We start from the raw sequence: 111,733 nt of genomic DNA, 5'->3' as shown, positions 1-111,733 counted from the left end.
GCATCACGTTGAAACCGTCGGCCGCGCCGGCCTCGACCCACTCCCGCATGACGCCGGCCACGTGATCGCCCGTCCCGACCAGAAGGAGGTGACCGCGCCCGGCGGCGAAACGGGCAAGCAACTGGCGCAAGGTCAGGGCCTTCTGCTGTGCCTCGCCAAGCAGGACGTGGGCGCGGGAGTTGCTGAAGGCATTGGGCGCCAGATCCGCCGGGCCGAAGGGCACCGGCGCGTCGAGGGAAAGGCCGGCCAGGGACAGACCCAGGAAGCGCTCCAGCTTGGTTCTGGCATGGTCGAGGTTCAGGCGCTGCGTAAGCGTTGCCAGCTCCGCCTCGGCGGCCTCCGCCGTCTCGGCCACGAAGGGAATGAGGCCGGGCAGCACCGCGATCTCGTCGGGGTTTCTGTCCGAGGCTGCGGCCAGCGCCCGTGCGCGATGCCGGAACGCCCTGGCCTCGGTCATGTCGGATTGCACGGTAAACACCTGGTCGGCGTGGCGTGCCGCGAAGGCAAGTCCGGTGGGCGAGGACCCGGCCTGCGCCAGCAGCGGCCGGTCCCAGGGGGCGGGGGAGAGGTTCAAGGCCCCGTGGATCGCGCCGAACCGCCCCATGGCGTCCACCCGGGGCGGTGTCGCGTCCAGCCAGCGCCCCGCCGCCTGGTCGGCAAGCCGGGTGATCCCGTCCCAGCCGCTCCAGAGGGCGCGGACGGCCGCCACCACCTCCTCGGCCCGGGCATAACGTTCTTCGGTGCCGGGCATCTCGGGCCAGCCGAAGTTCTCCGCCTCCTGCGGATAGGAGGATGTGACGATGTTCCAACCCGCCCGGCCTGCGCTCAGATGGTGCAGGGACAGGATGCGCCGGGCCAGGTGCCAGGGATGGTTGAAGCTGGTCGACGCGGTGCAGGTCAGCCTCAGCCGGCTGGTTGCGCCGGCGACCGCGGCCAGAACCATGAAGGGGTCGAGCGTTTCCGAGGGGTGCTCCTCGGGCCAGTCCTGCAGGCAGAGGATGTCCCCGAGGAAGAGCCCGTCGAACCCGGCTGCCTCGGCCTGCTGGGCGCATTGGATCCAATGGGCCAGCGTCAGAGGCGCTGTCGGATCCACGTCGGCATGGCGCCAGGCAGCTTCATGGCTGCCGAAACCGAAGACCACCGCGTTGAGGATCATTGTGCCACCTCGTCGGGAACGAGGGCCTGTCCTAGCGTCTGGGTGGTTTGGCGCGTCGCCGGTCGCGGGGGCAGGGGGACGGCGACCAACTCCGGGGCGTTCGGTGCGTCTGACAGCATGACAGGATGCGACAACACTGTGTCGTGGAACATGGGACCTCGCTCCGCCGGCATTATCCGGATCAGCTTTGAAAGGGTCCGCGCGGCGCCGCGCATCTCAGCCCCCGTTTCGGAGCACCCCTGGTTACGACCGTCACCGTGCAGACGACCTGTGGCGGTGTCAATGTGTCGGTTCCGACTTACGGGTCGGCGGACCGTCTGCAACCGGCCAATCCCATATCGCGTGGCGCCGATTTTCAGACCGCAAAGGGGCGGTTGAGACAGGGCGCCGTATCTCAGGGTATGATTGCATGATGAGAGAAAACGGGTTCGAGGGCGCAGAACGATGGTTCAGTTGATTTACCCCTCTATCGGGCAATCTCGGCCTGGCTGGATTGAAACCGGATTGCTCACGCAAGAGAATTGGCCCCCGACCAGAATTCCGCTCAACCGGCTGATCCCATTCACCTTTCAGAGAGCGCCTGGCCGTGCGCACGCTTGTTCCTTCGCATGTGTTTGGTAAGCATCAACTCATATTAGTCGTAATGCGCAGATCAAGGATCTCTGTCCTTTGCAACGTTTTGAAAACAAGGTCGTCATTATCACGGGTGCGGCCTCGGCGCGGGCACGGCCAAGCGTCTGCCGCACGCCGCCAAGCTCAGCCACAGCCCGACACTTCTGAGCAAGACAGCCACGGAACAGCGGATCCGCCTCGACCCCATCAAGATCAGCGCGTGAAGCGTTCCGCGCTCATCCCGGTTCGAACACCTCAACCAGCATGCCCTCGTTGTCGTGGATGAAGGCAAAGCGCGATCCGCTGCCGTCGGGCACCTCGCGGGGCGGGGCGACGATCTCCACCTGTCGGCCTCGCAGATCGGCCAGTGCCGCGTCGAGATCGGCCACGCCGAGCGCCAGATGCCCGATCCCGCCGATGCGCAGGTTCGTGTCGGGCCGGCGTCTGTCGTCGCTCATCGGCGCCGCCGCATCGTTCTGGAAAAGCTCGATCCGGATGTCGTCGCGCCCGATGAAGGCCGCGCGCACGTCGGGCCAGCCGTATGTGGAGAGCAGCTCGAAACCGAACGTCTCGCGATACCAGGCGATGCTTGCATCGAGGTCGCTGACTGTAGCACCGACATGGTGAAGGCCGCAGAGGGCGATGGTCTGTGTCATATCTTTGGTTTCCGAGTTGCTGAGTTTGTCGGTCGATGGATGATCGCTCTTCGGGCCCCGGACCGGGTCGAGCGCGATTGCCGTTCCGGCTGGTGTCATCGCGGACTCCGGCCCAATCGCGAAACGCGGCGCCGGTTTGCGCCTCAGATCGACGCCTGGGCCAGGACGTCCCGCATCGGCATCGGGTCACGGCCGAGAAGGCGGGCAAGGGTCGGGTCCGGGCGGTCGAATTCGCCCGCGCGCGCCGCGCGGAAATAGCCCGTCAGAAGGGCGATCGCGCCGTCGGGGACGCCGCTCTGCCGGGCGCGACGCGCCATCTCCTCTTCCGACACCACCTCCCGCGCGATGTCGCGACCCGTCACCTCCGAGGCGAGCCGGGCGAGATCCGCAAGGTCGAGGGCCTCGCCTCCGGTGAGCGGGGGCGTGGCGCCGTCGATCACCTCCTGACCCGCGAGCAACCGGGCATCGGCCTCGGCGAGGTCGTCATGCGTGGTCCAGGCGACGCGGCCGTCTTCGGGGCCGGCGAGTGTTCCCTGCGCGAAACCTTGAGTGTTCATGCCCAACGCGCTCGCCGCGTAGAACCCATGGCGGAGCGCGGTCCAGGGCAGACCTGACCCGGCCAGCATGGCCTCGGTCGCCGCGTGATCGCGTCCGGGCGGAAAATGCGAGTCCGGCGAGGCCGAGATCTGGCTCGTGTAGAGCAGGTGCGCGACGCCGAGCTCGCGTGCCACATCAATCGCCACGCGATGCTGTGCAAGCGGATCGCCCCCGCGGGCGGCGGCGTTCGAGGACACCAGCAAGACGCGTTCCGCACCCTCCCAGGCATGGTACAGGCTGTCGCGGTCGTCGTAGTCGCCGCGCCGTACGCGAATGCCAGCCCTGGCGAGATCGGCCGCCTGCGCGGGATCGCGGGTGCTGATCCCGATCCGGCCGGCAGGCACCAGTGTGCCGAGATGATCCACGACCCTGCGGCCGAGCTGTCCGGTCGCGCCTGTGACGATGAGCATGTCGGTCTCCCTTGATCGGCCGGCGGGGCCGGACAATCCGGCGCCGCCACGAGAGAAATCTGGCTGTTCTTTGGGCCGGTGACTACGTGTCTGTTTTCGAATACGGTGTTCTCCATGCAGAACAATGGGTCACTCGACGACCTCGCCATCTTTCACACCGTCGTCCGCGAGGGGGGCTTTCGCGCCGCCTCGCGGCGGCTCGGCCTCGCGCCCTCGAAAATCAGCACCACGGTCGCGCGGATGGAGGCGACTCTGGGCGTGCCGCTCCTGCGGCGCACGACGCGAAGTGTTTCCACCACCGACGCCGGGCGCACCCTGGCCGACCGGATCGGTCCGCTTCTCGCCGGGCTCGATGCCGCGCGCGTCGAGGCGGCGGAGGGGGCAGAGCGCGTGACGGGGCGGCTCAAGCTGAACGTGCCGGGGGCCGTCATGCCCGACATGCTTCCGCCGCTTTTCGCCGCGTTTCACGCTCGCCACCCGGAGGTGGAGGTGGAGATCGTGGTCGAGAATGGCATCGTCGACATCGTGGCCGCCGGTTGCGACGCCGGTATCCGCTACGAGGACATTCTCGCCCAGGACATGGTCTCGGTGCCCGTAGGCCCTCGGGTGCAGCAGATCGCCCTTGCCGCCGCGCCGGATTACCTTCGGGCGCAGGGCATGCCGGCAACCCCGCGCGATCTGACGGAACACCAGGCGATACGCTACCGCCTGCCGGACGGCCCGCTTCTGCCCTGGCAGTTGGTGGAGGATGGCCGGACGATCACGGTCGAGCCGATCCCGCGCCTGATCCTAGGCGTCAACGCGATCGACACGGGTCTGGGCTTCGCACGTGCCGGCATCGATATCGTCGCCACCTTCCGCAACTGGCTGGAGGAGGATTTCGCGGCCGGCACGCTGATCTCGGTCCTCCCGGAAAGCTGGCCCTCCCGCAGCGGGCCGCGTCTCTACTACCCGAGCCGGCACACCCCGCGGCCCCTGCGCGCCTTCATCGAGGTGTGCCGGGATCACGATAAAAGCTGAGCGCCACTCGAAACGAACAGCATCCGATACAGAGATCGAGCGTATCGAGAGCGGGTTCGTCTGCCATGTCCGGCGGGAGTTGCTGTGGACGGACCAGACCTTTCGCCCCATCAAATTTTCCAGTCACCGCCACGACTGCCAAGTCCGCTTTCCAGACTCGGTCCTAATCGGCTCGTTGGTGAAGCGAATGTCGGTTCCCCGCCCGTAGTGTCGGTGGTTGACTGCATGCTGTGCTTGGCGCGAGTGTCGTGGAAGGGCTGGGTCCCTACCTTCGCTGCGCCAGGCGCGACCGTCGGCTTAGGCAGCACAGTTTGCTGCCGTTCGAGCGGGGCGCTTGGGTGACCGCTTTGCGCAGGTTGCGCATCTGGTCAGGGCAGGAGGCCCAACGACGCGAACGGGCCACAGCCGCCCTCGATGCTTCAAGTGGCGAGCGGCTGCTTCGGCCCTGTGCCCGACCTTGCCCTTCGCCAGAGCCTCCCAATCCGAAGGTCTTGCTTTTCCGACCTCGGATCGCCTTAGAACCGGGTGATGACCGTGGCGCCGACGGACTGGAACTTGTCCATATTCATCAGAGCTTCGGGCGCATCTGCAAGGCTGATCCGATCCCCCACCAGGCGCGCCGGATCAAGCTTCCCGCTGGCCACCATGTCAAGCATTGCGCCATAGCGGTGCGCCTGCATGCCGTGTGAGCCGAGCAGTTCGATCTCCTGACCAACGATCTTGGGCATCGGCACGGCGGGATCCGCGTGCTCGCCGAGCATCAGGCCCACCTGGATGTGCTTGCCCCGTGGCCGCAGACAGAGAATCGAGTTGGTCATGGTCACGGTGTGCCCGAGCGCATCGAGGGAGACATGCGCACCGCCCCGCGTGGTGTCCCTGATCGCCGCGGGCACATCGGCCTCCCGGCCGTTGATCACCGCCACCGCGCCGAGGGCCCGGGCCAAGTCCAGCTTCGCGGGGTCGAGATCCACGCCGATGACATTCGCGCCCGCAGCCGCCGCGATCATCACAGCGGACAGTCCGACACCGCCACAGCCATGAACCGCCACCCATTGACCCGCACTGACCTTGCCCTGGTCGATGACAGCCCGGAAGGAGGTCGCGAACCGGCATCCGAGACTGGCTGCGGTCGCGAAGTCCATGCTCTCGGGCAAGCCCACGAGGTTCAGATCGGCCTGATGGATGGCGACGTATTCGGCGAAGGACCCCCAATGAGTGAAGCCTGGCTGCTCCTGATGCAGGCAGACCTGCTGCTGTCCGGCGTGGCACTCGGAACAGCTGCCGCAGCCGCAGATGAACGGCACGGTGACCTTGTCGCCCACCTTCCAGTTGGTCACGTCCTTGCCCACGGCCTCGACCACCCCGGCCAGCTCGTGGCCCGGGACATGCGGCAGCTCGATGTCGCTGTCGTGACCCATCCAGCCGTGCCAGTCGCTGCGGCATACGCCGGTCGCTTCTACCTTGAGGACGACGCCATGCGGCTCGGGCGTCGCGTCGGGAACGGTGACGAGCTTGGGGGGCTCCTGGAACTTCTCGAATAGCACGGCCTTCATGGCTTCATCTCCTCGCGGGGGCAGGTACGGTTGGCGCATCCTACCGATGTCTGGGAAAAGAACTTTGCCAATTTCGCCGCTTTTCGAGATATTTCGGGAAGACCCTGCTCATTCTGCTCGATTATGAAGGACAGTCTGCCCCATGACAAAGATCGATGCTGTCAACGCCGAGATACTGGATCTGCTTCAGGACGACGGGCGCATGACCAACGCCAAGCTGGCTGAGCATTTGTCGATGAGCGAGACACCCTGCTGGCGGCGCCTGAAGCGGCTGGAAGAGAGTGGCATCATCGAGGGCTACCAGGCGCGGCTGAACCGCCGGAAGATCGGGCTTGGGGTCATGGCCTTTGTGCAGCTGCGCTGCTCCGAGCACGACGCCGCCGCCACGGCCGAGTTCCAGCGCATCATCGAGACCTCGCCAAATATCCTGGCCTGCCACAATACGACCGGAGCCGACGACTTCCTGCTCATCGCCGTCGCGCGGGACCTCGACGACTACAGTGCCTTCGTGGAGACCACCTTGCGCAGGCTGCCCGGGGTGACCAGCATTCGTTCGAACCTGTCGCTGCGGGAGATGAAATCCTCGGGTAGGCTGCCGGTTTTACGTGGAGCAATCTGAGGGCTACCTCTCCCGGCGGTCCAATGCCGACGGGGTGGATGGCTCGCGCTCCTGGCGTCGCGATGCGCCACAGTGCAGGTGTCAGACTTTTGCAATTGAGAGGAGCCACCGCATGCAAGCTGCCACTGGCGGCCTCGACCTGGCCAAGAGCCTCTTCCATGTCCAAGGAGTTACATAGGCCGGAGACGTTGCCCTCAATCGGCCTTTGCGCCGGGCGCAGGTGCTGACGTTCTTCGAGTGACTTTCGCCCTGCCTCATCGGCATCAAAGCCTGCGCATCAACGTACTGGAAGGTGCTGACATCGCCCGGGCCGGTGAACTGCTTCAAACCAACATGCGGGGCACCGTGGCCATGACCCGCGCCGTGATGCCCGCCATGCGCGCGCTGCGTGGTGGCGCCAAGCTAAATTTCGGCCGCGCTTCTGTGCGCCTTCCGGGGCCAAGATTCGTTTGATAAGCGGTCCCGAACCCTCTCCGTTTGTGGCGTGGCTCGTCCGCCACCAAGGCGGCGCGACTGGAAAAAGGCGCTTGGGACGTTAGGTGTCAGTCAACATCTGCATGTAGACTGCTCTGCTGCCGATCAGGGCGTCAGTTTAGTGCGCAACCGTTATGGAGGCCTACTAATGTCTAAGAAAACTGAAACACCGACAGCTGAGGTTCTTTCGGGCTGGACCGATCCGACGCTGGATTCCGTGCGCGGAACTGAAACACCCAAGGATCCGAACAAAGGCTATGTCGCTCTGCTCGGTTGGAGTGTGAACGCGATCAAGGCCGCCCAGAAATTCGACCGTCGCTACGTCGTGGTCGCGCCGGAATGGGCTGCGGATTTCTGCGAGGCCAACAACATTCCTTTCATTCCGTGGGACTTCGCACGGCTCAACGACCGGTCCGTGGAAATCGCACAGCGGCTCAAGGACGATGGTGTCGATGTAGCGATCCCGCTGTTCGAGGAGACCGTCGAGTGGTCGGGTGCGATCAACGCCGTGCTCATGGACCGGCCGCGCATGTACGGGCAATCCATCCTGTTCCGCGACAAAGCCCTGATGAAAAGACGCGCCCAACTGGGCGGCATCCGTGTCGGGATCTTCGAGGAGGCCTACGAGAAGGACGACATCATCCGCTTCATGAAGCGGGTCAACCAGACGCTTCTCAAGCTCGACGGCGACCCGGACGATCCGATTCACGTCAAGGCCTTCGACAAGGCTGGTTGTCTGGGTCACCGCATGATCCGCGACATCGAGGACATCGACAAGATTCCCGAAGAAGAGTACCCGCTGCTGATGGAAAGCCATCTGGATGGCTGGGAATTCGCGGTCGAGGCCTGGATTCATGACGGCGAGATCAAGTTTCTCAACATCTCCGAATACGTGACGCTGGGCTACTCCGTCTTCGTGCCAGCCACCCACGAACTTGAAAGCTGGCGGGACGCGATCACCAAACAGATCGAAAAGCTGATCAAGACATTCGATATCCAGTTCGGCCAGATCCACCCTGAGTATTTCGTCACCTCTGACGGGGAGATGTATTTCGGTGAGGTTGCCTATCGCCCGCCGGGCTTCAAGGCGTTCGAGCTGATCGAGCGCGCCTATGGCTTTAATGCCTATCAAGCGTCCATACTGGTTTTCGACCCCAAAAGCACCAAGGAGGAGGTCGACGCCTTCTTCCCGCGTGCTGTCGAGGATGCCAAGTGCTACGCGGGCTGTTTCGGGGTCTATCCGCGCCGCCGTGTCGTCAGTAAACTCGAGATGCCCAAGGAAACCACAGAGCATCCTTATTTCGAGTCGCATGAACTGGTCGCACCGACAGAGGAAACGGTCCCGGACCGGTCCGCCTTCGGCACGCATTGGGGGCTGGTCTTCTTTGCAGGGGACGATCCGATAAAACTGCGTGACCTGCTTAAGGCGCAGGAAGAATTGGATTTTTACGTGTGATGAACACCTCCGACGAAGAGCAGCATCATGCTGTCGACAACCGGGCCCAGGACGCCGGGTTGTCTCATGATTTGGACCTCGCGATCGACCAGCTCAAGACGGCAGAGCCGGAGGCCAAGCTGGCCCATCAACAGGCCGTTCTGGCGGTGGTCGGGCAGCTGTTGCAGGCAGACGGCGGGGTCGATGTGATCTTTGCCCGTGCCGCGGCAATGGACCTTGCCGGGCTGTTCGTCGGGTCGGACTGGGATGCGCCGGAGGCGCTGCGCCCGCAAATCTCAGGCAATACGCTGCTTGCCGAAGACCCCGACCTTGTGGCCCTCGAAGTCGTAAGCCTGTTTCGCTTTCTCGCGGTCGCTACGGGCGGCATGCGGCACCGCAACCTGCACCAAGACCACGCGAGACATTTCCTGACGCAGGTGCTGGCCCTCAATGTCCGCGATATATTCGGACAGTCGGACGAGGCGACGCGGGCTCTGGGCGCGCGCCAGGAGCAAAAGCAAGCCATTCTGCGGTTCATCTCAGAGCACATCGGTCTCACGGATGTCCTGGGCGTGCTGGTGACGGAAATCTGGCGACTTCTGGAGCAGCGCTCCATTCAGGTCGGCGTGGTCAAGGACATGATCGTGCAGATCGCCATCGCCCTGAACGAGAACGGGACCGAACCGGGTAGCGAGCGTTTGGGGGCGGAGCGGCTCGTCAGTGCCCTGTTTGGCCCCACGGTCGCGTCGCTGGACGATCCGGGTGTGGACGCCTACCTTGAACGGATCGCGCATTTCGACGAGGCCGCCCTGTCGCGCGAGGCGATGGGATTCGCACGGGCCATGCACGATACCGGTCTCGTCTCGGACTACCACGTGACATTTCTGCTCTACGTGCTGGACTACAGTGATCGCGCCCTTGTGCCTGAAACGCTGGGCCTCGGGACGACCGGTCTGGACTGCTGGCGCCACTATCGTCGCCTGATCGAGGACTTGATCCGTGCCGGTGTCACGCTGTCGACCCCGCAGGCGATCTATGGCCTGACATTGATGCTGGAACGCGGTGTGCTGCACCATGCGCCGATGGTCCCGGCCTTGGAACGGCAGCTGCAGCAAAAGGTGCGTGGCGCCGCCCGCGACCGTATCTGCATGGGCTTTGGCGACCTCGTGTCCCCCGAAACGCATGTTCTGGCGGGTGTGCTGCAGATCATCGGCCAGCCGCTGGGTGTGGGCCAGGGGGCGAACCCGACCTGCCAGTCGGCGCGCGCGATCTCCATGTGGTCCCAAGTCGCGCCCGATTACCTGCTTCATATCATCTACCAAGCATCGGAATACGATGCGATCTTGATGCGTTTCGAAGGCACCGACATCAATTCGGCGCATCTGCCCGTCGGTCTGGCGGGTTTTGGTCCGATCGACGCAGATCCGGTGTCGGTCCTGCTGGTGGCGCATTTGGACAAGATCTACGCCAAGATGGGGCAGCTCTGCATCGGACGCGAAGGTGATCCTCATCGCTGGATCAACCCGGAGTTTCACGGCTGGTGGGTGTCGCGAGACTGTGCCGTGGCAGTGGATGTCGCTACCGGCAAGCTTTCGGATTACGACAATTTCCTGCGTCGCTTTTTTGCCGCCTATCACCCGCACTACAACGGCGATCGCCCAGTTAGCCACCCGCAGCCTGCAGGCATCGCGGTCACCGATCCGAACCAACAGTTCATCGGCTGGCATGCCATCGCCATCTTACGCGTCGCCGAAGATCAGTCTGGCACAATGCGGGTCTATTTCTACAATCCGAACAACGACAGCGGGCAGGATTGGGGCGGCGGCGTTGTCGTTTCGACAAGCGGAAACGGTGAGCGCAGCGGTGAGGGCTCGCTCGAGTTTGGGCACTTCCTGTCCCGAGTCTATCTGTTTCATGACGAACCTCTGCGCGACAGCAAGACGGCGCAGATCCTTTCGACTGCCGAGATAGGTGCCGTTAAAGAGCAAGCGACACAGAGCTGGGCTGCTGATCGACTATAAGCCAGGATCAAATATGGACCTACGGGTCACAACTCGCCGCTAGTTTGTCGCGCATTGGCTACCTCAGATCCGCGGCCAGCAACTCGACGAAACGTTGTGCCGGGGGCGACAGGCTGCGTCCTCGGCGGCTGATGACGGCCATGGTGCGGGTGATCACCGGATCGACCAGCGGCACCACCACCACCTCTGGATTGCGGATGGCCTGGGCCAGCCGGGCAGGGAAGGCGGCCATGCCCATGCCGCTGGCCACCATCCATTCCGCTGAATAGAGAAAACCGATTTCGCTGACGACATTCGGGGTGCCGCCCGCGGCGCGGATCGTCGCCTCGACCTGTTCGCGGACCCCGTAGTTGCGCCGTGCCAGGATCAGCGGTTCACCGTCCAGCGCGCGCCAGGCCACGTGGGGACGACGGGCCAGCGGATGGGTTCGGTGGCAGACCAGATGCACGGGGTCATGGTGCAGAACCCGATAGTCGAAATCGGCGCGGTCGGCGGGTGGTATGCCGATGCCGAAATCCACCTTCTCTTCGCGGATCAGGCTGAAGAACTGGTCGGGCGCGCAGTCGTTCATCTCAAGGTGAACGCGTGGATGCGCAGAGAGAAAGCGTTCGACGGTGCGTGGCAGCAGGGCGATGCCGGTGGCGGGTGTCGCGGCGACGCGCACCACCCCGCGCTCCAGTTCCTTCAGGTCAGTCATCACCGCGTCGATCGAGGCCACGTCCGACAGGATGCGGTTCACGATGCCGATGATCTGCTCCACCGCCTCGGTCGGGGTGACCCGGCGGGTCGTCCGGTCGAAAAGGCGTGTGCCCAGGGTCGCCTCGGCCTGGCTTAGCAGGACGCTGGCTGCCGACTGGCTGACTGCCAGCGCCTCCGCTGCGGCCGAGATCTGGCCTGCGTCATAGATCGCGCGGATCGCCTGCAATTGCCGAAGGGTCAGGTGGGAGACGATCATTCATAAAGTTCCTGCATGAATATCTCTGTAACATTCATCAAAAGGGACAATCGAACAATGTTAATCTGACCTCCCGGCGGAAGAGGAGCTGCCGGCAAGGGAGGATATAATGATCGGACGTTTTCTGGCCGCTGCTTGCGCGGTGGCCGCTACCATCGGTGTGGCCGCACCGGCCCAGGCCCAGGGGCGCATCACGCTGGGCACCAACCCGCAGGGCACGCTCTACTACACCATCGGCGGCGGTATTGCCGCCTCGTTGCAAGAGAACCTGCAAAGGCAGGTGACGGTCCAGCCGTTCACCGGATCCTCGGTCTACATCCCGCTGATTGACGCGGGCGAGGTGACGCTTGGGCTGAATTCCTCGATCGATGTGGGCGCGTGGTACCGGGGCGAATACGGCAATGACCCCTACACCGACATCCGCGTTCTGGCCCGTCTCTGGCCGCTGCGCCAGGCGCTGGTCGTGCGTGCGGAAAGCGGCATGACCGAGGTCTCGGATCTGGCGGGCAAGAAGGTCATCACCGAACTGTCGGCCCAGGCGGCTACGGGGCGTGTGAACACGGCCATCCTGCAGGCTGGCGGCCTGTCGCTGGATCAGGTCGAGGGCGTGACCGTCGCCGGCCTGAGCCAGGGGATGGAGGCTTTGACCGAGGGGGCGGTGGATGCGACTGGCGTGGCGGTCGGCATTCCGCTGACTCAGCAGGCCCACGCGACGATCCCGGGCGGCATCCGCTATCTGTCCATCACCGGCGAGGGCGCCACAAGCGAGGCGATCAACGACCTGTTCAACGGGGTCTACCTGATGGAGGTCGCGCCCAATCCCCGGATGCCCGAGATCACGGATCCGGTCACCGTTTCGGCCTATGACGTCTACCTGACCGCCTCTGCCGATCTATCGGATGAGGATGCGACGGCGATCCTGAGCGCGCTTTACGACGGGTTGCCGGGGCTCAAGGCCGACTACCCGCCGCTGGCCGCCGCCGCGCAGGAGCTGATGGCCGCGCCGACCAACACGGTACCCTACCACCCGGCCGCCGTCGCCTTCTTCACCGAGAAGGGGATCTGGTCCGAGGAAAACGCCGCCCGCGACGCTGCCCTGCAGTAAGCGCGGCGAAGGAGTCCTGTCATGAGCAGACGGATCGCCACCGCGCTTCTGCCGGTGCTGGGGATCGCCTGGATCCTCGATCTGCCCGGGCGCCTGGGCGCCGTGGTCATCACCGAGCAATACCTGGCCGTCGTGCTGGGGCTGGCGGTGCTGGCGGGCCTGGTGGCCAAGCCTCTTGCCGGGGGCTGGCGCTGGCCCGACCTGGCCTTTGCCCTTGCCGCCATGGGCGGCTGGCTCTGGCTGGCCTGGAACTATGAGGACTGGCTGCTGACGGCCCATCTGCGGGGGCCGGAGAAATGGGTCCCCGCAGTCTTTGCCATTGCCGGGATGCTGGAGGCCACGCGGCGCCATTGCGGCATGGTCCTCGCGGTGCTGGGCGTGGTGTTCATGGCCTATGGCTTCTGGGGCTGGCTGGCACCGGGGCTCTTTGAAGGGGCCTACCTGAAGCCGGCGCGTTACCTGCTCTATGTCTACAACGACAGCAACGGCGTGCCCGGGCTGGTGCTGAACGTGGCGGCCAATCAGATCATGGGGTTCATCCTGTTCGGCGTGGTGCTGACTGCCGTGGGTGGATCGGACGCCATGACCCGGCTGGCGCTGTCGCTGATGGGGCACCGCCGGGGCGGGCCGGCCAAGGTGGCGATCCTGGCTTCGTCTCTCTTCGGCACGTTGTCGGGCTCGACCGTGGCCAATGTCATGTCGACCGGTGTGGTCACCATCCCGATGATGAAAAAGGCGGGGTTCCCGTCGCGCTATGCCGCCGCGATCGAGGCGGTGGCCTCCAACGGCGGGCAGATCGCGCCCCCGGTGATGGGCGCCACGGCCTTCGTCATCGCCGAGTTTCTTCAGGTGGGATACGGTGACGTGGTGATCGCGGCCTTTTTGCCCGCGTTCTTCTACTACTACCTGCTGTACCGCCAGGTGGATCGCTTTGCCGTCGCCCACGGCATCGAGGGCGAGGCGCGCGACAGCCTGCCGAAACCCGGCGCCGCCCTTCTGGGGGCCTGGCCGCTGCTGGCCCCGCTTGGCGTGCTGATCTGGTTCCTGTTCGTGCTGGGATATGGGCCGGGCAAGGCCGCGCTCTATTCGGCCCTGGCCGCGCTGGCGCTGAATCTGGTCCGCGCCCCGCGCGAGACGCTGTCGCCGCGGTTCCTCGGCCGGATCCTGGCGATCTCGGGCCAGACCTTGGTGCCTGTGATCCTGGTCAGCGCCGTGGCGGGTATCGTGATCGGCACGATCAATGTCACCGGCCTGGGCTTCGCGCTGACCCTGGCACTTGGCAAGATCGCCGCCGCGGGCGGGCTGCTGTCGCTCTTGGCTGCCACCGCCGCCCTGGCCGTGATCCTGGGGGTCGGGATGCCGACGACCGGCGTCTACGTGGTGATCTCGGTCCTGCTGGCGCCTGCTCTGGTCAAGGCGGGCGTCGAACAGATGAGCGCGCATCTCTTCATCTTCTACTTCGGCCTGCTGTCGATGCTGACGCCCCCCGTCGCCATCGCCAGCTATTCGGCCGCCTCCATCGCCGGCGCGGACATGTGGCAGACCGGTGTCACGGGGGTGAAGCTGGCGGTGACCGCCTACCTGCTGCCCTTCGTCTTCGCGCTGAACCCGGCACTGGTCTGGCACGGCACATGGGAAGAGATCGCGGTCTCGGTCATCACCATCGCCGTCGCTGGCTTCCTGCTGGCCGAGGTGCTGGCCAACCGTCGCGCCTATGGCGGCGGACCGTGGCGCCTGGCGGTCGGAATATTGGCCCTTGGCATCGGCGCGCTGACCGCCGTGCTGCCCCCTGCAAGCCTGCTCGCGCTGATCGGCGCGCTGGCCTCTCTACCGATCGCCTGGCTGCTGACCCGTTTCGCAGGCGGCGGGCGGGGCGATTTTCCCCGCAAAACTGATCCCAAGACACTTGAAGAAGGACGAACGACATGAGTGTGCGCTATCCCGAAATGCCTCCGCGCAACCCCAATCCGCCCTACAAGCGGATCGCGACCGAGGAGGCCTGGCTGCCGCAGGAGATCAAGGATCTCTACATCAAGGGCCTCGACGACGGTTCCATCAGCGATCCGGGGTTCCAGAGCCTATGGGGTTTCTTCGGCAAATCGAAGACCGAGAAGGCCCAGGCGCACAACCGTCGCATCACCTCTCTGGGGGAGGAGCGGCTGGCGGACATGGACGCAGCGGGCATCGACATGGCGGTGCTGGCGCTCTCCAGCCCCGGTGTGCAGGTCTTCGAGCCCGCGCAGGGCACTGCGCTGGCGCGGATGGCCAACGATATGCTGGCCGAGGGCGTTGCCGCCCATCCCGACCGCTTCCTGGGGCTGGCGGCTTTCTCTCCGCTGGACATCGGCGAGGCCGAAAAGGAGCTGGAGCGCGGCGTGACCAAGCTGGGACTGCGCGGCGGGATCCTGAACTCGCACACCCTGGGCGTCTATCTGGATGACGAGAAATACTGGGGCCTCTTCGAGGCGGCCGAGGCGCTGGACGTGCCGATCTACCTGCACCCCAACACGCCGCCGGCCGACATGATCGACCCCTTCCTGCCGCGTTGCCTGGATGCCGCCGTCTACGGCTTTGCCTGCGAGACCGGGCTGCATGCCCTGCGCCTCGTTGTGTCGGGCCTTTTCGACCGCTTCCCGAAGCTGAACATCATCCTCGGTCACTGTGGCGAGGCGCTGCCCTACTGGCTTTACCGGATCGACTACATGCACGGGCATATCTCGAAGACAGGGCGCCATCCCAACGTGCAGCCGCTGAAGCGGCGCGCCTGGGACTACCTGATCGACAACTTCTACTACACCTCCTCGGGTGTCGGCTGGGCGCCGCCGGTGAAGTTCGTGCAGGAGGTGATCGGGGTCGACCGGATGATGTACGCCATGGATTACCCTTGGCAGTACGTGCCGGAAGAGGTCGGCGTCTTCGACCACATGGATGTGCCCGAGGCCGCGAAAAAGGCCTTCTACGAGGACGTGGCGCGAAAGGTCTTCAAGATCTGAGTGAAGCTATCCCGGCGCAATGAACTGCGCCGGGATCAACCTTCGGCCAGCACCTCCTTCAGAAAGCAATCGGCGCGGGCAAGACGGACTGTCATGGCCGGCGCGATCGGCGTCTGCACCACCGGCAGGTGCGCACAGTCGCGCGCCATCAACACGTTGACGATGGTCTGCGCAGCGCCGCGACCGCGCCGGCGATGGAGGCCTGCAGCGCCGACCAGCCGGGAACCGAACTCACCCTCCTCGCCAGCGCGCCGTCGCCGCCGGTGCCTCAGACGCCGTTCAGGCTGGCGTAGCGCCCGGCGCGGGCGCGCAGTTCGGCATCGGTGCCCATCTCGACGATCCGGCCGTGATCCATGACGACAATCCGGTCGGCCTCGCGGATCGTGTCGAGGCGGTGCGCGATGACCAGGGTCGTGCGATGCCGCGCCAGCTCGGTCAGGGCGGCCTGGATCTGGCGCTCCGTCTCGGTATCCAGCGCCGAGGTCGCCTCGTCCAGCACCAGGATCGGCGGGTTCTTCAGGAAGGCCCGCGCAATCGCCACCCGTTGCTTCTGCCCGCCCGACAGCATCACGCCGCGTTCCCCGACGACCGTGTGCAGTCCTTCGGGCATGGCGTCGATCATCGCTCCCAGCTGGGCGCGCTCGGCGGCTTCCCGGATCTCCCCCTCGCTTGCGTCCAGGCGGCCATAGGCGATGTTTTCCATCAGGGTGCCGCCGAAAAGGAAGACATCCTGGCTGACCAGCCCGATCTGGCGGCGCAGCGAGGACAGGGTGACGTCGCGGATGTCGGTGCCGTCGATCAGGATCCGCCCCTCGGTCGCGTCGTAGAACCGCGGCAGCAGGGACAGAAGGGTGGTCTTGCCCGCGCCGGAAGGGCCGACGAAGGCCACCGTCTGGCCGGCCGGCACCGTCAGGGAAATGTCGCGGATCACGGGCCGGTCGTCGCCGTAGTCGAAGTGGACCTGCTCGAAGCACACCTCGCCCCGGAAAGGCGCGGCGGGCCGCGCGTCGGGGGCATTGGCCACCTCGGGCTGCGTGCCCATCAGGTCGAGGTAACGGCGGAACCCGGCGATGCCGCGCGGATAGACCTCGATCACCGCCGCGATCTTGTCCAGCGGGCGGAAGAAGACCCCGACCAGCAGCAGGAAGGCGACGAAACCGCCGGTGGAGAGCGAGCCGTTCAGCACGAAGATCGCCCCGGCCACCATGACGATCACCTGGATCAGGCGCATGCCCATGTAGTTGAGAGAGCTGGAGGCGGCCATCACCTTGTAGGCCGACAGCTTGGTGTCGCGGTAGGCGGCGTTGTCGCGGGCGAAGAGCGCGCTTTCATGCTCTTCGTTGGCGAAGGCCTGGACGACGCGCATACCCCCGACGTTTTCTTCCAGCCGCACGTTGAAGGCCGCGACGCGGGAATAGATGTCGCGCCAGGTGCGGGTCATGCGTCCGCCGTAGACCGCGACGATGGCCACGCAGGCGGGCACGACGGCGGCGGTGATCAGCGCCAGCTCCAGGTTGATCGTCAGCATCAGCAGGAAGGCCCCGACGAAGGTCATCACGGCGATGAACAGATCCTCCGGCCCGTGGTGGGCGACCTCGCCGATCTCCTCCAGGTCACGGGTCACCCGCGCCACCAGCTTGCCCGTGCGAACCCGGTCGAAATAGGAAAACGACAGTTTCTGCTGGTGATCGAAGGCCCGGCGCCGCATCTCCGTCTCGATGTTGATGCCCAGCATGTGACCCCAGTAGATCACCACCGCCATCAGCCCGGCGTTCAGCAGGTAGATCGCCATCAGACCCAGGGCCGCAAGCACCGTGAGGGAGATATTGCCCGAGGGCAGCAGCCGGTCGATGAAGGCCTGCACGGCCAGCGGAAACGCCAGCTCCAAGAGGCCGGAGAGCACGGCACAGCCGAAGTCGAGGAAGAACAGACGCTTCCACGGGCGATAGTAGTCGAAGAATTGGCGGAGCATCTGGCCTCGGGCGATGGTGTCGATCTGGCTATAGCAGGGCAGGGTGAGGGGCGACAGGTCGGCGCACGACGTGGCGCCGGCCGTCCCTTCAGTCTTCGCCGGCGGCGAGGGCGCTGCGTAGCGTCTCCAGGGTCTGCAGGGTCGACTGGACGCCACCCCCGGCGATGTAGAGCGGCCCGGCGTCGAGGTAGATCACCTGATCCGCCTGCCAGGCCTTGGTTTCTCGCATCAACGCGTTGTCCAGCGTGGCGCGGGCACTCGGGCCGTCACCGCCGATCGCCGCCATCCGGTCGATGACCAGAAGCCAGTCCGGGTCGATCTCGCGCAGGTACTCGAAGGACACGGCCTCACCATGGGTTTCGGCGGTCAGATCGCCGGCGGCCTCTTCCAGCCCGCTTAGGTCATGCAGCCAGCCAAAGCGCGACCCGCGCCCGTAGACCGACACCTTGGGCCCGTTGGTCAGAACGATCAGGGCGTCGCCCTTGCCTTCGGCGGCCCGTGTCGTGGCGGCGACGGCATTATCGACCTTCTGGCGCAGGGCGGCAGCCTCATCCTCCAGGCCCCAGATCCGGCCGTAGGCCTCCAGCCGGTCCAGACCCTGGCCGATGATGTCGTCGCCCCAGATGGTCATGTCGATGGATGGCACGATGCGCTGCACGTCCTCCAGGTGCGGCTGCGACCGGCCCCCTAGGATCACCAGGTCCGGCTGGGCTGCGTTGATCGCCTCGAAGTCGGGCTCGAAGAGGGTGCCGATATCTCCGGCGTAGTCCGAAAGGTAGGCCAGGTAGGTGTCGCTGATCGCGGTCAGGCCGGGCACGCCGAGCGCGTCCAGGGTGTCCAGCGCCGCCATGTCGTAGACGAAGGTCGTCTCGGGCTGCGTCTCGACTTCTGCGGAGCCCGGAAAAGTCTGGATGGTCACGGTCTCGGCCTGTGCGGCGGTAGCCAGGGCGAGGCAGGTGGAAAGGGCAAGCAGGGCGATGCGTGTCATGTGGTGCTCCTATGGTGTTGGGGCCGTGGTCGGGGTAGGTACGGTGCGGAACGAGGAATGGGCGACCCGCCATGGCAGCTGACAGTCAGGACGCAGAGCCGGATCCCTTTGCGGGGGATGACGATCCGCGCATGGGGGCGAACCGGGTCTGGTTCAACCTGCTGCGTGTGCAGCGCAGTGTCGGGGCGCGGATCGCCAGCCGGCTGCGCGCCGAAGGGATCGGCGACCCGATCTGGTACGAGATCCTGCTGGAACTGGAACGCGCCGGGCCGGCGGGCATGGTGATGGCGGACCTGGAGCGCAGGCTGTTCACCCGGCAGTATGCCCTGTCGCGCCACGCGGCGCGGATCGAGGCCCAGGGCTGGATCCGCAGCGAGGCCTCGCCGGGGCCGGGGCGCAGCAAGCGGCTTGTGCTGACCGATGCGGGGCTGGGCATGCACGACCGCATCTGGGAGGTCTACAGCGAGGTCATCGCGGAGGAGTTGGGCGCGCGGATGAGCACGGAAGAGGCCTATGCGCTGGCGCGTCATCTGATCCGCCTTTACCCGTGACGCGCCGGTGACGCCGTCGACCCCGGGGGACCGGCGGCGTCGGGTGGGGCCATGGGCCGGCCCGGCCCGCATCAGAAGCGCGAGACCGCCACGAGGGACACGGTGCGCCCCGGTTCCTTCAGCGTGGTAATCGAGCCGTATTCGGCGCCGTAGGTCGCGCGGTCGGCGTATTCCTTATCGAAGAGGTTGTTCACCCCGAGGCGCAGCGTCAGGGTCGGCAGGCGCGCGGGGACATATTCCGCCCAGGCATTGACCACGGTGTAGCCTTCGTAGTCGTTCAGGCTGTCATCCGGGGCATCCTCGTCCAGGGCGATGTCCAGGCCGCCGCCGACGGTCAGCCCCTCGACGCCGGTCTGCTGCTCGAACTCGACGGCCATGACGGTGCCGAGGGGCGCGCCGAAGTCCTGCGCCTCGTAGCTGCCGGCGCTTTCGCCATCGACCTCGACCGTGCTGTGCGACAGGGTGGCCCGGGCAAAGCCGCTGGCCCAGCCGTAGGTGGCGCCCAGGTTGAAGCCGCGGCTTTCGAAATCGAAGGTAGAGGTGCCGGACCGGGCGTTGGACATCTCGGTGACGAAGACCTCGCCCGACAGCGTCAGGTCGCCCCTGGTCCAGTCGAAGCCCAGGGTGGCGTTGTCGGCCCGCACGGCCTTCAACTCGTCATAGGCATTGGCGCCGCGCAGCCCCTCGAAGAGGTAATTGTCCTCGATGACCAGCCCGCCGAAGACGGAGGAAACGCCGCCGCGCAGAGCCAACTCCTCGGTCAGCTGATAGGTCAGCGAGGCATTGCCCGAGGCCCCGTCGAAGGTCTCCTTCACGCCGTTGACCCCGGTGAACCGCTGGCGGTCGTAGCGCGCGCCGAAGGACACCTTCAGCCGGTCCGTGGGCTGCAGGCGGGCCTGGGCGAAGAAGCCGAGGTTGCGGGAGGTCTCGCTGTCATTGGCCGGGTAGGTGGCATCCTCGCTGTCGTAGTGGCCCGACCTGCGCTGGTAGTCGATCCCGGCGGTCACCGTCTCCTCGGCGTTGAGGTTGAAGGTGTTCTCGATGGTCGCGGAGGCTGTGTCGGAGGTGCCGTTGCTGTCCCAGGGGTCGGGCTTGTCGATCTGGCTTTCCGAATAGCCGAGGTGCACACGCGGGTCCCACAGGCCGGTGGCCTCGGGGGTTTCATAGCTGAAGGCGTAGCTTTCGCGCGTCGTGTCGTAGAGGGTCAGCGCATCGGTGACGCCGCCGCGGCCGCCGAAGTTTGCCCGTTCCTGGCGCAGCGCGCTGTCTTCCAGGCGCTGTGCCGAAAACTCGAACCGGTGGTCGCCGGCTTGGTAGGCGGCCTTGGCCAGGTAGCTTTGCAGGTCGGCACGGGTCCCGTGAATGCGCTCGCCCGCGCCGGAGTCGTAGTCCGAGCCATCCGCGACCTTGCCGTAGAGCAGCCATTCGAACCCGCCGCCCTGGCCCGCGAGGGTCAGCCCCGATTGCAGCGTCTCGCCGTTGTCCGAGAAGGACAGCCGCAGGTTGCCACCGAAGGTATCGCCGGGGTCGAGGATGTCGGAGGCATCGACCGTTTCGAAGACGACGGAGCCGGCCAGCGCGCCCGGGCCCGCATCGGCGGGCGAGACGGTGGCGTCGGCACGCACCTGTTTCAGCAGGCCGGGGTCGATGGCATTGGCCGAGACATGGTGAAAGGCGCGGTTGTTCTGCGGCGTGCCGTCCATGGTCACGCCGAGGTTCAGCATGTCGACGCCGTTCACGAAGATCTTCTGCGTCAGCGGCAGGGCGCCCCCGACCGAGACCGAGGCGATGCCGGAAAAGACGTCCTTCAGGTCTCCGGACCGCGCCTGCTCCAACTCCCGTTCGGAGACATACATCGAGGTGGCGCGATCGGCGGCAGCTCCGAGGTCGTCCTGGCTCTGGATCACGATCGGATCCAGGGCGAATGCGGTGGTCGTGTCCTGGGCCAGCAAGGGCTGGGCCGAGAGGGTCAGCAGCGCGATGACGCTACAGGAGGCGCGGTGGCGCGGGCGAAGCGCGGAAGGTGTCATGGATGTCCCCGGATGCTGTCTGTGGATGGTTGGCTGCGCCCATCCGGGGCGTGGCTTGCAGGTCGACGACTAAATTGGTCGGATTTAATATGCAAGTGCATGTAATGAGCGCGCGCAAAACTGTGGCCGTGGTGCCCGCCTGGGCTCCGGGGGCAATCCATCGCGCGTTTCGGGGGGCCATTTTCCCCCGTCGCCATCCCGGGGGCGCCAGAACGGGGCGCGCGAATGCGGCGCGGTCTTCCCGGAGACTGTGCGCCGCGCGGCCTGAAGCAGAACCTGCCGGGCCGAACGCAGGCGTCCGGTTGACGCGCGGGGGGCGGCTATGGCACGGGCGCGGGTTCAAAATGCACGCCGGCGCGCGGGCGCCGGGACCAGCCGAAGGAAGGACCCATGGCCCTAACACTCCGCCGCAACTACGACGTCGACCTGGCGCCCCTGGCAGGGATGCTGCCGGACGCCGAGATCCCCTTGCTCAACCCCAATGCCAAGGTGCCTTTCGATGAACGGGAATGGCGCCTGAAATGGCTGGGAGAGCAGGACGACGTCTCCTTCTACCTGCAGGATGCGGCGGGGCGCGACGTGGGGTTCTTCGCCTTGCGGGTCGGTGTCGGGCCGGAGGTACGGCACCTGACCTATGTCTACCTCGTCGAAGAGGCACGCGGCGGCGCCGCGGCGGAGCTGACAGCGCGGGTGGAGCAGGCGGCCCGGGGCCTGGGCGCGCTGACCCTGACCCTGAAGGTCGAGGTCGACAATGCACCGGCGCATAACGCCTATCTGTCCGCCGGCTACGAGGAGCTGTCGCGGCGCCAGGGTATGGCGACGATGCTGCTGGACTTGGAAACGCGCCAGGCCGCGTGATCCTTGCTGCTCAGGCCAGCGCCCCGGGATCGACCAGGACCTTGCACTGCGTGGTCCGACTGCGCAGCGCCTCGAAGGCCCCGGGCATGTCTTGCAGGGACACCTGCGAGGAGATGAGGTGCTGCGGCGCATAGGTCCCGCCGTCCAGCGCCCGGATGGCGGTTTCAAACTCCGGCATGGTGAAGAAGACGGACATAACGATGTCCACCTCCTTCGAGATGGCGCGGAAGCTGTCGAGGTGATCGGGCGCGGTGCACAGGCCCAGCACCACGACCTTGCCGCGCGGAGCGACGAGGTCGATGCAGTGGTCGATCAGCCCCGGCTTGCCGACGCATTCGAAGACGATCTCGGGCGGCGCACCGCCGCAGGCGTCGGCCACGCGGGCGCCCATGTCCTCGCCCGACAGGACAAAGCCGGTGGCGCCGAGGTCCATGGCGCGGTCGCGCTGGTGGTCGTGCAGGTCCGCGACCTCCACATGGGCCGCGCCCATGCGCCGGGCCCAGAAGGCGACGGCCAGCCCGATGGCGCCGGCGCCCACGATCAGCACCCGGGCGCCGGGGCGCAGCCCCGCCCGCAGGATGCCATGCAACGCCACCGCCAGCGGCTCGGCCAGGGCGCCGTCGGTGGCGGTGATCCCCCAGGGCAGTTTGCGGCACTGGATTTCGTCCAGCGCGGCGTATTCGGCGTAGCCGCCGCCGATCAGCTCGAACCGGCTGCACCAGGCGGGCTCGCCCCGCAGGCAGGCCGGGCAGCTGCCGCAGCCGCGCAGGGGCGCCGCTGAGACGTGATCGCCGGGTTTGAGGTGCTGCACGCCGCGGCCCACGTCGATCACCTCGCCCGAGAACTCATGCCCGATGACCTCTCCGCCCTGCAGGCCGAAGGTGGCATCCTCGGTCATGTGCAGGTCGGATCCGCAGATACCGCAGCGGCAGACCTTCAGCAGAACCTGGCCCGGGCCGGCCTCGGGCGTGTCCACATCGGCCACGCGCAGGGGCTGGCCCAGGCGGTCGAAAACGGCGGCTTTCATGCTCTCTCCTCCACGATCAGCTTGCGGCGCACGGGGAACCAGGGATGGTCACCCAGTTTCTGCATCAGGCCCCAGACCCCGCCGCGGGCGTAAAGGGCGATGACGAGCGTCAAGAGGCCCAGGACGATCAGGTAAGCGGAGCCGAACTCGCCGAAGAGCCGGTCGGCGAAAAAGTAGATCAGCGCGCCCAGGATCGCCCCTTCGATGGAGCCGATGCCGCCCACCATGACGATGAAGATCGCCATCGAGGCCCAGAAGGGGTCAAAGCCCGCGCCGGGGGTGATCCGCAGCTGCGCCATGTAGTAGATCGCCCCTGCCAGACCGGTCCCCACGGCCGCCGCCACGAAGATGCAGAACCGCAGCCGGCCCACGTTGACCCCCTGGCTGGCCGCCGCGACCGGGTTGTCGCGCATCGCGGTCAGCGCCAGCCCGTGGCGCGAGCGCAGGAGCCAGTAGCTGCCGCCGATGGTGGCCAGCAGCAGCACCGCGCAGAGAATGACGAAGGCCACCTCGCGTTCATGCTGGCTGTACTGGGTCATCACCCGCAGGGTCATCCCGGCGCCCGCGTTCACGTAGTCGATGTTCGAGGTCGCTAGGCGCACCGCCTCGGCCACGACCCAGGTGCCGATGGCGAAATAGGGCCCGTCGAGGCGGCGCAGCAGCAGGTAGGTCGGCACCGCCAGCACGGCAGGCGCGATCAGCGACAAGAAGACGGCGACGAAGGGGTTCACGCCGAAGTTCTGCGCCAGCACGAAGAGCATGTAGCCCGCCACCCCGATGAAGGCCTGTTGCCCGACCGAGACCAGCCCGGCATAGCCCGCCAGCAGGTTCCACATCTGGGCGATGGCGATGTAGCAGCACAGCTCGATCGCCCAGCGGATATTGCCGGAGGTGGCCCACCAGGGCATGGCGACAAGGGCGACGAGCACCACGATCCCCAAGGTCATCGCGATCCGGCTGGAGGTCGTGGCGCGGGCCACGCGCATGTGTTTGATCGTTTCCATGTCCAGCCTCTATTTCTTGCGTGCCATGATGCCTTCGGGTCGCGTCGCCAGGACCAGAAGGAAGACGAGGTGGCCGAAGAGGATCCCCAGCCCGGGATCGACCCGCAGCCCGATGGCCTGGGCCACGCCCAGCACCATGGAGCCGAGGAAGGCACCCCAGATGGATCCCATGCCGCCGATGATTACCGCCTCGAAGGCGTAGATCAGCTGGGCTGACCCGTCGGAAGGCGACACGGTCGCCCGCAGGGCGGCGAAGACGGCGGCGAGCCCGAGGATGCCAACCGCGATGGCGGTGGCCGTGGCATAGATGCGTTTCGGATCGACGCCGGTCATCGCCGCGGCCTCGGTATCGGCGGCGGCGGCGCGCAGGCCCCGCCCGAAGCGGGTGTAGCGCATCACCGCGTCCAGCCCGCCGGTCAGCACGAAGGCGCAGATCAGCACGATCACCGGCAGCAGCCCGACGTAGATCGGCCCGATCTGGAAGGACTCGCTGGCGATGCCGGAGTTCGGCAGGCTGCGCGTGTCGGCCGACCAGACCTCCAGCATCAGGTTCTGCAGGGCGATGGACAGCCCGAAGGTGGCGATCAGCGAGGGCAGGGGGTCGGCGCCCACCACGCGGTTCAGGATGAAGGTCTGAAGGGCCCAGCCGATGGCGACGGCGATCGGCACGATCACAACGATCAGTCCGATATTGCCCACGGGCAGCACGCCGGCCAGCGACACGGCGATCAGCGACAGCAGGATCATCACGTCGCCATGGGCGATGTTCACGATCCGCATCACGCCGAACATCAGCGCCATGCCAAGCGCGTATTGCGCGTACATGCCGCCCAGCAGGACGCCCTGTATAATTGCATCAAGCCACTGCATCTGACGCTCCGAAATAGGCCGCGGCGATATCGTCGCGGGAAATGTCATTTGAGGCGCCGGTCAGGGTGATCCGCCCTTCGAGCATGCAATAGAGCCGGTTCGACGCCTCGCGGGCTAGGCTCACGTCCTGCTCCACCAGCACGATGGAGGTGCCGGCGGCGGTGATCTCGGGCAGGATCGCGTAGATCTCGCGGATGACTTTCGGCGCCAGGCCGAGGCTGATCTCATCACAGAGCAGAACGCGGGGCTGGCACAGCAGCGCGCGGGAGATCGCGACCATCTGCTGTTGCCCGCCCGACAGGTCCTCGATGGGCTGTCGGCGTTTCTCGCGCAGGATCGGGAACAGCTCGAACAGCCGCTCGCGGGTCCATTGCCCCTCGTCCTCGGGAAGGCGGGCGTTGTCGATGGCCACGCGCATGTTTTCCTCGACGGTCATGCCGACGAACAGGCGCCGCCCCTCGGGCACCATGGCGATGCCGCGCCGCACCATCCGGTGCGCCGGGGTGCCGCCGACGGCCTCACCGTCATAGCGCACCATTTCGGGCGCCACGGGCAGCAGGCCGAAGACGGATTTCAGGAAGGTCGACTTGCCCGCGCCATTGGCACCGATCAGGGAGATGACTTCTCCCTCGTGAAGCTCCATGTCGATCCCGAAGAGAGCCTGGAAATCGCCATAGCCCCCGTTCAGGGCGTGGGTCGACAGAATGGGTGTTCCGGTCATGCCTCTATCCCCATGTAGACGCGCTGCACTTCGGGGTCCTGCATGACGGTGTCTGGGCTGCCCTCGGCGATTTTCACACCGAAGTTCAGCACCAGAACGCGGTCGGCCACCGCCATGAGGGCGTGCAGAACGTGTTCAATCCAGATGATGGTCACACCGCGGTCGCGGACCCGGCGGATCAGCGCAACCAGCTCGGCGCCCTCGGCGTCGGTCAGCCCGCCGGCGATCTCGTCCAGCAACAGCAGCTTGGGCCGCCCGGCTAGCGCCCGGGCCAGTTCCAGACGCTTGCGGTCCAGCAGGGTCAGCCCGCCCGCCAGGGTGTTCGCCCGCGGCAGCAGACCGCAGTCAGCCAGGATCTCGGCGCAGTAGTCAGAGGCCTCGGCCTCCTTCATCTTCGCGCTGAGCATCGCCGGGACCATCAGGTTTTCAAAGGCCGTCATCTCGCCGAAGGGCTGAGGCACCTGGTAGGTGCGCCCGATGCCCCGTTGGCACCGCCTGAACGGCGGTTCGGCCTGAAGGTGGGAGCCGTCAAGCGACAACTCCCCACCGTTGGCAGCATGATCGCCGCTGATCAGGTTGAACAGCGTGGTCTTGCCGGCACCGTTCGGCCCCAGGATCCCCAGGACCTCTCCGCGCGCCACATCGAAGGTCACGTCGTCCACCACGGTGACGGCGCCGAAACGCTTGGTCAGGCCGCGGGCCGACAGAAGCACCTGATCGGTCATGCTGTCCCTCATGACCAATCGAGCGGTTTCATCTGCGCATCCGGCTCAAGCACGTCCGGATAGAGCGAGTTGTCGACGATCTTCAGATCGAAGGGCCACTTTTCGCCCTCGACCCACTGGCCGCCGAAGATCGGCGTCTTGCAGACGTTGGGATGCGGCCCGTCGCCAAAGCTGATCGGCCCGACCAGCGTGTCCAGGTTGGTGGCCGCCAGCGCGTCGCGGTTTGCCTCGCGGTCCAGCGGATCGGAGGAGCGTTTCAGCGTATCCAGGATCACTTCCCAAAGGGCATGGGCATAGCCCAGCGGTTGGGTCCACTGCTTGCCGGTGTCCTCTTCCCAGGCATCCGCGATCTCCTGGCTGGTCTGGCCGGTCAGGGACGAGGCGTAGGGGAAGGCGGGAGTCCACCAGACTTCCGACGACATGCGCTCGCCCAGATCGCCCATGGCTTCGATCCCCGAGGGGAACAGCAGCGCCGCGGCGACGGTCACCACCTTGGGGGTGTAGTTCTGCTGCTTGCACTGGGTGATGAAGGTCTTCAGGTCGGCCACGTAGGTGATGCCGCCGACGATCTCGCAGTCGTTCTGCTTGAAGGTGGAGATCTGTGCGGAGAAATCGTTGGTGCGGGGCTCGAACATCGAGGGCGCGAAGGCCTCGAACCCGGCCTCGCGCACCGCCGGGGGCAGGCCGTACTCTTCGTTGCCCCAGGTCTCGCCATCGGCGTTGCGCGGAAACAGCATGCCGACCTTGCCGTTGGTCTCGATCGACTTCCACATGCCGGTGAAGGTGCCCAGCACGTCCTCCAGCCCCCAGAAGAAATGGTAGGTCCAGTTGAAGGGGGTCTCGGCGCCGCCGCGCGGCATGACAAAGGCCTGCCAGGGAGAGTTCGACGAGATGCAGGGCACGCCGTAAAGCTCGCACTGGTCGGCGGTCGGGTTGTTGATGTCGGTGGCCGAGGCGGGCAGCATCAGCGCCACTTCGTCGTTCAGGATCAGGTCGCCCGCCAGTTCGGCCGCCCGGTTCGGGTTCGACTGGGCGTCGCGCAGCAGGATCTCGATATTGTAGGTCTCGCCATTCACCTCGATGCCGTCGGCGACCAACTCCATGATCTTCGAGGTGGTGTATTCGTCGGTTTCCCCGAACAGCGACAGCGGGCCGGTCATCGGGCTGATGACGCCGATCTTGATGGTCTTGGCCCCCTGGGCCCGGGCCGCATGGGGCAGGGCGATGGTGGCCGCGGTGACCGCGCCCAGCCCCTTCAGCAGGCTCCGGCGGTCGAGATGGTCCTTTGGATTGATGGTCAGTGTCATGGTCTTCTCCTCCCTGATGACGTCACGGCGGGCCTCCTCCTGCCCGGGGCGTGACGGGTCGCGACTGGCGGCGGCGTGCCGCCAGGGCGGTTGTCAGTCGATTTCCTGGGCGGGGCGCAGGATCAGGCCGCCGTCGATCACCATCTGCGATCCGGTGACATAGCCCGAGGCCTGCGAGGCCAGGTAAAGCGCCAGCGGCTTGATCTCGTCGGTCTCGGCCACGCGGCCCAGGCAGGACCAGCGGATGAAGGCCTGTCGGTCCTCGACATTGGCCATGCGGCCGCCGGCGATATTGGTGATGAAGGGGCCGGGGCAGATCGCGTTGACCCGGATCTGGTAGCGGCCCAGCTCCATCGCCAGCTGCTTGACCAGGTGGCTGACCCCGGCCTTGGCGGGCATGTAGGGGGTGCCGACGATGCCATCGACGTAGAAGGCCGCGATGGACGAGGTGGCGATGATCGACCCGCCGCGCCCCTGCGCCTTCATGTGACGCGCTGCCAGCTTCATGGTGTTGTAAATCGAGGTGAGGTTCACCCCGATCACCTTGTCCCAATGCGCGTCATCCAGCGCGTCGATCTGCCCATCCGGATTCCTCCGCCCCTCGGGGGTCAGGAAGCCGGGGCCCGCATCGACGCCGGCGTTGGCAAAGACCACGTCGATGCCGCCCTGGCGCGCCGCCACCGCGTCGAAGGCCTCGGCCAGCGCGGTGCGGTCGGTCACATCGACGGCGGCGCCCGCAACCTGGCCCGCGATGCCACTATCGCGGATCTCGTCGACAGTGCGGTCCAGCTGATCGCCGTTGATGTCCAGCAGGGTGACATCGGCCCCCCGGCTGGCCATGATCTCCGCATAGGCGCGGCCCAGGCCATAGGCAGCGCCGGTGACGATGACGGATTTGCCCGTCACGTCGAACATCCTGTCTAGCGACATGCTCTCCTCCCTCATGTGCCCCGGTCCGGCTCACATGAACATGTCGTTGTTGATCGGGATGTTGTTGGCTTCGCAGTAGCTGACGTAGTGGTCGATGAACCAGAACACGTCAGCGGTGAAGTCGTAGTTGGCGTCGTCGTCGAAGAACTCGATCGCCCCGTTGATCCAGAACAGCGCCTTCATGCCGTTCGGGTCGTCGGAATACAGCGTGTGGGCCGTGCCCGGCAGCTCGTAGACAAAATCGCCGGGGCGCGCGACCCAGTCGTATTCGTAGTAGCCCCAGGACCCTTCCAGCGTCACGGCGGAGACGACGCCCCGGTGCTTATGCGTGCCGATGCGCCCGCCGCCCTTCACCCAAAGGATGTTCGCGACTGAGTTCTGGCGGATGTCGAAGGCCAGATGCTTGATCGCCGCCGCCTCGCCGAAGGGCACCCAGGGGTTGTTCTTGTCATCGCCGGGGATGAAGGCACCCTCCTTGCCGAAGCGGTTGATCATCGCTTCGTGGGGCTCATCGGGCAGCTTGGTAATCAGGTCTTGCTTGGTCATGTGATCCTCCCTTTGCCCCCGGTTTCAGGGGCGACACCAAGGAGGCCGCCAATAGCTGTATCCCGTCAAAATCTTTTTTTCATGCTGCGTGGCAGCGTGCCCGGTCGGGGCCTTCTTTTCCGCTACGTAACGGGGAAATTCTCCTTGAGAAGTCCTGTGTCTGTGCGGTCAGGGCGTCACTTTCTCTGCATCGCGGCTCAATCAATTGCTGAAATGGCTGCATCATATGATTAACTACGGCCATGAGAATCTCACGCGATGAACTCAGCCTTCTGGACCGGGGCGGACGGCCGACCCTGGCGGACATGCTGGACAGGATGACCTTCAGCCCGACGCGCGGCAGCATCGAGCTGAACGGCGCGCGGATGGTGCTGTCGCGGGCGACCTTCGGGGCGGATCTTCAGGACGAGCTGATCCGTCGCTTCGGCGAGCGGGAGGCGATGGTGCTGCTGCTGCGCCTGGGCTACCGCAGCGGGCGGGAGGATGCGGAGTTCGTCCGCCGGGCCTGGCCGAACCTGGACATCGGTGATGCCTTCACTGCCGGGACGCGACTGCACATGGTCACCGGCACCGTGCGGGTGGAGACGATGCACAACGACTTCGACTTTCGCAACGACCGGTTTTCCGGGGATTTCCTGTGGCATGACTCGGTGGAGGCGAGCGAATATTCGCGTCGCCACGGGCGGGCGACGAAGCCCGTGTGCTGGGCCCAGACGGGCTATGCAGCTGGCTATGCCAGTGTCTTCTTCCGCAAGCTGATCCTCTACAAGGAGGTCAGCTGTGCGGCCATGGGCGACAAGTCCTGCCGGGTGGTGGGCAAGACGGTCGACGACTGGGGGCGCGACGATCCCTTCGTGCGGATGTTCCTTGAGGAGGTTCTTGTCACCCGTGCCGAAAGCCAGCCGCGGATTGAGGCCGACGATGCCCCCGGGCCCGCCGCGCGCGCCGAGGACCTGATCGTCGCCCCGCTGCGCCCGACGTTGGAGCGGATTGCGGAACAAGGCCTGAATGCACTGATCACCGGGCCGGACGGGTCGGGCCGGTTCGCGGTGGCCAACTGGCTGACGGCAAAGCGGTTTCGCACGGCGGAGGTGCACCGGGTCCATGGTGCGTCGTCAACGCTGCCCCGGGTGCTGGAGGCGATCGCCCAGGCGCTGACCAAGGGCACGGCGGGGGGGCAGGTCCTGGTCATCGACGCGCTGGAGGCGCTGCCGGAGGCGGTTCAGGTCGATCTTCTGGCCCTGCTGAAATCGGCCCGGGCGCGCCCGGAGAAGGTCCTTCTGGTCGGCCTGTCCACCCTACCGCTGTCACGTTTGCAGGGGCAGGGGGCGCTGCGGGCGGAGTTGCTGTTTGCCCTGTCGGTCGCCCATGTGGCCATGCGTTCGCTGGCCGACCGGCCCGAGGATGTCGTGCCCCTTGCCGAAGCCTTCCTGGCGCGGCGGGCGCAGCGCCGGTCGGCTGCCGCCCCGGTCATCGAGGAGGAGGCCCGCGCGGCCCTGAAGGCGCGGCAATGGCCCGGCAACCTGCCGCAGCTGGAGAGCACGGTCTTGCGCGCCGCCTTGCTGGCGCAGACGCAGGGCCGGATCACGGCGGCGAACCTGCGCGCGGCCACGGATGACGTGGCGCCGAGCGGCGCGGGACAGGCGGCGACGGCAGGTGACCAGAACGCCGCCCGGGTCGCGCCGCTCTGGGATGTGCTGCGCCCGCTCTTGCAGGACGGTCTGACGCTGGATCAGGTTGTCTCGGCCTTGGAGCGGCACGCGCTGGAGGAGGCCGGAGGCAATACCTCCTCCGCCGCCCGGCTGCTTGGCCTCACGCGGGCCAAGCTGGACTATCGTCTGAACCGGAAGGGGACCGTGGACTGAGGCGCGCGGTCGCGGACCGACCGGGGTCAGGTCGACAGCCGCGTGCCCTGTGTGCCGCGTTCGCGGTAAGGGGTCGTCTGGTACTGCGTCCGGTAGCATTTCGAGAAATGCGACGGCGAGGCGAAGCCGCAGGACAGCGCCACGTTGATCACCGACATATCCGTCTGCATCAACAGGTTGCGCGCCTTGGACAGGCGCAGTTCCATGTAATAGCGCTTGGGCGAGCGGTTCAGGTAGCGCCGGAACAGGCGTTCCAGCTGGCGGGTCGACATGCCCACCTCCTTGGCCAGGATCGCGGGGCTGATCGGCTCCTCGATATTGGCCTCCATCATCTGGATCACCTGGCTAAGCTTCGGATGGCGCACACCGATCCGCGTGGGCACAGAGAGCCGCTGCGTGTCCTGGTCTGTGCGGATCGAGGAATAGATCAGCTGGTCGGCCACGGCATTGGCCAGATCCTCGCCCTGCTGGTCCGCGATCAGTTTCAGCATCAGGTCAATCGACGAGGTGCCGCCGGCGGTCGTCATCCGATTGCCGTCGATGACGAAGACCGACTTGGTCAGCGTCACCTCGTGGAACTCCTCGGCGAAGCCGTCGTGGTTTTCCCAGTGCGTCGTGGCGCGCTTGCCGTCCAGCAGCCCGGCCTTGGCCAGCACATGCGCCGCGGTGCAGAGCCCGCCAATGGCCGCGCCCTTGCGGGATTCGCGGCGCAGCCAGTTCATCAGCTTCTTGGTGGTCTTCTCCTTCACCCCGATGCCGCCACAGATCATCACGAAATCCTCGCGGCCAACCTCGCCCAGGGGGCCGTCGACGTTGAAGGAGACGCCGCCCGAACAGGTCACGGGCTCGCCTTCCTCGCTTTGCAGGGTCCAGGCATAAAGAGGCTGGCCCGACATGCGGTTGGCGATCCGCAGGCATTCCAGGGCCGAAGAGAAGGACAACAGGGTGAACTGGTCCAGCAGGACGAAGATGAAGCGACGTTGGCGCGGGGCGGCTGTGGGGGCCGAAGAGAGCGGGGGGCGGGGCTCCGGCATGGGCGAACCTGACTTGGCTGACGTGGTCTTTGGCGATCCGGGCGGTGAGGGGCCGCACGGAAGTGGGGATAATGAAGCGCAGAGCCGGGGCGCGACGTCAAGCGTCGCAAAAGAATTGTGGCTCTTTGAGGTCCAAGCCGCTATAGGCTTGACCCCTCAAGAAGCTGTAAACCCGGAGGATAAGATGGGGACCTGGCAGAAGTCCGATTGGCGCAACAAGCCGCGGGTGCAGATGCCTGACTATCAGGATCAGGAAGCGCTGCATGCCGTCGAAGGCCAGCTTTCGAAGTATCCGCCCCTCGTCTTTGCGGGCGAGGCGCGTCGCCTGCGCGAAGAGCTGGGCGCCGCCGGACGCGGCGAGGCCTTCCTGTTGCAGGGCGGCGACTGCGCCGAGAGCTTCGACCAGTTCAGCGCCGACAGCATTCGCGACACCTTCAAGGTGATGCTGCAGATGGCCATGGTGCTGACCTACGGCGCCAAGGTGCCGGTGGTGAAGGTTGGCCGGATGGCCGGTCAGTTCGCCAAGCCCCGCTCGGCCGCGACCGAGACGATCGACGGCGTCGAACTGCCCAGCTACCGCGGTGACATCATCAACGATCTGCCCTTCACGGCCGAGGCCCGCGTGCCGAACCCGCAGAAGATGCTGCAGGCCTACACCCAGGCCGCCGCGACGTTGAACCTGCTGCGCGCCTTCTCCACCGGGGGCTATGCCGACGTGAACTCGGTCCACCAGTGGACCCTGGGCTTCACCGCCTCCGACAAGGCGGAGAAATTCCGCGACATGGCGAACCGGATCGGCGACACGCTCGACTTCATCAAGGCGGCCGGGGTTACCCCCGAAAGTGCGCACACCCTGCGGCAGGTGGAATTCTACACCAGCCACGAGGCGCTGCTGCTGGAATATGAAGAGGCGCTGTGCCGGATGGACTCGACGTCCGGCAAATGGCTGGCAGGCTCCGGTCACATGATCTGGATCGGCGACCGCACCCGCCAGGTGGATGGCGCCCACGTGGAATTCTGCCGCGGCGTGCTGAACCCGATCGGCCTGAAGTGCGGCCCCTCGACCACCTCCGAGGACCTGAAGGAGCTGATGCGCAAGCTGAACCCGAACAACGAGATGGGACGCCTGACCCTGATCGCGCGCTTCGGGGCCGGCAAGGTGGCGGAACATCTGCCGCGCCTGATCGAAACGGTGAAGGCCGAAGGCGCCAACGTGGTCTGGGTCTGCGACCCGATGCACGGCAACACGATCAAGTCGAACACCGGCTACAAGACCCGCCAGGTGCACACCGTTCTGGCCGAGGTGCAGGAGTTCTTCGCGGTCCATCGCGATCACGGCACCATCCCTGCCGGCGTGCATTTCGAGATGACGGGCAACGACGTGACCGAATGCACCGGTGGCGTCTACGCCGTGTCGGAAGAGAACCTGAGCGACCGCTACCACACCGCCTGCGATCCGCGCCTGAACGCGACCCAAGCGCTGGAACTGGCCTTCATGGTGGCCGAAGAGCTGGTCAGCCTGCGCGAAACCCGCATGGCGGCCAACGGCTGAGGCGATTCTGCCGCGCTGTTGCGCAACCGAAAACACGAAAGCCGCCGGGGGATCCCTCGGCGGCTTTTCTCATGGGGCGCCGCGTTCACCGGAAGCTGGCGCAGGATCCGTCGCCTAAGGCGCGGTCAGTCGTTCTGGACGACACGCAGGTAGGGGCGTGGACCGGGTTTCATCTTCGGCGCCTGTGGCGGCCGGTCGCCCTGTCCCGACGTGCTGGCCGGGGCCGGGATGTAGCGCGCGGAAGGCTCCTGCAGGCCGGGGTACTTCGCCATGGGTTCGGATCGCGTCCCGGTCGTCTCGGGCGTCCGCTCTTTGCGCGGGTCGCCCTCGGGCGAGCGCATGAAGTCGCCCAGAAGGGGCGTCACCTGGCTGGCGGTGATGTCGAAGCGGCGCGGGGCGCGCCCGATCTCGCCGTTGGTGGCCAGGCAGCCCAGCACGCGGGAAATGTCCCCGAGGTCGCTTTTCATCGGCAACAGAACCAGCCGTGCGGCGATCTCGGGCTTGCCGATGCCGCGTTCCGCGTGCAGGTCGACCACCGCCCTCGCCGGGCTGTCGAAGACCTCTTCCAGGATCTCGCCCAGCTCGTTGCGCCCCTGGGGCGTCATGAAGGCGGAAAGCGGCATCCCGCGCACCTCCATGCCCATCAGATCGGACAGGTGCGACCCGGCGATGCGCATCCGCGCAATACCCGGCGCCACCCGTTCCAGGATAAAGGCGTATTCCAGGGCCCGTTCGATGCCGCGCGGGTCAATGTCGGACCGGCGCGGCACTAGGCGGCCGGCGCGAATAGCCTCCCAGTAGGCCTCGACCTCCTGCACGGCGTTGAAGCGGGCCGCATCTACGTAGCCCGCCATGGTGATGACGGTGCTGCCGTCCCCATCCTGTGGCATTTCAAAACTCCAGCTTGTGTCATCGCAGCCTCCGCCTTCAGAGTTGGAGCGCGAAAGCCGGTGCACCGCGCGGCGCAGGAAGCCCCGAAGGCCCCCTGCGCGGGGCGATGGTCCCGGGCGGACCCGGGGCTGAACTGGCTTCGTTAAAGCAATCTTCACAGAGGTTACGTATCCATTAATATGCCACAGTTGATTGCAATTTTCCCTTTTTTCTGAGGCAATGGTTAACCGCTGCCGAGCGCAGCGTGCGCCCAGGGTCGGTTGGCCGGGGCACGGCAGGGACAGACGACACCGAAGGGGCGGGGCGATGATATATTCGATGACAGGATTTGCGGCCCGGCGGGGCCAGAGACTTGGCCATGGCTGGAGCTGGGAGTTGCGCTCGGTCAATGCCAAGGGGCTGGACTTGCGGTTGCGCCTGCCGGACTGGGTCCCGGGGCTGGAGGCGGCGCTGCGGGCGCGCCTCGGCGCCGCGCTGGCGCGCGGATCGGTGACGCTGAACCTGCGGCTGACGCGCGAAGAGGCGGGCGGCGCCATGCAGGTGAACCCTGGCCAGCTCGACGCGATGCTGGTGGCGCTGGCCGAGGTCGAGACGGCGGCGGAGGCACGCGGGATCACCCTCGCCGTGCCGAGCGCGGCCGATGTGCTGGCGATGCGCGGTGTCCTGGAGGCGGCGCAGCCCGAGGAGGCTGGCGACGTGCTGCGCGAGGCCCTGCTGGTGGATTTCGAGCCGCTGTTGGCGGACTTCCTGGCGATGCGCGGCAGCGAAGGCGCCGCGGTATCCGAGGTCCTGAACGGGCAGTTGGACGCGATCGCGGGGCTGGTCAGCCGCGCCGAAGCCGCAGCCGCAGCGCGCAGCCCACGTCAGGCCGAGGCGCTGCGGAGCGCGATGGCCCGGGTGCTGGAGGGCGCGCCGGGGCAGGATGCGGACCGGATCGCGCAGGAACTGGCGCTGATTGCCATAAAATCCGACGTCACCGAGGAGTTGGACCGTCTGCGCGCCCATGTCGACGCGGCCCGCGCCCTGCTGGATGAGCCCGGTGCGGTCGGCCGCAAGCTGGATTTCCTGGCCCAGGAGTTCAACCGCGAGGCCAACACCCTGTGTTCCAAGGCGCAGGACAAGGATCTGACGGCCATTGGCCTGGAACTGAAGACGCTGATCGACCAGATGCGCGAGCAGGTACAGAACATCGAATAAAGGGCAGGGGGCTGGCCGCCCTTGACGGGGCCGCGCGGGTTGCCCGGCGCGGCGAAACCTGCTTAACGCTTGAACGACCCGACCTGCGACCTGGAAAGATCCCGACATGACACAGCGGCGTGGCCTTCTGATCATCATCTCCTCGCCCTCGGGGGCCGGCAAATCGACCCTGTCGCGGCGCCTGCTGGACTGGGACGGCAACATCCGCTTCTCCGTCTCCGCCACCACGCGCGCGCCGCGTCCCGGCGAGGAACACGGGCTGCATTACTTCTTCCACAGCCACGAGGATTTCCAGCGGCTGGTGGACGAGGGGCAGATGCTGGAACATGCCACTGTCTTCGGCAACAGCTACGGCAGCCCCCGCGGCCCGGTGGAAGAGGCGATCAATGCCGGGCGCGACCTGCTGTTCGACATCGACTGGCAGGGCGGCCAGCAGATCCGCGCCTCCGCCCTTGGCAAGCACGTGCTGTCGATCTTCATCCTGCCGCCCTCGATGAAGGAACTGGAACGGCGCCTGGTCAGCCGCGCCCAGGACGCCCCCGATGTGATCGCGAAGCGCATGGCGCAGAGCCGGGACGAGATCAGCCACTGGCCCGAATACGACTACGTCCTGGTCAACGACAACCTGGACGAGACCGAAGACCGGCTGCGCACGATCATCAGCGCCGAACGGCTGCGGCTGAGCCAGCAGCCCGGCGTCGTCGAGGTGGTGCGCCGGCTGAACGCGGAATACGAGGAGGAGGGCAAGACATGACGATTTATTCCCTGGATGGCGTTGCGCCGCTGATCGCCGAAAGCGCCTGGGTGGCGCCGGACGCCAATGTCATCGGAAAATGCGTGCTGGAGGTCGACAGCTCCGTCTGGTTCGGCGTCACCCTGCGCGGTGACAACGAGGAAATTCGCGTCTGCGAAGGGGCCAACGTGCAGGAAAACGTGGTCTGCCACACCGATATGGGGTTCCCGCTGGTGATCGGCGCCAATGTGACAGTGGGCCACAAGGCGATGCTGCACGGCTGCACCATTGGTGAGAACAGCCTGATCGGCATGGGCGCCACGGTGCTCAATGGCGCCAAGATCGGCAAGAACTGCCTTATCGGGGCAGGGGCCCTGGTGACCGAAGGCAAGGAGATCCCCGACAACTCCATGGTGCTGGGCGCGCCCGGCAAGGTGGTGAAGGAACTGGGCCCGGAGTGGGAACAGCGCCTTGCGGCCTCGGCCCTGCACTACCAGGAAAACGCGCGGCGCTACCGCGACGGGCTGCGCGCCCTGTAACCTGTCGGCCGCCTGCGGGGCGGCCCGGAGAACCGCGCGCCCGCGGACCGTCGCGGACGCGTTTCCTGTCCCAGCCAGAGACCGTGGGCCCGAACGGGACACGGACACCCCCATGACCGAACATTCGATCACCGCGCTGCTGAGCGCCATTCCCCTGCCGGCCCTTCTGGTGGGGCGGGGTGAGCGCATCATCGCTGCCAACCCGATGACCACCGCGCTGTTCGGGCCTGCGGTCACGGGGCGGCATTTCATCACCGTCATCCGCCAGCCCAACGTACTGGACGCGGTGGAACATTGCCTGGGCGACCGGCAGGTCCACAAGACGCAATACCTGTCGACCCGTCGTGGACAGGACAGCACCTTCGAGGTGACCTGTTCCTATGTCGACACCCCCCTTGGCCAGGGCGCGGTGGTGGTGTTCCAGGATGTCACCATGCTGACCCAGGCCGAACAGATGCGGCGCGATTTCGTCGCCAATGTCAGCCATGAATTGCGCACGCCGCTGACCGCGCTGATCGGCTTCATCGAGACGCTGCGCGGCCCGGCCAAGGACGACGCCAATGCCCGGGAACGGTTCCTGGAGATCATGGCGCGCGAGGCGGGCCGGATGGAACGGCTGGTGAAGGACCTGCTGTCGTTGAGCCAGGTCGAGGGCGAGGCCCGGATGCGGCCCACGGAACGGGTCGAACTGGCCGGGCTGATGCGGTCCGTCGCGGGCGCCCTGGCCCCACTGGCGCGGGATGCGGAGGTCGAGATAGAGATCGAGACCGCCGTGCCGGAGATCCATGTGCAGGGGGACCCGGACCAGCTGCGCCAAGTGTTGACCAACCTGGTCGAGAACGCCATCAAGTACGGCCGGTCCGGCAAACGGGTCAGCCTGGGGCTGAGCGCCCCGGAGGAGATGCCGGAACTGCAGGGGCAGGGCGTGGCGCTGGTCGTGCGCGACTACGGCCCCGGCATCGATGAGATCCACATCCCGCGACTCACCGAGCGATTCTACCGTGTGGACAGTCACCGATCGCGCGAAATGGGCGGCACCGGTCTGGGCCTGGCCATCGTGAAGCACATTGTGACACGGCACCGGGGCCGCATGCGGATTTCCTCGACCCTTGGCGAGGGGACCTCGATCCGCATCCTGCTGCCGGTCGACTGACCCTTGCTGTTACGTTTTCCTAACGATTTCCCAACAACCGCAGGGAGTTGTCTACTTTTCGTGGGTATCGCCGGGCGCCGTCGCGCTAAGGTCCCTGCGCACAAGGACAATGACTGTCATTAAACTGTTACGAGATTGTCGCAAAAGCATCGTGCCCGGTCTCTAGCAGGGGGGCCAAGGCCGCCGGGGGATGGCGGTCTCTCAGATAACAGGAGCATTCCATGTCCTTCATGAAACTGACCGCTTCGGCCCTGGCCGTCGCAGCCGTTTCCGCCACCGGCGCCGCCGCCCAGTCGCGTGACACCGTGCAGGTGGCCGGTTCCTCGACCGTCCTGCCCTACGCGTCGATCGTTGCCGAGCTGTTCGGCGAGAACACCGACTTCCCGACCCCCGTCGTCGAATCCGGCGGCTCCTCGACCGGCCTGGCCCGCTTCTGCGAAGGCGTCGGCGAAGGCACCATCGACGTCGCCAACGCCTCGCGCGCCATCCGCGACAGCGAGATCGAAACCTGCGCCGCCAACGGCGTGGACGAGATCATGCAGGTCCGCATCGGCTATGACGGTATCGTCTTCGCCAGCCAGATCGACGGCCCCGAGTTCACCGCCTTCGAGCCGGCCGACTGGTTCAAGGCCATTGCCGCCCAGGTCGTCGTCGACGGCGAAGTGGTCGACAACCCCTACACCACCTGGAACGAAGTGAACCCGGACCTGCCCGAAGCAGAGATCCTGACCTTCATCCCGGGCACCCGTCACGGCACCCGTGAAGTCTTCGAAGAGAACGTCCTGGCCGCCGGCTGCGAAGCCACCGGCGCGATGGAAGCCTTCGTCGAGCACGGCATGTCCGAAGATGACGCGGAAGACGCCTGCATGGCCGTCCGCACCGATGGCGTCTCCGTCGACATCGACGGCGACTACACCGAGACCCTGGCGCGCATCAGCTCCAACCCGAACGGTGTCGGCGTCTTCGGCCTGGCCTTCTACGAGAACAACACCGACACCCTGAAGGTCGCGACCATGGGCGGCGTTGCCCCCTCGACCGAGACCATCGCATCGGGCGAATACCCGGTGTCGCGTCCGCTGTACTTCTACGTCAAGAAGGCCCACATCGGCGTGATCCCCGGCGTCAAGGAATACGCCCAGTTCTTCATGGCTGACGAGATCGCCGGCCCCGGCGGCCCGCTGGCCAACTACGGCCTGGTGCCCGACCCCGAGCTGGCCGCCACCCAGTCGATGATCGAGAACGAAGAAACCATGTAAACCCCAGGGTTTCATGACTGCGCGGGTGGCGCCACGGCGCCACCCGTTTTCCTTCCCGAGACGTTTCTTTTCCGCCCTACAGTCGCGAAAGCTTCCATGCCAAATCTCTGGATCCTCATCATTATCGGCGTCGTCGCCGTCATGGGCTTCGTCGGAGCTCGCCAGCGTGCGCTCTCGTCCGGACAGGGCGACATCCGAAACCTTCATTCCCTGCCCAGTTTCTACGGCACGAACGCGATGCTGGCCGGTCTGATCCCGTCGCTGGTGGTCCTGGCCCTGTGGACCGCGTTCCAGCCGCTGGTGATCCAGTCCTCGGTCACCCATATCATCGAGGCCGACCAGGAGTTGAGCGACGGCCAGTTGAGCCTGGCCATGACCGATGTGCGCCGGATCGCCACGGGTCTGGAACTGGCCATCGAAACCGGCCGGTTGGACCTGAACCAGGTGATGGACATGCGCGCCGACGTCACCGACGTGCGCCCGCTTCTGGGGGAGATGGGCGTCGCCGTGGGCTCGGACGTGACGCCACGCGACCTGGATGCGGCGCAGCGTTTCGTCGCCATGGCGCAGACGGGCAACCTGTTGAAGACGGTGCTGGTCATCGCGCTGTCGGTCCTGGGCACGGCCTTTGCCTTCGTGCGCACCTCCGCCGTCTTCCGGGCACGTAACGCCGTCGAGCGGGTCACGATGGCGCTGCTGATCGCGGCGGCCTCGATCGCCATCCTGACCACCGTAGGCATCGTCCTGTCGATGATCGTCAACACGGTTGAATTCTTCCGTCTCTATCCGGCGACCGACTTCTTCTTCGGCACCCGCTGGAACGGCACCAGCCAGCTCGGCGTGCTGCCGCTGCTCTGGGGCACGCTCTACATCTCGGTGATCGCGCTGATCGTCGCGGTGCCGATCGGCCTCTTCGCGGCCATCTACCTCAGCGAATACGCCAGCCCGGCCGTGCGCAGCTTTGCCAAACCTGCGCTGGAGGTCCTGGCCGGCATCCCGACCATCGTCTACGGCCTCTTCGCCCTGCTGACCGTGGGGCCATTCCTGCTGCGGGTCTTCGGCTCGGGCGGGACCTTCGGGGTCGACTGGATGTCGGGCGCCACCGCCGTCATAACCGCGGGCGTCGTCATGGGCATCATGCTGATCCCCTTCGTCAGCTCGCTGTCGGACGACATCATCAACGCGGTGCCGCAGGCGATGCGCGACGGCTCCCTCGGCCTGGGCGCCACGCCGTCGGAAACCATCAAGCAGGTGGTCATGCCCGCCGCGCTGCCCGGCATCGTCGGGGCCATACTCCTGGCGGCCTCGCGGGCCATCGGCGAGACGATGATCGTTGTGCTGGGGGCAGGGGCCGCGGCCCGGCTGTCGATGAACCCCTTCGAGGCGATGACCACCGTCACCACCCGCATCGTCAGCCAGCTGACCGGCGACGCGGATTTCACCTCGGCCCAGGCGCTGGTCGCCTTCGCGCTCGGCATGACGCTCTTCGTCATCACCCTCGCGCTTAACGTCTTCGCGCTCTACATCGTGCGCAAATACCGGGAGCAGTACGACTAATGACCGACGCAACCGCATCCCATACGCCGCAGCCGGGGCAGGGCGGCGAGACGGCGAAATCCTCGCTCTTTACCGTCAGCCCGCGCACCCGTCGCCGCAATGCCTCCGAACGCCGGTTCAAGGCCTATGGCGTCACCGCGATCCTGCTGGGTCTGCTGTTCCTGTGCTTCCTGGTCTATTCGATCCTGTCGAAGGGCCTGCCGGCCTTCACCCGCACGGTGGCCGAGGTCGAGCTGACGCTGACCCAAGCGCAGATCGACGAGGCTGAAAGCACCCTGCTGAAGACCGGCGCCTACCGCGACCTGATGATCGCGGAACTGGGCAAAGTCCTGGGCGACGTGGAACCCGACGCCATCCAGCGGATCGTCGGCAACCCGGGCGCGATGCTGCGCAACTTCTACACCGCCAACCCCGACGCCATCGGCGACACCGTGGCGTTCGAGCTGCCGACCGCCAGCCGCGTCGACGGCTACTTCAAGGGGCGTATCACCCGTGAAGGTCAGGCCAATTCGACCTTCCTGACACCGGCTGACCTGGATCTGGCCGACCGGATGCAGGAAGAAGGCATCATCAAGCGCGAGTTCAACTGGCAGTTCCTGACCGGCGCCGAAGCCTCGGACGACAACCCCGTGGCGGCCGGGATCGGCGTGTCGGTGGTCGGCTCGCTCTACATGATGTTCGTGGTCCTGGCGCTGTCGCTGCCCATCGGTGTCGCCGCCTCGATCTACCTGGAGGAGTTCGCGCCGAAGAACCGTTTCACCGACCTGATCGAGGTGAACATCTCGAACCTGGCGGCGGTGCCCTCGATCGTCTTCGGTATCCTGGGCCTCGCGTTCTTCATCCAGTTCGCCGGCCTGCCGCGCTCCGCGCCGCTGGTCGGTGGCCTGGTGCTGACGCTGATGACCCTGCCGACGATCATCATCTCGACCCGCGCCTCGCTGCGCGCTGTGCCGCCGTCGATCCGCGATGCGGCGCTCGGGGTAGGGGCCTCGAAGATGCAGTCGGTCTTCCACCACGTGCTGCCGCTTGCCCTGCCGGGCATCCTGACCGGCACGATCATCGGCCTGGCGCAGGCCCTGGGTGAAACCGCGCCGCTGCTGCTGATCGGCATGGTCGGCTTCGTCGCCCTGCGCTACCCGGACACGATCGCCAGCGGCTTCCTCGACAGCAACTCGGCCATGCCGGCGCAGATCTACACCTGGGCCGCCCGCGCCGACCAGATCTTCTACGAAAAGGCCTGGGGGGGCATCATCGTGCTGCTGGTCTTCCTTCTGACCATGAACATCATCGCCGTCATTCTGCGCCGCCGTTTCGAGCGCCGCTGGTAAGAGATAGGATAGGGGACAGATCCATGTACGACGAGCCCGCCCTGGAGAGCAAAGTGACCAACAAAGACATCAAGATCGCGGCCCGGAACGTCCAGGTCTTCTACGGCGACACCCACGCCATCAAGGACGTGAACGTCGAGATCCAGGACAAGACCGTGACCGCCTTCATCGGCCCCTCGGGCTGTGGCAAATCCACCTTCCTGCGCTGCCTGAACCGGATGAACGACACCATCGACATCTGCCGCGTCGAGGGGGACATCCTGCTGGACAGCGAAGACATCTACGACAAGCGCGTGGATCCGGTGCAGCTGCGCGCCAAGGTCGGTATGGTCTTCCAGAAACCGAACCCCTTTCCGAAGTCGATCTACGACAACGTGGCCTACGGGCCGCGCATCCACGGCCTGGCCAAGAACAAGTCTGACCTGGACGAGATCGTCGAGAAGTCCCTGCGCCGCGGCGCCATCTGGGATGAGGTCAAGGACCGCCTGCACGCGCCCGGCACTGGCCTGTCTGGCGGCCAGCAGCAGCGTCTGTGCATCGCCCGCGCCGTGGCCACCGAACCCGAGGTCCTGCTGATGGACGAACCCTGCTCGGCGCTCGACCCGATCGCCACCGGCCAGGTCGAGGAGCTGATCGACGAGTTGCGCGACAGCTACAGTGTCGTCATCGTGACACACTCGATGCAGCAGGCCGCCCGCGTCAGCCAGAAGACGGCGTTCTTCCACCTGGGCAACCTGGTGGAATATGGCGAAACCAGCCAGATCTTCACGAACCCGGTCGACAGCCGCACCGAAAGCTACATCACGGGCCGGATCGGTTGATCCGGAGTAAGGGTGAGGAGCCCAGAAAATGATGGAAGAACAGCATATTGCCAGCGTATTCGACCGCGATCTCGAAGCGGTGCAGGCGCGGATCATGAAAATGGGTGGCCTGGTCGAACAGGCGATCCTGGAGGCCTCGGAGGCGCTGGAGGCGCGCGACGAGGAACTGGCCGAGAAGGTGCGCCGCGATGACCTGGCCATCGATGACCTGGAGGCGCTGATCCAAGAAGAATGCGCGCGGATCATCGCGCTGCGGGCGCCGACGGCGGGCGATTTGCGGATCGTCCTGTCGATCATGAAGATCGCCGGCAACCTGGAACGCATCGGCGACTACGCCAAGAACATGGCCAAGCGAACCTCGGTCCTGGTTCAGATGCAGCCAATTTCCGGCGCCCACACCGCGCTGCGCCGCATGGCGCGCGAGGTGGAGGGCATGCTGCGCGACTCGCTGGACGCCTACATCCAGCGCGATGCGACCCTGGCCAAGGATGTCATCGCCCGCGACCGCGATGTCGACCAGATGTACAACGCGCTGTTCCGCGAATTCCTGACCTTCATGATGGAAGACCCGCGCAACATCACCGCCTGCATGCACCTGCATTTCATCGCCAAGAACACCGAGCGGATGGGCGATCACGTGACCTCGATTGCCGAGCAGGTGGTCTACCTGGTGACCGGAGAGACCCCGGACGAAATGCGGGTGAAGGGCGACAAAACCTCGACCGACCCCTCGGTGGCGCCCGATGTGCCCCGCAGCGGAGATGCGTGACATGGCCGCAGATCAGCAACCGACGGTCCTGGTTGTCGAAGACGAGCCGGCCCAGCGGGAGGTTCTGGCCTACAACCTGGAGGCCGAGGGCTTCCGGGTGAGCCGGGCCGAGAACGGAGAGGAAGCCATCCTCCTGGTGGATGAGGTGGCGCCGGACATCATCGTGCTGGACTGGATGCTGCCGAACCTGTCGGGGATCGAGGTGTGCCGCCAACTGAAGATGCGTAGCGAGACGCGAGGCGTGCCGATTATCATGCTCTCGGCCCGGTCCGAGGAGGTAGACCGTGTTCGCGGCCTGGAAACCGGCGCCGACGACTACGTGGTGAAACCCTATTCGGTGATCGAGCTGATGGCCCGGGTGCGTGCACAACTGCGCCGGACGCGCCCGGCGTCGATGGGCGAACGGCTGGAATACGAAGACATCGTTCTGGATGCGGAAACCCATCGGGTGACCCGGACGGGCAAGGAGCTTAAGCTGGGGCCGACAGAGTTTCGACTGCTCTCGACCTTCATGGAAAAGCCGGGCCGCGTCTGGTCGCGTGAACAGCTTCTGGATCGGGTTTGGGGGCGTGACATCTACGTCGACACCCGGACCGTCGACGTCCATATCGGCCGGCTGCGCAAGGCGCTCTGTGCCCATGGCGGTGACGACCCGCTGCGTACCGTGCGCGGGGCCGGCTACGCGCTTGGCTAAGCTGAGCTGCGGCCTCTGGTGGACGGCGGAACCGCGTCACGGGCCCCGTGGCGCGGTTCTGCTTTCGGATCGACTGGCACCGGGGGCGGGGAGCGCGGCGCCAGCTTCAGCGGCTCTTGACAGGCGGCCGGATGGAACGTCTCGCAGCGCGCCCCTGGTCAAACAGATGCGCTGTGAATGGTGACACGGAATGCAAGCACCAGATCCGACGCAAACGCAGTTTCCCGATGGATGCGTAAGAACGGCATTGGTGGCAACAGGGGTAAGTTTTCGGCTGCCCGTCGAACGATCCTGGAAGATACCCCGATGCGTTATCCAGCGATCGGCAGGTTCAGCTCAATTGGTGGGGCATGAGGAGACGTTGAACGATCGCTCGCGCATGCCTCGTGAACTCCGGGTTTCACCGCCTCAGAAATGGCGATAATCAGTAAATTGCGTAGTCAAGACCTTTTTTAGCCGATTTTGAAGACGGCACCGAATGTTGTTTCGGAGGAAAAGGCGAGGGCTACATAGAGCGTGAACTAAATAGGAACGCTGACAAGCGAATTGAATTGCATAATTTTTGGATTTTCTCACCCTAGGGTTGTATTGCGCATCGTTGCCGCTGGCGATCCAGCCGGAGGCTGCGCATAGGTTAGGCCCCTTTGGGGGGGGAGTGGTCAACCCCCCTTGCGCAGCGCCCCCCAATCATGGGGGGCTGCGCTAAGTGGCACCAAGCAGCGCGCGCAGAGCGAACGGACAGAGGGCCGTGCTAACTGCAGAGGTGCGAGAGGGGGGACAGTGCAAAGTTGATAGTCAGCGGTCCCCGCTGAAAGGGTGAGAGGTAACGCTTATGGGAGCGTATCGCTTGGTCTTTGGAAGCGTTGCAAAAAAGGATGCCCGAAACCGTCGTTTCGGGCATCCTGCGACCACATCAAACGTGGTTGGGTGGTCGGGCTGGGGAAGGTGGAGTGTGTGGAAGCGTCAGCGCTTCCGGTCACACCACGGGACAAACGGCCGACTTCCGCCACCCTTGGATCGGGTGTTGTCGGGTCGCGGCTTGCACGTCGCCCGATCATCTGGTGGTGCCAGGACGGGTTTAGCCTCCCGTCGCCGGGAAGACTCGACGGGCTTCTTTTGTGCCTCGGCGCTCGCAATAGGTATGGATACCGAGGCCGGGGCGCGCCCATCTGAGATACGGGTGTTCGAACCCGGGCGCGGCGCGGTACTTTTCGACCTCGCCGTTTTCGTCGTAGACTCTTTCAAGGCCGAACTGACGCCTAATGGCGTCGTCTGAATAGGGGTAGAGGCAACCCGTGCAGGGTAGCTCTCTACCGCAACGCGCGATGAATTCCTCATCCCGGCGCTGCTGCGCTTTTTCTCGCGCTCGTCTTGCGACGAAGAGATCGACGTCTTCGAAGTCGTCCGGGTCTTCTTCCTGCGGGCCATTGAGTATCTCCAGATCAGCTTCGCTTCCTTCAAGGGAGGCGAGAAGGGTGGACCATTGCGGCGCGTTAGCGCCGGTGGTCCATGCTATGCGCTTGTTAAGCGCAACGAGGGCCCAGAGGGCCTTTTTTCGGAAGGAGCCGTTAGGCACCCAATACCCGGACATACCGGGCACCCGAAATTGAAGTTTGGGCATGACCGCGCCAGACACCAAAAGGCGTTCCATTTTCTGGAAGAGCCATTGCTCTCCGATAGCAGGGCGCTTGGACATGCCGAAGTAACCAGTCGCGAAGTTTTCGGCCTTGGCGGCGCGCATCGTCCCACGGGACTTTTCTTCGGTGAACTGGTCTTTGAGGCAGTAACTCAACACATAGGCCATGCCGCCTTCATCGGGTTCCTGAAACGTGCAGAAGCCGTAGTCCCAAAGAGACCAATTCAGGCGGCGCTTACGCTTGCCAACGGTGAGCATGTCGGAGAGCTTTTGCAGCCAGGTGCGCCGAAGTCGCACTTTCCCAAGCTTCCAAAGGGGAACATTGGAGTACAGGATCAGGTGCCAGTGGCAGCGCCCGTTCCGGTCGCCCTGTTCGCCTGCGCAGAGAAAACGAATGACAGGTGTCACGTTAAGCCGCTGGTCCTTCGCATAGCGGCGGGCAGCGGAGCGGAGACGCGCCAAGAAGGCGCGCACGTCCGCGTAACAGAAGATCTGCGCAGCATCCCTGCTTTCCTGCGTATCCTCGGAATAGGTCAGCGTGACGCTGAGAGTATGGGGCCAATGGGTCTTTTCAGCCATCGCTCGGGCAATCCAGTTGTGCCGGCGAGTGGCGATGCAGTCGTCACAGGTACGACATGCGAAGACTCTTCCGTCTTGCTCAATAGGTCGGGTGCACATGAGTCGAGTTCCTTTAAGTGCATACTGGAACTAGGGGGAATGCAAAGCCCCGGCCCCCACTTTCGTTAGGGGGCCGGGGCTTAGGCGCTAGCTTCCGAGAACCCGGAAGTTATCGCCGGAGAGAGGGAAGGACGGTTTGGCATCACAAGGAAGCCAGTCGTCAGAAACGACCTTGAAGCCAGGACAGAGCTTCGGGGCATAGTCGTTATGCCCGGAGACCTTTTCGAGGCCGGGGATTTCGGCCAGCTTGGCCTTGACGGCGAGGCGCTGCGATTCGGTGAAGTAATCACCGAACGTTCCCATGCGCTTGATTTTGGTACTTTCGATCAGCAGGAAGCCGAGAGAGCCGCGATTGCGCTCAATGCAGTGCGCTCCGATCATCTTGAACGGACGGCCCTCGAAGAAGGTACCGTCGGGCATGAAAAGGCCGTGATAGCCGAAGCCACGACTGAAACCCCGTTCAGTATGCCACTGGTTGACAGTGGTGAAGACCTGAAACGGGGTCATGTGTTTGAACTGGCCGGTGTTGATGGCGCAACAGTGTAGAATGGCCTCCCTAACGGGATAGCCTGCTTTTCCTTGATAAATCATGGTTTTATTTCACTTCTCGGAAGTGCCCACCGGGGGCCACGCGATATTCGCGGGTGAAATTGGCCCAGTTGGCGAATTGCTCGACCTCGACGCCGTGAGTACGAGCGGCGATGCGAACGGCAATGCCGAACGCGTCTTCAAAGTCGGGGGGCAAAGTGCTGCCCCCATCGACATGGAGAACGACAAAACCGCCTGCCTCTCGGTCGAATTCGAATTTCGCTGGCCAGCCGTGCTTGCGCAGGGCTTTCTGAACCAGCGTGGCGAAGTATTCCAACGCGCCCCGATCTTTCGGGACGCGCCAGGTACGCTTGACGTAGCGCCTGCTACTCATTGCCGCCTTCCGGCTGGGGTTCGGGCGCAGGCTCCGGATTGGGTTCCGGAGCGGGGGCAGGGCTCGGCTCCACAACGGGGGCCGGATCTTCCATCGGAGCGTTCGGGATGCGCTCGATCTGATCCAGCTTGCGCTGACGCCGCTCAGCGCCGTCATTGAGCGATTTCATCCGCGCGATCTGCAAACGCAACTCGCGTTCCATGCGACTCGCAGAAGTGGGCTGGAAGTCAGGATTTGCCCCGCTCTGATGCCGAAGGGGCGACTTGGAAATGCTGGTCAGAGAGCGAGGCTCAAGGACAGCAAGACCTGATTCGGGGCCAACCTGAAGCTGGGCACCATAGGGAACGAGATCCAGATACGGCCCGGTGGGCTGGATACCAGGAGGAACCGACACATCGGCCAGAACCTCGCCGGATTGAAGGTCGATGATGTCGACCTTGCCGCCGTTGGCGGACACGAAACGGGCGTTGCGCGTGATTTCGGTCATTCTTCATTGTCTCCGAAAACGTTTTCATCTTCGAGGACGGCGAGTTCCTCGACAGGGGTCGGGCCGAAGATGGTCGGGGTCTTGACGACGGCGGTATGGCTCAGGATGTAGGAGCAGACCTCCGCGTCGGTGACGAGGAACGGATCTTGAGGAAGGTCCTCCGGATAGAGGACGCTATCCGGACTGACCGACAGCGGAATGGTGTGCTGCCAGATCGCGTTCTTGTTCTCGACCGTTTCCGGATCGAGATTGCGCGTCAGACCGTAGTTGACATAGGTCCGCTTGAGGCCGTTGTTACCGACATAGAACGCAACGGTGTTCTCTTGACCGGGATCGACTTGATAGTCGAGGTCACGGAACGTGACCGGAACCGGGTCCAGAGCGAGTTCATCGGCGACGAAGTTTTCAGCGCCCCAGACGTCAGAGAGATAGGGATGCGGCTGGCCGCCGAGGGTTTCGTCAGGCTTGACGACAGCGAAGGTGATGATGTTTCCACCGAGTTCCGTCCGGGGGATCGGAACGGTGAAAGACATTTGAACAATGCTGTCGGACCGCAGAACCTCCGTCTGCACGCCAGCACTGTCGGTCGCCGGGACAATGTTGCGCCCGAAGGTCTTTTCCTGACGGGAAATGATGAAAGGAATCTTGCCACTGTCCATGGACAGGCCAAGCGCCCAGTTCAGCGCCATTTCCTCGCCGTACTCGGGGTTGTCGTCCACGATCTTGCGCATGGTGCGGGTGAGCCGGTCCATGGTCTCGGCGTTATAGAAGTCAGTCAGGCTGACTTCACCAGCAGCGTTGGACATGTCGGCGTAGATCTGGGGGACCTTGCCGGAATTGACGAGCATTTCGACGTTGTTACCCGAGGCTGAACGCTCGTAAACGACGTCGGACCCGTCGGCCTCTCTGGTGGTCACATTCGTATCCCACGACCCACCGGCAAGCATACCGATACCCTTGACCGGAACGTCCGACATATCGAACTTGACGGCCCCGTTGACACGGTCTTCGGGATCCAGAACGCCGTTGAGGCGGTCGAGGACAGTCTGGCCGATGAGGGCAGGGGTAATCGCCGTGTTGCTGTGCAGGACGGTGGACGCCTTCACGTACTTGCGCTGGCGAAGGAAATTCACGGCGGCGTTGTGGCAAAGCCGGACGCTTTCGCTAACCTTGAGTTGGCCGCCGATGGGACGCGGGACCACTCCGCAACGCTGGGCGATTTCGTTGTCGTCTTCGAGATCGAACAGAGGATTTCCGGAGCGGAGTTTCTCGCGGAGAACTTCCGTCATACCGGCATAGGCGGCGTCGGGATCCTTGATCGCGTCCATAGCCTGAGCCGGAACGAAGACGGAAATGAACTCGGCGGTGATGGGCGTCACGAGCCGCCCGACGATGGGGTCTAGCCACATCGAAATCTCTTGCGAGAGATAGCCGCCTTCGCTGCCGCGCACCTGGAACATCATGACGGGATTGAGCTTGCCCGCGCGGAACTTTCCGAACGGGGACTGCTGTTCGCGGCGGGAGCCGCGAGGGGTTTGATAGTTCATTTTTTTGCCTTGGATTTGAGTTTGCGGGAAATCGTCTTGAGGGATTTGGACAGCGCGGCTCTACGAGCGGCGCAGCCCTTGCAAGGCCGACGCTTCATCAGCGCGGCCCCGCAAACGGCGTGGGCCGATACATCGGGTAGTCGATGTACGGGGGGTCCCAGCGACGGGACTTTTTGGCGGTGCCAGGTGGACGCGCGTAGTCGCGCGGGTAGCCTTGATCGCCAAAGGTCAGATCATTGGTCGACCGTTTGGGGCCAAGAGTGGCCCGATTAGCGTAGATACGCGAACCGAGATACGAGGCGCCAAGAGCAGGCAAATCGGTGAACCCAAGGGGTTCATCACCGTCTAGCGTGGGAACGTAGATTGGAAAGTCAAAGACAGGATTGTCGATGACCATAAACCCGGGGCCGGTCGAAACTGGATTGTTATCGACCTCCCGCCGAGGATCGACGGGTAGGGTTTCGGACAGTTCCCTTAGAGGAACACCGCCAGAAGCATCAGAAGCACCAGAAACGCCGCTATCAACGTTAGCGGAATTAGAATTAGCGCCTTGAGCAGTTCGACCAGACCTTCCATCGGAAACCCCCATAGCCGACCGAATGGACGGCGTTGACACATTGCCGGAGTAAATCCCGCCAACTCGGGGACGGATTGTAAGGTCTTGTACCTTCTTTGCAAGCTGCGCGTTTTCCTCGCGCAGCTTTTGAGCTTCTCCTTCCTGCGCTGCTTTGTCTTGCATGCCGTCCGCCAAATGGAGGGCGGCATCAGCGATTGCCGATCCCATGAAGTTCTGGGAACCAGAGACAACAGCGCCTTGCGCATTCGCGCCAGCCGCTGGGTTGTAACCGGCATTTTCCAAGGCCGCCCGGATCTTGTCATAGGGCGGAACAACATATTTCGGCTTGGACTTCTTGCGGCCAAAGAGACCGCCAAGAAGGGAACCACCGACCTTGATGAGGGAAGCCGTCGTTGCAGGATCCATCAGGACACCCGATGCAACGGCTTCTTCGGAGCATTGGAGACATGAACCCCAAGGCCGGAAGAGCGCTTGTTCATGTCGGAAACCACTTTGGCTTCCGACACCCAGTAGATATCTGCGACAATCTGGATCGCTAGAGAAAGCTCGATCCGAGAATAGCGCTCACTGACCACGAATTGAACAAGACGCCAAAGCGCTTGGTCATATTCGTGAATGGGCGGGCGATCATCCGACATATCAGAGACCGCAGAACGCGCTGTAGCCCTCGGAATAGGCAACGGCAACAACCGTGCCCAGCGAAGCCAGGACCGAGGGAAGCACCGTCTTGAGGACGACACCCCAGACGGGACCCATGGGAAGGGTTTTAAGTTTGTTCAGCATGATGATACCTCTTGAAAACGGTCGAGGGAGCGGGATTGCCCCTCAACCAGAAGGTATCAAAATTGCTATAATCAGTATTATGTGATATTATGATAACTGCGCGTACGCTACGTATCGGAGCGAAAGCTCTGCCATGTCAGCGTTCTGGGCCGACTTGTTGACTAAACGCGTGAACCGACGTCGCCAAGCAATCCTCTGCAACCTGATCGCGCTCAGTGCATCTGCAGACTTCCTGGCCGTCCCTGCGCTCTACTCAATAGTGGTTCTTTCGGCCCCGATAGCCTTAGCGGGTGTTTCGTTAGCCCTGTCGTAGGCAGGATCCATCGGCCCGGATCGCTCACAATCCGCTGTTGCACCAGAAGAACCGTCAGATCGACGCGCAACCGTTGGGCCTGTGCATCGGGCGGTGTTCGCCAAGTCTACGATGCAAGACGGCGGAACGTCGAAGAGCCCAAGACAATAAATCAGAACAGTTCCACTCCGTTGCGCTCGACCGGCTCCGGCTTCGGCGCAGGCTGAACCACGTCAGGTGCTGCGGCGACGGTGCGTTGCATCACACGACCCTCGGCAACCATGAAGCGGATCTGTCGGGCCGATGTTCCCCCCAGGCTCTTGCCCAGAAGCGGAATGCCCTCACGTTCAAGGAACTCGACCACGAAGGCCCCGTTTGTGTGTCCAATGTCTGATAACCCGTTGATCATGTTGGCGCCGCCGAACACCTTGGCCTGCAGCCGCGACCGGACTGCGCCGAGCCGCACCAGCCCGTTGATCAACAACTCCATCGCGTTGACCCCGGCAAAGTCGTTGATGCCGAGGGCGGTATGAGATCGCGCCACAAGGATGTGGTTCATTCCGCCGCAGCCACGCACCGGATCCCAGATGCAGGTCGCGACGCAGGATCCGAGGATGGTGGTGATCATGCCGCCGACGGAGTCCGAAACTGCAAACTCGCCCTGCGTTATGTTGATATGTGGGCCCCTGCCCCTTGCTTCTCTCACCTCAGGATCCCTCAGTTTCGGCGCGCGGCGTCACAGGCCGTACAGATGGCCTGCGCGATCTGCGGCAACGGCAGCTGTGCGTCGAGGATCCCCAGTTCCGCAGCCGAGCGCGGCATGCCGTAGACTACGCTGGTGTCTTCGTCCTGGCCGATACATACGGATCCGTTTCTTTTCAGTTGCGCCATGCCGTCGGCGCCATCTTTGCCGAGTCCCGTCAGGATGACCGCCACGACGTTTTCCGCAGTCTCCACCCCGGACATGAACAGCTCGTCAACGGACGGGATGTGACCGTTGCGTTTTGGCGCGGCGATCGATGCTATCTGGATTTTGCGTCCCGCGCGTCGGATCCCTGTATGTTCCGCGCCGCCCGGCGCCAGATAGATCTGGCCCGCTTCGACCTCGGTCCCATCGCGTGCCAGCTGCACATGTTGCGGCAGCAGGTCATCGAGCCGACGTGCAAAGCTGACCAGGAAGCTCTCTGGCATGTGCTGTGAAATGACGATCGGCGGGCAGGTATTCGGCATCCTGCGCAGTACGGTCTCCACCGCAGCCACGCCTCCGGTTGAGGCGCCGATCAATACGACCTTTCCGTTCCAACGCCCAAACTGGGCCGTTTCCAGCGCAGGCTCATCCTGTGGAAATGGGGCCGGGCTTGCATCACGCCGGACGCGGCTGGCTGTGCGGACGCGTGAGACGAGCTTCTCCAGCGCGTCCTGGGTCATGCCAGCGATCGGTTTGGGCAGCACATCGACCGCACCGAGCGCCAAGGCCCGTACGGCATTATCGCTTCCCTGCTGCGTCACGGAGGAGAACATGACAACCGGCATCGGGCGCAGGCGCATCAGTCTTTCGAGAAATTCCAGCCCGGTCATTCGCGGCATTTCGACATCAAGGGTCAGCACATCCGGGTTCAGCTTCTTGATCATCTCTCGGGCCATGTAGGCGTCGCTCGCCACCCCCACGACCTCGATCATGGGATCCCTGCTCAGCGCGTGACGGATCAGCGTCTGGACCGAAGGCTGATCATCGACGATCAGAACCCGTGTCGCTTGGGAACCAGGCTGAGACCGGGATGGCGAGGGCGGCGAAGTCGGCATTTAGGCTCCGTTTACAGGCTGTATTGGCGGGCTAATTCAACGCGGCGATCAGGCAGAGCCACCGCGTGCTTCGGTCAGAAGGCGTGAGGCTTGCGCCTAGAAGTCTTCCCAATCGCTGGCGCTCGGCGCGGGGCGCGGGGCCAGAGCGAGATTGCCCTGACGGCCCGCTGCGGCGGTAGCGCCTCGTCCTGCCGGACGAGCGGATGCGCCCCGTCGTGTGTCTCGTTCGTATCCAGATGCGCCAGACACCCGGAAATGCCCGATTGTCTCCGTCAGGTTCGTTGCCCGCTGTGCCAGCTGGTGACTGGCCGAGGTCGTCTCCTCGAACATAGCGGCATTCTGCTGGGTCACGTGATCGATCTGGTTCACTGCGGAGTTGACCTGGTTCAAGCCGATGCTCTGTTCCTTTCCTGCCTGTGCGATCTCGGCGATGTAATCGGAGATCTCCGAGATTGAGCTGACGATCTTCTTCAAGGTTTCGCCGGTCACGCCGACCAGTTCGACCCCTCGGGAGACATGTTGACCGGAAACCGTTATCAGTTGGTTGATCTCTGCCGCGGCATTGGCGCAACGCTGTGCCAGGGCGCGAACCTCTGTGGCAACAACCGCGAAACCCCGGCCCGCCTCCCCCGCCCGCGCGGCCTCGACGCCGGCGTTAAGGGCCAGAAGGTTCGTCTGAAAAGAGATGTCGTCGATCACCGAGATGACCTTCATAATCTCCTTCGAGGAGCTGGAGATCTCGGCCATCGCGGTCTCCGCCTCATCCACGACGGACCCGCTCTGCTCGGCACGGGCGCGCGCCTCGGTGACCACCTGGTTGGCGCGGGCGGCGCCATCTGCGGTCTGGGCGATGTTGGTCGTCAGCTCGTCCAGGCTGGCCGCGGTGTCCTGCAGGGTCATTGCCTGTCGCTCTGTCCGCTGCGACATGTCGTCGGCGGCTTTCACGATCTCCGCGGTCTCGCTGTGCATCTCGCTGGTCTGCTGGGCGATGTTGCGCATCGCGCGGGTCAGGTTTTCCAACGCGTCGTTGAAGTCGGTGCGCAGCTGCTCATATTCGGGCGCGAAGGCATCGTTCAGCCGGCTGGTCAGATCGCCGTTGGAGATGTCCCGCATACCGATGCGCAGCGCATCCACCACCTTCTCCTGGGCGGCCTGCATGGCCTTCTGGCGCGCCTCGGACTCGCGCAGCTGCTGTTGGGCCGCAGTCACATCCGACCCGATCAACGTCATCCCGGTGGCCTCTCCGCGCCGGTCGATGATGGGATAGAGCCCGCCTTCGACCAGGGCGTCCTCGCGGCCCGGACGGGTGATGAGGAAGCGCCCCTGCACCGCTTCGGCCTGTTGGAGCCGTGCCAGCAGCGGTGTGTCTGACTCGGCCCCGTCCAGTCGGATCCGCTCTGCCATGTCGCGCCCCTGAAGATCTGCGGCCGTACAGCCGGCGAGCGTCAGGAAGTTATCGTTCAGGCGTTGGAACCGTCCCGCACCATCACATTCGGCAAAGATCTGTCCGCTGTCGATGGCGTTCAGGACGGATGTGCGCCGACGCTCCTCGGTGACATCGACCCATTCGACGACCAGCCCTGCAAAGCTTTGATCGGGCGCGAACACAGCGTTCAGCTCGATCTGTATGCGGGCATCTCCCACGCGGATGTCGGTGCGGAACGGCAGCTTGTCCGGCTGGGTGATCAGCGCGCGGATCTGCCCTGGGTGGGCATGGAAGATGTCCATGTTCACCCCGATCAGTTCGTCCGGATCGAAGGTCGCCAGGATCTTTCGGAATTCGCTCACCTGATCGTGCATCATGTCGCGCACCGCCTGGTTCATGTAGGTGATGTTGAAATCCTCGTCGGTAATCATCAGCGCCGCCGAGGTGGAGGCCAGTGCCGCGCTCTTGAACGCAGATTCCACCTGGATCGCATGGGATTTCGACAGGGTATTCCGCAGATCTTCGAGCGAGCGTGATATGGTGCCCAACTCGTCGCGTCGCGAGACATGGGGCACCGGCGTATCGTAGTCCTCCTGGCTGACAGCCGAAATGCTATGGGTCAGGTCCCGCAGGGGTCGCGTCACGCTCAACGCGAGAAGGGTCCCGACCACGGCGGCGAAGACAAGAATGATCCCGCCGTAAAGCAATGTGTTCGACAGGAAATCCGAAACCGGCAGGAGCATTTCAGCCTCGGCCTTGCTGACCAGGGACAGCCAGGAGGCGCCCATGACCTCTGCCGGGGCCGCTGCCGTGATCATGCCTGGCCGCTTGATCTGCGGCAGCGACTCCTCAATCAGCACCGTCTCTCCATCCAAGGCACGGGCGAGATCACCCATCGGATCCAGCGCCGCGTCGGTCCAGTCCGGCGCCGCCGTGCGGGCCGCCCCGTCGCTCCCGATGATGAAGGCCTGGCCGCTTTCGCCCAAGCCGCCGGCGGCGCCGAGACTGGTGGTGATCGTCGCGGCGTTGAGGCGCAAGACGATCGCCCCGAGCGCCACGTTTTTGCCGTGCGCCACAGGCGCCATGACGAATGCCGAGGCTTCGCCGGACAGGTCATGCGGCGAGAAGTCGACAAAGGCCGTCGCGCCACTCTCATGTTCGGCCAGCAGGTCGAGAGCCCGGGCGAACATCGGGTCGGCGGGAAATTCGGTTCCGTCGACCCCGAACTCCGCCCCCTTGTTGATCGAGTAGATCACTGTGCCCGCCGGATTCAGCAGGAGGATGTCTGCATAGCCGCCGCGCTGCGCAACGGACTGAAAATGTTCGTGAAACCGGCTGTGAATGCGCGAATAGACCGATCCGTCGCCGGCATCGATCAGCTCTGCACCCTGCCCCGTGGCATAGAGCGCCTGCAGGTCCTCGCGGGCGGAGGGGCCGAGGGTTTGCCAGGCGGCGTGGAAACTGCGCAGGGCATTGTAGACCAGGGGGTTATTCGCCTGTAGCGACAGGTCGGTCTGCACCTCTGCTGCCCAGATTTCCAGCTCATCGGCGCGGGTGCGCGCGATCTGCCGGATTTCCTGTTCGCCCGAGGCGATCAGTGTCCGCTTGGCCGAGGAGTAGGAGAAGACCACCAGCACCGCCAGAGACAGCGCGACGATCAGGAAGAAGGCCGCCGGCAGGCGAAAGGCGATGCGTATACTCGAAAGACCCATGTCATTCCCCTGGTTGTCCTGGTCGCGGCCCGAGCGATGGATCGCGCGGCCCCGGCAGCCGCCCTTGGGGGAACGGTCCGCCGGGCGCAGGTTTGGCGCCCAGCCGTGAAAATTGCTTTAATCTGCCTCTGCCAGCGGTCGGCCTTCCGCGGCGAATTAGTGACAATTGCAGAAAGTGCGGCGCCACATGGCGGGCGGTCCCGGGGTCAGACCAGCCCGAGATCACGCGCCAGCAGCGCGGCATGGGTGCGGTTGCGGGCGCCCAGCTTGCGGCTCAGCCGCTGCATGTGCAGCTTCACCGTGACCTCCCTCAGGTCCAGAGCCCGCGCAATCTCCTTATTCGACTGTCCACGCGCGAGGCCGGCCAGGACCTCCTGCTCTCGCGGGCTCAGGACGACGTCACCGGCCGGACGTCCGGGGGCATGGCGCAGGATCTCGTCCAGCACCGCCGCGGGCGGCAGCGCCTTGCCGAGGATCGCTGTGACCCCGGCGTCGCGCGCGCTTTCTGCCGTTTCAGCGTCATGTGCACCCGCGGTCAGCAAGACGGGCACCGGCCCGAAGACCGAGCGCAGCTTGCAGATACCCTCCGGCAAGGTCAGATCCCGCAGCCGCAGGTCGAGCAGCACCAGGTCTGGCCTGCCGGGCAGGCCAGACGCCGTCGACAGACTGTCGGCGCAGGTCACATCCAGGCCGCGTGCGGCCAGCCAGGCGGCCAGGGTGTCTCGCAGCAGGGCGTGGTCATCGATGAACAGCAGATGCAAGGGCGCACCGCCCTGCCCCGTGGCTGCTTTGCTTTCCTCCGTCACGGACCGATCCCTTGCCAGTCGCCGCCGACAACCCGGTCGGCACTACAGGGAACATTAAGGTATTGGGGTTAGCCATTCCCTTAACGGCGCTCATTGGGCGCCAGGCCATGCCGTCGTCCCGTGCCGCCCTGCGCCCGTTCGGGCCGGTCCACCATTTCCTGCGAGGAGATCGCTGATGCCCCTGTCGCCCGCCCTGTCCCCGCTGCCATTCCTGCGCCATATCCTCGCAACGCTTTTCCTGGGCCTGTCTGCCTTGCTCGCGGCCTTGCCACCGAACGGCGCGACAGCCCAGGACGCCCCCCTGCTGCGCCTGACTCTGGGTGACGAGGTCATAACCTACGATCTGGCGGCCCTGCAGGACATGCCGGCAACCGTGTTCGAGACCACGACGATCTGGACCGAAGGCGTGCAGGCGTTTCGCGGGATCCGGATGACCGATTTCCTGGCACGCCACGGAATCGAGGGAGGGGTGGTTCAGCTGATTGCGGCCAATGACTACGCCATCGAGATCCCCGTGGACAGCTTTCGCCCCGACGGTGCGATCCTGGCCTACGAGCGCAACGGCAGGCCCATGACCCTGCGCAGCAAGGGCCCGCTGTGGCTCGTCTATCCCTATGATTCTTCGTCCGACTTCCGGTCCGAGGTGATCTATTCCAACTCGATCTGGCAGCTTGACCGGATCATCGTGAAATAGGCCCGTGGCGCGCCGCAGGCCGGTGCGGGCGGCAGCTCTGGCGGAGGTGGCAATGGCGCCCAGGGGCGCATCGAAAGAGACACAGTCCGGCACCGGATCGGAGGCGCCACGCGCCAGCCTGGATGCCGGGGTGCTTCGGTTGGCGGTTCTGGCGGGAATCACCGCGCTCTGCCTCGTCGTCATCGTCTACCTGCTGACCGAGGTGCGGCAGAAACTGGATGAGCTTGCCTCCTCACCCGCCGACAACATGCAATGGAGCCTGGCGCAGCTTGAGGTCGAATACCTGAAACTTCAGGATGCGACGTCCCGGGCGCGTCTGGCTAAACTCACCCGAGAGCCACAGGATTTGACGGCGCGCGGGGCGGGTCCTGGCGGTTCAGGGGATCAGGGCGAGACCCAGCCCCTGCCGTCCGCGCTGCGCGAGTTGCGCCGCCGCTACGACATCCTCTATGCCCGGTTCGAAACTTTGGGGACGGCCTCTCTCTACAACCGTGCCCTGCGCCACCCGGCCCAGGGGGGCACCTTCGACCGCATCCGCACCGAGGTCTACGCACTTGCGCCACTGATCGACGGCTCAGACCCGGCGCTGACGGAGGCGCTGGCGGTCCTTGATGTCCGGCTGGAGGACATGCGGCCGGATCTGCGCCGCATGCTCTCCATGGCGAACCTGCGGCTGGTGGCACAATCGGACACGGCGCGACTGGACGTCCAGTCGGTCCTGAAGGGGCTTGCGGCCGCCAGCCTCGTCCTGTTGGGCGCGTTGACGGCGATGGTGGTCCTCTTCCGTTCCCTCGCGCGTGTCTCGCAGAAGCGGCTGGAGCAGAAACGCGTGGCCTCGGCGCGCCTCGAAACCATCTTCTCCACCTCGCGGGATGCCATCCTCATGCTCGATTCCCGCGGGAAGATCATCGACACCAACCGGGCCGCGGCGGAGATGTTCGCGATCTCTCCCGAACGGGTGATCGGCCAGCCCGTCGGCCGTCTGTTGCGGCGCGACGGGACGGACGGCAGCACGGCGATTTCCGGCCGTGCCCTCTTCGACGCCTGTGCCGTCGGCCCGCGCACCGGCTATCGGCTGATCGCCCGACGCTGCGACGGGCATCGCATCCCGGTTGAGCTGTCGATGGACAGTTCCGACAGCCAGGGGGCCCCGATCCTGGTCTGCGTGATCCGTGACATTTCGCACCAGGTCGCGGCAGATGCGGAGCTGAAGGCCTCGCGAGACAAGGCCCTGGCGGCCGAACGAGCGAAGGCGCGGTTCCTCGGGGTCATCAGCCATGAGATGCGCACGCCCCTGAACGGCATCCTGGGGGCGATCGACCTGATGGCCGAGAACGACGATCCGGCGGAGGGGCGACGCTTTCTGGAGGTCGTGCGCGGCTCTGCCCAGACCTTGTTGCAACTGGTGAACGACGTGCTGGACATCACCCAGATCGAGGGCGGCGACGTGGCGATCCGGCGCGCCCCTTTCGACCTGGATGCTCTCATCGACGACATCCTTGCCAGCGAGATGCCGCGGGCGCGCGCGCAGGACAACCGGCTGGCCCGCATCGGCGCGGGGGCCACCGGCTGGGTCCTGGGCGACGCGACCCGACTGCGCCAGGTGCTGCTGAACCTGGTGTCCAACGCGGTGAAGTTCACCCGCTTTGGCTCGATCAGCGTCGAGCCGCGCCAACAGGGGGACCGGATGGAAATCCTGGTGCGTGACACCGGCATCGGCATGACGATGGAGGAAGCGGGGCGCGTCTTCGACGACTTCGTCCGGCTCGACGGGGCGATCCGTCATCAGATCCAGGGCACCGGCCTGGGCCTGGGGATCGCCCGACAACTTGCCCGCGCCATGGGCGGTGACATCGAGGTGGCCTCGGCCCCCGGCAAGGGCAGCGTCTTCACCCTGTCCCTGCCCCTTCCGGCGGCCTCTCCTCCCGTGGAGCCGCCCGCCCCCAATACCGAACCCGGCCCGGTCCAGGTGTCGCCACAACGGATCCTGCTGGTGGAGGACAATGCCACCAACCGTTTCGTCGCCCGGCGGCTGCTGGAACGGGACGGGCACCGCGTGACCGAAGCTGCCGACGGACGCGAAGGGGTGGCTGCGGCGGCGGAGACGGCCTTCGATATCATCCTGATGGATGTCTCGATGCCGGTGATGGACGGGTTCGAGGCCGCCGCGGCGATCCGCGCCGGCCCCGGTCCGAACCGGTCAACCCGCATCGTCGCACTGACCGCCCATGTCGGAGAGGAGGTGACGGAGCGCCTGCGCGCCGCCGGTCTCGACGACGTGGTGGCCAAACCGATCCGCGCCCGGGTCATCCGGCGTCTGCTGGCCGACCCCGATGGCGTGCGCGGCCCGTCGCGCCGTCTGACCCCGCCGCAGGAGGCACTTGGCCCCGTCCGCCGCATGGGGCCACCGGACGACTCGAGCGAAGGCTAGGCGGAGCATCATCGGGCCGCGACGGCACGCGCGCCGGTCGGGCTGACCTTTGATCCAAGTCACGGTGGCACCGCGAGGCCTGCCCGGGTATCAGAGGACCCGGCGCGCGCGGCCTGACGCGTGACGGACTGTGTCCCCGGTGTCTCCCTCGGGTGAGACACCACTGCGCCAGGGCCTCGTTGGACGCAGCTAGTGCGCGCTGTCTCCAAGGCGTGCGCGCCGAAAAAGGGACTTGCCGGATGGGCCCGTGTGGCGCACCTAGAGATCCGCATCGTCTGGCCGAGCCAGCTCTGCAAAGAAAGGAACGACCCAGAATGCCCATCCTGCCGCTTGGCTTGAAACGTCTTTACAACAAACGTCTGCGCGAGCACGCCCGAACGGCAACACCGCGGGAAACCGTCCGGGCCAGCGTCGAAGTCAGAGGGGCCGAGCTTACCGTACGTTTCGGCAACCGGGGTTTCTTCCTGCGCGCCCCTGCCCCGATCGAGACCGCCGAGACGATTCCCGACAGCGCGGTTCTGGGGCTAGCGATTCAATCTATGTCGCATAATATCGAGATCCATCTCGATCAGCCGGTGACCCCGGCCGCCGCCGGGATCCTTGACCGACTGGGCTATGCCAACCACCTGTGGATGATGCCTGGCAACGCGCCACTGCGCCTGCGCCACGAGGTCGGCGCTCCGGCCCCCCTGCCCGCCACGCGCCAGGACAAGATCCTGTGCCTCAGCGGCGGGGTCGATAGCACCCAGGCGGGTATCGAGGCGATCACCGATCACGGCTATACCCACGGCCTGCTGGTCGCGGGGGCGGACTACGCGGGCGCCAGCGAACCGGGGTTCGTCGATCTGAAGGCCCGCGTGACCCGCATCGCCGACCGTCTGGGCCTGGACCTTCTGGTGGTGGAGACCGACCTGCGACAGCAGGGGATGAACTGGAACATGCTCCACAGCGTGAACCTGGCGATGTGCCTCAATGCCTTGCAGCCCCGCCTGGCCGAGGCCGCCATCGCCATGGACAATTCCCTGACACAGCAGCTGACGCGCCACCCCTGGGGCAATTGCTCAGAATTGGTGGCCGCGCTGTCGTCCGAGGCGCTGCCGATCCGCCCGCTGGGCGAACGGGTCACCCGGGTGCAGAAGGTGGGCGCCATCGCCGCCCATGATCCGGCGCTGCTGGACGACCTGTCGGTTTGCTATCGCGATACCTCGACCGGCGGCAATTGCGGGCGCTGCGAGAAATGCATCCGCACCCGCCTGGCGATGGTCTGCCTAGGGCTGGACCAAAGCGCTAGTTTCCCGGCCACCGAACCGCTGGAGGATCTGGTGCCGACCCTGAAGGTCTCCCGCCGCTCGGCCCAGGCCCTGCGCGGCCAGCTGGTTGTCACCAATGACCTGTTGCGCCACATGCCGCCGGGTCCCCTGCACGACCGGCTGGCCGACTTCGAGCGCCGCGTGCTCGAGCGCCTGCTGGCCAAACTACCCGCCCGCTAGGCGCCCGCTCATCGCTGAAGCAAGGCCCCGCAGGGCAACCTGCGGGGTTTGCAATGCCGAGCAAGCGTCATCGACCGCGAACTGGCGGTGACGTGGATTTGGGACTGACTGAAAGACAAAGTAATCGACCCACGCTGCGTGGGGATTATGGCGGAGAGACAGGGATTCGAACCCTGGAGACGGTTTCCCGCCTACACACTTTCCAGGCGTGCGCCTTCGACCACTCGGCCACCTCTCCGTGGCGGTGTCTTTAGCCGGGAAGCGGCGCCGGGTGCAAGGGGCGAAAGACAAAAAACCGCAGGTTTTTTCAGTCCCTTGCGTGAGGCCCTGCACACAGGGCCCCGAACAGCCGGCGCTGACCCGTTCCAGCCTGTTTCGAAGGGGAAAAGGGGGGCAATTGCGGGCCTCGTCGGGCCCGGCGCGGGGTCAGCGGTCGCCGCCGCCCCCGTCGCCATCGCCATCCGTGTCCGCGCTGCCATCGGGCAGATCGTCCTGGGTCAGGTGCGAGGGGCGCAGCGGCGTCTGGTCCGCCTGCGCCTCGCTGTCCTGTTCGGTCTGCGGCGGAACCGCCTGGGTGGCCAGCGGGTGCGACGCCTCGCGCAGCGCCTCGGGGTTGCGCAGCCAGATGTCCCGCTGGGCGAAGGGGATCTCGATCTTCTCTTCGCGGAACCGCTCGGCGATGCGGTGGTGCATCTCCGTCTGCACGTCCAGGATCTGCGTCACGTCGCGCAGGATCGCGCGAATCTCGAAGTTCAGGGAATCGCCGCCAAAGGCGGTGAAGACGACGCCGGGCGGCGGGTTCAGCAGCACCAGCGGCTGTTCCTCGGCCACATCCTGCAGGATCTTCGCCACCTTTCGGGTGTCGCTGCCATAGGCCACGCCCACGGGCACGATCAGCCGCCCGATCAGGTTGCCCCGGGTCCAGTTCGTCACCTGGTTCGAGATCAGGTCGGCATTCGGCACGATCACATCCGTCCGGTCGAAGGTCTCGATCCGGGTGGAGCGCACGGAGATCGACCGGACGAACCCCATCTGGCCGCCCACCTCGATCCAGTCCCCTTCGGAGATCGGCCGTTCGATCAGCAGGATGATCCCGGAAACGAAGTTCGACACGATGGTCTGCAGGCCAAAACCGACGCCAACGGACAGCGCACCGGCGACGATGGCAAGCGAACTGAGGTCGATGCCCGCCGTGGTGATCGCGATCAGCGCGGCCAGGAAGATGCCCACGTAGCCAAGGCCGGATATAACGGCGTTCTGGCCGCCCTTGTCCAGTTTCGTCTTTGGCAGGATGGAGGTGCGCATGGCCCCTTGCAGCAGCCGGGTCATCGCATAGCCCGCGACGAAGACCAGCACGAAGATCAGGAAGTCTCCGGGCGAGATATGGGTATCGCCGATATCGAATCCGGCGCGGAATTGCGCCCAGGCCTCGCCCAGATCGGTGCGGCGGGCACCCCAGATCAGCGCGAAGACCGGCAGAGTCGCAACCGTCAGAGCGAAGCTGAGCAGGACCGGCAGCAGCGCTTCGGAGGCGCGGTCGCGGTCGCCGGTGAAGACGATGTAGATCTCTCCCACCAGCTTTTGCATTATCAGCAGGAAGGACAGCAGTTCCAGCGAATAGAGCATGCGGAAGGTCAGCGCCTGCCCCGCCTGAAGGTAGCCCACGGAGGCCAGCGCGGGGCCCAGGACGGCCAGCAGGGCCACCGTCCGGCCCAGGGCCAGGACGATCTGCTGCCTGAAGGAGCGGGCGCCGTCCTCGTCGTCGGGGTCCGCCCGGCCATGCAGGATGAGGAACCGCGCCACGCGCAATAGAGACAGACCCGTCACCACGATCAGCGGGAAGAGCAGCACGCTGCGCGTGCCGGCATCCCAGCCTTCAAGCGTGATCGCCTCGCGCGCCAGCACATAAAGCGCCAAGACGAGGCCCAGCACGTTGGCATAGACCCGGCCTTCGCGCAGCTGTGTCTGGCTGATCTGAAGCATCAGCCCGGCACGTTCCGAAACAGGGAAGACATAAGCGGCGAGCCAGCGGGTGAAGAAGAAAAGCGTCCCTGCCCCCACGATGGACTGCGCGATGGTCTCCCCCCGCTGGCCAAGCAGACCACTGGTGGTCCCCGCTGCGGCGAGAACCGCCAGGCCGATCACCGGCAGGCCGATCTGACCCAGCGAGACGATGAAGGAAAACAGCCAGCGCGCCGCCGATTGCTTCTGGTCGAGGACCGACAGGGCCAGCCGTTCGATCCAGCCACGCCCCCGCAGCACCAGCACCATGGCCAGCAACACGAGGAAGGCGATCACCGGCAGGTTCTGTCGGAACACCTGGCGCTGGTTCGGGTCGTTCCAGTTGTCCATCACGTCGCCGGCCAGCGCGGCGGCAAAGGTGGCAACGTCTTCAAGTGCGCCGGGCCAATGACTGGGATCCAGTGGCGACGGCCCGATCTCCATCAGCGCCTGGGTCTGGCGCGCCCGCAGGTTGGCGTCGATGGAGCGGATCAGCGCGTCGGCCCGGCTATAGGCGATTTCGGCCTGACGGGCCGGGCTGGCCAGCTCCTCCAGCCGCGCGGTCAAATCGGATCGTTGCTGTGCCAGGGCGGTCGGCTCGTCCCCGTTCTCGGGCGCCGGCCCCAGGGTGTCCAGCTGCGCCTGCACCGCACTGATGGCGGCGGAATTCGCGGATTGCGCGGTTTCGAACCGGCTACGCCAGTCGACGAGCTCCGCGCGCAGCTGATCGAAGGCCTCCTGGGAAGCGCGGTCCTGCTCGATCGCATCCTCAGCGCGCTGCGCGACACCTTCCCATTCATCGTAGTCCGAAGCGACCAGCGCGGGCGGTTCTCCCGCCTCGCCAGGTGACTGCGCCGCCCCGTCCAGGGGCAGCGCGACGATGCTCAGAAAGAGGATTAAAAAAGAGGCGCAGAGGCTTGTAACGTCAGGAAAAATCCGGCTCAGGCGCATGGCCTCTCCTTAGGTCATCAGGTCTCAGGCGTCGGTGAAGACACCGGGGATAGAGCGCGGGGATTCCGTCATCCAGGAGGGAGTCGGCAGGCCCTTCTCGCGCAGGAAGTCGGGGTTGAACAGTTTCGACTGGTATCGGGTTCCGTAGTCGCAGAGTACAGTCACGATCGTGTGGCCCGGCCCAAGCTCGCGCGCCAGGCGGACGGCGCCGGCGATGTTGATCCCCGAGGAACCGCCCAGGCACAGACCTTCCTGCGCCAGCAGGTCGAAGACGTAAGGCAGCGCCTCCTGATCCGGGATCTGGTAGGAGAAATCTGGCGTGAAGCCTTCCAGGTTCTTGGTGATCCGGCCCTGCCCGATGCCTTCGGTGATCGAGCCGCCTTCGGACTTCAGCTCACCGGTGGTGTAGTAGCTGTGCAGCGCCGCGCCCATCGGGTCAGCCAGGGCCACCTTCACGCCCTTCGGCTGCAGCGCCATCGCGGTGCCGACCAGAGTCCCGCCCGAGCCCACGGCGGCAACGAAACCGTCGACCTTGCCATCGGTTTGTTCCCAGATCTCCGGCCCGGTGGTTTCCAGGTGGGCCTGGCGGTTGGCAACATTGTCGAACTGGTTCGCCCAGATCACGCCCTTGCTCTCGGTCTTGGCCAGTTCCTGCGCCAGGCGCTCGGAATAGCGGACGTAGTTGTTGGGGTTCTTGTAGGGGGCCGCGGGCACCTGCACCAGCTCGGCCCCGGCCAGACGGATCATGTCCTTCTTTTCCTGGCTCTGCGTCTCGGGGATCACGATGACGGTCTTGAACCCCATCGAGGCGCCGACCAGCGCCAGGCCGATCCCGGTGTTGCCGGCGGTGCCTTCGACGATGGTCCCGCCGGGCGCCAGCTCTCCCCGCGCAATGGCGTCGCGGATGATGTAAAGCGCCGCGCGATCCTTGACCGATTGGCCGGGATTGAGGAACTCCGCCTTGCCGAGGATGGTGCAGCCCGTTTCCTCGCTGACGCGCCGCAACTTGATCATGGGCGTATTTCCGACGGCTTGCGCCAGGTCCTGAGCGATATGCATCGGGTCATCCTTCCAAATTCGAGTTGGCACAGATGTATCCGTCGGAACCGTGCAACTCAAGCGGCGCCCCGCAACTCGGAACGCCTGGACGCCAGCCAGAGCAGCGTCAGGACCAGCGGCGCGTTTCTGGCCTCGCCGCTGGACACCAGTTCCATGGCACGTTCGAAACTCAGGACGTGCGTCCGGATGTCCTCCGCCTCCGCGTCCAACCCGCCGTGACCGCGCTGGATGTCCGGCAGGCTGCACAGGCCGACGTAGCAATGGTGAAACTCGCTCAGACAGCCGGGCGACGGGTAGCAGGAGGTGACATGGTGCAGCGCATCAAGATCCAGCCCCGCCTCTTCCCGAGCCTCGCGGCGGGCGCAGGTTTCGGGACTTTCCCCGGGATCGACGCGGCCCGCGACGGGCTCCAGCATCCAGGGCAGCGCCTCGCCCCGCCCGTAGGGTCCCATGCGGAACTGCTCGACCAGAAGGATGCGGTCGCGCGCGGGATCGTAGGGCAGCACGATGGCGGCATCTGGGGCCAGGAAGACCTCGCGCCGGATCAGCTCGGACGGGGTGCCGGCGAAGGTCTGGTGCCGCAAGTCGTAGGTGCGGGCGATGAAATAGCCCGCATGGTCGTCCTGCTGGTGCAATTCCTGCACCCAGGCGTCGGACGGGCCGCTGGCCAGGAGGTGTTTTGCGGGGAACCGCTCTGCCGCCACGCGCGAGGCGGCCCGCGCCCGGATCTGGCCCAGGCGGAACCGCAGGGCGCCGCCGTCGTAGCGGCCGCGCAGCTTCATGATCTCATGGGCGGCGTGACAGGCCTCTTCGCCCGTCGCCTCGGCCCAGCCCCCCAGCGACCATCGTCCGGGGGCTACAGCCTGGGTGCTGTGCTCGGGCCGGAAGGCCTGCGCGGGCACCGGCTGGCCATCGGCCTCCACCACCACCTCTGCGGGGACCAGCCCGTAGGCGTCGGCATAGTGGGTGATCCGCGCGGCCATCGCTTCCGAGACGTTGCGCAGAAGGATGCCTTGCGTCACCGCGCCCGGATCCTGCACCAGGACCGGCCAGTCGTCGCTTTCCCGCGGCGCCGCGCGATACCCTTCCAGTCGGGCGGGTTCTTCCGCCGGGCGGCCGTCGGCCACGATCTGCATCATCACCGGCATGCACAGCGGGCCGTAAAGGAACAGGGGTCTGCTCATGGGATCACTTCCAGATGCGGTCGACGACGCGGGCCATAACGGCCGACACCAGGCCGCCCGCGACCAGCGTGGCCAGGATATGCGGGTGCAGCAGGTTGGCACCCCAGTTGGTCGAGATCGGGATCATGTCGAGGATCGCCTCGATCGGCCCGTCGTAGCGCCGCGCCAGCGATTTGCGTAGCGCCTCGTTGCCAGCGAAGACGAAGAAGGCCACCAGCAGCATCATGACCAGCCCGGTCAGCCCGTAGCTGATCACCTGCGCCGCGCTGGACCGGCGGGTGACGCGGCGGCCGATGATGGTCCAGCCGGCCCAGGCGCCTATGGCGGCGCTGACCCAGGGAAAGAGTCCGAAGTCGAAGTCCTCTTCCCAGACCTGCATGACCTGTGTCGATGCCAGATACCCCGTCCCGGCCAGCGTGGCCGCTGCGGCGACCTTGCCCATGGTCAACATGCCCTGCCGTCCTTCTTCGTTAACCCTCTCCTAGGCTTCGCATTTTCGCCGTCGGAATGGCAAGCGCTCATGCCGTCGCGCATGTGGCATCCGACACATCAGGAGACGCAGTTAATTCCCCTGAAACAAAGGGCTAGATGGAGATATTAATTCATCGCCCAAGCTGTCATGTGAGGTTGGAATAGGCGCGCGACCCGATGGGGGCTGCTTCTCGTGCGGGCAGCTGGGAGCGCTCTCGCGGCGGCGGCTCGGGCCCGCGCGACAGGGCGAGCCGCGCGGAGGCAAACTGCGCCAAAAGGTGAGTTATTTAAATTAATTATAATCTGTTAAGAGACGAAGTTTACGTCACGCATCATCTTTCAGATCCTTGTAGGCCGCCAGCGCCCGCTCCCGGCCTGCCTTCAGATCGACCAGCGGCTTCGGCCGCGCGTCCTCAGGCGACAGCCCCCAGGACCTTGGCGCGGCGTCGAAGAAGGACAGCGCATCCTCGCCCGGATTGCCCTGTCCCTCGGCCAGCCAGCGACGGCGATAGGCCTGGTCTCGGTCGAACTTCTCCGCCTGGGTGTCGGGGTTGAAGATGCGGAAATAGGGCGCGGCGTCGGGGCCGCTGCCCGCCACCCATTGCCAGCCCATGGCGTTCGAGGCCGGGTCCCAGTCGACCAAGCAGTCCTCGAACCATTTCTGTCCGATCCGCCAGTGCACCAGCATGTGTTTCGTCAGGTAGGAGGCGACGATCATCCGCGCCCGGTTGTGCATCCGACCCGTCACGTAGAGCTCACGCATGGCGGCATCGACGAAATCCACGCCCGTGCGCCCCTGCTTCCAGGCCAGGACGCGGTCGTCCTCTTCCTCGCGCCAGGCGAAGCCATCCCACTCTTCGCGCCAGTTGCGGTCGAGGATCTGCGGCGCGTTGTACATCAGGTGATAGGCGAACTCGCGCCAGACGACCTCCTTCAGGAAGGTCTCGGCGCCCGCCTTGCCGTCTTCCATCGCGCGGCGCCCGGCGTGCCAGCACTGGCGCGGGCTGACCTCCCCCAGGGTCAGATACTGCGACAGATCCGAGGTGGCGCCGCTGGCCGGCACGTCCCGCCCGGCCTTGTAGCCCTCGATCCGGTCGCGGATGAAACCGCCCAGCTGGGTCTGGGCGGCGTCCTCGCCCGCCTCGACATGGCCCGCCACCACGTCACGTCCGCGCCGCATCGGGGCCGAGAGGTTCCAGTCCGCCAGCGCCTCGCTCTCGGGCCAGCTGTCGGGCGCGGGGATCTCGGCGGGGGCCGTGAGGGTTGTGGGCAGGTCGCGATCGCGCACGGCGCGCCAGAAGGGCGAGTAGACCTTGTAGTAGCCGCCCTGCCCTGTCTCCACCTCCCAGGGCTCGAACAGCAGATGCCCGGCGAAGCTGCGCGCCTCGATCCCGTCGTCGTTCAGCGCCGCCTTCACCTTGCGGTCGCGGTCCACGGCATGCGGATCGTAAAGCCGGTGCCAGAAGACGGCCTCGGCGCCGGTCTCCGCGATCAGGTCTTGCAGCACCTCCAGCGCCTTGCCCGTGCGCAGGATCAGGCGGGCGCCCTTTTCCTCCAGCCGCCTGGCAAAGGCCTCCAGCCCCAGCTCCAGCCGCAGGGCGGGCGCGGCGCCCAGATCGGTCACGCTCTTGTCCCGGATCACCACGGGGATCACCGGCCCGCCGCGCGCCACGGCGGCCTCCAGCGCGTCGTGGTCGGTGGTGCGCAGGTCCCGGCGGATCCAGAGCAGGGTCGGTGCAGGCATATTGGCCCCCTTCGTCGTCTGTTCAGGGGGTTACGTAGCACGAGGGGCGCCCGGATCACTCCGGACGCCCCTCATTTTCGTCTTGGCTCACGCGACCCGCGGGTCGCGGGGCGTCACAGCTCGCGGCGCTCTGCCAAGAGGCCCCGCCAGATCGTCCAACACATCAGCAGAAGCACGATGGTGAACGGCAGCCCAGTCGAGATGACCATGGATTGCAGCGATTTCAGACCCCCGGCCGAAAGCAGCAGCACGATGGCCACGGCGCCCTCGAAGAGGCACCAGAACACCCGCTGCGGCACCGGCGCGTCGACCTTGCCGCCCGCGGTGATCGTGTCGATCACCAGCGACCCGGAGTCCGAGGAGGTGACGAAGAACACGATGACCAGCACGATACCGATAAGCGAGGTGATCCCCGCCAGCGGCAGCGCGTCCAGCATCTTGAACAGCTGGATCGGCAGATCGGCCTCCTGGGCCGCGGTATAGCCTTCGCGCACCACCTGTTCGATGGCCACGCCGCCGAAGACGGACATCCAAAGCACGCAGACCAGCGAGGGGATCAGCAGCACGCAGATGATGAACTCGCGCACCGAACGGCCGCGCGACACGCGGGCGATGAACATGCCGACGAAGGGGCTCCAGGAGATCCACCAGGCCCAGTAGAAGCTGGTCCAGCCCTGAACAAAGTTCACGTCCTCACGGCCCAACGGGTTCGACAGCGCCGGCAGGTATTCGACATAGGCCACCAGGTAATCGGCGAAGCCGGTCAGGATGGCTATGGTCGGGCCTGCGATCAGCACGAAGAGCAGCAGCAGGAAGGCCAGCCCCATGTTGATTTCCGACAGGACCTTTACCCCACCGTCGAGGCCACGCAGAACCGAGACCAGCGCGGTGGCGGTGATGCCGGAGATCAGCAGCACCTCGACGGTGTCGTTGATCGGGATGCCGAACAGTTCATTCAGGCCGGCGTTCGCCTGCGTCGCCCCCAGGCCCAGAGAGGTTGCCAGGCCGAAGAGCGTAGCAAAGACCGCCAGGGTGTCGATGATGTGACCCCACCACCCCCAGACGCGATCGCCGAGGATCGGGTAGAAGGCCGAGCGGATGGTCAGCGGCAGACCCTTGTTGTAGCTGAACAGCGCCAGCGCCAGCGCGACGACAGCGTAGATCGCCCAGGGGTGCAGACCCCAGTGGAAGATCGTCGCGGCCATGCCCAGACGGGAGGCGGCATCGGAATCGCCCTCGGCCCCGCCAAGCGGCGCCCAGTCACTGCGCATCCCGTTTTCGCCCATCGAGACACCGCCCATCGAGCTGGAGAAGTGGCTCATCGGCTCCGAGACGCCGTAGAACATCAGGCCGATACCCATGCCGGCGGCAAAGAGCATCGCGAACCAGCCCAGGTAGGTGTAGTCGGGCGTGGCATCCGCGCCGCCCAGCCGGACTGAGCCGAGCGGGGTGACGATCAGCAGCAGGCAGAACAGCACGAAGATGTTGCCGGCGCTTATGAAGAACCAGTCGAAGCCCTCGGTCACGGCGCTGAACAGCCAGGAGAAGGCGGTGCCGGCCTGTTCCGGCAGGGCCAGCGTGTAGAAGACGAAGGCTACGATGCACAGGCCCGAGATCAGGAAAACCGGGTTGTGGATGTCGAAGCCGAACGGCCCGAGCTGGCCGTCGATGTTGTCTTGACCGATCTCGTATTCGGTGTCGATGATATCCGCCGCGCCTTCGGGTGCGGGAATGCCCATCTCTTCCATGTCGGTCGAGGTGTCATTCTCGTTTTTGTTGTCGCTCATCGCGTTACTCCCCTGCGCTGCGCACGATCATGACCGAGCACTTGGCGTGTCCGGCGACACGTCCGCCGTTCGATGGCCAGACGTAATCGGTGATGTTGGGAATGTGGCTGGCCATGACCACCAGGTCGGCCCCGGTTTCATCCACGGCCTTCAGCAGCTCATGGTCGATCTCTACGGCCACGTCGTGACCCACCATCATGTGGCCCGAAGCCGTCAGGCCATTGGCCTCGCCCTGCTCTTTCGCGAAGGCCTCCAGCTTCTCCCGGTATTCGTCCGGGGTATGGGCGATGGAGCCCGGCAGCGCCGAGGTGACGCCGACATAGACGATCTCCGCCTCGAAGGTCTGCGCCAGCTTGGCGGCCACCTCCAGCGATTTCGTCAGACGGTCCGCGTGGGTCAGATCCACGGGGACCATGATCTTGGAATACATTGTCGCCTCCTTGTTCGGCGGGACCGGACAGGCAGGTGTTTCTGTGCCACCCTAACGCGCCCTTCGTCAGTTCCCGCGGTTCACGGCAGGCCCCGAGGGGCCCCACCTCCCTGAAAAGTAACGACTCGTTAACACGGGCGTGATCGAAAGCCGATGCGATTGGGTGCAAAAACGACATTCGCATGTCGGTTTTCAGAGTCGTCGGGTTGTCATAGGCAAATTAGTTCGGCCCCCGAAAAGGAAAGAGGCTAACTGTAAGTTAACAGCGAAAAGCGGGAAAGTCGCGGCCCGGATGTGTCATGGGGCAAGTCTTCGAGGCCGTGAAGGACCCCGTGCGGCTCTCAGGCCTGCGGCATCAGAAAGAGGTCCGTCGCGCCCGGGTCCTCCCCCGCGGCGGTCAGCATGGCGTGGATCTGTCCGCGATGATGGATCTGGTGATTGAAGATATGCATCACGATCACGGACATGGGGCGTCGCTCCTCACGGCCGGTGCTGCCCGAGAACCAGGTCAGATCACCCGTCAGGTCTAGGGCACCGAGATCCTCCGCCCAAAGCCGCAGCCGCCCGTCCATGCGAAAGCGCTCCGCCTGCCAGGCGGCCAGCGTCGGTGTCATGCTCGGGCTGTCGGTCACCGCGACGTCAGGCTTGGGCAGGTCGGTCAGCCGCGACAGCCACATGGCATCGGCCCAGAGCAGGTGGTTGGCCGTGCCCAGGATCGAGCCGAAGAAGGCGCCGCGGTCCTGGCTCAGCGCCTCCGGCGACAGTCGCGCCATCGCCTCGGCCATCTGATCGTTCTGCCAGGTATTGTAGCGCGCCATGGTCTGGCAATAGGCGGGGGTAATCATCGCGTCACGGCCTCTCGGGTCATCCCATGAGGGAATTACAGCCCGGTCCCGCGCCGAATGCAAGACCGGGCCGCGTACAGGCCCGGCGGTCACGCCCGTCAGGTCGCAACGTGAGCGGACCGTGTGCGCAGCCGTGGGCGACCACTCTGACTAAGGCTGATATTTGACCTGCAATGCACTGACAACGAACCAACTTTCACCACATTTCAGGTGGAGCATGAGGTGCGGTCAGCGCAGTGCCAGAGCCTCGTCCAGCACCGTCTTCACCGCCTCGCCCGGGACATCGGAGGTCACGAAGGCCTCGCCGATTCCGCGCGCCAGGATGAAGCGCAGCTTGCCGTCGACCACCTTCTTGTCCTGCGCCATCAGTGCCAGCAGGCCTTCGGCGTCGGGCAGGTCGCCCTCGATGTCACGCAGATCCACCTTCATGCCCATGTCGCGCAGATGCGCACGCACCCGGCTGGGCGCCTCCTGCGAACACAGGCCCAGTTTCGACGACAGCTCAAATGCCAGGGCACAGCCGATGGCGACCCCTTCACCATGCAGCAGCCGGTCCGAATACCCCGTGGCGCTTTCCAAAGCGTGCCCGAAGGTATGCCCGAGGTTCAGCAGCGCCCGGTCGCCCTGCTCCGTCTCGTCGCGGGCCACGATGGCGGCCTTCATCTCGCAACTGCGCTTCACCGCCATGACCCGCGCGGCCATGTCGCCGGAGGCCAGCTTCGGGCCCATGGCCTCCAGCCATTCGAAAAACAGCAGGTCACCCAGAAGCCCGTATTTCACCACCTCGCCGTAGCCCGCGAGGAAATCGCGCGGCGTCAGCGTGCCCAGCACGGCGGTATCGGCCAGCACCAGCGCCGGCTGGTGGAAGGCGCCCACAAGGTTCTTGCCCTGCGCGCTGTTGATCCCGGTCTTGCCCCCGACCGAGCTGTCGACCTGCGCCAGCAGGCTGGTCGGGATCTGAACGAAGCGCACGCCGCGGCGCAACACCGCAGCCGCAAAGCCCGCCAGGTCCCCGATGACACCGCCACCGAAGGCCACGACCACGTCGGAGCGTTCCACCCTCTGTTCCAGCAGCCATTCCACCGCACGGGTGAAATGCGGCCAGGACTTCGTCGCTTCGCCGGCCGGCAGGGTGAGGGCGACCATCTCGATGCCCGATGCCGCCAGCCCGTCGCGCAGCGCTTCCAGGTGCAGCCCCGCGACCGTCTCGTCGCTGATGACGGCGACACGGGGGCGGCGCAGCAGCGGGGCAATGTGAGCGCCCGCCTCGGCGATCAGCCCGGGGCCGATCTGGATGTCGTAGGCGCGCGCGCCAAGCTCGACCGTCAGGGTCTCGCGGGGGGATTGGGTCTCGGTCATCTCGCCTCCAGAACGTCGGGCCGCGCGGTCAGCGCCTCCACCACCTTTTCCGCCATATCGTGCACGGAATAATTGGCCTGCGCCTTCACCGACAGGTCGGACAGCGCATAGATCGGCACCCGCGTCTCGTAGAGCTGACGCAGGGTGGCGCGCGGGTCGGGGGTTTTCAGCAGCGGGCGGGTATCACGGTGGCGGACCCGCGACCACAGCAGGTCCAGGTCCGCATCGAGCCAGACCGCGACCCCGCGGGAGGAGATCAGCGCGCGATTGTCCTCAGCCATGTAGGCGCCGCCGCCAGTGGACAGGATCGCCGGCGCTTCCTCCAGCAGCCGGGCGATCACCTGGCGTTCCTTCAGGCGGAAGAAATCCTCGCCGTCACGGGCAAAGATCTCGGCGATGGTCATGTTGGCGGCGGCCTCGATCTCGGCATCTGAATCGCGGAAGCCGACGCCGAGGATCTGCGCCACGGCCTTGCCGACGGCGGTCTTTCCGGCGCCCATCATGCCCACCATCACGACGCTTTTACGCAGCTTCCAGCCCATAACCTCCACCGGGGTGCTTGACGGCAGGAGAGCGCTTCTCGGCGCCGCACTGCCTTTTGAATATTTTCGCGCCTGAATGACGTGATCTTGCGGAAAAGGCCAGTTATAAGTTGCCGAAACGACAGGCGAACGGGACAAAGAATTCATGCTGCGCATCCTCAAATGGCTGCTTTATCTCGCCCTTCTGGGCGGAATCGCGCTGGTGGCCTATGCCTATCTCGGACCCTGGCTCGGGGCGGATTTCGCCCCGCCCGTGGAAGAGATCCGCGCCCCCCTGGTGCTGGATGCGGGCTGACCCAGCGGTCTTCCGCCGGTGCGGGGTGCTTGCGCTCTGCCTGGCCCCCTGGCTGGTTGCCCTGCCCGACGCCGTCGCGGCGCAGGGGACGGCAGCCGACCCGCGTCTCGGCAGCGGTCCCGCCCCGGCCTTCGGGCTGGAGCAGATGCGCAGGGCCGACCCCTTGGACATGAGACAGAGCCTGCCGGTGACGCAGCCCGACCGCCGGCCCCAGGCCGTGCGGGGCACGGGTGGCGAGGCGACCGCGCCGATGTCCGCGATCGACTGGCTGGATGCGCTGACCCAGGCGGGCATTGCCCGTCCCGGCGCGGGCGGGGCTGCGCCCTTCGACGACAGCGGCGACATTGCCGAAAGCGCCTTGGCGCCCGAGGTGCGCACGCTGACCCTGTCGGCCTCCGACGCGGGCGCCGTTGGCCTGCTGCCAGCCTCTGTCACCGGCCTGCCGACGTCCCTCTGGGAAGGCGCCGAGACCGCCGCGCTGATCCGCCGGATCGAGCGGCTGGAGGTGGACCGGCTGCCGGCGATGCAATCGCTGCTCTATACCCTGCTGCTGGCCGAGGCCGATCCGCCGGACGCCAGCGGGCCGCAGACCGAGGACGACCCGCTGCTGCTGGCGCGCATCGACAAGCTGGCGGATCTGGGCGCGCTGGACCCGGCGATGGCGCTGATCGAACGGGCGGGCCAGACCCGCAGCCCGGCGCTGTTTGCGCGCTGGTTCGACCTGTCGTTGCTGTCGGGGCTGGAAAGCCAGCCCTGCCGGCGCATCGCGACCGATCCCGACATCGCCCCCAGCCAGGCCGCCCGCATCTTCTGCATGGCGCGCAACAGCGACTGGGACACCGCCGCGCTGCTGCTGGAAACCGCCGGTGCGCTCGGCACGCTGGAGCCATCCGAAGAGCGGCTGCTGACCCGTTTCCTGCACGTCGACCTGGATGATGGCGCCGTGCCCCTGCCCCCGCCGACCGAGGTGACGCCCCTCCTCTTCCGCCTGTCCGAGGCGATCGGGGAGCCACTGCCCACCTCCGATCTGCCGCGGGCCTACGCCTATTACGATCTGCGCGGGCGCGCCGGCTGGAAGGCCGCGCTGGAGGCCGCCGAGCGGCTGGCCCGCACCGGCGCCCTGCCTGAAAACCGACTGCTGGGTCTCTATTCCGGGGGCCGCCCCTCGGCCTCGGGCGGGATCTGGGACCGGGTCGCGGCGTTGCAGGCCTTCGACGCGGCCATCGGCGCGCCCCGGCCCGACAGGGCGTTGGTGCGCGAAACCCTGCCCCCCGCCTGGGAGGCGATGCAGGACGCACGGCTGGAAACCTCCTTCGCTGCCCTTTACGCTGGCCGCCTGGCGACATATGCCGCCGAGGGGGACGCGGCGGGCCGGATCGCCCTGCGCACGCTTCTGCTGGCCCCCGACCCCACGGATCATCTGGACGCGATCAGCCCGCGCACGCCGACCGAGGCCTTCCTGCTGGCCCTGGCCCGGGGCCGCCCGGACCAGGTCGAGGCGCCGTCGGAACGCGCCCGCATCGTCGCCCGCGGCTTCTCCGCCGAAACCGAACTGCCGCCACGTCTGGCGCGGCTGATCGACGACGGCCTGCTGGGTGAGGCGATCCTGGAGGCAATGCAGCTCTACAGCTTCGCCATGGAGGGCAACGTCGGAGACACCGCCCCCGCCATCGCCGCCTTCCGCGCCCTGGGCCTAGAGGAAACGGCGCGTGCCGCCGCCCTGCAGATCCTGCTGCTGGATGACAGGGGCTAGGCGATGGCCTCTGCGGATCACTGGATCTCGGCCTTTCTCGATGCCCAGGCGGCGGAAGCCGGGGCGGCGCGCAATACGCTTCTCGCCTACGGTAGGGATCTGAAGGATGTGCAGGACTGGCTACGGCGGCGCGGCCTGAATTGGGCCCTGGCGTCCCGCGCCGATGTGGAGGCCTATCTGGTGCATTGCGACGCCCAGGGGTTCTCCCGCGCGACCCGGGCCCGGCGCCTGTCGGCGATCCGCCAGCTTTACCGCTTCGCCTATGACGAGGGTCTGCGCGCCGACAACCCGGCGATCCAGATCAAGGGCCCGGGCCGCACGAAAAGCCTGCCCAAGACCCTGTCGCTGGAGGAGGTCGACGCGCTGCTGGCGGCGGCGCCCACTCAGGGACGGCGGCCGGAGGACCGGCTGCGCAATACCTGTCTGATGGAGCTGCTCTACGCCACCGGTATGCGGGTGACCGAACTGGTCTCCCTGCCCGTCGCGGCGGCCCGCGGCGCGCCGGAGATGATTCTGGTGCGGGGCAAGGGCGGCAAGGAACGGCTGGTGCCGCTGTCGGCGCCCGCGCGGACCGCGCTTGGCGACTGGCTTCGGGCGCGCGACGCGGAGCAGGAGGCCGCGCGGCTGAAGGGCGTACCGGAGTCGCGGTTCCTCTTCCCCTCCCGCTCCGCCGAGGGGCATCTGACACGACACCGGTTCTACCTTCTGATCAAGGAGATCGCGGTGGCCGCCGGCATTTCCCCCGACAAGGTGACACCGCACCGCCTGCGCCACGCCTTCGCCACGCACCTATTGCAGAACGGCGCCGACCTGCGCGCGATCCAGAGCCTGCTGGGCCATGCCGACTTGGCCACCACCGAGATCTATACCCACGTCCTGGAAGAGCGGCTGCGCGAACTGGTCGAAGATCACCACCCGCTGGTCGCAGGATCGCGGGCGCAGGATCCGGACGGCACGGCCTGATCGCCACTGCCGTCGCCTTTTCACCGCACGGGCCGGCAGGGACGCGCGTTCGGCGGCCCGCGCCCTTGAACCCGGCGCCCGCGGTGCCCATAACCAGCGCACAGCACAGGAGAAAACATGGACGACGCTAGCTCTGCACTGATGGGCGTGGCCGCGATGGATGCGGCCTTCTGGATCACCGCCGCGGCGATCCTGGGGCTTCTGGTCTTCTCCGCCTTCTTCTCCGGCTCGGAAACCGCGCTGACGGCGGCCAGCCGCGGCAAGCTGCGGGGCCTCGCCGACAAGGGATCGCGCGGCGCGGAACGGGCGCTGGAGATCACCGAGGACAATGAGAAGCTGATCGGCTCCGTCCTGCTGGGCAACAACCTGGTCAACATCTTGGCGACCTCTCTGACCACGGCACTGTTCACCAGCGTCTTCGGGGACAGCGGCGTGGCCATCGCCACTCTGGTGATGACCCTGCTGGTGCTGATCTTCGCCGAGGTGCTGCCCAAGACCTATGCGATCACCAATGCCGAAACCGCGGCCAGCCGTGTCTCCGGGCCCATTGCCTTCGTCATCGCCATATTCGCCCCGGTCGTCGCCCTGGTCCGCTGGCTGGTGCGCGGCGTGCTGCGCATTTTCGGGGTGAGAACCGACCCCGACAGCCAGATCCTGGCGGTGCGCGAGGAGATCGCGGGCGCGCTGAACCTCGGCCATTCCGAGGGCGTGGTGGAGAAGGAGGACCGCGACCGGATCCTCGGCGCGTTGGACCTGGGCGAACGCACGGTGGAAGAGATCATGCTGCACCGCTCGCGCATCGAGATGATCAACGCCGCCGACAGCGCGCAGGAGATCCTGTCGCAGTGTCTGCACTCCAACCACACCCGCCTGCCCGTCTACGAAGGCGATCCGGAAAACATCGTCGGCACGATCCACGCCAAGGACCTGTTCCGCGCCACCTACACCCTGGCGACCAATTCCGAGAACCCGGCCGAGGCGCTGAAGGATTTCAAGATCACCGACGTGATGATGAAGCCCTACTTCATCCCCGATACGACCTCTCTGGACGAGCAGATGCGGCAGTTCCTGCACATGCGCACTCATTTCGCCCTGGTGGTGGATGAATACGGCGCCCTGCAGGGGCTGATCACGCTGGAAGACATCCTCGAAGAGATCGTCGGGGAGATCACCGATGAATTCGACCCGGCCACCGCCGAACATACCGTGCGCAAGACCGAGGACGGCACCTTCGTCGTCGACGGCGCCATGACCATCCGCGACCTCAACCGTGCGATGGACTGGTCCCTGCCGGACGAAGAGGCCAACACCATCGCCGGCCTCGTGATCCACGAGGCGCAGACGATCCCGACCGTGGGCCAGGTCTTTTCCTTCCATGGCTTCCGCTTCGAGGTGGCCGCGCGGAAGGAAAACCGGCTGACGCGGCTGCGGATCCGGCTGCTGAACGCGGGCTGAGGCGGAGGTGGAGGGCGCTGCCCCCGCCGCTGGTCGGCGATGAAACGACGGGAAGGGGGCTCTGCCCCCGTCGCCCTGCGGACGACTCCCCCGGAGGTATTTTCGACGAAGTGAAGACGGGGGTCTTGGCGCCCGGGGCCCGCGTGGGGTGTCAGCTGCCCTGGTCGGACTGCAGGTCGCGGGCGACCCGGGCGATACCCGGATCCTCATGACGTGCGAGGGCGGTCAGGGCCTTTTCGATCGGCTGCGTCAACTCTCGGCGATCGGCGCCGTCCGAAAGGATCGGCGCGAGGATTTCACGTGTCATCCCTGCGGTGTCGAGGGGCGGCAACCACAGGCGGTCATGGCGGGCCTCTTCCGGTGCGGTGAAGGAGCCGTCGACCGCCAGCAGGACGCGCGCGATCCGGTGCAGCATGTCCAGCGCGGTGCCCGGGTCGTTGACCCCGGGGGACAGCGCCCGGACGCCGATTTCGCTAAGGCAGGTCAGGCCGAAACCGGGGTCCTGGTCGAAGTTGCGTAGCGACCCGATGACCACGTTGGTCGTGATCGCCTGTTCCAGCGCCTCGGCATCGCCGTCGAAGCGGGCCAGCACGTCGCCGCGGTGGATGTGGGTGCCCACCGGGTGCATCAGCCAGATCCGCCCCTCGGCCTCCTCCGCCGCCGCCTGTAGTCGGTCCTGATAGATCGTCTGGACGTAGCCGCTTTCCGGGGCGTGCAGGGGGACGGCACTCTCGGGCACAGTGTCGGGATCCAGCGGATGGGCGCCCAGGCAGGGTGCCTCGGCGCGCAGGCGCAGGGCGGCCAGGGTGCTGTCCTCAATCCGCTGGGCGGTGTTGATCAGGCTGCCCAGCATTTCCAGGTGGGAGATCCAGCGGATGATCGCCACCACGATCAGCCCGACCACCAGCAGGGTCATCCCGAAGAGGACGATCAGCCCCGGCCCGGCGAAGATGTCGAGATCGCGCAGGATGATCGCCGAAAGCGCATAGAGGTAGGCGCCGACGAAGGTCGCCAGCACCGTATGCGTCGTGGTGTCCTGCAGCAGCATCTGGTGGGCGCGCGGCGTCCAGCTGGTCGAGACCATGCGATGCGCCGCCGCCATCACCGTCAGTGAGAAAGTGGTGACCGTCAGCATCGAATTGGCGATCACCGACAGGATGTTGTCCACCGCGTCGCCGCCCACGAAGGGGTCTATCCCGTCGGGGATCAGCCGGGCGCCCAGTTTCGCCAGGCCCAGGGCCAGGAAGGCCAGCAGGGCGATCAGAACCACACGCACCACCAGCCGGCGCGAGAATTCGTGGAGTTTGCGCAACAGCGAGGGCAACATGAACGGGTCTCCTTTGACCCTGATCTAGCACGGCCGCACGGCAGGAAAAGCGTCAGCCGTCGCAGGCGCAGCCCGGCCCCTTGTGGCAGCTGTAGCTGCGGCTGATGCAGCTGTCACCGCAGGCCTTGCCCTTGCGGCAGACCTTGCAGCAGGCCGCAGGCAGAGCCGGGGCGGGCAGCAGGTCCGTCAGTCGCGCCAATGGCGTCGGCGCCGGCGGCTGGACGGCCGCTCCCTGTGCCAGCGCCCCGACGCCCGGCAAGATGCCACCCGCCAGGACCAGCGCCATAGCGGCGGTGCGAAAACCTTTTCTCATGAACCTTCCCCCCATCTCCCGCCGTCACTCTCTACGTTCACGGGGCATTGCGCAATTGTCCGTCGGGTCACCTCGATCCCTCTGGAGTTTCCGCCAGACACCGCCCTGCCCTTGGCCGTCCGCGACGCCCGGCGTCGGTCTTCGCCAAACCACGCCCTGATGGCACCTGAGGCGTGGTGACAGGCAAGGGCACGGTGCATGCGGACCACGTAGTCAACGCCGGCGGCCTCTGGGCGCGGGAAGTGGCGGCCATGGCGGGCGTCTACGTGCCGCTGATTCCGATGGAACGCCACTGCATCGTCACCGACGACGTCCCGGAGATTTATGGGCGTGACAGCGAACACCCCATGTTGTCGATCGCCGCCAGCGAAAGCGACCTGCGCCAGGAGGAAGGGGGCCTTTCGGGAGGCGGGCGATGATGTCGCCGCGCCTCGACCGCCTGTTCGGCTCCTGGCTGCGCGAGTATTCGTCCGACCGTCCGCCCGCCGAGACAGGGTTGTGACGGGTATAGAGGTGGAGATCGAGATCCTGGGCCGATGCGCCGCGCGACGGCCATTGCGCAGACCGAATTGAACGCGCAGGCGCAGCGCATGAAAGGCTGAGGGCGAAGGGGGCGCTGCCCCCCCGCCTGCGGCTCCCCCCGGAGTATTTCGGACGAAGTGAAGACAGGGGAGAAGGACGCCCGCCCTGCGCCCAGAAGGTGTTCGACGTTGGAGTATTGCAACGGCCTCTCATCGGGGGTCCGGGGCCATGAAAGGGCCGACCACCTTGGCTTCACTTCGGCGAAAATACTCGCGGGGGAGTCCGCCGCAGGCGGGCGGGGGCGGCAGCCCCCTTACCTGTGCTCCAGCTGCAACCAGATGCCCGTGCGGCTGCGCACCGTCAGATGCGCCACCGGCTCTGGCGGGCGCCCGGCAGCGGGCGCGACACGGACCCGACGTAGGATCTCGGCCATCAGCAGCGGCCCCTCCAGCATGGCGAAACCCGCTCCCGTGCAGACCCGGGCGCCCGCGCTGAAGGGAATGAAGGCCTCGCGCAGGCAGCTGCGTCCATTCTCCGTCTGCCAGCGGGCCGGGTCGAAATCATCCGGTTTTTCCCACAGGCGTTCGTGGCGGTGCAGGTGCCAGGGGCTGAGGACGATCTGGCTGCCCTTCGGCACGTCGCGGTCGCGAAAGTGCTCGGGACAGGCCGCCTCCCGCACCATCATCGGCACCGGCGGGTAGAGGCGCAGCCCCTCGCGGAAGACGTCTCGGGTCAGGCGCAGCTTTGCGATATCGGGGAACTCCAGCCCCCCCGCCTGTGCGACCTCCTCCGCCACCCGATCCTGCCATTCGGGGAACAGCGCCAGGAGGTAGAGCGTCCAGCCGAGGGCCGAGGCCGAGGTCTCGTGCCCCGCCAGGAAGAAGATCGCCACCTGGTCCACCATCTCCTCGGTGGTGAAGGTCTCCCCCGTCTCCGGATCGGACGTGGTCATGATCTTGGTGGCCAGATCGTCTGGGGCGGTGCCCGCGGCGATCTCCTCCAGACGCGTCTCGCACAACCCGCGGATCAGGGTGCGGATCTCGGCACCTGCGCGTTTCGCCTCGCGCGGGATAAACCGCGGCATCCAGCGCGGCAGAGGTACGAAGGCCGCCAAGTTCAGGATCGGCTGGGCCCGCTGGTAGTCACGGAAGCGGCGGAAAACGCGGGCGGCGACCTCATGCTCGATGGGGATCGAAAAGAGCGTGCGGAAGATTACGTCGGCGGCGGCGTGGCTGGCCTCCTCCTCTATCTCCACCTCTTGCCCCGCCTGCGCCGCCAGACGGTCCGCACAGGCCAGGGCGGCGGCCTGCATCGCCGGAAAAGTGTCACGCAGCCGCCCGCCTTCAAAGGCTGGGTCGATGATCCGCCGCTGACGTTCCCAGGTGGCGCCATTGGTCAGGAAGACCGAGTTGCCCAGCACCGGGCGCAGCCCCTCGCCCACGCGGTTCGACTTGGGAAAATCGCGGGGGCGATCCTTCAGCACCGTCTTCACCAGCTCCGGCTGGTTCGCCAGGAAGGAGCGGAAGAAGGGCGTGCGGAACTCGGCCATCCAGGCGCGATAAAGGCGCGCGGGCTGTGCCGAGAGAATGTCGGCGCGAAAGAGCTTCGCATAACGCCAGAGCGAGACGCGATGAGGGCGCGACGGGGGCTTCGGCGGTCTCATGACAGGCACCGGAAGCGGTTCACCGCCCGGGTGATCCGGCTTTTCGAGGGCGCGCGCCCGGCGAAGCGGCCGGCCAGCGTTCGGGGGCCGGCAGTGATGCGGAAGTAGTCGTAGTCGCCGGGCCTGTCGAAGGCGCAGAGGTACTGGAAATGCAGCCGGAAGAAACGCCGTTTCAGCTGCTGCCAGCGTTCGGGGCTCAGGGTCTGGGTGAAGGCGGCGGAGATCACCAGAGGCCCGCTCTGGTCCGGCGGCGCGACACCGGTCACGGCCACCGGATCACAGAGCGCGAAGGCGCAGCCGTCGCCCGGCGCAGTCACGTCGAGCCAGAACAGATCGTCGCGGGCCGAGAGGAAGGCCAGGTCGGCGCGCAGGCGTCCCGCGCGCGGCAGGAAGCTGACCATGGGCACGACCTGCCCCAGGGACAGGAAGGACAGCGTCGGGCCATTATCGGGCCGCTCGCCCGCGCGGATCAGGTCCGCCAGGATCGACACCGCCAAATGGGCGCCGGAACTGTGGCCGACCACCAGCACCTCGTCGACCTCGCCCTGAAGGGCCGCGGCGATCTGGGCGCGAAAGGCCTCCATGCGGACCTCCAGCGCGGGCGGGTTGGCGCCGCGGTAGCGGGCCGAGAAGGCGTAATCATGCATCAGGTAATAGGCGAAGAACTTGCCATCCTTGCGCTTGAACCAGCGCAGGATCGCGGCGGCCAGCGCCAGCCCCGCGACGATCCCCGAAACCGGCGCCACGCCCCCTGCCCCGAGCGCCCGCGCGGCTTCGCTGACCAGCACACTCAGGCCCCAGCCGAGGCCCAGGGCCAGCGCCAGTTGCAACAGCAGGAACCCCACCGGATAAAGCGCCGCGATCACCGGCCCCTTGCGTAGCCGCATCAGCCGGAACAGCGCTCCGGTGGAGATATAGGCCCAGGCCGTGCGCAGAAGCTGCAGGTAGGTGGCGGCGATCCCGTGGCCCATGGAGTTGCGCACGATGTCGGACCAGATCAGCACGTCGATCCGTGCCTCGACCTCGGCGTTCTCGATCCTGCCCGTCACCTCCCATCCATAGGGGCCGTCGCCGGCGGTGCGGGCGCGCAGGTCGATCTCGTAGCCCGAGATGCGCGCCTGGTCGGCGCCTTCCTTGCGGTAGAGCTCGCGGTAGCGGCGCGGATGGATCGGGTCGTAGCCGGGTATGTAGAAGACATGACGCCGGCGCACCTGGCCCGGGGGCGCGGCGCAGGTCGTGGGCACGGTTTCGGTGTTGCTGCTCATGTCGCCTCTCCGGGCGCCACGATAGCGAAGGAATCGGGCCGGTGTAAGGCGTTAACCGAGCAGCGCGAGGGCAGGAAAGGTCTCCAGCAGCCAGTAGGAGAAGCGGGAGAAGCCGCCTGTCAGCATCATCAGCCCGATGGTCCACAGCAGCAGGCCCATGACCCGCTCGATCTGTTCCATGTGGCGTTTCATCCAGCCCATGAGGCCGGTCAGCCGCGGCAGGAAAGCCGCTACCAGCAGGAAGGGAATGCCGAGGCCCGCCGCGTAGACCGCCAGAAGCGCCGTGCCCCTCGCCAGCGAGGCCTCCTGCGCCGCCAGGCTGAGAATCGCGCCCAGTTGCGGTCCGATGCAGGGCGTCCAGCCGAAGGCGAAGGCGAGGCCCAGCACATAGGCGCCAAAGGCCGATCCGCCCTGGTCGCCCGCGTCCAGCCGCGCCTCGCGGTCGAGAAAGCCGATGCGATAGACGCCGACGAAATGCGCCCCGAAGATCATCACCACGATGCCGGCCACCACGTTGAACCATTCCTGGTAGCGCAGGAAGACAGTGCCGATGGCCGAGGCCGCGAAACCGAGGAACAGAAAGACGGTCGACAGGCCCAGCACGAAGAACAGCGCCGGCAGAAACGCCCGCGCCCGGGACCCACGCTGGCCCAGCTCGGTCAGGGACACCCCCGACATATAGGCCAGGTAGGGCGGCACGATAGGCAGCACGCAGGGGCTGAGGAAGGAAATGATCCCTGCCACCGCTGCCACCAGCATCGCCGGCAGAAGCGCGGCGTCCATGATCTCGATTCCGAACATGCGACCTGCCTAGCGTCTTCGGCGGGGGCCGTCACCTGCCATCCTGTCACAGGGGCGTGTGGAGGCGGCAAGGGCAGTCTGCGCCCTTCGCCTGCGGTCGGTATCTGGACAGGAGGATCGGGGCGGCCTAGGCAGGCGGGATGAGCGAGATCGTCGAGATAGATGCCCGGGGGCTGCGCTGCCCCCTGCCTGTCCTCAGGGCACAGAAGGCGCTGCGGGCCATGGCGCCCGGGACGGTCCTGCGGCTTCGGGCCGATGATCCCATGGCGCAGATCGACATGCCGCACTTCTGTCGCGAGGCAGGCCATGACCTGCTGATCGCGCGCGAGGAGTCCGACGGCCATCTCTTCGAGATCCGGCGGGGAGTGAGAGCTTGACCACGTCCCCCCAGGCGCGCAGAAACGCCTCATGAGCACGCCCATTCGCAGCATCCGCAACCTTGGCCCGGCCATGGAAACCGCCTTCGGACGGGCCGGGATCACCTCGGCCGAGGCGCTGCGCGAGGCGGGGGCCGATGCGGCCTACCTGGCGGCCCTGCGCGCCGGAATGACGGCGCATTTCGCCGCATATCTATCGCTGGTTATGGGGCTGCAGGGGCGCCCCTGGCAGGATGCGCGGGGTGCCGAGAAGGACGCCCTGCGCGCCCGGTACGAGGCGGTGCGCGCCCGGCTGGAGGATCCAGCGGAGGGAGAGGGTGCCCAGGCCCTGCCTGCCGGACTGCGACGGTTCATGAGCGAGATCGGCCTTGACCGCTGAGGGGCCGGAGGCGGACGCACGGGCCCGCGTCCGGTGCAGAATGGAACTCCCGGCAGCGTTTCGCGTTGTGTCCCTAACGAAGAGACACCGCAATTCGGGAGACCGAGATCATGAGTATGGAACGTACTGACAGTGTGGGTGGCGATATCATCCGCGTCCTCCTGGCCTTCATCCTGCCGCCGCTTGGCGTCTTCTTCCAGGTGGGCCTGGGCAAGCATTTCTGGTTCAGCATCATCCTGACCCTGCTGGGCTGGATCCCCGGCATCATCCACGCGCTCTACATCATCCTGCGCGACTGACATGACAGCGACCGCCGCACAGATCATGGAGGGGCCGAGCCGGGCCGAGGCCCTGGCAAGGCTGCGGCGCCTGGAACGGCTGGCGGACCGGATGGACCGCGCCTTCCGCCTGCCCGGGACGAACATCCGCTTCGGCTGGGATTCTATCGTGGGTCTGCTGCCCGGCATCGGGGATACGGCGGCCCTCGCCCCGGCTGCCTGGATCATCCTGGAAGCGCACCGCATGGGGCTTCCCCGCTACCGGGTGGCGCAAATGGTGGGCAATGCCGGGATCGACTGGATCGTCGGCTCCATCCCACTGTTCGGTGACATCTTCGACGTCGGCTGGAAGGGCAACCTGCGCAACGTCGCCCTGATCCGCCGACACTTGGAAGGCGTGTGAGAACCGAGCCGGCATCAGCGACGAAAAAGCCCCGGCGCATCGCGGCGCCGGGGCTTTCTCATGTCTGGCGATCAGATCGCGTGGTTCAGCCGACCAGTTCGAGACCGGAGAAGTAGAAGGCGATTTCCTCTGCCGCGGTTTCCGGCGCGTCGGAGCCGTGCACGGAGTTCTCACCGACGGATTCGGCAAACTCGGCGCGGACGGTGCCCGGGGCCGCGTCGGCGGGGTTGGTGGCGCCCATCACTTCGCGGTTCTTGGCGATGGCGTTCTCGCCTTCCAGAACCTGCACGACGACCGGCGCGGAGGCCATGAACTCGCACAGCTCACCGTAGAAGGGGCGTTCCTTGTGCACTTCGTAGAACTTGCCAGCCTGGGCTTCGGTCAGCTGGATGCGCTTCTGCGCGATGATGCGCAGGCCGGCATCTTCGAACTTGGCGTTGATCTTGCCGGTCAGGTTGCGGCGGGTGGCGTCGGGCTTGATGATCGAAAGGGTACGTTCGATGGCCATGTCACTGTCCTCTTGTCAGTCGGGCAAGGCGCCCTTGCGCCCCGCCGGTAAAATCCGGGTCCGGGTAGCATGAGGATGGCGCTTTGAAAAGCGTGTATGTGGGCGCTGCGGCCGCCGTGGCAGGGGGGCGCTGCCCCCGGCTCCGCAAGCGGAGCCTCCCCCGGAGTATTTCTGGCCAACGTATAGAAGGAAGGCGCGCGCCTTGGGTCTACTTTGCGCCAAGGCCCTCTTCCACCTCATACGCAGGCCAAAAATACTCCCGCCGGAGGCATCGCCCGGAACGGGCGACGGGCCCCCTGTCCTGTCAGCCCGCGCCGCATGGCGGGCCAAACGGCAGGCGCCGACGCGAAAGCGTGGTTCTTCGCGGCTGCCCTGCGCGCAGCCGATTGACGCCCCCCGCGCCGGGTGTCACAGAGCGTCCATGCTGCGTATCTCCTCCATTTCCTATTCCGTCGCCGGCCGTCCTCTCCTCGAAGAGGCCTCCGCCACCATTCCCGAAGGCCACAAGGTGGGCATCGTCGGCCGCAACGGCACCGGCAAGACCACGCTGTTCCGTCTGATCCGGGGCGAGCTGACCCTGGACGGGGGCGAGATCACCCTGCCCGCCCGCGCCCGCATCGGCGGTGTCGCCCAGGAGGTGCCGGGCAACGAGGTGAGCCTGATCGACACGGTGCTGGCCTCCGACACGGAACGCGCCGCGCTGATGGCAGAGGCGGAGACCGCCACGGACAGCACGCGCATCGCCGACATTCAGACCCGGCTGGCCGACATCGACGCCTGGTCCGCCGAGGGCCGCGCGGCCAGCATCCTCAAGGGGCTGGGGTTCAACGACACGGAACAGCAGATGCCCTGCTCCGCCTTCTCGGGCGGCTGGCGGATGCGCGTGGCGCTGGCGGGCGTGCTCTTCGCCCAGCCTGACGTGCTGCTTCTGGACGAACCGACCAACTATCTCGACCTCGAAGGCGCGCTCTGGCTGGAAAGCTACCTGGCCAGCTACCCGCACACGGTACTGGTCATCTCCCACGACCGGGGCCTGCTGAACCGCGCCGTGGGCCATATCCTGCACCTGGAAGACAAGAAGCTGACCCTTTACACCGGCGGCTACGACACCTTCGCCAAGACCCGCGCCGCCAAGATCGCTGTGGCCGAGGCCGAGGCCAGCAAGCAGGAGGCGCGCCGCGCGCACCTGCAGAGCTTCGTCGACCGGTTCAAGGCCAAGGCCTCCAAGGCCAAGCAGGCCCAGTCCCGCGTCAAGGCGCTGGAGAAGATGACGCCGATCACCCGCCCGCAGGAAGCGGCGATGCGTCGGTTCAGCTTCCCCCAGCCCGAGGAGCTGTCGCCGCCGATCCTGAAGACCGAGGGTGTCTCGGTCGGCTATGACGGCAAGGCGGTGTTGCGGAACCTGGACCTGCGGATCGACCAGGACGACCGGATCGCCCTGCTGGGCCGTAACGGCGAGGGCAAGTCGACCCTGTCGAAGCTGCTGTCGGGCCGGCTGGAGGCCATGGACGGCGATATCGTCAAGAGCTCGAAGCTTCGGATCGGGTTCTTCGCCCAGCACCAGGTCGAGGAGCTGCACCTGGACGAGACCCCCATCGACCACGTCCGGCGCGAGCGTCCGAACGAGGCGCCGGCGCAACTGCGCGCGCGGCTGGCGGGCTTCGGCGTGGGGGCGGAACAGGCGGAAACGCTGGTCGGCAAGTTGTCCGGCGGACAGAAGGCGCGGCTGTCGCTGCTGCTGGCGACGCTGGATGCGCCGCATATGCTGATCCTCGACGAACCGACCAACCACCTGGATATCGAAAGCCGCGAAGCCCTGGTGGAGGCGCTGACCGATTACACCGGCGCCGTGATTCTGGTCAGCCACGACATGCACCTGTTGTCGCTGGTGGCCGACCGGCTGTGGCTGGTGAAGGACGGCCGCGTGGCACCCTACGAGGGCGACCTGGAAAGCTACCGCCAGCTTTTGCTGCAGGGCAACAAACCTGCGGAGAAAGAAAAGAAGGAGGCGGCGAAGCCCAAGCCGAAGCGCCCGTCGCGCGATCAGGTGCTGGCCCTGCGGTCCGAGGCGCGCAAGTGCGAGGACCGGGTGAAGAAGCTGGAGGAGATGGCCGACAAGCTGTCGAAAAAGCTGTCGGACCCCGCGCTTTACGAGGACGGCAAGGCCGGCGAGCTGGAGGTCTGGAACAAGAAGTACGCCGAGGTCCGCGACGCCATGAACAAGGCGGAAACCCTCTGGATCAGCGCACTGGAAAAACTGGAGGCGGCGGAGGCCTGACGCCGGGTGGCGGCTTGCCCCGCCGCCCGGCCCCTGACATCCTGCGTGGACCAAAGGGGAGAGCATCTTGGACAGCGCCTTTCTGATCACTGCCTTCGTCACGCTATTCGTGATCATCGACCCCATCGGGCTGACGCCGATCTTTGCGGCGCTTACCCAGGGGCAGACGGCGCGGCGGCGGCGCGAGATCGCGCTGCGTGCCTGCGTGATCGCCTTCGGCATCCTGGCGGTCTTCACCGTCTTCGGCGAACAGGTGCTGGGATTCATCGGGATCTCGATGCCCGCCTTCCGCATCGCGGGCGGGATGCTGCTGTTTCTCACCGCGCTGGACATGCTGTTCGAACGCCGTACCAAGCGGCGGGAGGATCAGAGCGAGGCAGCGGAAGCCGAACACGACAGCCACCCCGAGGATGAGGCCGACCCTTCGGTCTTTCCCATGGCCATCCCGCTGATCGCGGGACCCGGTGCCATCGCCACGGTGATCCTGCTGGCCGGGCAGAACCCCGGCTGGGCCGGGCTGGGCCTGACGCTGGCGGTGACGCTGGTGGTGGTCGCGGCGGTTTTCGTGCTGGCGCTGACCGCGGGCCTGCTGGAACGTCTGCTGGGGCGCACCGGCATCAACGTTGTGACCCGCCTTCTGGGCATGCTGCTGGCAGCGCTGTCGGTGCAGTTCGTCCTCGACGGGCTGAAGGCCTTCGGTTTCGCGGCCGGTGCCGGGTGACAGCGGCGCCCTGCCCCCCTATATCCAGCCTATGAGCAGTATCGACATCGGTAACCTGGCCTATCTCGGGCTGATGCTGGCCGCCATTGGCGGCTATTTCTTCGTCTCGAACCGCGACCGGATCGGACAGATGGCGCGCCATGCGGTGCTCTGGGCGCTGATCTTCGTCGCGGTGATCGCCGGGATCGGGCTGTGGGATCAAGTTCGCACCACGATCCGCCCGGCGCAAACTGTGGCCGAGAGCGGGCGCCAGATCACCCTGCCACAACAGGCCGACGGGCATTATTACGCCCGGCTGGAGGTCAACGGCGAACCAATGACCTTCCTTGTCGACACCGGCGCCACCGACGTCGTGCTGACCCGTGAGGCCGCGCGGGCGGCGGGGATCGACATGGATCGGCTGATCTACTCGGGCCGCGCGGGCACGGCCAACGGCACGGTGCGCACGGCGCCCGTGCGGCTGGAGTCGGTGACCCTGGGCGGGGTCACGGATCGCGATGTGCGCGCGATGGTCAATGAAGGCGAACAGGACATGCCGCTTCTGGGCATGTCCTACCTGTCGCGCTTTTCCCATATCGAGATCGCCGGCGGCGCCCTGCGCCTGACGCGGTGATCCGCATGGCCTGCCCGGCGGATCACTCCGCTGCGGAGGTCTCGGTATCCTCGATCCGGGCGTAGCGCGAGCCCGCGCGGTTGGTGGTCACCACGTTCAGGCTCTTCAGCTTGCGGTGCAGCGCGCTTCGCTCCATTCCGACGAACTGGGCGGTCTTCGAGATGTTGCCGCCGAAGCGGTTGATCTGCGTCAGCAGATATTCTCGTTCAAACGCCTCGCGCGCCTCGCGTAGGGGCAGCATGGCCAGGGCGCCGGACATCACCACGCGGCTGTCGCCGTCGCCCGGGCGTTCCTCGTCGGCAGGCACCTCGGCCACGTCGATCGGGGCCGTGCCCTCGCCCAGGATCAGGATCCGTTCGATCACGTTGCGCAGCTGGCGCACGTTGCCCGGCCAGGTCAGCGTCTGCATCAGCGCCGCCGCCTCGTCCGACAGCGCCCGGTTGGGCAGGCCCTGGGTGCGGTGCAGCGTCTCGATGAAATGGGCGGCCAGAAGCGGGATGTCCTCGCGCCGCTCCGCCAGGGCCGGCACGGCGACCGGCACGACGTTCAGCCGGTGATAGAGCTCCTGCCGGAAGTTCCCTGCGGCGATCTCCGCCTCCAGGTCGCGGGAGGTCGAGGACAGCACCCGCAGGTCCACCTTGATCTTCTCCGCCCCGCCGACGCGCAGGAACTGCTGATCGACCAGCACGCGCAGGATCTTCGACTGCGTGCCGTTCGGCATGTCCGCCACCTCGTCGAGGTAGACGATGCCGCCGTCTGCCTGCTCCAGGAGCCCCGGCTCGATCCCCCGGTCGCTGCTTTCGCGCCCGAAGAGGACCTCTTCCATCCGGTCGGCTTCGATCTGGGCACAGTTGACCACGACGAAGGGCGCATCGGCGCGGGCGGAATTGACGTGAACATAGCGCGCCGCCACCTCCTTGCCCGACCCGGACGGGCCGGTCAGCATGACGCGGCCGTTGGATTTCGTGACCTTGTCGAGCTGGCTGACCATGGCGCGGAAGGCGGCCGAGGTACCGATCATCTCCGCCGCTTCACCGCCGCCACGTTTCAGCGCCGAATTCTCGCGCCGCAGGCGGCTGGTTTCCATGGCCCGGCGGATGACCACCAGCAGCTGGTCGATGTTGAACGGCTTCTCGATGAAGTCGTAGGCGCCCTGCTTGATCGCCGCGACCGCCAGTTCGATGTTGCCATGCCCGGAGATGATGATGATCGGCACATCGGGGTAGTCCCGCTTCACCGTCTTCAGGATGTCGATGCCATCCATCTGGCTGTCCTTAAGCCAGATATCCAGGATCATTAGCGCCGGCGCCTCTTCGGTCACCTCGCCCATGCATTCATCGGAATTGGCCGCCATGCGGGTGGCATAACCCTCGTCCTGCAGGATGTCCGAGATCAGTTCGCGGATATCGCGCTCGTCATCCACAATGAGAATATCGCTCATCTTGTCCTCTTGCCTGTCATTCGGCGGCCTCCGGCAACGGCTGCAGCTGCAACCGGACCACGGCCATGGCCCCGCGATGCGCCCCATCCCCAAAGGGCGCCGCGTCTTCAAGGCTCAAGGTGCCGCCGTGTTCTTCAATGATCTTCTTCACGATGGGCAGGCCGAGACCCGTGCCCTTGTCCCGTGTCGTCACGTAGGGTTCGAACAGCCGCGCCCGGTCCTCCGGCAGGCCGATCCCATTGTCGGCGATGCGGATTTCGGCCACGGGCTGGCCGCTCTGGTCTTCCCGCGTCAGGCTGACGCGGATTTCGGGGGACCAGCCATCGGGGGCCCCGCGTTCGACAAGGCTCTCGGTCGCCTCGCCGGCATTCTTGATGAGGTTGGTCAGCGCCTGACTGATCATCGTCGCATCCAGTTCGGCCCGCAGCTGCTCCTCCGGCAGATCGGCGGAGATCGCGACCTGCGGCTGGCCGGATTGCTGCAACAGGACCGCCCCGCGCAGCAGCTCCGTCAGGTCCTCGTCGCGGCGGGTCGGTTCCGGCATGCGGGCGAACTTGCTGAATTCGTCGACGATGCGGCGCAGGTCGTCGGTCTGGCGCATGATCACCTGGGTCAGGCTGTCCAGATCCGCGTCCAGCGGCGGTTCCAGGTGACGACCGAACTTGCGCTTGATGCGCTCCGCCGACAGCTTGATCGGGGTCAGCGGATTCTTGATCTCATGGGCGATGCGCCGGGCCACGTCCCCCCAGGCCGCCATCCGCTGCGCCGACACGAGGTCGGTCACGTCGTCGAAGGCCACCACGTAGCCCTCGCGCTTGCCCTTGGCATTGCGCCGCGTGGACATGCGCACCAGCAGGTTCTCCAGCCGGCCGTTGCGGCTGACCTTGATCTCTTCCTGAACGACCTGACCGCGGCTCTTGCGCAGCGTGTCGAAGAGCGGTCCGAACTCCGGCACCGCGACCGACAGGGGTCGCGCCTCGTGCTGCTCGTCCCAGCCCAGCAGGGTCTCGGCGGAGCGGTTGACGAAGGTGACCCGCCCCTCGACATCCAGCCCGACCACCCCGGAGGTGACGGAGCTGAGGACGGAATCGAACAGCCGCCGCCGCGCCTCGATCTGGGCGGTATTCTCCAGCAGCTCCTCGCGCTGGCTCTTCAACTCGCGGGTCATCTGGTTGAAATAGCGAGAGAGTTGCGAGAACTCGTCGTTGCCGCTTTCCTCGTAGACACGCACGTCCAGATCGCCGCTGCCGACCTGCTGTGCGGCCGAGGTCAGGCGCCCCACGGGCCGCGACAGCCGTTCGGCGAACCACAGGCCTAGCCAGATCGCCGCCAGGATCAGGATCACCGCGAACCCTAGGTACAGAAGCGCGAATTCGAACAGGACCCGACCGCGTTCATTCTCCAGCTGCTGGTAGAGCTGCACCGTCTCCTGCGTGTCGTCGAGAAGGTTCAGGATGGACCCGTCGACGGCCCGGGTGACATAGAGCATCCGGTCGGCGAAGCGGCGCAGCGGGACCAGGGCGCGGAACTCGTTGTTGTCCCAGTCCTTGATGATGGCGATGCCCTCGTCCCGGGCGATCTGGAACTGTTCCGGCGTGGGCTGTTCGTAGTTGAAGAGATAGCTGCGTTCGCCGCGCGCCCGGATCTCGCCCGTGCCGTCGATCACGTAGGCTTCTTCCAGGCCGCGCTGGATCTGCGACTGCCCCGAGGACAGGGCCTGGCGCAACTCGCCGTCGCCGACGAAGAAATCCGCATCGCGGATCGAGTCGAGCGCCGCGCCCAAGATCTGCGCGTCCTGCGCCAGGTCCTGCTGGTGCTCTTCTTCATAGGCGCGGGCGGCGGCCAGCGAGGTGCCGACCACCTCCCGCACCCGGTCGGAAAACCAGCCTTCAAGTCCGATGTTGATGGTCAGCGCGGCGAAGATGGCGACGGAAACCGTCGGGATCAGCGCCATCAGGGTGAAGACCCCGGTCAGCCGCAGGTGCAGGCGCGAGCCTGCCGATTGCGCCCGCCGCGCCGCGATCATCCGCGCCACGCGCTGTGCCACCAGGGCGGCCACGACCATTACGTAAACGAAATCGGCCAGCAGGATCAGCCGCAGCGACATGGAAGAGCCGCCCTGATCGAGCGGCCCCAGCACAAGGAAGGTGGACAGCACCAGAACCGGCCCCAGAAGCACCAGCCCGAGGGTGGCGATATTCTGCACACGGCGTTGTCGACGCAGGCGCGTCAGCCGGTTCCAGTTCAATTGTCGTGCCCGAGAGGCCACAGGCCACTCCCACCCTGATGTGGCGCACGTTGGCGCCAACGCCATATATAGTGGCTCTGCCGAGGGTTTGTCCCCTGACGGCCACGGTTCTGTGGCGTTTTTACATCAACTTCCGACGGCGTGTCACGCGAATATCCAGATCGGTGATTTTCTTGCGCAGGGTATTGCGGTTGATGCCAAGCAGGTCGGCGCATTTCGCCTGGTTTCCGCCCGTGGCCTCCAGCGCGATCTCGATCAGCGGTAGTTCGACCTCCTTCAGGATCCGGGCATAAAGACCCGGCGGCGGCAGCATGTTGCCATGCAGGTCGAAATAGCGGCGCAGGTGGCGCGCGACGGAGCCCGACAGCTTCTCGCTCTCGCCCTGCCCGCCCAGAAGCGGCTCGGTCTCGGGCTGGTTGCCCAGCACGCTTTCGACCTCGGTGCGGCTGATCTCGTCGGTGCGCGCGGTCAGCACCAGGCGGCGGATCGCATTCTCCAGCTGGCGGACGTTGCCGGGCCAGGAATAGGTGCGCATCATCTCCAGCGCGTCCTCGGCGAGGTAGCGGCGCATGGCGCCTTCGCGTTCGGCCCGTTGCAGGAAGTGGTCCACCAGCAGCGGGATGTCATCGACCCGTTCACGCAGGGCGGGCACGTTGATGGTGGCCCCGGTCAGGCGATAGAACAGGTCCTGGCGCAGCCGCCCCTCCTCCATCGCGCGGTTCAGATCGGTCTGGGAAGTCGCCATGAAGCGTGGCAGCGTGTCCGCGGGGCCGTCCATCATGCGCACGATGCGGGCCTGCACCTCGCCGTCGATATCCGCGATCTCGTCGAACAGCACCGTGCCGCCCTTGGCCCGCGCCAGGATCCGGGCCGGCCCCTCAAGGTCCTGCATGTCGGAGGCGGAGACCGCGACGAAGGGCAGATTGCGGCGGTCGCTGAAGTCGTGAATGGCCTTGGCAATCAGGGACTTGCCCGTGCCGCTTTCCCCCGCGATCAGTACCGGCAGATCGGTATTCATCACCCGCGCGACAAGGCGGTAGAGCGCCTGCATCGACGGCGTGCGCCCGACCAAGGGCAGCTCGTCGGGCCGTTCCTTGGTCTCGTCCCCGCCTGCGCCCTTGGCCGGCATCCGCTGGCGCTGTTCCAGCGCGCGGGCGGTGCGTTTCATCAGGTCCGGCAGGTCGAAGGGTTTTGGCAGGTAGTCGTAGGCCTCGGCCTCGGCCGCCTGGATGGCGGTCATGATCGTGTTCTGTGCCGAGATCACGATCACCGGCAGACCGGGCCGGTCCTGGGCGATTTTAGGCAGCATTTCCAAGCCATTGCCGTCGGGCATCATCACGTCCGAGATGACCACGTCGCCCTTGCCTTCCGCGACCCACCGCATCAGCGTGGTCAGCGACGAGGTCGCGTGCACCTTGCAGCCCGCGCGCGTCAGCGCCTGGGTCAGAACCGTGCGGATCGTGCGGTCGTCATCTGCAACCAGAACCGTGCCATCCATCACTCAGTCTCCTTCTCAAGGACGTCTTTCGGGGCCCGCGGCAGGGAGATGCGGAACACCGTCTTGCCCGGAACCGAGGTGACGGAAATCCATCCCTCGTGATCCGAGATGATCTTGCTGACCAGCGCGAGGCCCAGCCCCGTGCCGTTTTCCCGTCCCGACACGAAGGGATCGAAGATGTCGCCGGCAATGTCTTCCGGCAGGCCGGGGCCGTCGTCCTCGATCTCGATCTGCAGCGGCAGGCTCTTGCCCGTGCCATCGGCGCGCCGCAGGCGGAAGGAATGTTCGAAATAGGTATGCAGCCGGATGCGCCCGCCCTCGGGTCCGGCCGCCTGGGAGGCGTTCTTCAGCAGGTTCAGGATCACCTGCAGAAGTTGGTCCGGGTCGCCGTAGGCCTGGGGCAGCGAAGGGTCGTATTCCTCGACGATCTTCATGTTGGCGCCGAAACCCAGCAGGGCCGATCGACGCGCGCGGTCCAGCACGTCGTGCAGGTTCACCGCCTTCAGGTTGGGCATGGTCAGGTTGCCGAACTGTTCGACCTGCTCCAGCAGCTTCACGATGCGGCGGCTTTCGCTGACGATCAGGTCCGTCAGCTCCATGTCCTCCTTGGAGAGGTTCATCGACAGCAGCTGCGCCGCCCCGGTGATCCCCGCCAGCGGGTTCTTGATCTCATGGGCCAACATCTCGGCCATGCCGATGGCCGACTTGGCGGCGGATTTCACGCTGTGATCCTGGGTCATCCGCCCCGCCAGCTCTCGCGGGCTGATGAGGAAGATCATGTAGCCCGCCCGGTCGTTCAGCGGCGAGATCTGCAGATTGCAATGCAGCGGCGCCCGTTCGCCGGTCCCTACGTCCACATCGTTGACGAAAAGCGGCGAGGCGGTGGTGCGGGCGCGCTGGAAGGCCTCTTCCAGCGGGCTGTCGATCATCACCCGTTCCCAGACCTTCTGGCCGCGGATGGACTTGGCCGAGGTGTTCAGGAAACCTTCGGCGGCCGCATTGATCGAGACGATGGCATCCTCGGGATCCAGCAGCAGCGCCGGGACGGGAAGCGAGGCCCATACGGGCGTGTCTTCCACGTCGGCGATGGCGGCGATGGTTTCCTCGGAATCGAACGGGTTGGACCGCGTATTCATGCGGCGCGTACCTCCGGTTGGGCCTGGGGGCGGGGGCCGTCGGCCAGCGCCTCCGGCAGAAGGGAAAGTACCGCCGCCGGGTCGGGCTCGCGCAGGACGCGACCGCGCAGGTCGGCGGGGGTTTCGGCCACGTCCATGTACCAGCCCAAGTGCTTGCGCAGCACCCGGTGGCCCAGGTCGGTGCCATAGAACTCAAGGCCGGCCTCGTAATGGGCGGCGACCATGTCGATGAAGGCGGAAGCCCCCGGCGCCGGACGCGGGGCCCGCCCCGCCAGCAGGTCGCGCAGCTGCGCCAGCAGCCAGGGACGGCCCTGCGCGCCGCGCCCCACCATGATGCCGTCGGCGCCCGACAGGCGCAGCGCGGCCCCGGCGCTGTCGGCATCGGTGATGTCGCCGTTGGCCACCACGGGGATCGACACGGCCTCTTTCACCGCGCGGATCGCGGACCAGTCGGCGCGGCCCTTGTAGAACTGGCATCGGGTGCGCCCGTGGACGACCACCATGCGCACCCCCGCCGCTTCGGCCCGGCGCGCCAGCTCGGGGGCATTGATCGTGTCGTCGTCCCAGCCCAGGCGCATCTTCAGGGTGACGGGCACGGCGACCGCCTCGACCACCGCCTCGACCAGGGTCAGCGCGTGATCCAGATCGCGCATCAGGGCCGATCCCGACAGGCCGCCCACCACCTTCTTCGCCGGACAGCCCATGTTGATGTCGATGATCCGGGCGCCCTGCCCTTCAACCATCCGCGCGGCCTCGCCGATCCAGTAGGTGTCGCGCCCGGCCAGTTGGACCGAGGTGGCGGCGTCGCCGAAGCCCAATTCGGCCCGTTCCCGGGTCCCGGGCTTGGCCTGGACCATCTCCTGGCTTGCCACCATCTCGGACACGACCAGGTCGGCGCCGAACCGGGCCACCAGGTCGCGGAACGGACGATCGGTGATCCCGGCCAATGGGGCCAGGCAAACCGGAGGGTGATCGCTGTGGAAGAGTGCGGTGACGGACATGCCTAAACCTTGAGCAACAGCTTATGCGTTAGACCAGAACTGCGGGGCAAACAACAAATCACGCCAAAATATCGCCTGACCGAGGCGTCCAATGCCAGTTTTTTCAGCATGACCCTGCGGGGCGCCCCATTGCCCCGACCCGGCCCAGAGCCTATTCCTGCGCGTCAGGAATGGCAAAAGAAGGGGTGCCGGGATGGGCAACGCCGCCATCATCGTGGCCGCCGGGCGCGGCTCGCGCGCCGGGGGCGACCTGCCCAAGCAATGGCAGCCCCTGGCCGGGCGCCGGGTGGCCGACTGGACGCTGGACGCGATGCTGCGGGCGGGGCTGTCGCCCATCGTGGTGGTGCTGCATCCCGACGACATGGAGCTGCCCCTGCCAGCGGGCGTGGTGCGGGTGGCGGGCGGCGCCACGCGCGACGCCTCGGTCCGCGCGGGGCTGGCCGCGCTGGACCCGGCGGTGACTGCCAACGTGCTGATCCACGATGTCGCGCGGCCTTGCGTCCCCGCCACCGTCATCGCCGAGGTCGTCGCCGCGCTGGAGGCCGGCGCCGAGGCCGCGGCCCCCGGCCTGCCCGTCACCGACGCCCTGTGGTACGGCGACGCGGGCCATGTGACCGGCACCGCCCCGCGCGACGGCCTGTTCCGCGCTCAGACCCCGCAGGGCTTCCGCCTGCAGCCGCTGCTGGCCGCCCATGCGGCCCATCCGGGCGGCGCGGCGGACGACGTCGAGGTGGCCCGCGCCGCCGGGATCCGGGTTGCCATCACCCCCGGGTCGGAGGACAACCTGAAGATCACCCACCCCGGCGATTTCGCCCGGGCCGAAGCGATACTGAGAGGCACGATGGATATTCGACTGGGCAATGGCTACGACGTGCATGCCTTCACCGAGGGCGACCATGTCTGGCTGTGTGGCGTGAAGATCCCCCACGACGCGGCCCTGCTGGGCCATTCCGACGCCGATGTCGGCATGCATGCGGTGACCGACGCGATCTACGGCGCCCTGGCCGAGGGGGACATCGGTCGCCACTTCCCGCCCAGTGATCCGCAGTGGAAAGGCGCCGCCAGCCATATCTTCCTCGAACACGCGGTGAAACTGGCCGCCGAAAAGGGCTTTGCCATCTCCAACGTCGATTGCACGCTGGTCTGCGAGGCGCCCAAGGTCGGCCCGCATGCCGCGGCGATGCAGGCCCGCATGGCGGAGATCATGGGGCTGGATCCCGCGCGCATCTCGGTCAAGGCGACGACCTCGGAACGGCTGGGGTTCACCGGCCGCAAGGAAGGCATTGCCTCCATCGCCACCGCCTGCCTGATCAAGGCCTGATAGGAGTATCTGATGAAAACCTCTCACCTGATCGCCACCGTCGGCGGCACCGGCCACCTGAAACCGGCCTCTGGCACCTGGGGCAGCGCCGCCGGCCTGGTGCTGGCCTGGGGGCTGCATGCACTCGGCGGGCCGGCCCTGCTGATCGCCGCGCTGGTCTTCGTCTGGTTCGCGGGCCTCTGGTCCGTGAAGGCCGAAACCCTGGGCAAGGCAGACCACGACCCGTCGGAGATCGTGGTGGACGAGGTGGTGGGCATCTGGATCGCCTTCCTGCCCGTCTCGATCGGTGCCGCCCACGTGGGCGCACCGCTGACCGCGCTCTGGCCCGGCTGGGCCGCGGCCTTCCTGGGCTTCCGCCTGTTTGACATCTGGAAACCCTGGCTGGTCGGCCGCGCCGACCGGCGCAACGACGCCCTGGGCGTGATGCTGGACGATGTGATCGCGGGGATCTTCACCGCCATCCTGGTGATCGCGCTGGCCGCCTTCTCTCACCTGGTGCTGATGGCATGAGCCGCGACCTGGCCATTCGTGTCCTGGACGCCTGCCGCGCGGCGGAGCTGAAGCTGGCCACCGCCGAAAGCTGCACCGGCGGAATGATCGCCGCCGCCCTGACCGACATCGCCGGGTCCTCCGACGTGGTCGAGGGCGGAGTCGTCAGCTACTCGGTCGCGGTGAAGCGGAAGATCCTCGGCGTCTCGGCGCAGACGCTCGACGACTTCGGCGTCGTGTCGGAAGAGGTCGCACAGGAGATGGCCGAGGGCGCCTGGTCACACCTGGGCGCCGATCTGGGGGTGGCGACGACGGGCGTCGCGGGCCCCGGCCCCTCGGGCGACGATCCGGAGGGGCGCGTCTGTTTCGCCGTCTCCGGCCCGGTCTACACCCGCACGGAAACGGTGAACTTCGGCGCCATCGGGCGCGACGCCGTGCGCGCGATGGCCACGGCGCATGCGCTGCACATGCTTCTGGACACGGTCGAACAGCTGGCCCGCTGAGGGCCAGCCGCGCCGATCAGCCGTAAAGTTCGGCCGCGCGACGCTCGAATGCGCGCACGATACGCTGCATCGCCTCGTTGAAGACCACGCCGATGATCCCCTGCAGGACCGCGTTCTTGAACTCGAAATCGACGAAGAAATCGACCTCGCATCCGCCGCCCTCGGCGTCTCGGAAGGCCCAGTTCGACTTCATGTAGCGGAAGGGGCCGTCGAGGTATTCGGTGTCGATCTTCATCTGCTCCGGCCAGAGGACGACGCGGCTGCCGAACTTCTCCCGGAAGACCTTGAAGGAGATCACCAGGTCGGCGTCCATCACCTCATGATCGCCCTCGGGCGTCACCTTGCGGATCCGCGCGGCGGCGCACCAGGGCAGGAATTTCGGATAGGATCCCACATCGGCCACCAGATCGTACATCTGTTGGGCGGTATAGGGCAGTTTTCGGGTCTCGGAATGTGTCGGCATATCTTCCCGGCGATTGCGGCACGGTTCGGGTTTTTACTGGTCGTTTCCTGTCTTACACTAGGGCGGGACATTCAAGGGGGAAGACCGTGTCGCGTCCATATGTCATCGACGAATTGATTTCCGCAAAGGCAATTGCCGCGCGCATCGAGGAACTTTGCCGCGAGATTCGCGCGACATTCCCGGCGGATGAGCGGCTGGTGGTGGTGGGGCTGCTGCGCGGCTCCTTCGTGTTCATCGCGGATCTGGTGCGGGAACTTTCCGACCGCGACGTGGAGGTCGATTTCATCGAGGCCTCCTCCTACGGCAACTCCATGGAAAGCTCGCGCGAGGTGCGGATCCTGAAGGACCTGCGCGGCGAGATCGAGGGGCGCAACGTGCTCGTGGTCGAGGATATCGTCGACACGGGCTACACGCTCAGCCACGTCATCCACCTGCTGGAATCGCGCCATCCCAAGCGGCTGAAGACCGTGGCCCTGCTGGACAAGCCGTCGCGCCGCGAGGTGGATTTCAAGGCCGACTGGACCGGGTTCGAGATCCCCGACGAATTCGTCGTGGGCTACGGCATCGACTACGCGCAATGCAATCGCAACCTGCCCTGCATCGGCAAGGTGCGGTTCACGGATTGATCGGGCGGTGAACTACACCTGGCTTCTCCGCGCGGTCCGCTGGGCGCGCAATCCGCCATCGGAAAAGCGCGTCCTGCTGGTGCTGGCCGTGGTCGCGATCTGCCTGGCGATCTGGGGTCTGGAACAGCTCTTCGGCTTCCCCGACTGGCTGGTGCCCGAGCATGTGCGCGGCGGTGGCGCCCTGCGCTGAGGGCAGGGGCGCCACGGCGGCGTATTGCGGGTCACGGGAACGTCAGGCGAAGGGGCTTGCCTGATCCCGCGGCTAGGGTAACCCTTGGCACAGGGCCCGGCGCCCGCCCCCTGACAAGGAAGCCATGCATGCGCAAAGCCCTTACATCCGTCATCGCCCTTGCCGTAGTGGCCGCTGGCGCCGGCTGGTTCCTGACCGCCCCCGATCATGTGGATCCGGAGGATTTCGCCGGGCTGACGGGGGATGCCGGGCGGGGCGAGGCGATTTTCTACGCCGGGGGCTGTGCCGCGTGTCATTCCGCGCCAGGCGCCGAAGGCGAGGACAAGTTGCTGCTGGTCGGTGGCCGCGCCTTCGAGACGCAGTTCGGTACCTTCTACGCGCCCAACATCAGCCCCGACGAGGAGGCTGGCATCGGCGCCTGGACGGAGCTGGAGCTGGCCGATGCGATGATCAAGGGCACCTCGCCCTCGGGACAGCACTACTACCCGGCCTTCCCCTATTCCTCCTACGCGCGGGCGCGGCCCGAGGACGTGGTGGATCTGCATGCCTACCTGCAGACCCTGCCCGCGGCCGATACGCCCAGCCGGGACCATGACGTCGGATTTCCGTTCAACATCCGCCGGGCGCTTGGCGCCTGGAAGCTGCTGTTCTTCCGTGAGGACTACCAGATGGAGGTGGTCGACAGCGACAGCCTGGCGCGCGGGCGCTACCTGGTCGAGGCGCTTGGCCATTGCGCCGAATGCCACACGCCGCGCAATGCCCTTGGCGGGATGGATCGGTCGCGCTGGCTTGGCGGGGCGGAAAACCCCTCGGGTCAGGGCAGCATTCCCAACATCACCTCCGGCGCGCTGGACTGGTCCGAGGCGGATATCGCGGAGTACCTGTCGTCGGGATTCACCCCGGATTTCGACGTGGTGGGCGGAGAAATGGCCGACGTGGTGGCCAATACCAGCCAGTTGACAGCTGACGACAGGCTGGCGATCGCGCGCTACCTGAAGACGGTGCCGGCAGTCGAGTGAGCGGAGGGGGCGCTGCCCCCTCTGGCGCGCGAGGCGCGCCATTCACCCCCGGAGTATTTCCAGCAATCGGATAAGAAGAGTGCGGGCCGGACCCGGCCCGCGTAGACGCCGGGCCGGGAGTCAGCCCAGGCCGAGTTTCTTCAGCCGCGCCTCGCGCAGGCGAGCGAAGTCATCGCCGGCATGGTAGGACGACCGGGTCAGCGGCGTCGCCGAGACCATCAGGAAGCCCTTGTTGTAGGCCGCCTTCTCGTAGGATTTAAACTCGTCCGGGGTGATGAAACGGGCCACCGCATGGTGTTTCGGCGTCGGCTGCAGGTATTGACCGATGGTCATGAAATCCACGTCGGCGGCGCGCATGTCGTCCATCACCTGCAGGACCTGCGGACGTTCCTCGCCCAGGCCGACCATGATGCCCGACTTGGTGAAGATCGTCGGATCCAGCTCCTTCACCCGTTGCAGCAGGCGCAGCGAATGGAAGTAGCGCGCGCCCGGGCGGACCTCCTGGTAGAGGCCGGGCACGGTTTCCAGGTTGTGGTTGAAAACATCCGGTTTCGCCTCGACCACCACTTCCAGCACCTCCGGGGCGCATTTCAGGAAGTCGGGGGTCAGGATCTCGATCGTCGTGCCGGGAGAGCGGTGGCGCACCGCGCGGATGGTCTGGGCGAAGTGATCGGCGCCGCCGTCGTCCAGATCGTCGCGGTCCACCGAGGTGATAACCACGTGATTCAATCCCAGCTTTTCCACCGCATGAGCCACGCGGCCCGGCTCGAAGACGTCGAGGTTTTCCGGGCGGCCGGTGGCGATGTTGCAGAAGGTGCAGCCACGGGTACAGATGTCCCCCATGATCATCATAGTGGCGTGGCCCTGGCTCCAGCATTCGCCGGCATTGGGGCAACCCGCCTCTTCGCAGACGGTGACCAGGCGGTTTTCCCGCATGATCTTCTTCGTCTCCATGTATTCCTTCGAGGTCGGCGCCTTGACGCGGATCCAGTCCGGCTTCTTCGGCTGGGCATTGTCCGGGCGATGCGCCTTCTCGGGATGACGCTGCTCGGGGATCTTGAGATCACGCATGGGTTCTGGCTCCTTCTCCGGGCTGGGAGGTAGCATATCTGAGCGTTGATGAAAGAACCAGACGTGCATGGCTTCGTTGCAGCGCATGCAAGGGGGCCATGCAGTTGCAGAAACCGGCTGCATAGGAAACCCGCAACACGCTGCTCAATCTCGACAATTTCCACAGGGTATTCCGCCGCAGCGCGGAAAGCGCCTTGCACGGCACTTGGAACCATTCTAGGAAATCCGGGAAAACCGAGACCTCCTCATAAAGGATGATGCCATGCAACCCGGATCCAAGCTCCCCAACGTCACCTTCCGCACCCGCGTTCGCGATGAAAGCATCGGCGGCGACAACCCCTTCAAGTGGGAAGACAAGACCACCGCCGACTATTTCGCCGGCAAGCGCGTGATCCTGTTCTCGCTGCCCGGTGCCTTCACCCCCACCTGTTCCACCTACCAGCTGCCCGGCTTCGAGAACAACTTCGAGAAGTTCAAGGCGCTCGGCGTCGAGAACATCTACTGCATGTCGGTCAACGACAGCTTCGTGATGAACCAGTGGAAGAAGGCCCAGGGCATCGAGAACGTCGACGTGATCCCCGATGGGTCGGGTGAATTCACCCGCCGCGTCGGCATGCTGGTCCGCAAGGACAACCTCGGCTTCGGCCTGCGCTCCTGGCGCTATGCCGCCGTCATCAACGACGGTGTGGTCGAAGCCTGGTTCGAAGAGCCCGGCATCTGCGACAACCACGGCGAGGATCCCTACGGCGAATCCTCCCCCGAGAACCTGCTGAAGTACCTGGAAGAGAAGAAAGCCGCGGCCTGATCGGCCTCGCCTCTTTACCGATGCTTTGCCGAAGGGCGCGGGAGACCGCGCCCTTTTGCTTTGCGCCCGGCCCAAGCAGGGCGGCGGGTCAGATCCGGGTGCGGACCTCCCCCGTCAGCCTGGCGCCGACGCCGGACAGGATCTCCGCCAGGGCGCGGAACCAGCCATCGTCGGGGGAGGAGGCGCGGCGCACCAGGGCGATCTGGCGGAAGGGTTCGGGAGCGGAGAAGCGCCGCAGCGCCAGCCCCGCGCCCTCGCGGTCGATCGCCAGCTCCGGCAGCAGCGTCAGGCCGAACCCCGCCGCGACCAGCCGCGAGAGGGTGGCCAGCGACGCCGCGCCGGTGTTGATCTGCGCATGCCCCCTGCCCCGCCCGCAGACCTCCAGCGCCTGGTCGGTCAGGCAATGCCCGTCCTCCAGCAGCATCAGCTGCGCGGCGCCGATGTGATCGGGCCGCAGCCTGTCGTGACGGTCGCCAAGCGCGTCCAGCCGGGGCTGGGTGCCAGCCAGGATGAAGCGATCCTCGAACAGCGGTTGCGCGACCAGGCCCGTCATCTCGTCATAGGGCAGCGCGATCACCGCGGCATCCAGGCGCGCGGCGCGCAGGTCGTCCATCAGCCGAGCCGTCTTCCCCTCCTGGACCTGCACCGAAAGCCCGATGTCCTCGGCGCGGATCGCGGCCAGCGCGGAGGGCAGCAGATAGGGCGCGATGGTGGAGATCAGGCCGAGGCGCAGCTCCCCCGCCAGCCCGCCGTTCCAGCGCGCCAGGTCGTGCAGCACCTGAACCTCCGCCATGATACGATCCGCCTGGGACAGGACCATGCGGCCGAACGGCGTCAGCTCGATCTCCCGCGCGCGGCGTTCGACCAGCTGGGCGCCCAGGCTCTGCTCCATCTCCCGGATCTGGACCGACAGGGCGGGTTGCGACACATGGACGGCCTCGGCGGCCCGGCCGAAGTTGCGGTGGAGGGCGAGAGACTTGAAATAGGTAAGTTGGCGCAGGGTGACGTTCATAAGACGGACTTAACGAAAGAGCGTTGTCGCCGCCAGTTTTCATTATGTCGTGGACGGCCCAGCCGGCCTGCGAGTCGTTCGCGCTTTGACCGGACGGCCTGTGGCGCTATCCCCGGAGTAGAAGAAGACACGACGGGGAGACCGGCGATGGATTGGGCCCAGCACCGACGCGAGGCACACCAATTGGGAAGATCGCAGGAGTTCCTGCGCCAGATCGTCTACGGCGGCAACGACGGAATCGTCACCACCTTTGCCATCGTCGCCGGGTTTGCCGGGGCCCAGGCCGAGGGTGTGGCGCAGATCGGCGGGCTGGCCGTGCTGATCTTCGGTCTGGCCAATCTCTTTGCCGATGGCGTGTCCATGGGGTTGGGGGAATTCCTCTCGGGCCGCGCCCAGCACGATCTTTACCGCGCGCGCCGCGAGATGGAGCTGCGCGAGATCGCCGAGAACCCCCAGCAGGAGCGCGCGGAGCTGGAGGTGATCCTGTGCCAACGGGGGCTGAACCCGGTGGAGGCCCATGCGGCCGCCGAGATCATGATCAACCATCCGCCGATCATGGCCGATCTGATGATGACCTATGAATTCGGCATGCACGACCCGGCGGAGGAGAACCCGGCGATCAACGGCCTATTCACCTTCTGCAGCTTCATCCTTTTCGGGGCGGCGCCGCTGGTGCCCTATTTCCTCTATCCTGCGACCACGGGCACCTTCATCGGCTCGATCTGCACCTCGCTCGCGGCGCTCATGGCCCTTGGCCTGCTGCGGTGGAGCGCGACGGGAGAGCGGCTTCTGCGGTCGCTGACGGAGACGCTGGCGGTCGGAACGACCTGCGCGGTGGTGGCCTATGTGGTGGGCCTGCTCGTCGGGTAACGCTGCGGCCGCGGACCGGCGCGGTCGGGCGCCACAGGACAATGGTGTGGGAGATTTGTTTCTTTGGGCGGGACAAAGAAAGACCGAGCCACGATCATCTCGCAGCCCGGTGTTAAGCTAAGTTAAGAAAGCGCAAGGTTCGGCACCGCGCCCCCTCAGGTGGGGTCAGCCGATCAGCCGGCTTTCCCGGGGCTGGGCACCATAGTGCCGGTTCAGCCGATCCAGCGCGATCCGCAGGACGATCTTGCCTGAGCGCGCGGACCACCCCATTTTGCGCTCCGCCGTCTCCAGCCCCTCCAGGTGACAGCAGCAGCGCAGGGCCACGTCGGCCAGGCCCGGCCCGAGATCCTGCAAGGCCTGCGCGACGCGGGCACGGGCGGCCTCCGGTCCCCGGGAGGGGCCTCTGCCTCCCTGCGCGCTCGCCGTGCCGGCGGTCAGGAACCGGTCCCAGTCCTGGGTCACACTTGGTCCCATCTGGGCCAGCTCGAAATCCTCGCGCAGCCGCTCGTCCGCACGCACCAGTTCCGGGCGCAGGAAGGGGGTTCCGTCACGGTTCCGGCGCCGGGCCAGTGCGGCCAACGGGCTGTCGCTGACACAGAGGCGACCGCGCGGCCGGTCGATCTCCTCCGCAGCCTGCGCGGCCGAGCGCATTTCGAAGGGGGCGACCCCTTCGGCGAACCCACGCGCCGTATTTTCCTCTTTGGCAATCAAGGCATTGAGGGTCGACCGACCGGAGGAGGTGATGGCGTAGCGAGAGATTCGCCCGGGGCTCTTGCAGGTGATCCAGTCCTTCAGGGCCATGGCCTCCGCCAGCTCGCGCGGGATCACGTCCAGTCGTTCCGGCGTGCCGTCGATGCGGTCGCGAACGACCACCGCCTTCTGCATGTCCTGGGCCACCGCCAGGACGGTGCCATTGCGCGCCAGTTGACGCAGAACGGGAAACGCCTCGCGGCGCAGGGTGGGTTCGGTGATCGAGGTCTGGACATCGTCCTGGGCGGCAGCGGTCATCATGGAACGTCCCTTTGTCTGACCCGGCAAGGCCCCGCCCCCCGGCCCGCCGAGACGGGCCAGCGCGCAATCGACAAGGGGGTCGTCGCGCAGGGTTTCGAGGCGCCGGATCTGGCGCAGAATGGTGGAGGGCGCACAGCCCGCCTCCCGCGCCAGTTGGCGGATGGGAACGCCGCGTTCTGTATGGACAAGGTAGTGCCGCGCCGCATCCGGCAGCCATCGGGGCAGCCGGCCGGGCGCCGATCCTTCACAGGGCTGGTTCGAGCTCATGTCGGTCTCGTAGGCAGTCGGTGCGTCTGGGGGCATGGCCCACTTATCCACAGGTAACGGCGTTAAGGTTTAATAGAGGTTAATGGTTAACCACTTCCGCAATCATTGTTTCTAAAGGATAAACTATTCTTGCCAGACCGTTCGCGGGGCGGCGGGACCGCGCAACACCCGCCGAAGCTGTGCCACTCTCGGGCATCGCAATGGATGACCACGAGGACCGACATGCAGGATATCCACGCCATGCTTTCCCAGCTTCGCCGCCCGCCGCTTCTGGTGCGCGCGGCCCGCATCGCGGCAGACGACTACAGGCGCGAGGCACATCTGCCTGCCCTGCTGGGACAAGCCGTACCCGCACGCCACGGGGCGGCGGCACTGGCCTTGATGGAGCATGAAACCGAGATCGACCGGCTACGCCGTGATCGCGCCGCGACCTATTCGTCACTACGGCATGTTCGGATCCTGTCGGCCCTGATCGGCGAGGCGCGCCTGCTCGAAACCCGCGGTCAGGGCTAGAACGAAAAAAGGGCCGCCCAACGGAACGGCCCCTGCGCGGATCCGCGCCACTCGTGCCCGGGATCAGGCAAAGGCGTCGGGCATCTCGGCCTTGCGCCGTGCGACGAAGGCGGCCAGCGCCTCGGCAATCTCGGGCTCCATGCTCGGCTGCTGGTAATCGACAAGCAGCTTGCGCACCCGTTCCGAGGCCAGCATCTGGCTGTCGCGCGCGCCCTCTTCCGACCAGGTCTCGAAGGGTTTGTTGTCGAGGACCTCCGAGCGCCAGAACGCGGTCTGGAAATGCCGCTGCGTATGGCCACAGCCGAGGTAGTGGCCCCCCGGGCCGACCTCGCGGATCGCGTCCATCGCCTGAGCTTCCTCGTCATGCGAAACCCCGGCCCCCAGCCGGTGCAGCACGCCCAGCTGGTCGGCATCGAGCACGAATTTCTCGAAGGACGCCACCAGCCCGCCTTCCAGCCAGCCGCAGGCGTGCAGCATGAAGTTCACGCCCCCCATCAGGGCCGCGTTCAGCGTGTTGGCCGTCTCATAGGCCGCCTGCGCATCGGGAAGTTTCGAGCCACAGAGCGCCCCGCCCGACCGGAACGGCAGCCCGAGGCGCCGCGCCAGCTGGCCCGCGCCGTAGAGGATCTGGCTGGCCTCCGGCGTGCCAAAGGTGGGCGCGCCCGAGTTCATGTCGATCGAGGTGACGAAGGCCCCCATGATGACCGGCGCGCCGGGACGCACCAGCTGCGAATAGGCCACGCCCGCCAGCGTTTCCGCCAGCACCTGGGTCAGCGTGCCCACCACTGAGACCGGCGCCATGGCGCCGCCGACGATGAAGGGCGAGATGATGCAGGCCTGCATATTGGAGGCGTAGACCTCCAGCGCGCCCATCATCACGTCGTCGAAGGTCAGCGGCGAGTTGATGTTGATCAGCGAGGTCATCACCGGCTGGCTGGTCGCGACCTCCTCGCTGAAGAGGATCTTGCACATGTCGACGCTGTCCTGGGCCCGGCTGGGATCAGTGACCGAGCCCATGAAGGGCTTGTCCGACAGGGTCATGTGGGCATGCAACATGTCCAGGTGTCGTTTGTTCACCGGGATATCGGTCGGTTCGCAGACGGTGCCGCCCGAATGGTGCAGCCACTTGGACATGTAGCCCAGTTTCACGAAATCACGGAAATCCTGCATCGTGGCATAGCGGCGCCCGCCGTCGAGGTCGCGCACGAAGGGCGGGCCGTAGACCGGCGCGACGACGAGGCCTTTGCCACCGATCTCGACCGAGCGTTCGGGGTTGCGGGCCAGCTGGGTGAAACTGCCAGGGGCGGTGGCACAGAGCTTGCGCGCCAGGCCACGGGGGATATGCACCCGCTCGCCCTGCACGTCGGCGCCGGCCTCGCGCCAGCGGTCCAAGGCGACCGGGTTGTTGACGAAGTTGACGCCGATCTCCTCCAGCACCGTCTCGGCGTTGGCTTCGATGATCTCCAGCGCCTCCTGCGACAGCATCTCCATCACCGGGATGCCGCGCTGGATCACCGGCGCGCAATCCATGCTGACCGCCGTGCGGGCCGCCCGTCTGGCCGCCCCGCCGCCGCCGCGGCCCCGTCTGCGCGTGGATGCTTCGGTCATTGCGCCGTTCCTCTTTCCCGGTATCCCCATTTTTGTAGCCCTCTGCCCGCGCCGGGCGCCCGCTGCAAGCGGCATCGGCGGGGCAAAAACGACATAACCGGCGCGGAATGCGGGGGCCGCCGACGGGGCACGGCGCCTCTTGCCCTCGGGCGAGGGGCAGGTAAACCTCCGCCGAAGCAACAGGCGACCAAGAGGACAGAGGCGATGATCAGCGGAGACAGGGCAAGGGCCGGCGCATGGGCGGCGCTGATCGTGGCGGGGCTGTTCTACCTCTACGAGTTCGTGGCCCGCATCAGCCCCAGCCTGGCACCCGTCCAGATCGCGACGCATTTCGGCCTGGGCAGCGGCAGGTTTTCAACCCTGTCGAGCCTGTTCTTCTGGATCTATGCGCCGATGCAGATCGTGGTCGGCCTGGCGCTGGACCGTTTCGGCGCCCGGCGCCTGGTGCTGCCGGCCATCGCCTGTTGCGCGGGCGGCATGGCTCTCTTTGCGGCAGGCGACTCGGCCGTGCTGGCCGGTGCGGGGCGTCTGTTGACCGGCTTCGGCGCCTCCTTCGCCTTCGTCGGTGCCCTCTACGTCGTGAACCACCGGTTTCCGCCTGCTCGCTTTGCCCTGCTGTCGGGGGTGGTGAACGCCCTGGGCATGCTGGGCACCGCCATCGGTGCGGTCTGGCTGAGCGAGCTGGTCGCCGTCGCCGGCTGGCGCCCCGTCTTCACCTGGACGGCCATGGCGGGCGGGGTCCTGTTTCTGCTGGCTCTGGTCGCGCTTCACGACGGCGGCGACGCGCCTGAGCGGACACCCGGCGCCCATCCCCTCGCCCCGCTGAAGCCGCTGCTCCGCGATCACCGGATCTGGCTCGTCGCCCTGACCGGGGCGCTGTTCTACATGCCGATCAACGTCTACGGCGGCCTCTGGGGCAAGGCGGAGATCCAGGCCGACCGCGGGCTGGCCGATGCCGCAGCGGAACTGGCGGTCTCGATGATCTTCTGGGGCATGGCCGCGGGCAGCATCGCCGCGGGCTGGCTGTCGGACCTGCTGGGGCACCGCAAGTGGCTGCTCAGCGGAGCCATCGTGCTGACCGCGCTGTTCTACGGCCTGGCGCTGTTCCTGCCCGGCCTGCCCCTGGGGCCGCTGGCGGTGCTGCTGTTCCTGGCGGGGCTGACCAACGGGGCGCAGATGCTGACCTTCGCCATGGCCAAGGAAGGGCATCCGCAGGAGGTGTCGGGCACGCTGATCGCCGTGGTCAACATGGTGGGCATCGGCGGTGCGCTGGTGTTCCAGCCCCTGCTGGGCTGGCTGATCGACCTCGCGGGCGGCGCCTTCGGCCCGGCGATGCTGGTCATCCCCGGCGCGGTTCTGGCCGCCGGCCTGCTGTCCCTTACGATCACCGAGGAACGCCACCCCGACCACGCCGCCTGAGCGGGGCATCGCCGGGGCGCCGGACGGTCAGTGCCGCACGACCAGCACGTCGGTCGGTGGGTCGCGCAGGATCTGTTCGGTGAAGCCGCCCAGAAGCGTCGGGGACAGCGGGCCCCGCCCATGGGCGCCGATGGCCAGCAGGTCGGGCTTTTCGCTGTGCATCAGCCGCGACAGCATCTCGTAGCGGCCATGGGGCTGGGGTTCGGGCCGGGCGACGGCCTGGGGCAGATCGGTTTCCTCCCACCAGCTGTCCAGCGCGTCGCGCGCCTCCTCCAGGAAGGGGTGAAGCATTTCGGGCGTGCCCGACCGGGCCACCAGCCCGCGATAGGGCACATGGACGGCGTGGAAGGCGTGCATGGTCGCCTCGGGGGCCAGTTCGGCGGCCAGGTGCAGCGCGGCGGCGCTGGCGGGTGACATGTCGACCCCCGACAGCACCCGGGCATAGGGCGCCACCGGCGCGTTGCGCACCAGCAGGGCCGGCACGCGGCTGGCGCGCACGATCCGTTCCATCGTGGTGCCGTAGAACAGGTCCCAGACCGCGCGCGGCCTGTGCACCCCCAGCACCAGCAGGTCCGCCTGCACGTCCTTCATCGTCGTCAGGATATGCGGCATCGGATCGGCGATCTCGACCCGCAGCTCGGCGGGCTGATCGGGCGCGATGGCGTCGCAGAGCATCCGCAGCTCCTCCTCCGCCAGTTCGCGCGACCGTGCGGCCATGCCCGGCGGCAGATCCTCGTCCACCACGGTCAGCACCGTCAGTTTCGCGCCCTGTTCGGCGGCCAGCCGGTAGGCGCGGCGCAGCGCCCGTTCGGACCGCATGGACAGGTCGGTGGCAATCAGGATGGACCGGCGCATCTTTCTCCTCCTCGGGGTCTGGATCGGGTTCTACGGGCCCAGACTAACCGCTCCGCCCCGCGGCTCAAACGCCTTTCGCCGGGCTTTGTCGCCGCAGGGGCACCGCGCATGCGCGCTTAGGCTTGCCAGAGCGCGCGACCCGCTCTATGGCACGGCCATGAGCCAGACATCCCATGACCGCCTCCTCATCATCGACTTCGGATCCCAGGTGACGCAGCTCATCGCGCGTCGCCTGCGCGAGCTGAAGGTCTATTGCGAAATCCACCCTTATC

At 66.1% G+C, this 111,733-nt stretch carries 104 protein-coding genes, 1 tRNA gene, 2 pseudogenes and 1 riboswitch (2 of these 108 only partly in view); of the genes and pseudogenes, 49 read left to right on the top strand and 58 right to left on the bottom strand.

The window, feature by feature from the left end; genetic code table 11:
• The 3 genes from CVM50_RS12780 to CVM50_RS12770 all read right to left on the bottom strand — a co-directional run.
• Positions 1–1,156, bottom strand: partial view of an NtaA/DmoA family FMN-dependent monooxygenase gene (locus CVM50_RS12780; RefSeq protein ID WP_085886805.1) — the 5' portion only. It extends 65 nt beyond the left edge of the window; the window shows 1,156 of its 1,221 coding nt (coding positions 1–1,156); its start codon is at positions 1,154–1,156; its stop codon lies beyond the left edge, outside the window.
• A gap of 141 nt (positions 1,157–1,297) precedes the next feature.
• Positions 1,298–1,407, bottom strand: a riboswitch (TPP riboswitch).
• A gap of 597 nt (positions 1,408–2,004) precedes the next feature.
• Positions 2,005–2,523, bottom strand: coding sequence for a VOC family protein (locus CVM50_RS12775; RefSeq protein ID WP_232618238.1), 519 nt, complete (start codon positions 2,521–2,523; stop codon positions 2,005–2,007).
• A 44-nt stretch (positions 2,524–2,567) separates the two neighbouring features.
• On the bottom strand, positions 2,568–3,431 hold the full coding sequence (locus CVM50_RS12770; RefSeq protein ID WP_085886803.1) for an SDR family oxidoreductase: 864 nt from the start codon (positions 3,429–3,431) through the stop codon (positions 2,568–2,570).
• Between the two features lie 114 nt (positions 3,432–3,545).
• Between CVM50_RS12770 and CVM50_RS12765 the strand changes: the two genes are divergently transcribed.
• Positions 3,546–4,451, top strand: coding sequence for a LysR family transcriptional regulator (locus CVM50_RS12765; RefSeq protein ID WP_085886802.1), 906 nt, complete (start codon positions 3,546–3,548; stop codon positions 4,449–4,451).
• 515 nt (positions 4,452–4,966) lie between these two features.
• Here the strand turns inward: CVM50_RS12765 and CVM50_RS12760 are convergent.
• Positions 4,967–6,004 (bottom strand): zinc-dependent alcohol dehydrogenase family protein, encoded by a 1,038-nt coding sequence (locus CVM50_RS12760; protein WP_085886801.1) that lies wholly within the window; start codon positions 6,002–6,004, stop codon positions 4,967–4,969.
• A gap of 142 nt (positions 6,005–6,146) precedes the next feature.
• On the opposite strand from CVM50_RS12760, the gene CVM50_RS12755 reads away from it, so the two are divergent.
• The 5 genes and pseudogenes from CVM50_RS12755 to CVM50_RS12740 all read left to right on the top strand — a co-directional run bounded on the left by CVM50_RS12755 (position 6,147) and on the right by CVM50_RS12740 (position 10,553).
• Complete coding sequence (locus CVM50_RS12755) at positions 6,147–6,623, top strand: Lrp/AsnC family transcriptional regulator (RefSeq protein WP_085886800.1); 477 nt, start codon at positions 6,147–6,149, stop codon at positions 6,621–6,623.
• Between the two features lie 112 nt (positions 6,624–6,735).
• A pseudogene (locus CVM50_RS22310) lies at positions 6,736–6,861 on the top strand (IS110 family transposase); the annotation flags it as partial.
• The gene (locus CVM50_RS21380; RefSeq protein WP_143515576.1) at positions 6,861–7,076 is read left to right on the top strand and encodes a Rossmann-fold NAD(P)-binding domain-containing protein; all 216 of its coding nucleotides are present in this window, start codon (positions 6,861–6,863) and stop codon (positions 7,074–7,076) included. The pseudogene CVM50_RS22310 and the gene CVM50_RS21380, both read left to right, overlap by 1 nt.
• A 169-nt stretch (positions 7,077–7,245) precedes the next feature.
• The gene (locus CVM50_RS12745) at positions 7,246–8,553 is read left to right on the top strand and encodes an ATP-grasp domain-containing protein (RefSeq protein WP_085886799.1); all 1,308 of its coding nucleotides are present in this window, start codon (positions 7,246–7,248) and stop codon (positions 8,551–8,553) included.
• A complete protein-coding gene (locus tag CVM50_RS12740) occupies positions 8,553–10,553 on the top strand; it encodes a hypothetical protein (RefSeq protein WP_085886798.1) in 2,001 nt (666 codons plus the stop codon). Before CVM50_RS12745 ends, CVM50_RS12740 begins: the two co-directional genes overlap by 1 nt.
• A gap of 58 nt (positions 10,554–10,611) precedes the next feature.
• On the opposite strand, the gene CVM50_RS12735 is transcribed toward CVM50_RS12740, so the two are convergent.
• Positions 10,612–11,508, bottom strand: coding sequence for a LysR family transcriptional regulator (locus CVM50_RS12735; protein ID WP_085886797.1), 897 nt, complete (start codon positions 11,506–11,508; stop codon positions 10,612–10,614).
• A gap of 109 nt (positions 11,509–11,617) precedes the next feature.
• On the opposite strand from CVM50_RS12735, the gene CVM50_RS12730 reads away from it, so the two are divergent.
• From CVM50_RS12730 to CVM50_RS12720, 3 genes are read left to right on the top strand one after another with little or no spacing between them, the layout of a single operon-like run.
• A complete protein-coding gene (locus CVM50_RS12730; RefSeq protein WP_085886796.1) occupies positions 11,618–12,613 on the top strand; it encodes a TAXI family TRAP transporter solute-binding subunit in 996 nt (331 codons plus the stop codon).
• A 21-nt stretch (positions 12,614–12,634) separates the two neighbouring features.
• Complete coding sequence (locus CVM50_RS12725; protein WP_085886795.1) at positions 12,635–14,542, top strand: TRAP transporter permease; 1,908 nt, start codon at positions 12,635–12,637, stop codon at positions 14,540–14,542.
• Positions 14,539–15,606, top strand: coding sequence for an amidohydrolase family protein (locus CVM50_RS12720; RefSeq protein WP_085886794.1), 1,068 nt, complete (start codon positions 14,539–14,541; stop codon positions 15,604–15,606). Before CVM50_RS12725 ends, CVM50_RS12720 begins: the two co-directional genes overlap by 4 nt.
• A gap of 268 nt (positions 15,607–15,874) precedes the next feature.
• Here the strand turns inward: CVM50_RS12720 and CVM50_RS12715 are convergent, their stop codons facing one another.
• Both CVM50_RS12715 and CVM50_RS12710 read right to left on the bottom strand, forming a co-directional pair.
• Positions 15,875–17,578: an ABC transporter ATP-binding protein gene (locus tag CVM50_RS12715; RefSeq protein WP_085886793.1), complete on the bottom strand. Its 1,704-nt coding sequence runs from the start codon at positions 17,576–17,578 to the stop codon at positions 15,875–15,877.
• 88 nt (positions 17,579–17,666) lie between these two features.
• Positions 17,667–18,566 carry a siderophore ABC transporter substrate-binding protein gene (locus CVM50_RS12710; protein WP_085886792.1) on the bottom strand — a complete coding sequence of 300 codons (900 nt, stop codon included), beginning with the start codon at positions 18,564–18,566 and terminating at the stop codon, positions 17,667–17,669.
• Between the two features lie 71 nt (positions 18,567–18,637).
• Here CVM50_RS12710 and CVM50_RS12705 point away from each other — a divergent pair, with 71 nt between their 5' ends.
• Entirely contained in the window at positions 18,638–19,117 is a 480-nt protein-coding gene (locus CVM50_RS12705) for a MarR family winged helix-turn-helix transcriptional regulator (protein WP_232618237.1), read from the top strand.
• A 71-nt stretch (positions 19,118–19,188) separates the two neighbouring features.
• Here the strand turns inward: CVM50_RS12705 and CVM50_RS12700 are convergent, their stop codons facing one another.
• Complete coding sequence (locus tag CVM50_RS12700; protein ID WP_085886791.1) at positions 19,189–21,147, bottom strand: TonB-dependent receptor plug domain-containing protein; 1,959 nt, start codon at positions 21,145–21,147, stop codon at positions 19,189–19,191.
• Positions 21,148–21,537: 390 nt separating this feature from the next.
• Between CVM50_RS12700 and CVM50_RS12695 the strand changes: the two genes are divergently transcribed.
• A complete protein-coding gene (locus CVM50_RS12695) occupies positions 21,538–22,005 on the top strand; it encodes a GNAT family N-acetyltransferase (protein ID WP_085886790.1) in 468 nt (155 codons plus the stop codon).
• A gap of 10 nt (positions 22,006–22,015) precedes the next feature.
• Here CVM50_RS12695 and CVM50_RS12690 read toward each other — a convergent pair whose 3' ends face one another.
• From CVM50_RS12690 to CVM50_RS12655, 8 genes are all read right to left on the bottom strand, one after another.
• Positions 22,016–23,032, bottom strand: a complete 1,017-nt coding sequence (locus CVM50_RS12690) for a zinc-dependent alcohol dehydrogenase (protein WP_085886789.1) — start codon at positions 23,030–23,032, stop codon at positions 22,016–22,018.
• Positions 23,029–24,036 (bottom strand): branched-chain amino acid ABC transporter permease, encoded by a 1,008-nt coding sequence (locus tag CVM50_RS12685; RefSeq protein WP_085886788.1) that lies wholly within the window; start codon positions 24,034–24,036, stop codon positions 23,029–23,031. The genes CVM50_RS12690 and CVM50_RS12685 overlap by 4 nt, the downstream gene beginning before the upstream one ends.
• Before the next feature lie 9 nt (positions 24,037–24,045).
• Positions 24,046–24,906: a branched-chain amino acid ABC transporter permease gene (locus tag CVM50_RS12680; RefSeq protein ID WP_085886787.1), complete on the bottom strand. Its 861-nt coding sequence runs from the start codon at positions 24,904–24,906 to the stop codon at positions 24,046–24,048.
• Entirely contained in the window at positions 24,893–25,627 is a 735-nt protein-coding gene (locus tag CVM50_RS12675; protein WP_085886786.1) for an ABC transporter ATP-binding protein, read from the bottom strand. Before CVM50_RS12675 ends, CVM50_RS12680 begins: the two co-directional genes overlap by 14 nt.
• On the bottom strand, positions 25,624–26,352 hold the full coding sequence (locus CVM50_RS12670) for an ABC transporter ATP-binding protein (RefSeq protein ID WP_085886785.1): 729 nt from the start codon (positions 26,350–26,352) through the stop codon (positions 25,624–25,626). Before CVM50_RS12670 ends, CVM50_RS12675 begins: the two co-directional genes overlap by 4 nt.
• A gap of 8 nt (positions 26,353–26,360) precedes the next feature.
• Complete coding sequence (locus tag CVM50_RS12665) at positions 26,361–27,659, bottom strand: ABC transporter substrate-binding protein (RefSeq protein WP_085886784.1); 1,299 nt, start codon at positions 27,657–27,659, stop codon at positions 26,361–26,363.
• 93 nt (positions 27,660–27,752) lie between these two features.
• Complete coding sequence (locus CVM50_RS12660; protein WP_085886783.1) at positions 27,753–28,589, bottom strand: SDR family NAD(P)-dependent oxidoreductase; 837 nt, start codon at positions 28,587–28,589, stop codon at positions 27,753–27,755.
• A gap of 30 nt (positions 28,590–28,619) precedes the next feature.
• Positions 28,620–29,135, bottom strand: coding sequence for a 2,4'-dihydroxyacetophenone dioxygenase family protein (locus CVM50_RS12655; protein WP_085886782.1), 516 nt, complete (start codon positions 29,133–29,135; stop codon positions 28,620–28,622).
• Between the two features lie 242 nt (positions 29,136–29,377).
• On the opposite strand from CVM50_RS12655, the gene CVM50_RS12650 reads away from it, so the two are divergent.
• Positions 29,378–31,000 (top strand): XylR N-terminal domain-containing protein, encoded by a 1,623-nt coding sequence (locus CVM50_RS12650; RefSeq protein WP_085886781.1) that lies wholly within the window; start codon positions 29,378–29,380, stop codon positions 30,998–31,000.
• Positions 31,001–31,026: 26 nt separating this feature from the next.
• On the opposite strand, the gene CVM50_RS12645 is transcribed toward CVM50_RS12650, so the two are convergent.
• The gene (locus CVM50_RS12645; RefSeq protein ID WP_085886780.1) at positions 31,027–32,034 is read right to left on the bottom strand and encodes a GlxA family transcriptional regulator; all 1,008 of its coding nucleotides are present in this window, start codon (positions 32,032–32,034) and stop codon (positions 31,027–31,029) included.
• Positions 32,035–32,218: 184 nt separating this feature from the next.
• On the opposite strand from CVM50_RS12645, the gene CVM50_RS12640 reads away from it, so the two are divergent.
• A complete protein-coding gene (locus CVM50_RS12640; protein WP_085886779.1) occupies positions 32,219–33,586 on the top strand; it encodes a class II 3-deoxy-7-phosphoheptulonate synthase in 1,368 nt (455 codons plus the stop codon).
• Between the two features lie 125 nt (positions 33,587–33,711).
• Here the strand turns inward: CVM50_RS12640 and CVM50_RS12635 are convergent, their stop codons facing one another.
• Complete coding sequence (locus CVM50_RS12635) at positions 33,712–34,476, bottom strand: PAS domain-containing protein (protein ID WP_306372303.1); 765 nt, start codon at positions 34,474–34,476, stop codon at positions 33,712–33,714.
• A gap of 307 nt (positions 34,477–34,783) precedes the next feature.
• Here CVM50_RS12635 and CVM50_RS12630 point away from each other — a divergent pair, with 307 nt between their 5' ends.
• The 10 genes from CVM50_RS12630 (at position 34,784) to phoB (ending at position 44,524) form a co-directional block, all read left to right on the top strand.
• Positions 34,784–35,674, top strand: a complete 891-nt coding sequence (locus CVM50_RS12630; RefSeq protein ID WP_085886778.1) for a YicC/YloC family endoribonuclease — start codon at positions 34,784–34,786, stop codon at positions 35,672–35,674.
• Positions 35,675–35,780: 106 nt separating this feature from the next.
• The gene (gmk, locus tag CVM50_RS12625; protein ID WP_085886777.1) at positions 35,781–36,428 is read left to right on the top strand and encodes a guanylate kinase; all 648 of its coding nucleotides are present in this window, start codon (positions 35,781–35,783) and stop codon (positions 36,426–36,428) included.
• A complete protein-coding gene (locus tag CVM50_RS12620) occupies positions 36,425–36,946 on the top strand; it encodes a gamma carbonic anhydrase family protein (protein WP_085886776.1) in 522 nt (173 codons plus the stop codon). Before gmk ends, CVM50_RS12620 begins: the two co-directional genes overlap by 4 nt.
• 112 nt (positions 36,947–37,058) lie before the next feature.
• Complete coding sequence (locus CVM50_RS12615) at positions 37,059–38,099, top strand: ATP-binding protein (RefSeq protein ID WP_085886775.1); 1,041 nt, start codon at positions 37,059–37,061, stop codon at positions 38,097–38,099.
• A gap of 221 nt (positions 38,100–38,320) precedes the next feature.
• Complete coding sequence (locus CVM50_RS12610; RefSeq protein ID WP_085886774.1) at positions 38,321–39,355, top strand: substrate-binding domain-containing protein; 1,035 nt, start codon at positions 38,321–38,323, stop codon at positions 39,353–39,355.
• Positions 39,356–39,451: 96 nt separating this feature from the next.
• Entirely contained in the window at positions 39,452–40,912 is a 1,461-nt protein-coding gene (gene pstC, locus CVM50_RS12605) for a phosphate ABC transporter permease subunit PstC (RefSeq protein ID WP_085886773.1), read from the top strand.
• Positions 40,912–42,240 carry a phosphate ABC transporter permease PstA gene (gene pstA / locus CVM50_RS12600; RefSeq protein WP_085886772.1) on the top strand — a complete coding sequence of 443 codons (1,329 nt, stop codon included), beginning with the start codon at positions 40,912–40,914 and terminating at the stop codon, positions 42,238–42,240. Before pstC ends, pstA begins: the two co-directional genes overlap by 1 nt.
• 23 nt (positions 42,241–42,263) lie before the next feature.
• On the top strand, positions 42,264–43,061 hold the full coding sequence (gene pstB, locus CVM50_RS12595) for a phosphate ABC transporter ATP-binding protein PstB (RefSeq protein ID WP_085886771.1): 798 nt from the start codon (positions 42,264–42,266) through the stop codon (positions 43,059–43,061).
• 31 nt (positions 43,062–43,092) lie between these two features.
• Positions 43,093–43,830: a phosphate signaling complex protein PhoU gene (phoU, locus tag CVM50_RS12590; RefSeq protein ID WP_085887260.1), complete on the top strand. Its 738-nt coding sequence runs from the start codon at positions 43,093–43,095 to the stop codon at positions 43,828–43,830.
• A gap of 1 nt (position 43,831) precedes the next feature.
• The gene (gene phoB, locus CVM50_RS12585) at positions 43,832–44,524 is read left to right on the top strand and encodes a phosphate regulon transcriptional regulator PhoB (protein ID WP_085886770.1); all 693 of its coding nucleotides are present in this window, start codon (positions 43,832–43,834) and stop codon (positions 44,522–44,524) included.
• A gap of 1,078 nt (positions 44,525–45,602) precedes the next feature.
• On the opposite strand, the gene CVM50_RS12580 is transcribed toward phoB, so the two are convergent.
• The 12 genes from CVM50_RS12580 to CVM50_RS12540 form a co-directional block, all read right to left on the bottom strand.
• Positions 45,603–46,739 carry a rolling circle replication-associated protein gene (locus CVM50_RS12580; protein ID WP_143515575.1) on the bottom strand — a complete coding sequence of 379 codons (1,137 nt, stop codon included), beginning with the start codon at positions 46,737–46,739 and terminating at the stop codon, positions 45,603–45,605.
• A 186-nt stretch (positions 46,740–46,925) separates the two neighbouring features.
• The gene (locus CVM50_RS12575; RefSeq protein ID WP_085886768.1) at positions 46,926–47,429 is read right to left on the bottom strand and encodes a peptidoglycan recognition protein family protein; all 504 of its coding nucleotides are present in this window, start codon (positions 47,427–47,429) and stop codon (positions 46,926–46,928) included.
• Between the two features lie 4 nt (positions 47,430–47,433).
• Positions 47,434–47,760: a hypothetical protein gene (locus tag CVM50_RS12570; protein WP_085886767.1), complete on the bottom strand. Its 327-nt coding sequence runs from the start codon at positions 47,758–47,760 to the stop codon at positions 47,434–47,436.
• Complete coding sequence (locus CVM50_RS21375) at positions 47,753–48,247, bottom strand: hypothetical protein (protein ID WP_085886766.1); 495 nt, start codon at positions 48,245–48,247, stop codon at positions 47,753–47,755. Before CVM50_RS21375 ends, CVM50_RS12570 begins: the two co-directional genes overlap by 8 nt.
• The gene (locus CVM50_RS12565) at positions 48,244–49,794 is read right to left on the bottom strand and encodes a hypothetical protein (protein ID WP_085886765.1); all 1,551 of its coding nucleotides are present in this window, start codon (positions 49,792–49,794) and stop codon (positions 48,244–48,246) included. Before CVM50_RS12565 ends, CVM50_RS21375 begins: the two co-directional genes overlap by 4 nt.
• 97 nt (positions 49,795–49,891) lie before the next feature.
• A complete protein-coding gene (locus tag CVM50_RS21370; RefSeq protein ID WP_143515574.1) occupies positions 49,892–50,776 on the bottom strand; it encodes a hypothetical protein in 885 nt (294 codons plus the stop codon).
• A complete protein-coding gene (locus CVM50_RS21365; RefSeq protein WP_143515573.1) occupies positions 50,776–51,009 on the bottom strand; it encodes a hypothetical protein in 234 nt (77 codons plus the stop codon). Before CVM50_RS21365 ends, CVM50_RS21370 begins: the two co-directional genes overlap by 1 nt.
• A gap of 1 nt (position 51,010) precedes the next feature.
• A complete protein-coding gene (locus tag CVM50_RS21360; protein ID WP_157792183.1) occupies positions 51,011–51,154 on the bottom strand; it encodes a hypothetical protein in 144 nt (47 codons plus the stop codon).
• A 464-nt stretch (positions 51,155–51,618) separates the two neighbouring features.
• Positions 51,619–52,074, bottom strand: a complete 456-nt coding sequence (locus CVM50_RS12555; RefSeq protein ID WP_085886763.1) for a chemotaxis protein CheD — start codon at positions 52,072–52,074, stop codon at positions 51,619–51,621.
• 89 nt (positions 52,075–52,163) lie between these two features.
• Positions 52,164–53,249: a protein-glutamate methylesterase/protein-glutamine glutaminase gene (locus tag CVM50_RS12550; protein WP_085886762.1), complete on the bottom strand. Its 1,086-nt coding sequence runs from the start codon at positions 53,247–53,249 to the stop codon at positions 52,164–52,166.
• A 96-nt stretch (positions 53,250–53,345) separates the two neighbouring features.
• Positions 53,346–56,387, bottom strand: a complete 3,042-nt coding sequence (locus tag CVM50_RS12545) for a methyl-accepting chemotaxis protein (RefSeq protein ID WP_085886761.1) — start codon at positions 56,385–56,387, stop codon at positions 53,346–53,348.
• A gap of 206 nt (positions 56,388–56,593) precedes the next feature.
• Complete coding sequence (locus CVM50_RS12540; protein WP_085886760.1) at positions 56,594–57,193, bottom strand: response regulator transcription factor; 600 nt, start codon at positions 57,191–57,193, stop codon at positions 56,594–56,596.
• A 175-nt stretch (positions 57,194–57,368) separates the two neighbouring features.
• Between CVM50_RS12540 and CVM50_RS12535 the strand changes: the two genes are divergently transcribed.
• The 3 genes from CVM50_RS12535 (at position 57,369) to CVM50_RS12525 (ending at position 61,808) form a co-directional block, all read left to right on the top strand.
• The gene (locus tag CVM50_RS12535; RefSeq protein ID WP_085886759.1) at positions 57,369–57,887 is read left to right on the top strand and encodes a molybdopterin-dependent oxidoreductase; all 519 of its coding nucleotides are present in this window, start codon (positions 57,369–57,371) and stop codon (positions 57,885–57,887) included.
• A 52-nt stretch (positions 57,888–57,939) separates the two neighbouring features.
• Complete coding sequence (locus CVM50_RS12530; RefSeq protein WP_085886758.1) at positions 57,940–60,318, top strand: hybrid sensor histidine kinase/response regulator; 2,379 nt, start codon at positions 57,940–57,942, stop codon at positions 60,316–60,318.
• 314 nt (positions 60,319–60,632) lie between these two features.
• On the top strand, positions 60,633–61,808 hold the full coding sequence (locus tag CVM50_RS12525; RefSeq protein WP_085886757.1) for a hypothetical protein: 1,176 nt from the start codon (positions 60,633–60,635) through the stop codon (positions 61,806–61,808).
• Between the two features lie 148 nt (positions 61,809–61,956).
• Here CVM50_RS12525 and CVM50_RS12520 read toward each other — a convergent pair.
• The 11 genes from CVM50_RS12520 to CVM50_RS12470 all read right to left on the bottom strand — a co-directional run bounded on the left by CVM50_RS12520 (position 61,957) and on the right by CVM50_RS12470 (position 74,181).
• Positions 61,957–62,046: transfer RNA gene (locus CVM50_RS12520), tRNA-Ser, on the bottom strand.
• A gap of 188 nt (positions 62,047–62,234) precedes the next feature.
• Positions 62,235–64,760, bottom strand: coding sequence for a DUF3772 domain-containing protein (locus CVM50_RS12515; protein WP_085886756.1), 2,526 nt, complete (start codon positions 64,758–64,760; stop codon positions 62,235–62,237).
• 24 nt (positions 64,761–64,784) lie between these two features.
• Positions 64,785–65,819, bottom strand: a complete 1,035-nt coding sequence (locus CVM50_RS12510; protein WP_085886755.1) for a cysteine synthase A — start codon at positions 65,817–65,819, stop codon at positions 64,785–64,787.
• 56 nt (positions 65,820–65,875) lie between these two features.
• Positions 65,876–67,003 (bottom strand): NUDIX domain-containing protein, encoded by a 1,128-nt coding sequence (locus CVM50_RS12505; protein WP_085886754.1) that lies wholly within the window; start codon positions 67,001–67,003, stop codon positions 65,876–65,878.
• A gap of 4 nt (positions 67,004–67,007) precedes the next feature.
• Positions 67,008–67,454, bottom strand: a complete 447-nt coding sequence (locus tag CVM50_RS12500; RefSeq protein WP_085886753.1) for a TrgA family protein — start codon at positions 67,452–67,454, stop codon at positions 67,008–67,010.
• Between the two features lie 345 nt (positions 67,455–67,799).
• The gene (locus tag CVM50_RS12495; RefSeq protein ID WP_085886752.1) at positions 67,800–69,218 is read right to left on the bottom strand and encodes a cryptochrome/photolyase family protein; all 1,419 of its coding nucleotides are present in this window, start codon (positions 69,216–69,218) and stop codon (positions 67,800–67,802) included.
• A gap of 113 nt (positions 69,219–69,331) precedes the next feature.
• Positions 69,332–71,005: a BCCT family transporter gene (locus CVM50_RS12490; RefSeq protein ID WP_085886751.1), complete on the bottom strand. Its 1,674-nt coding sequence runs from the start codon at positions 71,003–71,005 to the stop codon at positions 69,332–69,334.
• 4 nt (positions 71,006–71,009) lie between these two features.
• Positions 71,010–71,435, bottom strand: coding sequence for a universal stress protein (locus CVM50_RS12485; protein ID WP_085886750.1), 426 nt, complete (start codon positions 71,433–71,435; stop codon positions 71,010–71,012).
• A 341-nt stretch (positions 71,436–71,776) separates the two neighbouring features.
• The gene (locus CVM50_RS12480; RefSeq protein ID WP_085886749.1) at positions 71,777–72,280 is read right to left on the bottom strand and encodes a DinB family protein; all 504 of its coding nucleotides are present in this window, start codon (positions 72,278–72,280) and stop codon (positions 71,777–71,779) included.
• A 228-nt stretch (positions 72,281–72,508) separates the two neighbouring features.
• Complete coding sequence (aroB, locus tag CVM50_RS12475; RefSeq protein ID WP_085886748.1) at positions 72,509–73,639, bottom strand: 3-dehydroquinate synthase; 1,131 nt, start codon at positions 73,637–73,639, stop codon at positions 72,509–72,511.
• The gene (locus CVM50_RS12470; protein WP_085886747.1) at positions 73,636–74,181 is read right to left on the bottom strand and encodes a shikimate kinase; all 546 of its coding nucleotides are present in this window, start codon (positions 74,179–74,181) and stop codon (positions 73,636–73,638) included. Before CVM50_RS12470 ends, aroB begins: the two co-directional genes overlap by 4 nt.
• 145 nt (positions 74,182–74,326) lie before the next feature.
• Between CVM50_RS12470 and CVM50_RS21725 the strand changes: the two genes are divergently transcribed.
• The 4 genes from CVM50_RS21725 to CVM50_RS12455 all read left to right on the top strand — a co-directional run bounded on the left by CVM50_RS21725 (position 74,327) and on the right by CVM50_RS12455 (position 78,647).
• Positions 74,327–74,476 (top strand): hypothetical protein, encoded by a 150-nt coding sequence (locus tag CVM50_RS21725; RefSeq protein ID WP_198431897.1) that lies wholly within the window; start codon positions 74,327–74,329, stop codon positions 74,474–74,476.
• Between the two features lie 25 nt (positions 74,477–74,501).
• The gene (locus tag CVM50_RS12465) at positions 74,502–76,229 is read left to right on the top strand and encodes a hypothetical protein (RefSeq protein WP_157792182.1); all 1,728 of its coding nucleotides are present in this window, start codon (positions 74,502–74,504) and stop codon (positions 76,227–76,229) included.
• A gap of 3 nt (positions 76,230–76,232) precedes the next feature.
• Entirely contained in the window at positions 76,233–77,192 is a 960-nt protein-coding gene (locus CVM50_RS12460) for a site-specific tyrosine recombinase XerD (RefSeq protein ID WP_085886745.1), read from the top strand.
• A 117-nt stretch (positions 77,193–77,309) separates the two neighbouring features.
• Entirely contained in the window at positions 77,310–78,647 is a 1,338-nt protein-coding gene (locus CVM50_RS12455) for an HlyC/CorC family transporter (protein ID WP_085886744.1), read from the top strand.
• 151 nt (positions 78,648–78,798) lie between these two features.
• Here CVM50_RS12455 and CVM50_RS12450 read toward each other — a convergent pair whose 3' ends face one another.
• Positions 78,799–79,974 carry a DUF2254 domain-containing protein gene (locus CVM50_RS12450; RefSeq protein WP_085886743.1) on the bottom strand — a complete coding sequence of 392 codons (1,176 nt, stop codon included), beginning with the start codon at positions 79,972–79,974 and terminating at the stop codon, positions 78,799–78,801.
• A 52-nt stretch (positions 79,975–80,026) separates the two neighbouring features.
• Positions 80,027–80,287: a hypothetical protein gene (locus CVM50_RS12445; RefSeq protein ID WP_143515570.1), complete on the bottom strand. Its 261-nt coding sequence runs from the start codon at positions 80,285–80,287 to the stop codon at positions 80,027–80,029.
• Between the two features lie 149 nt (positions 80,288–80,436).
• On the opposite strand from CVM50_RS12445, the pseudogene CVM50_RS12440 reads away from it, so the two are divergent.
• Positions 80,437–80,697 (top strand): annotated as a pseudogene (locus CVM50_RS12440) (FAD-dependent oxidoreductase); the annotation flags it as partial.
• 425 nt (positions 80,698–81,122) lie between these two features.
• Here the strand turns inward: CVM50_RS12440 and CVM50_RS12435 are convergent.
• The 3 genes from CVM50_RS12435 to CVM50_RS12425 are packed head-to-tail and all read right to left on the bottom strand — an operon-like array spanning position 81,123 to position 84,538.
• The gene (locus tag CVM50_RS12435) at positions 81,123–82,472 is read right to left on the bottom strand and encodes a cytochrome P450 (RefSeq protein WP_085886740.1); all 1,350 of its coding nucleotides are present in this window, start codon (positions 82,470–82,472) and stop codon (positions 81,123–81,125) included.
• Positions 82,469–83,737 carry a hypothetical protein gene (locus CVM50_RS12430; RefSeq protein WP_085886739.1) on the bottom strand — a complete coding sequence of 423 codons (1,269 nt, stop codon included), beginning with the start codon at positions 83,735–83,737 and terminating at the stop codon, positions 82,469–82,471. Before CVM50_RS12430 ends, CVM50_RS12435 begins: the two co-directional genes overlap by 4 nt.
• 51 nt (positions 83,738–83,788) lie before the next feature.
• Positions 83,789–84,538, bottom strand: coding sequence for a cytochrome c biogenesis CcdA family protein (locus CVM50_RS12425; protein WP_085886738.1), 750 nt, complete (start codon positions 84,536–84,538; stop codon positions 83,789–83,791).
• A 140-nt stretch (positions 84,539–84,678) separates the two neighbouring features.
• Here CVM50_RS12425 and CVM50_RS12420 point away from each other — a divergent pair, with 140 nt between their 5' ends.
• The 4 genes from CVM50_RS12420 to CVM50_RS12405 all read left to right on the top strand — a co-directional run bounded on the left by CVM50_RS12420 (position 84,679) and on the right by CVM50_RS12405 (position 85,975).
• On the top strand, positions 84,679–84,915 hold the full coding sequence (locus CVM50_RS12420; protein ID WP_085886737.1) for a sulfurtransferase TusA family protein: 237 nt from the start codon (positions 84,679–84,681) through the stop codon (positions 84,913–84,915).
• A gap of 31 nt (positions 84,916–84,946) precedes the next feature.
• Positions 84,947–85,294, top strand: a complete 348-nt coding sequence (locus tag CVM50_RS12415; RefSeq protein ID WP_085886736.1) for a TfoX/Sxy family DNA transformation protein — start codon at positions 84,947–84,949, stop codon at positions 85,292–85,294.
• A gap of 116 nt (positions 85,295–85,410) precedes the next feature.
• Entirely contained in the window at positions 85,411–85,593 is a 183-nt protein-coding gene (locus CVM50_RS12410; protein WP_200814175.1) for a YqaE/Pmp3 family membrane protein, read from the top strand.
• 1 nt (position 85,594) lies between these two features.
• On the top strand, positions 85,595–85,975 hold the full coding sequence (locus tag CVM50_RS12405) for a DUF4112 domain-containing protein (RefSeq protein ID WP_232618236.1): 381 nt from the start codon (positions 85,595–85,597) through the stop codon (positions 85,973–85,975).
• An 85-nt stretch (positions 85,976–86,060) separates the two neighbouring features.
• On the opposite strand, the gene ndk is transcribed toward CVM50_RS12405, so the two are convergent.
• Entirely contained in the window at positions 86,061–86,483 is a 423-nt protein-coding gene (gene ndk / locus CVM50_RS12400) for a nucleoside-diphosphate kinase (RefSeq protein ID WP_085886734.1), read from the bottom strand.
• 421 nt (positions 86,484–86,904) lie between these two features.
• Between ndk and abc-f the strand changes: the two genes are divergently transcribed.
• The 3 genes from abc-f (at position 86,905) to CVM50_RS12385 (ending at position 90,095) form a co-directional block, all read left to right on the top strand.
• The gene (gene abc-f / locus CVM50_RS12395) at positions 86,905–88,761 is read left to right on the top strand and encodes a ribosomal protection-like ABC-F family protein (RefSeq protein ID WP_085886733.1); all 1,857 of its coding nucleotides are present in this window, start codon (positions 86,905–86,907) and stop codon (positions 88,759–88,761) included.
• A 67-nt stretch (positions 88,762–88,828) separates the two neighbouring features.
• Positions 88,829–89,482, top strand: a complete 654-nt coding sequence (locus CVM50_RS12390) for a MarC family protein (protein ID WP_198431896.1) — start codon at positions 88,829–88,831, stop codon at positions 89,480–89,482.
• 31 nt (positions 89,483–89,513) lie between these two features.
• Complete coding sequence (locus CVM50_RS12385; RefSeq protein ID WP_085886731.1) at positions 89,514–90,095, top strand: retropepsin-like aspartic protease family protein; 582 nt, start codon at positions 89,514–89,516, stop codon at positions 90,093–90,095.
• 22 nt (positions 90,096–90,117) lie between these two features.
• Here CVM50_RS12385 and ntrX read toward each other — a convergent pair whose 3' ends face one another.
• From ntrX to dusB, 5 genes are read right to left on the bottom strand one after another with little or no spacing between them, the layout of a single operon-like run.
• Positions 90,118–91,536, bottom strand: coding sequence for a nitrogen assimilation response regulator NtrX (ntrX, locus tag CVM50_RS12380; RefSeq protein ID WP_085886730.1), 1,419 nt, complete (start codon positions 91,534–91,536; stop codon positions 90,118–90,120).
• Between the two features lie 16 nt (positions 91,537–91,552).
• Positions 91,553–93,850, bottom strand: coding sequence for a sensor histidine kinase NtrY-like (locus tag CVM50_RS12375; protein WP_085886729.1), 2,298 nt, complete (start codon positions 93,848–93,850; stop codon positions 91,553–91,555).
• Positions 93,851–93,905: 55 nt separating this feature from the next.
• Positions 93,906–95,282 carry a response regulator gene (locus CVM50_RS12370; protein WP_085886728.1) on the bottom strand — a complete coding sequence of 459 codons (1,377 nt, stop codon included), beginning with the start codon at positions 95,280–95,282 and terminating at the stop codon, positions 93,906–93,908.
• Positions 95,282–96,418 (bottom strand): two-component system sensor histidine kinase NtrB, encoded by a 1,137-nt coding sequence (locus CVM50_RS12365; protein ID WP_232618235.1) that lies wholly within the window; start codon positions 96,416–96,418, stop codon positions 95,282–95,284. The genes CVM50_RS12370 and CVM50_RS12365 overlap by 1 nt, the downstream gene beginning before the upstream one ends.
• Positions 96,415–97,419, bottom strand: coding sequence for a tRNA dihydrouridine synthase DusB (gene dusB / locus CVM50_RS12360; RefSeq protein WP_085886727.1), 1,005 nt, complete (start codon positions 97,417–97,419; stop codon positions 96,415–96,417). The genes CVM50_RS12365 and dusB overlap by 4 nt, the downstream gene beginning before the upstream one ends.
• Before the next feature lie 193 nt (positions 97,420–97,612).
• On the opposite strand from dusB, the gene CVM50_RS12355 reads away from it, so the two are divergent.
• The 3 genes from CVM50_RS12355 to CVM50_RS12345 are packed head-to-tail and all read left to right on the top strand — an operon-like array spanning position 97,613 to position 99,732.
• A complete protein-coding gene (locus tag CVM50_RS12355) occupies positions 97,613–98,740 on the top strand; it encodes a bifunctional 2-C-methyl-D-erythritol 4-phosphate cytidylyltransferase/2-C-methyl-D-erythritol 2,4-cyclodiphosphate synthase (protein ID WP_085886726.1) in 1,128 nt (375 codons plus the stop codon).
• Between the two features lie 12 nt (positions 98,741–98,752).
• Positions 98,753–99,250: a phosphatidylglycerophosphatase A family protein gene (locus CVM50_RS12350; protein ID WP_085886725.1), complete on the top strand. Its 498-nt coding sequence runs from the start codon at positions 98,753–98,755 to the stop codon at positions 99,248–99,250.
• Positions 99,247–99,732, top strand: coding sequence for a CinA family protein (locus CVM50_RS12345; protein WP_085886724.1), 486 nt, complete (start codon positions 99,247–99,249; stop codon positions 99,730–99,732). Before CVM50_RS12350 ends, CVM50_RS12345 begins: the two co-directional genes overlap by 4 nt.
• A gap of 16 nt (positions 99,733–99,748) precedes the next feature.
• On the opposite strand, the gene CVM50_RS12340 is transcribed toward CVM50_RS12345, so the two are convergent.
• Positions 99,749–100,195 (bottom strand): type II toxin-antitoxin system RatA family toxin, encoded by a 447-nt coding sequence (locus CVM50_RS12340; RefSeq protein ID WP_085886723.1) that lies wholly within the window; start codon positions 100,193–100,195, stop codon positions 99,749–99,751.
• Positions 100,196–100,281: 86 nt separating this feature from the next.
• On the opposite strand from CVM50_RS12340, the gene hpt reads away from it, so the two are divergent.
• From hpt to CVM50_RS12325, 3 genes are all read left to right on the top strand, one after another.
• Positions 100,282–100,821 carry a hypoxanthine phosphoribosyltransferase gene (gene hpt / locus CVM50_RS12335; RefSeq protein WP_085886722.1) on the top strand — a complete coding sequence of 180 codons (540 nt, stop codon included), beginning with the start codon at positions 100,282–100,284 and terminating at the stop codon, positions 100,819–100,821.
• A 7-nt stretch (positions 100,822–100,828) separates the two neighbouring features.
• On the top strand, positions 100,829–101,011 hold the full coding sequence (locus CVM50_RS12330) for a hypothetical protein (protein WP_085886721.1): 183 nt from the start codon (positions 100,829–100,831) through the stop codon (positions 101,009–101,011).
• A gap of 128 nt (positions 101,012–101,139) precedes the next feature.
• Positions 101,140–102,030: a c-type cytochrome gene (locus CVM50_RS12325; RefSeq protein WP_085886720.1), complete on the top strand. Its 891-nt coding sequence runs from the start codon at positions 101,140–101,142 to the stop codon at positions 102,028–102,030.
• A 120-nt stretch (positions 102,031–102,150) separates the two neighbouring features.
• Here the strand turns inward: CVM50_RS12325 and lipA are convergent, their stop codons facing one another.
• Entirely contained in the window at positions 102,151–103,101 is a 951-nt protein-coding gene (lipA, locus tag CVM50_RS12320; RefSeq protein WP_085886719.1) for a lipoyl synthase, read from the bottom strand.
• A gap of 262 nt (positions 103,102–103,363) precedes the next feature.
• Between lipA and CVM50_RS12315 the strand changes: the two genes are divergently transcribed.
• Positions 103,364–103,906 (top strand): peroxiredoxin, encoded by a 543-nt coding sequence (locus CVM50_RS12315; RefSeq protein WP_085886718.1) that lies wholly within the window; start codon positions 103,364–103,366, stop codon positions 103,904–103,906.
• An 88-nt stretch (positions 103,907–103,994) separates the two neighbouring features.
• On the opposite strand, the gene CVM50_RS12310 is transcribed toward CVM50_RS12315, so the two are convergent.
• On the bottom strand, positions 103,995–104,918 hold the full coding sequence (locus CVM50_RS12310; RefSeq protein ID WP_085886717.1) for a hydrogen peroxide-inducible genes activator: 924 nt from the start codon (positions 104,916–104,918) through the stop codon (positions 103,995–103,997).
• A 147-nt stretch (positions 104,919–105,065) separates the two neighbouring features.
• Here CVM50_RS12310 and CVM50_RS12305 point away from each other — a divergent pair, with 147 nt between their 5' ends.
• Positions 105,066–105,788 carry a VIT1/CCC1 transporter family protein gene (locus CVM50_RS12305; RefSeq protein ID WP_085886716.1) on the top strand — a complete coding sequence of 241 codons (723 nt, stop codon included), beginning with the start codon at positions 105,066–105,068 and terminating at the stop codon, positions 105,786–105,788.
• Positions 105,789–105,953: 165 nt separating this feature from the next.
• Here CVM50_RS12305 and CVM50_RS12300 read toward each other — a convergent pair whose 3' ends face one another.
• Positions 105,954–107,066 (bottom strand): DUF6456 domain-containing protein, encoded by a 1,113-nt coding sequence (locus tag CVM50_RS12300; protein WP_085886715.1) that lies wholly within the window; start codon positions 107,064–107,066, stop codon positions 105,954–105,956.
• Positions 107,067–107,270: 204 nt separating this feature from the next.
• On the opposite strand from CVM50_RS12300, the gene CVM50_RS12295 reads away from it, so the two are divergent.
• Positions 107,271–107,579 (top strand): DUF6477 family protein, encoded by a 309-nt coding sequence (locus CVM50_RS12295; protein WP_306372302.1) that lies wholly within the window; start codon positions 107,271–107,273, stop codon positions 107,577–107,579.
• A 63-nt stretch (positions 107,580–107,642) separates the two neighbouring features.
• On the opposite strand, the gene CVM50_RS12290 is transcribed toward CVM50_RS12295, so the two are convergent.
• Positions 107,643–109,187, bottom strand: a complete 1,545-nt coding sequence (locus tag CVM50_RS12290; RefSeq protein WP_085886713.1) for a trimethylamine methyltransferase family protein — start codon at positions 109,185–109,187, stop codon at positions 107,643–107,645.
• 204 nt (positions 109,188–109,391) lie between these two features.
• Between CVM50_RS12290 and CVM50_RS12285 the strand changes: the two genes are divergently transcribed.
• On the top strand, positions 109,392–110,606 hold the full coding sequence (locus tag CVM50_RS12285) for an MFS transporter (RefSeq protein WP_085886712.1): 1,215 nt from the start codon (positions 109,392–109,394) through the stop codon (positions 110,604–110,606).
• 27 nt (positions 110,607–110,633) lie between these two features.
• Here CVM50_RS12285 and CVM50_RS12280 read toward each other — a convergent pair whose 3' ends face one another.
• Positions 110,634–111,461 carry a universal stress protein gene (locus tag CVM50_RS12280; protein WP_085886711.1) on the bottom strand — a complete coding sequence of 276 codons (828 nt, stop codon included), beginning with the start codon at positions 111,459–111,461 and terminating at the stop codon, positions 110,634–110,636.
• A gap of 157 nt (positions 111,462–111,618) precedes the next feature.
• On the opposite strand from CVM50_RS12280, the gene guaA reads away from it, so the two are divergent.
• Positions 111,619–111,733 carry the 5' portion of a glutamine-hydrolyzing GMP synthase gene (guaA, locus tag CVM50_RS12275; RefSeq protein WP_085886710.1) on the top strand. It continues 1,457 nt past the right edge of the window, so the window shows 115 of its 1,572 coding nt (coding positions 1–115); it begins with the start codon at positions 111,619–111,621; its stop codon lies off the right edge, out of view.

It is taken from the genome of Pseudooceanicola marinus (assembly GCF_002786295.1).
In the GTDB taxonomy this organism is placed as follows: Bacteria; Pseudomonadota; Alphaproteobacteria; order Rhodobacterales; family Rhodobacteraceae; genus Pseudooceanicola; species Pseudooceanicola marinus.
Note: the sequence above shows the minus strand (reverse complement) of the source record. Positions and strands in the feature narration are given on the sequence as shown.

Bases quoted from the DNA above. Each gene is read 5' to 3' on its own strand.
- CVM50_RS12775 (WP_232618238.1), bottom strand. From the start codon at position 2,523: ATGACACCAGCCGGAACGGCAATCGCGCTCGACCCGGTCCGGGGCCCG.
- CVM50_RS12770 (WP_085886803.1), bottom strand. From the start codon at position 3,431: ATGCTCATCGTCACAGGCGCGACCGGACAGCTCGGCCGCAGGGTCGTG.
- CVM50_RS12765 (WP_085886802.1), top strand. From the start codon at position 3,546: ATGCAGAACAATGGGTCACTCGACGACCTCGCCATCTTTCACACCGTC.
- CVM50_RS12760 (WP_085886801.1), bottom strand. From the start codon at position 6,004: ATGAAGGCCGTGCTATTCGAGAAGTTCCAGGAGCCCCCCAAGCTCGTC.
- CVM50_RS12755 (WP_085886800.1), top strand. From the start codon at position 6,147: ATGACAAAGATCGATGCTGTCAACGCCGAGATACTGGATCTGCTTCAG.
- CVM50_RS12745 (WP_085886799.1), top strand. From the start codon at position 7,246: ATGTCTAAGAAAACTGAAACACCGACAGCTGAGGTTCTTTCGGGCTGG.
- CVM50_RS12740 (WP_085886798.1), top strand. From the start codon at position 8,553: ATGAACACCTCCGACGAAGAGCAGCATCATGCTGTCGACAACCGGGCC.
- CVM50_RS12735 (WP_085886797.1), bottom strand. From the start codon at position 11,508: ATGATCGTCTCCCACCTGACCCTTCGGCAATTGCAGGCGATCCGCGCG.
- CVM50_RS12730 (WP_085886796.1), top strand. From the start codon at position 11,618: ATGATCGGACGTTTTCTGGCCGCTGCTTGCGCGGTGGCCGCTACCATC.
- CVM50_RS12725 (WP_085886795.1), top strand. From the start codon at position 12,635: ATGAGCAGACGGATCGCCACCGCGCTTCTGCCGGTGCTGGGGATCGCC.
- CVM50_RS12720 (WP_085886794.1), top strand. From the start codon at position 14,539: ATGAGTGTGCGCTATCCCGAAATGCCTCCGCGCAACCCCAATCCGCCC.
- CVM50_RS12715 (WP_085886793.1), bottom strand. From the start codon at position 17,578: ATGCTCCGCCAATTCTTCGACTACTATCGCCCGTGGAAGCGTCTGTTC.
- CVM50_RS12710 (WP_085886792.1), bottom strand. From the start codon at position 18,566: ATGACACGCATCGCCCTGCTTGCCCTTTCCACCTGCCTCGCCCTGGCT.
- CVM50_RS12705 (WP_232618237.1), top strand. From the start codon at position 18,638: ATGGCAGCTGACAGTCAGGACGCAGAGCCGGATCCCTTTGCGGGGGAT.
- CVM50_RS12700 (WP_085886791.1), bottom strand. From the start codon at position 21,147: ATGACACCTTCCGCGCTTCGCCCGCGCCACCGCGCCTCCTGTAGCGTC.
- CVM50_RS12695 (WP_085886790.1), top strand. From the start codon at position 21,538: ATGGCCCTAACACTCCGCCGCAACTACGACGTCGACCTGGCGCCCCTG.
- CVM50_RS12690 (WP_085886789.1), bottom strand. From the start codon at position 23,032: ATGAAAGCCGCCGTTTTCGACCGCCTGGGCCAGCCCCTGCGCGTGGCC.
- CVM50_RS12685 (WP_085886788.1), bottom strand. From the start codon at position 24,036: ATGGAAACGATCAAACACATGCGCGTGGCCCGCGCCACGACCTCCAGC.
- CVM50_RS12680 (WP_085886787.1), bottom strand. From the start codon at position 24,906: ATGCAGTGGCTTGATGCAATTATACAGGGCGTCCTGCTGGGCGGCATG.
- CVM50_RS12675 (WP_085886786.1), bottom strand. From the start codon at position 25,627: ATGACCGGAACACCCATTCTGTCGACCCACGCCCTGAACGGGGGCTAT.
- CVM50_RS12670 (WP_085886785.1), bottom strand. From the start codon at position 26,352: ATGACCGATCAGGTGCTTCTGTCGGCCCGCGGCCTGACCAAGCGTTTC.
- CVM50_RS12665 (WP_085886784.1), bottom strand. From the start codon at position 27,659: ATGACACTGACCATCAATCCAAAGGACCATCTCGACCGCCGGAGCCTG.
- CVM50_RS12660 (WP_085886783.1), bottom strand. From the start codon at position 28,589: ATGTCGCTAGACAGGATGTTCGACGTGACGGGCAAATCCGTCATCGTC.
- CVM50_RS12655 (WP_085886782.1), bottom strand. From the start codon at position 29,135: ATGACCAAGCAAGACCTGATTACCAAGCTGCCCGATGAGCCCCACGAA.
- CVM50_RS12650 (WP_085886781.1), top strand. From the start codon at position 29,378: ATGAGAATCTCACGCGATGAACTCAGCCTTCTGGACCGGGGCGGACGG.
- CVM50_RS12645 (WP_085886780.1), bottom strand. From the start codon at position 32,034: ATGCCGGAGCCCCGCCCCCCGCTCTCTTCGGCCCCCACAGCCGCCCCG.
- CVM50_RS12640 (WP_085886779.1), top strand. From the start codon at position 32,219: ATGGGGACCTGGCAGAAGTCCGATTGGCGCAACAAGCCGCGGGTGCAG.
- CVM50_RS12635 (WP_306372303.1), bottom strand. From the start codon at position 34,476: ATGCCACAGGATGGGGACGGCAGCACCGTCATCACCATGGCGGGCTAC.
- CVM50_RS12630 (WP_085886778.1), top strand. From the start codon at position 34,784: ATGATATATTCGATGACAGGATTTGCGGCCCGGCGGGGCCAGAGACTT.
- gmk (WP_085886777.1), top strand. From the start codon at position 35,781: ATGACACAGCGGCGTGGCCTTCTGATCATCATCTCCTCGCCCTCGGGG.
- CVM50_RS12620 (WP_085886776.1), top strand. From the start codon at position 36,425: ATGACGATTTATTCCCTGGATGGCGTTGCGCCGCTGATCGCCGAAAGC.
- CVM50_RS12615 (WP_085886775.1), top strand. From the start codon at position 37,059: ATGACCGAACATTCGATCACCGCGCTGCTGAGCGCCATTCCCCTGCCG.
- CVM50_RS12610 (WP_085886774.1), top strand. From the start codon at position 38,321: ATGTCCTTCATGAAACTGACCGCTTCGGCCCTGGCCGTCGCAGCCGTT.
- pstC (WP_085886773.1), top strand. From the start codon at position 39,452: ATGCCAAATCTCTGGATCCTCATCATTATCGGCGTCGTCGCCGTCATG.
- pstA (WP_085886772.1), top strand. From the start codon at position 40,912: ATGACCGACGCAACCGCATCCCATACGCCGCAGCCGGGGCAGGGCGGC.
- pstB (WP_085886771.1), top strand. From the start codon at position 42,264: ATGTACGACGAGCCCGCCCTGGAGAGCAAAGTGACCAACAAAGACATC.
- phoU (WP_085887260.1), top strand. From the start codon at position 43,093: ATGGAAGAACAGCATATTGCCAGCGTATTCGACCGCGATCTCGAAGCG.
- phoB (WP_085886770.1), top strand. From the start codon at position 43,832: ATGGCCGCAGATCAGCAACCGACGGTCCTGGTTGTCGAAGACGAGCCG.
- CVM50_RS12580 (WP_143515575.1), bottom strand. From the start codon at position 46,739: ATGGCTGAAAAGACCCATTGGCCCCATACTCTCAGCGTCACGCTGACC.
- CVM50_RS12575 (WP_085886768.1), bottom strand. From the start codon at position 47,429: ATGATTTATCAAGGAAAAGCAGGCTATCCCGTTAGGGAGGCCATTCTA.
- CVM50_RS12570 (WP_085886767.1), bottom strand. From the start codon at position 47,760: ATGAGTAGCAGGCGCTACGTCAAGCGTACCTGGCGCGTCCCGAAAGAT.
- CVM50_RS21375 (WP_085886766.1), bottom strand. From the start codon at position 48,247: ATGACCGAAATCACGCGCAACGCCCGTTTCGTGTCCGCCAACGGCGGC.
- CVM50_RS12565 (WP_085886765.1), bottom strand. From the start codon at position 49,794: ATGAACTATCAAACCCCTCGCGGCTCCCGCCGCGAACAGCAGTCCCCG.
- CVM50_RS21370 (WP_143515574.1), bottom strand. From the start codon at position 50,776: ATGGATCCTGCAACGACGGCTTCCCTCATCAAGGTCGGTGGTTCCCTT.
- CVM50_RS21365 (WP_143515573.1), bottom strand. From the start codon at position 51,009: ATGTCGGATGATCGCCCGCCCATTCACGAATATGACCAAGCGCTTTGG.
- CVM50_RS21360 (WP_157792183.1), bottom strand. From the start codon at position 51,154: ATGCTGAACAAACTTAAAACCCTTCCCATGGGTCCCGTCTGGGGTGTC.
- CVM50_RS12555 (WP_085886763.1), bottom strand. From the start codon at position 52,074: ATGATCACCACCATCCTCGGATCCTGCGTCGCGACCTGCATCTGGGAT.
- CVM50_RS12550 (WP_085886762.1), bottom strand. From the start codon at position 53,249: ATGCCGACTTCGCCGCCCTCGCCATCCCGGTCTCAGCCTGGTTCCCAA.
- CVM50_RS12545 (WP_085886761.1), bottom strand. From the start codon at position 56,387: ATGGGTCTTTCGAGTATACGCATCGCCTTTCGCCTGCCGGCGGCCTTC.
- CVM50_RS12535 (WP_085886759.1), top strand. From the start codon at position 57,369: ATGCCCCTGTCGCCCGCCCTGTCCCCGCTGCCATTCCTGCGCCATATC.
- CVM50_RS12530 (WP_085886758.1), top strand. From the start codon at position 57,940: ATGGCGCCCAGGGGCGCATCGAAAGAGACACAGTCCGGCACCGGATCG.
- CVM50_RS12525 (WP_085886757.1), top strand. From the start codon at position 60,633: ATGCCCATCCTGCCGCTTGGCTTGAAACGTCTTTACAACAAACGTCTG.
- CVM50_RS12515 (WP_085886756.1), bottom strand. From the start codon at position 64,760: ATGCGCCTGAGCCGGATTTTTCCTGACGTTACAAGCCTCTGCGCCTCT.
- CVM50_RS12510 (WP_085886755.1), bottom strand. From the start codon at position 65,819: ATGCATATCGCTCAGGACCTGGCGCAAGCCGTCGGAAATACGCCCATG.
- CVM50_RS12505 (WP_085886754.1), bottom strand. From the start codon at position 67,003: ATGAGCAGACCCCTGTTCCTTTACGGCCCGCTGTGCATGCCGGTGATG.
- CVM50_RS12500 (WP_085886753.1), bottom strand. From the start codon at position 67,454: ATGTTGACCATGGGCAAGGTCGCCGCAGCGGCCACGCTGGCCGGGACG.
- CVM50_RS12495 (WP_085886752.1), bottom strand. From the start codon at position 69,218: ATGCCTGCACCGACCCTGCTCTGGATCCGCCGGGACCTGCGCACCACC.
- CVM50_RS12490 (WP_085886751.1), bottom strand. From the start codon at position 71,005: ATGAGCGACAACAAAAACGAGAATGACACCTCGACCGACATGGAAGAG.
- CVM50_RS12485 (WP_085886750.1), bottom strand. From the start codon at position 71,435: ATGTATTCCAAGATCATGGTCCCCGTGGATCTGACCCACGCGGACCGT.
- CVM50_RS12480 (WP_085886749.1), bottom strand. From the start codon at position 72,280: ATGATTACCCCCGCCTATTGCCAGACCATGGCGCGCTACAATACCTGG.
- aroB (WP_085886748.1), bottom strand. From the start codon at position 73,639: ATGACCGAGACCCAATCCCCCCGCGAGACCCTGACGGTCGAGCTTGGC.
- CVM50_RS12470 (WP_085886747.1), bottom strand. From the start codon at position 74,181: ATGGGCTGGAAGCTGCGTAAAAGCGTCGTGATGGTGGGCATGATGGGC.
- CVM50_RS21725 (WP_198431897.1), top strand. From the start codon at position 74,327: ATGCTGCGCATCCTCAAATGGCTGCTTTATCTCGCCCTTCTGGGCGGA.
- CVM50_RS12460 (WP_085886745.1), top strand. From the start codon at position 76,233: ATGGCCTCTGCGGATCACTGGATCTCGGCCTTTCTCGATGCCCAGGCG.
- CVM50_RS12455 (WP_085886744.1), top strand. From the start codon at position 77,310: ATGGACGACGCTAGCTCTGCACTGATGGGCGTGGCCGCGATGGATGCG.
- CVM50_RS12450 (WP_085886743.1), bottom strand. From the start codon at position 79,974: ATGTTGCCCTCGCTGTTGCGCAAACTCCACGAATTCTCGCGCCGGCTG.
- CVM50_RS12445 (WP_143515570.1), bottom strand. From the start codon at position 80,287: ATGAGAAAAGGTTTTCGCACCGCCGCTATGGCGCTGGTCCTGGCGGGT.
- CVM50_RS12435 (WP_085886740.1), bottom strand. From the start codon at position 82,472: ATGAGACCGCCGAAGCCCCCGTCGCGCCCTCATCGCGTCTCGCTCTGG.
- CVM50_RS12430 (WP_085886739.1), bottom strand. From the start codon at position 83,737: ATGAGCAGCAACACCGAAACCGTGCCCACGACCTGCGCCGCGCCCCCG.
- CVM50_RS12425 (WP_085886738.1), bottom strand. From the start codon at position 84,538: ATGTTCGGAATCGAGATCATGGACGCCGCGCTTCTGCCGGCGATGCTG.
- CVM50_RS12420 (WP_085886737.1), top strand. From the start codon at position 84,679: ATGAGCGAGATCGTCGAGATAGATGCCCGGGGGCTGCGCTGCCCCCTG.
- CVM50_RS12415 (WP_085886736.1), top strand. From the start codon at position 84,947: ATGAGCACGCCCATTCGCAGCATCCGCAACCTTGGCCCGGCCATGGAA.
- CVM50_RS12410 (WP_200814175.1), top strand. From the start codon at position 85,411: ATGGAACGTACTGACAGTGTGGGTGGCGATATCATCCGCGTCCTCCTG.
- CVM50_RS12405 (WP_232618236.1), top strand. From the start codon at position 85,595: ATGACAGCGACCGCCGCACAGATCATGGAGGGGCCGAGCCGGGCCGAG.
- ndk (WP_085886734.1), bottom strand. From the start codon at position 86,483: ATGGCCATCGAACGTACCCTTTCGATCATCAAGCCCGACGCCACCCGC.
- abc-f (WP_085886733.1), top strand. From the start codon at position 86,905: ATGCTGCGTATCTCCTCCATTTCCTATTCCGTCGCCGGCCGTCCTCTC.
- CVM50_RS12385 (WP_085886731.1), top strand. From the start codon at position 89,514: ATGAGCAGTATCGACATCGGTAACCTGGCCTATCTCGGGCTGATGCTG.
- ntrX (WP_085886730.1), bottom strand. From the start codon at position 91,536: ATGAGCGATATTCTCATTGTGGATGACGAGCGCGATATCCGCGAACTG.
- CVM50_RS12375 (WP_085886729.1), bottom strand. From the start codon at position 93,850: ATGGCGTTGGCGCCAACGTGCGCCACATCAGGGTGGGAGTGGCCTGTG.
- CVM50_RS12370 (WP_085886728.1), bottom strand. From the start codon at position 95,282: ATGGATGGCACGGTTCTGGTTGCAGATGACGACCGCACGATCCGCACG.
- CVM50_RS12365 (WP_232618235.1), bottom strand. From the start codon at position 96,418: ATGAATACGCGGTCCAACCCGTTCGATTCCGAGGAAACCATCGCCGCC.
- dusB (WP_085886727.1), bottom strand. From the start codon at position 97,419: ATGTCCGTCACCGCACTCTTCCACAGCGATCACCCTCCGGTTTGCCTG.
- CVM50_RS12355 (WP_085886726.1), top strand. From the start codon at position 97,613: ATGGGCAACGCCGCCATCATCGTGGCCGCCGGGCGCGGCTCGCGCGCC.
- CVM50_RS12350 (WP_085886725.1), top strand. From the start codon at position 98,753: ATGAAAACCTCTCACCTGATCGCCACCGTCGGCGGCACCGGCCACCTG.
- CVM50_RS12345 (WP_085886724.1), top strand. From the start codon at position 99,247: ATGAGCCGCGACCTGGCCATTCGTGTCCTGGACGCCTGCCGCGCGGCG.
- CVM50_RS12340 (WP_085886723.1), bottom strand. From the start codon at position 100,195: ATGCCGACACATTCCGAGACCCGAAAACTGCCCTATACCGCCCAACAG.
- CVM50_RS12325 (WP_085886720.1), top strand. From the start codon at position 101,140: ATGCGCAAAGCCCTTACATCCGTCATCGCCCTTGCCGTAGTGGCCGCT.
- lipA (WP_085886719.1), bottom strand. From the start codon at position 103,101: ATGCGTGATCTCAAGATCCCCGAGCAGCGTCATCCCGAGAAGGCGCAT.
- CVM50_RS12315 (WP_085886718.1), top strand. From the start codon at position 103,364: ATGCAACCCGGATCCAAGCTCCCCAACGTCACCTTCCGCACCCGCGTT.
- CVM50_RS12310 (WP_085886717.1), bottom strand. From the start codon at position 104,918: ATGAACGTCACCCTGCGCCAACTTACCTATTTCAAGTCTCTCGCCCTC.
- CVM50_RS12305 (WP_085886716.1), top strand. From the start codon at position 105,066: ATGGATTGGGCCCAGCACCGACGCGAGGCACACCAATTGGGAAGATCG.
- CVM50_RS12300 (WP_085886715.1), bottom strand. From the start codon at position 107,066: ATGAGCTCGAACCAGCCCTGTGAAGGATCGGCGCCCGGCCGGCTGCCC.
- CVM50_RS12295 (WP_306372302.1), top strand. From the start codon at position 107,271: ATGACCACGAGGACCGACATGCAGGATATCCACGCCATGCTTTCCCAG.
- CVM50_RS12290 (WP_085886713.1), bottom strand. From the start codon at position 109,187: ATGACCGAAGCATCCACGCGCAGACGGGGCCGCGGCGGCGGCGGGGCG.
- CVM50_RS12285 (WP_085886712.1), top strand. From the start codon at position 109,392: ATGATCAGCGGAGACAGGGCAAGGGCCGGCGCATGGGCGGCGCTGATC.
- CVM50_RS12280 (WP_085886711.1), bottom strand. From the start codon at position 111,461: ATGCGCCGGTCCATCCTGATTGCCACCGACCTGTCCATGCGGTCCGAA.